We start from the raw sequence: 115,343 nt of genomic DNA, 5'->3' as shown, positions 1-115,343 counted from the left end.
TTACATGATCAATCGTATTATAAAAATAAGGACATTTTGTTAACCAATAGTGTTCTTGAAGGATTTAGATCACAAGGAGTAGATCTAACAGATAAGGTGGAGGTAGTAGAGCAGTTTTCCTCAAACTCATTGTTTGACCCTGTATATCATCATATTATTTTGTATAGGTGGAAGGGTAGGGGTACGAATAGTATCCCCACAACTTCATATTAACTTAAATTTAAAGGCGGTAGATATCTTATAGATTCTACTGCCTTTTTTATTTTGGTCAAAAAGCGTTCGTTTATTGTACAGCTAAATTAATTTAAATGTATAGACATTTAAAAATAAATGATTATAATAATGGATGTAAGCGAACTAGGAAAATGGTGGATAGGGATTAAAAATCTAACTCTCAAAATATAGTAAAAGGAGTAGTGTGAAGATGAAGAAGAAGAATTGCTTTACAAGACCAATGCCCACTCGATGAAAAAATTTGTTTAAGTTCAAAAATTTATAAAGGAGAATCCATATGTTTGAAAAACTTAGTGAACAACTTGTTCCCATTGCAGGGAGACTCAATAACAACCGGTTTTTAAGCGTCTTGCGCGACGCATTTATGCTTGCGTTCCCGCTTACGATTTTTGGTTCCATTTTTGTAGTATTAACGAATTTGCCTTTTCTCAATAAATTCATGAGTGATGGTTCGATCGCCAATTTCCGTGACATGTTTGGTATTGCTTCTTCAGCAACGATGGGAATTATGTCACTCTTCGTCGTCTTTGGTATCGGGTACTATTTGTCCCGAAGTTACGAGGTGGAAGCGATCTTTGGTGGTGCTATTGCCCTTGTATCTTTTTTAATGTTAACTCCATTTGTCGTACAGCCTGAAAACGGGGAGTTAGTAACAGGCGTTATTCCTTTGGACCGTTTAGGAGCAAAGGGAATGTTCCTTGGGATGATGACAGCTTTCTTGGCAACGGAGATTTACCGTCGAATGGTTCAAAAGAATATTACGATCAAAATGCCTCCAGGTGTTCCGCCAGCTGTGGCAAAATCATTTACTGCTTTAATACCAGCTCTGATTACGCTGACGTTTTTCTTAGGGGTGAATATTTTAGTCACACAAGCTTTCAACACGAATATGCATGATGTGATTTATAAAGCCATTCAAGCTCCATTAGTCGGATTAGGTAGTGGAATCATTCCGACGTTAATCGCCATTTTTGTCATTCAAATTCTCTGGTTCTTTGGTTTGCACGGTCAAGTGATCATCAACTCTGTTATGGACCCAATCTGGAATACGTTAATGATTGAAAACTTGGAGGCCTATACAGCTGGAGAAGCAGTACCTCATATCATTTCTAAGCCATTTATCGAGATCTATACAGTAGGTATGGGTGGAACGGGAATGACATTAGCGGTCGTCTTTGCGATTCTCGTCTTTATGAAGAGTAAACAAATGAAGCAAGTAGGGAAGCTGGGCTTAGGTCCTGGAATTTTCAACGTAAATGAACCGATTATTTTCGGATTACCGATTGTTATGAATCCGATCATTATTGTCCCTTGGATTTTGGCACCGATGATTGTCACGCTCGTTTCTTATTTTGCGATGTCTTCAGGTATGGTTCCACCACCAACAGGGGTAGCGGTTCCATGGACCGTTCCTTTCTTTATTAATGGAATAATGGCAACGAATTCATTAGCAGGTGGGCTTCTTCAACTAGTTAATATGGCTATTGTTTTTGTCATTTGGTTCCCATTTTTAAAGACGATGGATCGTATAAATGTTCAAAAGGAAAAAGAAGAAGAAAGCAAAACAGCATAAGGTAGGTACAAAGTGAATAATGTAAACGGTTTATTGTTCTGTCCTTATAAAAAGCGCTGATGAAAGTTTACTAGATGAAGAGGAGAGAGATAGATGACTACTATTGAAACGAAGTACAGTTTTCCGGAAGGATTTTGGTGGGGCTCAGCGGCTTCTGGTCCTCAGACCGAAGGAGCTTCCGATATGGATGGAAAAGGTAAGAATATTTGGGATCATTGGTTTGAGTTAGAACCCACTCGTTTTTTTAATGAAGTCGGGCCTTCTAAAACGTCTCAATTCTACTATAAATATAAAGAAGACATTCAATTGATGAAGCAATTGGGGCATAACTCCTTCCGTATGTCGATCACTTGGTCAAGATTGTTTCCAGACGGCAAAGGAGACCTCAATCCTATGGCGGTTGAATTTTATAATGATGTGATCAATGAAATGATCCGAAACGGTATTGAGCCTTTTGTGAATTTGTTCCATTTTGATATGCCATTCGCACTTCAAGAACAAGGCGGCTGGGTGAACAGAGAAACGGTGGATGCGTATGAAGCTTACGCCAAAACATGCTTTGAATTATTTGGTGACCGTGTGAAGTACTGGTTCACCCATAATGAGCCGATTGTTCCTGTTGAAGGTGGATACTTGTACGATTTTCATTATCCAAATGAAGTGGATTTTGGGAAGGCTGTTCAAGTGGCTTATCATTCCATCTTAGCCAGTGCGAGGGCCATTCAAGTATATAAGGAACTGAATCAAGGTGGGAAGATTGGAATCATTTTAAATCTGACTCCATCATATCCAAGAAGTCAAAATCCTGCAGATGTAAAAGCGGCTGTCCTAGCTGATGCCTTCTTTAACCGTTCATTTTTAGATCCGTCGGTTAAAGGTGAGTTCCCCGAGGAATTGGTTCAAATTTTAAAAGCAGAAGGGTTTATGCCCAAAATAGAAAATGGTGATTTAGAAGTCATTCGGGAGAACACAGTTGATCTGCTTGGCGTGAACTATTATCAGCCGCGACGTGTAAAAGCAAAAGAACATCTACCGCATCCTGATGCCCCATTTATGCCTGAGAGATTCTTTGATAATTACGTTATGCCTGGTCGGAAAATGAATCCTCACCGCGGGTGGGAGATTTATGAAAAAGGGGTTTACGATATTCTCGTAAATCTGAAGGAGAACTACGGGAATATTGAATGCTTTATTTCTGAAAATGGGATGGGCGTCGAAGGAGAAGAAAAATTCCGCGATGAGAATGGAATGATTCAAGACGATTACCGAATTGAATTTATCGAAAACCATCTGAAATGGGTGCATAAAGCCATTGAGGAAGGATCCAATGTAAAAGGGTATCATTTGTGGACTTTTATGGACAACTGGTCATGGACGAATGCTTATAAAAATCGTTATGGCTTTGTGTCTGTCAATCTGAATAAAGACGGTGAGCGTACCATTAAGAAAAGTGGACTATGGTTTAAAACCGTATCAGAACAGAACGGATTTTAACCCTAAAAGATGGTCTTAATGGCCATCTTTTTTTTACAGAAAAAAGTACAAAAAGGAGGCGTTACCATGTTAGGAGCCATTGAAGCTGGTGGAACGAAATTTGTCTGTGCCGTGGGAGATCACTTGGGGCATATCGCCGACCGGATTGAGATTTCGACAACGGTACCAGGTGAAACCATGAAAGAAGTTTTAGCATTCTTTCAAAAATATTCTATCAAAGCGCTTGGGATTGGCTCATTTGGTCCCATTGATATAAACCAAGAAAGTCCAAATTACGGATTCATTACCTCTACACCTAAAACAGCGTGGAAGGACTTTCCGTTTGTGCAAACGGTCAAGGAAGCCTTCGGAGTACCGATTGGTTTTAATACGGATGTGAATGCAGCTGCCTTAGGTGAAGCGACACTAGGTGCCGCACGAGGCTTTGATAGCTGTCTATATATAACCGTAGGAACGGGAATTGGAGCAGGAGCTGTAGTTCAAGGAAACTTGCTTCAAGGATTGTCGCATCCTGAGATGGGACATATCTTGGTGAGACGTCATGTGGAAGATACGTATAAAGGGAAATGTCCGTATCATGGTGATTGCTTAGAAGGGTTAGCAGCGGGCCCTGCTCTAGAAGAGCGTTGGGGGGACAAAGGAATCCAACTAGCCGAGCGTTCAGAGGTATGGGAACTAGAAGGCTACTATCTCGCGCAAGCATTGATGCAATACATTCTTATTTTATCACCGAAGAAAATCATCCTTGGTGGAGGCGTGATGAAGCAAAGGCAAGTGTTCCCTTCGATCTATAAGCATATGTCTGATTTGGTGAATGGATATGTCACGTTACCGGAGCTTTCCGAGTATATCGTCAGTCCTGGATTGGGAGACGACGCGGGAATAACAGGTGCTCTCATCCTCGCCGATCAGGCACTAGGAAGGGAATGGGAGGGAAAACGATGAAACCACTATTCTTACAACCTGTTTTTAAAGAAAGAATTTGGGGTGGAACACAATTAAAAAAGGAATTTGGCTATGAGATCCCATGCGACCAAACGGGGGAGTGTTGGGCCATCTCTGCTCATCCACATGGACCTTCCACAATTCAAAATGGCCCCTTTGCTGGACAGACTTTGGACACCTTGTGGAGGGAGCATCCAGAGCTTTTTGGACATCCGAGTGAAGAGGTGTTCCCGCTTTTAACGAAAATCTTAGATGCCAATATGGATCTATCGGTTCAGGTTCATCCAGATGACACTTATGCATTGGTAAACGAAAACGGGGAATTAGGAAAGACAGAGTGTTGGTACATTATTGACTGTAAAGATGATGCAGAAATGATCTTTGGGCATAAAGCTCAGACGAAAGAAGAGTTCAACCAATTGGTCAAAGAAGGAAGATGGAGCGAGTTGCTTTGCCGGGTAAAAATCAAACCAGGGGATTTCTTTTATGTACCAAGTGGAACTGTTCACGCCCTTTGTGAAGGAACTCTTGTGTTAGAGACCCAACAAAGTTCGGATACGACTTACCGAGTGTATGACTATGGCCGGAGAGATGATCAGGGAAATTTACGTGAGCTTCATTTGGAAAAAGCACTCATGGTCACAAACATTCCTCATCAAAGTGAGGAGAAGAGGATAACAGTGGATACTAAAGGGGATGCGACGATCACCACTTTTATTCAATCAGAGTTTTTCTCTGTCTTCCAATGGGAAGTGAAAGGCTGTGCCACGTTTCATGCGGACGAACACTATTTGCTAGTAAGCGTTATTAAGGGTGACGGGGAGCTTTTTCATGAGGAGGTTTCTTATCCGTTAACAAAGGGGGCTCACCTAATTATTCCTGCCAGAATGGGTGAGTTTGAGATTAAAGGGCAGTGCCAATTGATCGTTTCTCATAGGTAATAGTTCATTCTATCATTATAGTGCAATCTTACTCTCCTAAAAAAGAGGATTTTTCCAGCTTCCGAGCGAAACCTAAATAAGGCGGTCTTTTAGTAGATAGACTTATTTGGGTTTTTTGTATTTGTTGAGGAGGGATTAGATGGAATACGCGTATGAGTGGGTAGAAACAGAAGGGCATTTTCCAATCAAGATCATTTATCACGAATCGGACGAAGCAGGATATATCCCAAATCACTGGCATGAAAGTATTGAAATCTCCTATGTTCTTTCTGGAACCATTGATGAGATTTATGTAGATGGGAAGACTTATACCTCTCGTGAAGGAGATATTGTGGTCATTAATTCAAACTCGATCCATTCCTTTACGGTTGATAGAGGTACGGGGCAAAAAGCGATATCGGTCTTTATCCCTCCAGAGTTATTAAAGGAAAAGGGAATAAAAATAGATGAAGTGGCTTTTCATTGTGTGTCGATTGGGGAGCGGGACGAAGACCGACTTCAACAGCTTCAAGAGCTAAGGATGATTCTAAACCGTATGACAAACGCCTACTTGAACAGAGAAAAAGACCATTTTTCTTATGTGAAAATAACCGCATTATCATATGAATTACTGTACGTGTTATTAAAATATTTCCAAGTTCCTAAGGAAAGTCACCCGAATATTCATTCCAAAAAGCATCTGGACCGATTGGCGCAGATTTTTGATTTTATTAAGGAAAACTATCAACAGAAACTATCGTTAACGATGATTGCCAATGAATTTGGAATCACAACCGAATATTTATCTCGATTTTTCACGAAGCATATTGGTGTCACCCTATTGCATTATATTAATGCCGTTCGACTGGAATATGCGCACCGTGATCTCGTGAATACCGACCTTTCTATCCTAGAGATTGCTTTAAAAAATGGCTTTCCAAATGAGAAGTCATTTAATAGAGTATTTAAGTCGGTGTATAAGCTTGCACCTAGTCAATATCGCAGGGAGTCGAAAGTACCTAATCAAGAATTGACGTTTTTTTAGCTAGAAAAGGACAAGACGATAACTATGATTCCTACTAAAATCAAAAATGTAAACGCTTAAATAATTGATTTCGTAGGAGGAATTTTCATTGTTTAAAAAAATGAAGAAACAAGCAAGGAAGGCATTTCTATTATCTATAGTAGCTTGTACAACTTTTTCTTTTAGTAGTGGAGTGATGGCAAAGGAAATGAAAACACAACCAACCTCTTATCAAACGGTTACAGAAATCGAAGACTGGGGTCCAGCCATTACGAAGGTGATTGTGGATTTAGGAAGACCAGTTCCAGTCAAATCTGTAACAACGGACACATTTGATGTGAATGTAAAAATTAGTGATCCTCGTTTAGCACAACCATTGTTAAACCAAGGTGAACGTAAAGTAACAAAAGCTTATGTATCTGATAAAAATGGAAAGCCAGCTAAGGCCACAGGAAAATACGTGGTATTAGAAATGGAATTTGGTCCCAATGTACCGTTAAGCACGGCGATGAACTATGATTGGCAGAAAACAGGCTTTAATGATTGGACAGATAATGAATACACAATTACTCAGCAAAAGGCAATTGCCACACCAGCAGGAAAGATTTCTGGCTTAACGATTGATACATTCTCCGGCGGTGTAAGAGAGCTAGTGGATGAGTTCTCTACAGGTGAAGCTACATATGGCGATGTGACACTAACTTATGCAGATTTTGAGCCGAAGAAGGATAATAAGAAAAATCCTCTAGTGATCTGGCTACATGGTGCAGGTGAGGGTGGAACAGATCCAACGATTCCGATTTCAGGAAACAAGGCTGTGAACTGGGCTTCTGATGACATTCAATCCTACTTTGGTGGAGCATATGTGTTAGCACCTCAAACACCAACGTTCTGGATGGATGGCGAGACGGGCTTTGGCGATGGAACGTCAAAATATGAAGATGCATTAATGAGTTTGATCGAAGACTATGTGTCTAGCAATAAAGACATCGACACGGACCGTATTTATATTGGTGGAGATTCTAATGGTGGATACATGACGATGCTTATGATTCGTGACTATCCAGAGTATTTCGCCGCTGCTATTCCAACTTGCGAAGCACTAGCGGATTCGCTCATTACAAAAGAGCAAATTGAAGGCATGAAAAACGTACCAACATGGTTTGTTACTGCTGCGAACGATCCAGTGGTAGATGTGAACAGATATACGGTTCCAACTTATGAGCGTTTAGTGGCTGCAGGTGCGCCAAATGTACACTTATCTTTATTCGATAACGTGGTAGATACTTCAGGTTTATACAAAAATGATGACGGTACACCATACGAGTACAACGGCCACTGGTCATGGATTTACGTGTACAACAATGACGTAAAAACAACAATTGATGGAAAAGAAATTACTCTTATGGAATGGTTAGCAAACCAATCTAAATAAAATCCAAAAGCAGTGTGCTTCTAACAAGAATCACACTGCTTTTATTTGGTATAGTAAGTACATATCATAGATGAGAGGTGTAAGGAATGAAATCCGAACAGCAATATTTCGAAGAAGGAAAGTCGATTCAAGCGTATATGGACGAAATGAGTACATTAAAAGAGGAAAGTTTTGCGGTGTATGAGCAATTCCAATTACCTGAAGACGGGTTGGTTGACAAACTAAAACAACATTCCCTTCATTTCTTAACGATTACAGAAGATTGGTGTGGAGATGCGATGATGATTAACCCAGTCATTCGCAAATTAGCGGAAGCGGCAGATATTGATATGCGGGTTACCCTACGTGACGCTGACACGGATTTGATTGACCGCCACCTAACGAACGGCGGACGTGCGATTCCCATGATTTTGATTTTAAATGAGCAAGGTGAGTTAGTGGGAAAATGGGGACCACGTGCACCGGAAGTTCAACAAATGGTGGACGAGCTACGTGCGACTCTGCCAGACAAAGAAGACCCATCTTTTGCGGAAAAACAAAAAGAAGTTTTTGGCACATTAAGAAAAAGCTATGTTGAAGACAAATCCCTTTGGTCATATGTGTATGAGAGCTTTAAGGGAAGAGTTTTAGAAGTGATTTAGGTTTAATGGTTTGTTCATCCGGGTACAAGTCTACTACCATCACAAAGGAGGACATACATATGGGATTACTTCTTTATTTGATCGTAGGCGGTATCATCGGGTGGTTAGCGAGTTTAATCGCTGGAAACAATCTACCTTATGGTGTGATAGGGAATATTGTTTGCGGAATTGTGGGTGCTTGGATTGGTGGAATGCTGCTAGGAACATGGGGTCCATCATTCGCAGGCATCGCCATCTTACCCGCATTAATCGGTAGTATATTGTTTGTTCTATTATTGAGGGTTGTCACAAACATCCTGTCTAAATAATGAGTGAAGGCAGCCTAAGGGGATGGTTATCATCCCCTTTCCTAATTTACCTCAAATAAAAATCAATAATTTGCTTGAGTTCCTCTAAATACAATTTAGCGATCCGGCTAAGTTGTGTTTTTTTATTAACGACGCAGCCGACCGTAATCAGTTCCCCTTCTTCAAGCGGTACAGACACAATATGGGATCCATTTAAATCTTCACTTAAAATTCCAGTAGATATGGTATACCCATTCAACCCGATTAACAGATTAAAAAGGGTAGCCCGATCACTAACCTGAATGCTTTTTTTACAAGGAATGGTGCTAAATAGCTCTTCTGAATAATAAAACGAGTTATATTCTCCTTGTTCAAACGTTAGACGAGGAAAATCTTCTAACTCTTCTAACGTGACCGTCGATTTTTTTGCAAGCGGATTTTGAGTACTGACAAATATATGGGGCTTTGCTTGAAAAAGAACTTCAAATTCCAACCCTCGCTCTTTTAGCAATGGCATCATGACTTTTTCATTAAAAGAACTTACATATAAAATACCTATTTCACTTCGTAGATTTTTGACGTCTTCAATGATTTCATAGGTTCTCGTTTCCCTTAAAGTGAATTGGTATTTATCTTCGCCATGCTTCTTAATCATTTCAACGAAGGCGTTCACGGCAAATGCGTAATGCTGGGTGGAAACGGAAAAAAGTTGTTCAGAAGGAGCCGTATTAAAGTAACGGCGCTCTAGCAATTCTGCTTGTTCCACTACTTGCCTTGCATACCCAAGAAACTCCGCTCCATCTGTAGAGAGCGTAATTCCTGTGGAGGTACGGGTAAAAATGGTGATTCCTATTTCTCTTTCAAGCTCTTTTATCGCTTTAGATAAACTAGGTTGCGAGATATATAATCTACGTGCTGCTTCATTAATCGACCCACACGCCACCACTTCTATGACATATTTTAGCTGCTGTAACTTCATCTTGATTCCTCATTTTCGTATATAAATTGTACACTGTTATAGCTTTTAGTTATAACAACCAATTACTTTTATCAGTTACACTATAGCACGAAAAACGTGATAGGATACAAACAATAGAAAAGGCTGTTTTCGCAAAGATTGTTGTTAAAATCTTAAAGCCGATTTTAACGTGGAAATAGCTATTTTGCACTTAATAATTAAGTTTGCATGCTCTTTTCTTATTAAATTACTGTTATTTGCTGCTGAAATTTAGCACGATTATTAAAATTAGGTACAAAAAAGCAACCAAGTTTAAGAAAAGAGCCTTAGAAAAACAGAAAAGAGGGAATAGGATGACAGTAGAAACGAAGGGGAAAAATCAAACGACATTTCGAGCCGATCAAGTGGGAAGTTTATTACGTTCAGATGTGATTAAAACAGCTCGATTACAGAGTGCGGCTGGTGAAATTACATTCGATCAATTAAGAAAAATCGAGGATAAGGAAATTGCTAGGATCGTTGAAAAACAAAAGGAGATCGGTCTACAGGCTGTGACGGATGGAGAATTTCGCAGAGCTTGGTGGCATTTTGACTTCTTAGAAAATTTGGTTGGCGTGGAAGGCTTTTGGTCAGGAAACGGAATTCAATTTCACCAAAAACAAACAAAATCTCGTGCCATTAAAGTGACTAGTAAACTAGACTTTGGAAATCATCCAATGCTACAAGACTATCAATATCTTCATGGAGTAGCTGGTGATCATACAGCCAAGTATACGATTCCAAGTCCAAGTATGCTTCATTTCCGTGGAGAAGTGGATGGATCAGTTTATCCAGACGAAGAGGAGTTTTTTGCTGATTTAGCTGCCACTTATAAAAAGGCGATTTTAGCTTTCTATGATGCCGGCTGTCGTTATTTACAACTAGATGATACCTCATGGGCTTATTTATGTTCGGAGGAACAAAAGGAACAGCTTAAAGCCAAAGGATTAAACCCTGATTACTTAATTAAAATGTATTTACAAACGCTAAACCAAGCTGTAGCTGATCGTCCGGCAGACTTAAAAATTACAATGCATATTTGTCGCGGAAATTTCCGCTCCACATGGATTTCTTCTGGTGGATATGAGCCGGTTGCTGAACAATTATTTGGTCACTTAAATATCGACGGTTTCTTTTTAGAATATGATAACGATCGTTCAGGCGGGTTTGAACCCCTTCGTTTTGTTACTAGACCAGATCTGCAAATCGTTTTAGGTTTGGTTACTTCCAAGTTTGGAGAACTAGAAAACAAGGATGTTATTAAAAAACGAATTGAAGAGGCATCCCAGTTTGTACCGTTGGACCAATTATGTTTAAGTCCTCAATGCGGGTTTGCGTCAACGGAAGAAGGAAATCTTTTGACTGAGGAGCAACAATGGGCAAAGCTTCAGCATGTTGTTGACATCTCTAAGGAAGTTTGGAAATAAACACGAGATGAGGGGGATAACATGCGCATAGTTCAGGCTTCTCAAGTCGTTGCTGAAAGTAAGTTCAATCGATTTCATTTACTAGTGTTTCTATGGTGTTTTTATGCCATTGCCTTTGATGGATTTGATATTGCTTTATATGGGATCGGTTTGCCTTCGATGATGAATGATTACGATTTAACCCTTGTAGAGGCGGGAGCGATTGGCAGCTACACGTTAGTCGGAATGATGCTTGGATCATTTATCCTTGGATCGCTTTCCGATATTATCGGTCGGAAAAAGATACTAGCACTTTGTATGCTATTATTCAGTGTTTTCTCCTTGCTGGCGGGCTTAGCACCCAATTCTCTTACCTTCACGATTATGCGGTTTATCGCGGCACTGGGGATGGGGGGATTAATGCCAGCAGTCATTTCTGTAATGACCGAATATTCACCTAAGAAAAAGAGAGCGATGATTGTAGCGACGATGTATTGCGGTTATTCAATCGGTGCGATATTGGCCTCATTGATAGGAATGTATGTGATGGAAAGTCTTGGTTGGAGATTCTTATATTGGCTGGGGATTATCCCATTATTCACTCTTCCAATCTTTCTAAAGCAATTCCCTGAATCGCTTTCCTATTTGATCGTCCGTAACCGAGGGAAAGAAATCGCAGACATTTTAAACAAAGTAGATCCAAAAGGGAAATATGAAGCAACAGACGATTTTGAATATGTGGCTGTAAAAGAACGGGCAAAAGGCTTACCAGCGAAAAAATTATTCACCGACAATCGTGTGGTTAGTACATTGGCTTTTTGGACGATGGTATTTAGCTGTCTCCTTATGATTTATGGATTAAACACCTGGCTTCCAAAAATCATGCAAGGATCTGGATACGGAATTACGTCCAGCTTATCCTTCAGCCTTGTGTTAGGAGTCGGGCAAATTGGTGGTTCTTTACTAGGTGGATATTTAGTGGATCGAGTCGGGCACCGAAAAGTTCTGTTATTTATGTTTTTAATAGGGGCGATCTGTTTTGCTTCTCTCAGTGTCACATCAAATACGTATCTGTTATATGTATTAATAGCCCTAGGTGGTGCTTGCACAGGAGGAACACAGAATCTAGTAAATCCTTATATTTCTGAATTTTACCCTCAAGAAATTCGAACGACAGGTCTAAGTGTAACCGTAGGGATTGGAAGAATCGGAGCGATTTTAGCTCCTCTGATCATTGGTTTGTTGCTAACGACCAATTTAGAACCACAGCAGGCATTTATGGCCTTTGCTGTTCCAAGTATTATCGGTGGAATGGCCCTTTTAGCCGTTCAAGAGAAATACGGCAGTTTTGACATGGTCCTAAAGACAACGAATAAAAGTGCGTAAAGAAAAAACAGAGCTAATGGGAAAATTAGCTCTGTTTCTGTTTATGAAGCTTGATGCTCTACATGAACTCTTTTAATAAAGATACTAACGAATACCCCAACTACAGCAATGACAATGGCAAAAATAAAGGCATCCTGTACCCCTGAAGTGAAGGCTAGTAAGGGATTGAGTGGATTCGTTGCATCTGTCACGTTCTTCATATAATCTTCCACGCCAGAGGATAAAATCGAAATCGCAATGGCTGTACCAATCGCACCAGCTACCTGCTGTAAGGTGTTCATAATGGCCGTTCCATCTGGATACAGTTCACGTGGCAACTGGTTTAATCCATTGGTTTGAGCAGGCATCATAATCATGGAAACGCCAACCATCATCAAGATATGCATCGCAATAAGGAATGCTGAAGACGTTTCTAAATCGATCGTTGAGAAACCGAATAAAGAGCCAGTGACAATCACAAGACCAGGGATCACTAACCACTTTGGTCCAAATTTATCAAATAAACTACCCATAACTGGCGATAATAATCCGTTCACAATTCCACCAGGTAAAAGAAGAAGTCCGGCTGCAAATGTGCTTAACGCAAGAGATGTTTGTAAATACAGTGGCAATAGAATCATGGACGATAAAATCACCATCATACAAATGAGAACTAATAATAATCCAACCACAAACATGGGGTATTTAAACGCACGAAGATTAAGCATCGGCTGTTTCATTTTTGTTTGGCGGATACAGAATAAAACAAGTCCGATCAAACCAACCGAAATAGCCGTAATCACGGTTGGATCTCCCCAGCCGCCGCCTTCACCTGCAGAACTAAATCCGTACACCACTCCGCCAAATCCAATCGTTGATAAGACAATCGATAACACATCAATCTTTGGCTTCGTTGGTGTGGATACATTTTGCATATAGAAGTATCCAAAAACTAAAGCAAGGATTAATAATGGAAGGCAAATCCAGAAGATCCAGTGCCAGGTAAGATTTTTTAAGATAAGACCAGATAATGTTGGTCCAACAGCAGGCGCAAACATGATGACAAGTCCCATGAGTCCCATGATTTTTCCACGTTTATACGGTGGAACGATTAATAAAATCGTATTGAACATCAGTGGCAACATGACCGCTGTCCCCATTGCTTGCACCACACGTGCTAACATTAAGACGGCGAAGGAAGGGGCAATCGCTGCGATAAATGTTCCGATAATCGAGAAGGCAAGTGAAACAATGAACAATTGTCGGGTTGAAAACCACTGTAATATAAGGCCAGATACAGGAACGAGAATTCCAAGTGTAAGTAGGTAACCGGTCGTTAGCCATTGAACCGTTGTTTCTTTAATGGAAAAGTCTTCTATTAAACTACCAAGTGCCATGTTCAAGGCTGTTTCACTAAATAAGCCTATGAATCCAGCAATTAAGAAAGAGACAAGAATAGGGAGTACTTTGTATTCACCCGTTTCTTCCCCCTGTGTTTTACTCATTTGAGCGTCGATATTCATTCATTTTTCCTCCTAGTTCTTATGGCTGAGTAATGTAGGAATTTGGTTAGCGATTAAACGCAAAGTATCCCCGTTTTTACTAGTTAATGAAAGGGTTGTTGCCCCCTCAAGCAAGGCATTGATGGTAACAGCAAGCTCTCGAGCCTTTGTGGTCTCGTAGCCATTTTGCTCAAGCTTTTCTGCGTAAAGACCCTGCCATTCTTTGAAGGTTTGTTCACAAGCAACTCGAAGCGGTTCATGCGTATTCGCCGTTTCCGCAGCAAGTAGACCAATTTTTAATCCCTCTAAGCTGCAAGGTGAATCGAAAAATACAGCAATATTGTTCACATGTTGTTGAAAGGCTTGAATCAGATTATCTGTGGAAGTGAGATCCTTTGCCGTTTGCTTTAGAACATGCTGCTTCATCAGGTTAATCGCTTCTAAAGCAATTTCTTCTTTCCCTTTTGGAAAATGGTAATACAAAGAGCCTTTAGGCGTACCACTCTCCTCGATAATTTGATTAACCCCGGTCGCACTATATCCTTGACGTTGAAACAAACGAGAAGCAGTTTGTAAAATAATCTCTTTTGTATGTTCTTTTTTGATTTTCATCGTATGAAGTCATCCTTTTAGAAATTATAGAGATCGGTCTATATAAATATAGTTAGAATTTGAGCGAATGTCAATTAATAAGTTGAGGGCGGTGTTAACTTGGTGTTAAGGGTTGGTGGGGGAGGGGGATTTGGACAGGGGTTGCTGGAAAAAGGAGGATCGAGTCTGAATGGCAGGGTGATTCGGGCAGGGGTCGCTGGAAAAAAGAAGGACAGAGTCCGAATGCGTGTTGATTCGGACAGCAATCACCGCAAAAAGGAGGCTCGAGTCCGAATGCAGTGATGATTCGGACAGGAGTCACCGCAAAAAGGAGGCTCGAGTCCAAATGCAGTGATGATTCGGACAGTAGTGGCCGAAAAAAGAAGGACAGAGTCCGAATGCAGTGATGATTCGGACAGTAGTCGCCAAAAAAGGAGGCTCGAGTCCGAATGCAGTGATGATTCGGACAGTAGTGGCCGAAAAAGAAGGACAGAGTCCGAATGCAGTGATGATTCGGACAGTAGTGGCCGAAAAAAGAAGGACAGAGTCCAAATGCAATGGTGATTCGGACAGGAATCACCGAAAAAAGAAGGATCGAGTCCAAATGCAGTGGTGATTTGGACAGGAATCACCGAAAAAAGGAGGACAGAGTCCAAATGCAGTGGTGATTCGGACAGATGCATGAGAAAAAAGAAGGAGCAAGTCCGAATACAAACAACGAAAAAAGAATGGCACGAACATACCCATTCGAGCCATTCCTACTATAATCTATTAACAACACTTAGTCTGATCGGCTCCACCACAACAAGCGCTAGTCTTCTCATCTTTTTCACTAACTTCTTTGATTTCCACACCACAGCAATCTGAATTATTTGTTTTTACTAGTTTCTTCAAAAAGCTCATTTTGAATTCACCTCCTTTCAAATTAAGCGTTAGCCGGTGTAACACAGCAATTTGGATCTTTACGTGGAGCGGGGATCGAGATTTTTTTCGATTCTTCTCTCTCAAAAAACTTCCAAGCGTGTCTAGCATTTCTTTCGACTTCCTGTTGCTTTAGCTTTGCGATGGCATGATAGTCTTGATAAAACATGTGATCGTCTCCTTTAATCAAAATATATTGATGTATTAATCAAAAAAAATTGATCTAATCCTTTAAAAGAAAACCTAACTGCAGCTAGGTCTAAATAGGCAGCAAAGCTCAGGGGACAGTAGGTGATTGATTTCTTCGGTGTTTACTTGGTAATAGCTCCACGTACCTTTTGTTTCTTTTGTGATTAAACCCGCATCAAGCAAAATTTTTAAGTGATACGAAAGCTTGGATTGAGGCATGTCAATCAACTCACTCAAATCACAAACACAGCTCGAGTTTTGTTGAACCAAAAGGTGTAAGATGTATAGGCGTTTTTGATCTGCAAGGGCTTTGAATTTGGCTTCGTATGTTTCAAGCTTTTTTTGCAGATTGATCTCTTCATTAGTTGTACGAGTTACGTCCGTTAAGGGAATGAACTGTTTCACTTTTCGTTCTCCTTTAATCAAAAATACTTGATATACTGTATTATACTTCCAGTGGTAAGTTTTGGCAACTGTTAAATCAAAAAAATTGATTTTGTTTTATCGATTTTACAAAAGCTTTACAAAAAACGGATTGAGCTATGTATATAAGTGTATTATTATATAAGTAATCGATTATATGCTTATTTGCATCAAACATTTGGGAAAGATAAACGTATTCTAATGGCCAATTAGGAGGTGTTTTCATGCAACAAGAATCTGTCATTGAGATTGAAGAGTTCGCTCATATCTTAAAGCTTCTAGGAGACAAAACACGATTAACGATCGTGAAAATATTAGATTCACATGACTGCTGTGTGTGTGAGTTTGTTGAGATTTTTAAAACCAGTCAGCCAGCGATCAGCCAGCATGTAAGAAAGCTTAAGGATAAGGGCATTGTTAAGGAATCAAGAAGGGGACAGTGGATTATTTATTCCTTAAATAAGGAAAGTGAGTACTACCTATTCTTGCAGGATGTTCTTAAATCATTACCTGATCAAGGCTACCGGTTGGATGAGTTAGAAAAACAAGGGTTACGTATTTCTTGTTGTGAATAAGGAGGTTCATTTGTGACATCAATTGTTTTAGCATCAGTGATTTTTTTGCTGACACTGGTTTTAGTTATTTGGCAGCCGAAGGGGTTGTCGATTGGGTGGTCCGCTTGTGGTGGGGCAATCGTGGCACTGCTTGTTGGAGTAGTCGATTTTCAGGATGTTCTTGATGTAACGGGCATCGTTTGGAATGCGACCTTAGCATTTATCGCCATTATTATTATTTCTTTAATTCTAGATGAAATTGGTTTCTTTGAGTGGTCGGCCCTTCATATGGCTCGGGCTGCAAAAGGAAACGGTGTTCGCATGTTTGTGTATGTTTCCATTTTAGGAGCAATCGTTGCAGCATTCTTTGCTAATGATGGAGCTGCATTAATTCTCACACCAATCGTCCTGGCGATGGTTCGAAACTTACAATTCAACGAGGGTATGGTGTTTCCCTTTATTATCGCAAGTGGATTTATCGCGGACACCACCTCGTTACCACTTGTCGTTAGTAACCTGGTGAATATTGTTTCTGCTGACTTTTTTGGCATCGGCTTTGCTGAATTCGCCTCAAGGATGATTGTGCCAAATTTCTTTTCGTTAGCAGCGAGCATTCTGGTTCTTTATCTTTATTTTCGAAAAAGTATTCCTAAATCCTATGATCTTACACAGCTGAAAAAACCGGTAGATGCGATACGAGATCAGAAAATGTTTCGTCTCTCTTGGCTCGTGTTAGCAATTCTTCTTATTGGATATTTTGCGAGTGAGTTTACAGGAATTCCTGTTTCAATTATTGCTGGAATGGTCGCGATCTTCTTCCTCCTTTTGGCAAGAAGAAGTCCGGCTGTCAATACGCGCACCGTTGTAAAAGGGGCACCATGGGCGATTGTCTTTTTCTCAATTGGAATGTATGTGGTTGTTTACGGTTTGCGAAATGTAGGCTTAACTAATGTATTAGCAGACCTGATTCAGGTAACAGCTGATCAAGGATTGTTCGCAGCCACTATTGGGATGGGCTTTATTGCGGCGATTTTATCCTCTGTCATGAACAATATGCCGACCGTTATGATTGATGCGTTAGCGATTGCTGATACCAATACATCGGGAGTCATTCGAGAAGCGCTCATCTATGCAAATGTCATTGGTTCGGATCTTGGACCCAAGATTACTCCGATTGGGTCCCTTGCGACTCTATTATGGCTCCATGTTTTATCACAAAAGGGAGTCAAAATTTCATGGGGGACTTATTTTAAAACAGGTATTATTCTAACCATCCCAACACTATTCATTACGTTGGTTGGGCTTTATATTTGGTTACTATTACTTCATTAAAAGGAGAAGAAAAACATGACGAAAAAAACAATTTACTTTTTATGTACAGGAAATTCTTGCAGAAGCCAGATGGCGGAAGGTTGGGCGAAAAAGCACTTAGGAGAAGAGTGGGATGTAAAAAGTGCTGGACTGGAAGCACACGGTTTGAACCCGAATGCAGTGAAAGCAATGAAGGAAGCAGGTATCGATATTTCCAATCAAACATCTGACACGATTGACCCTGAAATCTTAAACAATGCCGACTTAGTAGTCACTCTATGTGGACACGCAGCAGACCATTGCCCTGTGACTCCTCCACATGTGAAGCGTGAGCATTGGGGCTTTGATGATCCGGCGAAAGCAGAAGGAACAGACGAGGAAAAATGGGCATTCTTCCAACGTGTTCGTGATGAAATTGGCGATCGAATTAAAACATTTGCTGAAACAGGGAAATAAAGTTTAAATACACCAATCTTGGTGTATTTTTATTATAATCTATGTGAATTAGTTCACAAATAAGTCATAACTTTGTAGCGAAAAATTGAACAATCCCTTGAAGTAATGATATTTGAAATTGAGAATGTTAATCTTAGGGCATAGAAATAATACTTTTTATTACTGAAAGGAAGATTCATATGATAAACAAATGGTGGAGAAATAACAACATTGCAGCAGGGATTGTTACAGTTATTCGACTGTATTTAGGATACGGCTTTTTAACAGCAGGTTGGGGGAAAATTAGCGGAGGGGCATTTGATGCAAGTGGTTTTATTGGGAATGCCATTAAAAATCCGGTCGCAGGTCCAGATGGAAGTGCTGTGTATGGTGCGTATACGTCATTCCTAGAAAGTGTCGCTTTACCGAATGTGGAGCTGTTTAACTTTATGGTTCCTTGGGGCGAATTTCTAGTAGGCTTAGGTTTAATTTTAGGCTGCCTAACAACAGCTGCTTCTTTCTTCGGAATAGTAATGAACTTTTCATTCTTATTGGCAGGGACAGTTTCTCATAATCCTACAGATATTTTAATGGGCTCTTAATCATTACTGCCGGTGCGAATGCTGGTTTATTCGGTCTAGATCGTTATGCATTACCATATTTACGTAAGTTAACAAACAAAGGCAAAGACAGTAAAACCGTACTGAACTAATGAAAAAAGGTTGCAATCTTAGGATTGCAACCTTTTATTATACTTCTAGCCAAGCTTGTGACCATTTTTCTATATCTCTCATAAGAGGCTCCAAGGCTACTCCCTTATCAGTTAGTGAATATTCAATTCGAACAGGAGTTTCTGGGAATACTTCGCGCTTCACAATGCCTTCATTCTCCAAATCCTTTAACCTCTCTGAAAGCACACGACCACTGACACCAATGGATGATTCTAGGCTGCAAAAACGCTGTGGGCCACCTAGTAACTGGTAAATAATTAAGCCGGTCCATCTTTGGCTTAAAATACTCATCGCTTTTTCAAATCTAGGACAAATAGATTTATCCATGACAATCACTCCTTCCTTCTATTATAACCCCTTTTTTTCATAATTAAATTATTTTTTATAAAATACTTACTTGACGTTTGTTTGTTATGAAAATATAATTACTTACATAAAGTAAGTTACTAACTATGGTTTTAAAAAGATAAATAGTAAATGATAAGTATAAATGAAGCAATATACTAAAGGAGAGATCACAAATGGGATTTCATCGTGAACCAAATACATTTGTTAGCCAAGTAAACCTAAAAGTAGCAAACTTAGAACGTTCGCTTACTTTTTACCAAGAAGTCCTCCGACTACAGGTGTTACACCAAACAAGCACTACGGCCGATCTAACAGCTGATGGGAAAACCGTTCTTGTTGCTATTCAACAGCCGGATGAGGTCGTGTCGAAGCAGGGTAGAACAACTGGACTTTATCACTTCGCTTTACTTTTACCAACTCGTGCAGATCTAGGAAGATTATTAAAACATTTTCTCCAGGTGCGTTATCCATTACAAGGCGCATCCGACCATTTGGTCAGTGAAGCCATCTATTTAGCAGACCCAGATGGGAATGGAATTGAAGTGTATGCGGACAGACCAGCTTCTGATTGGAGTTGGAATAATGGAGAAGTGGAAATGGCCACGGTTGCGTTAGATGCGGAAAGTCTTCTTGCTGAGGGAGGCGGGGAAGCGTGGACGGGGATGCCAGCTGGTACGATTATGGGGCATATTCATCTTCATGTATCAGAGTTACAGAAAACAGAGGAGTTTTATACAAAAGGACTTGGATTTGAAGTTGTAACTCGATACGGAGGTCAGGCCTTATTTATTTCTACTGGCAAATACCATCACCATATTGGATTGAACACCTGGAATGGTGTCGGTGCCCCACCAGCTGCTGAAAACAGTGTTGGCATGGAATCTTATACGATGGTGTTTCCTAGTGAAGAAAAGAGAGAGCAAATCATCTCTCAGTTACAAGGAATAGGCGTAACAGTTACAGAGGAGAAGGGTGCATTTATTACAGCAGATCCTTCAGGAAATCGAATTCGATTAGAGGTTTAATGGGAAAAAGCAGTGAGATCTTCTTAGGACTCACTGCTTTTTGTTTTTCTCTTGACAGAAACCTAGTAAATTATTATATTAGTAACATACTTTAATGCTAAAAAGCGTTTAAGTAAAATAGTGAACTTCATAATCTAGAAAGTCCGCTATTCTTATATGAATTAGGGTAGTAACGCGGAGCTCCTTTGTCCCTATTGACGTTGAGGGCTTTTTTCTTTTGCACAAAACCCTTATTGGAGGAAAACATCATGAATCAAGACAGCGTACTAACAATTAAACCAATGGAAGCTTTTATTATCTCGATGATAGTTATTGGGGGAATTAGTTATTCTCTTATATTTGCTGGTGCCGTTCCTCATATTCCCATTGTTTTAGCCATTATGGGACTGTTTCTTTACGGTATATACAAGAAAGTTTCCGTTATTGAATTGGAAGAGGCCATCATTAATGGAGCTAAATCTGGAGCTGGAGCCGTATTTATTTTTCTTTTTATCGGGATGTTGATTAGTAGTTGGATGGAAAGTGGAACGATTCCTACATTTATCTACTTGGCGCTTGAAGTCGTTAGTGAGAAATGGTTCTATGCGATTGCGTTTGCCGTGACCGCTATTATTGGCATGAGTATTGGTAGTTCGTTAACGACTGCAGCGACCATCGGTGTTGCCTTTATGAGTGTTTCCACTGCGCTTGGGTTATCAGATGCGATAACAGCAGGGGCTGTGATTTCTGGTGCCTTTTTTGGAGATAAAATGTCACCTCTATCAGATACAACGATATTGGCTTCTTCAACTGTTCACGTAGATTTGTTTGATCACATCAGAAATATGGCTTGGACAACGGTCCCGGCGTTTGTCTTATCCTTTCTATTATTTGTTTTATTATCACCAGCTGAATCTGCTGCGAACTTTGCGTATTTAGAACTTTTAAAAGCAAGCTTGAAAGACCATGATCTAGTTCATTGGTACTCCTTATTCCCATTTATTGTGTTAGCATTGTTAGCGATTAAAAAAGTCCCAGCGATTATTACCTTGGCTTCAGGAATTGCGACTTCTCTTTTCGTTACGATATTTGTACAAAAGGAAGTCCATCTTCAGGGGCTAATGAACACCCTATTTACTGGTTATTCTTCCGATACAGGAGTGAAGGAAATTGATTCGATGCTTTCAAGAGGCGGAATGGAAAGCATGATGTTTTCTGTTTCACTTATTCTTTTAGCGTTAGCCATGGGTGGATTATTTTTTAAGCTTGGAATTCTTCCAGCTCTGCTTGAAGGAATTAGTGGAATGTTGAATAAAGTTTGGAGTCTTGTGGTGTGGACGGCAGGAACAGCCATTACCATTAATTTCTTAGTTGGAGAACAATACCTTTCTATCCTTTTAACAGGAAGTTCCTTTAAAGAAAGGTACAAAAAGATGGGCTTACATGGGAAAAATCTTTCCAGAATTTTAGAAGATGCAGGGACGGTAGTCAATCCACTGGTTCCATGGAGTGTATGTGGAGTCTTTTTAACGGGAGTATTAGGAGTAGAGACCTTATCTTATCTTCCTTTTACATTTTTCTGTTTGTTGAGTCCGATTATTACCATGATATTTGGAATCACCGGGTTTAAACTTTCAAAGCTAGAGGAATAACATTACAATGAAGGTATGAAATATTCTTGAGGAGTGTAACGATGACAAAGAGAGCTTTGATCAATATCGATTATACGAATGATTTTGTTGTGGGTGCTTTGCCATGTGGGGAGCCTGGAATAGCTATCGAAGGAGAAATCATCAAGATTACAGAAGAATTTATAAGCAATGGTGAGTATGTGGTGTTCGCGATTGACCTGCATAAAGAGGGAGATCATTATCATCCGGAATCGGAGCTGTATCCTCCTCATAATATGGAAGGGACAGAGGGCAGGCATTTGTATGGGAAGTTAAACACGCTGTATCTTCAAAACCTTGAGAAGGAACAGGTGTATTGGATGGATAAAACTCGCTACAGTGCGTTCGCTGGGACGGATTTAGAGATCAAGCTAAGAGAGAGAGGCATTACTGAGGTCCACTTAGTCGGTGTTTGCACCGATATTTGCGTGCTACATACAGCTGTGGATGCCTATAACAAAGGGTTTAAAATTGTCATACATGAAAAGGCAGTAGCTAGCTTTAATCAAGCCGGACATGATTGGGCGTTAGGACATTTTAAAGGAAGCATGAATGCACAAATCTTATAATTTTCTTTAGGCGTAATCACTATTTTGGTGGTTACGCTTTTTTCTTAAGTTACGCACTTTGTTTTCGTCATTAAATTTTCACTGTTTCCAAGTACAGTATAGTAAGAACGAAGAAAAGGAGAATGAAAGATGAAAAAGAAAAAGGCGATAGCAAGTGCACGAAAGGTTTCGGTTGCACAATCATAAGTATTTGCCCCCTAAGGTAGTGTCAAAACTTCTATGAAAAAGTAACCTGAGGGTTTGTTTTTCTCTCTTTTTTGTATTGGAAGTACCCGCAATCGCTCTTGACAAACACGCCAATGGTTTGAGATTCCCTTATCAAGGGCGAAGGGGACAAAAAGAAGGCATGCCAAATAGCCCTTGGTTTTTTCCATTTTAAACCATTGGCAAGTTCGGTTTGTCAAGAGTTCGCTTCGCCGATTGCTGATTTACTCAAGGGCTCTGCTAAACAAAAAAGTTAGGCTGATTGCTCAATGATCCATTCTTGTGCTAAACCAATAAGTTTAGACCATCGTGCTGGCATATTCGGGAGCTGTGATAACTCCGGATTAAGCACGGGCACCTTACCTTCTAATGCAGAGTGAGGCCTTAAAAAGTTAAAGTAAGCCACAAACAATGTGACGAAAGAAACAGAGCCGTGTTCAGATCCGAACCCGTGTGTTGAGCGATAATTACCCTTAAATGTGCGATTGAGTCTTTCAATTACTTGCTTTAGTGGTCGATACTCCGTTGATACAGGATCTTCATTGGTAAGCCCGATAACCTGCTTAATATCGAACTGAATATCGTGTTGGGCAAAAAAGTGTTGAGCTAAAAGATAAATCGGATTGCCGTCCACCACAAACGTAAGGTCTTTAGGAATATCCTTCATCTTCACTAAGACATCATCAATCGCACGGATCGCCGTAGCTGTATCCCGATTTGGTGACACTGGGTAAGAGAGAATAATCTTTTTCACCGCATCAAAGAAGAAAAACAAGTAATGCCAACGGCCGTTCACCCTGATATAGGTTTCGTCCCCGCAGAACTGGTCAGAAAGTTCATACGGGTAGTAATCTACGTAAGGCTTAAGTGTAAGGGCTACTGCATTCTCGTAATTTAAAATGCTTTGATGCGATATAGATACCCCGTGAACATCTTTCATCAGTGCTGCTGTTTTACGGGCCGAAAGGCCATAGTTAACATGGTAGGTTAAAATGAGCCCTAATGTATGTGGCGAAACATATAACCTTGATAAATCTACCTTTGGCTTCTGTGGAGTAGACTTAGACAATGGCTGAAAATCAATTCGAAACTGTCGGTAAATGTATCTAATCTTAAAGGCTTGAGGGTCCTTTTTAAACTGTTTCTTCTCTTTTGAAGACATACCATTCAGTTTTCTTTGGTAATAGGAACAGTCATTATTCTTGCACTTATACACGTCAAAGTCTTTTCGCGCCTTGACTTTCTCAAGTGTTTTAGAACAATGAGGACACTTCAAAATAGCCTCTTTCCGGATTAACCCCCGAATTTTGGACAATAACTCTCTTATTCTTTCATTTCCTCAGTTTTTTATTTTATAGATTTCTTTCATTATTCTTCAAAAAGGCCATGTTGCTTGACATGGAGCCTCTGCGGGCATGATTCTCCTGCCAAGAAGCCAGCTGTTTTACAACATTGGCATCGCCGAACGAGGCTATCATGCCCGCCACTCCAAATCAAGCTGATGCTTTGAATGAATACATCCATTACACCCGAACCTCCTTGATCACCAATGAATCTTGTTTTTGATAGAATTCCTTTGGTGACAAATCTAGTATACTAGAATGCATACGTCTCTCGTTGTAGAACTCCATAAAATTCATGACTTCTTGATATGCTTCTGTGTAGGTTTCAAACTGCCATCTGGATAGGCAATCGTCCTCAAAAATGCGATGGAAAGACTCAATATGAGCATTCATATTTGGTGTTCTTGGTGGAATTCTTTCGTGCTCAATTTTGGAATCTTCACAAAACTTTTCAAAAGTATGGGAAATAAACTGCGGTCCATTGTCTGTTCGGATTACAGGTTTTTCCAATTCATCATATTGTTGGCGTTTTAATAATGCCCTTTTCAGTGTCTGTTTGACATCATCTCCAGTGCAGCTTAATCCCATATGATAGGTAATGATGCCCCTGTCATAAACATCGATGATGGACATGACAAAGAAAAAGCGATCCTCACCTTCGATAAAGCCATATTTAATGTCAGCTTCCCATAGCTGATTAGATCTTGTAATAATGCGATTTCTTGCTAGTTTCCTAGGGTATGAGACTTTCTTTTGGCGCTGTGGGCGTAAGATGCCCAATTCTTTACAAATCCGGTATACTTTTTTCTTGTTAATTTTAAGTTTGTATTTTCGCCTTAAGACCTTAGTGAGTTTGCGATAACCATAGTTATAGCAATCACCGGCAATCTCTTCTAGTAGAAATTCTTTAATCTGTTCGTCTGATATCTTTTGACCGTCCTCTTGGATCGAATAACCTGGTGCTGGACGTCCCTCACTTACTTTTTTCTCCTCAACACGATAATTCTTTTGATAATAGTATGTGGATCGAGGAATACCTATGATTTTAAGCACCTTTGAAATCGAGTAGCCTTTTTGAATCCATTTGTTAGCTACTTCATGCTTTTCAGCAAGTGAGGGTTTTTCTTTTTTATAAGATCCCTCAGGATCGCTATTTCAAGGTCTTTTTCACCTAATAACATTTTAAGTTTTTCATTTTCTTTGGATAATTCTTTGGAGTCTATATCTGGCAGCACAGCCACATCTACTTCACCAAATTTACCATCTTTGTATTCACGAACCCAGCGACTAACCATATTGGGATTCAGATCATACCGGCGAGCTACAAGGGTATTCTTCCCTGTGTCTTGGGCTTCCTTGATGACTTGTAATTTAAATTCTTTAGAATGTTTTATTCGTTTCATGATGTCAGCCTCCTTGGTACATTAAGCAGTATAATAAATATTACTCTTATTGTCCAAGTTCATTTTGGGGCTTATGAGTTTCAAATAGCGGCTCTTTTCGTTAAAAACACAAGTACACACCTTACATTGATACTGTCCTTTGCCTCCATTATTGGCATAGAGATAATCCGATGGAGCACCGCACTTTGGGCAACTCATTGATGTAGACACCGCTGTCTTTACATTAGAACGCCTTTGAACAGGTTTTAAATGCTTACCGTTCTTCTCCAGATATTCTGTAAGAAGAATACGATAATCATGTTTCTGGAGCGCTTCGATGATCGGAAGATCATCCACCTGAAGTTTACGGTAAGGTTTATTTACAGGAGTTTCTTCAGGCTTTTCAAACATGCCCTTCCCAATAAGCAGGGTAAGTAATGTTCGAATTACCTGATCTTGATACTTGATAAATTCCATTAAATAAGTTAATAATTGAGGGTACAAACTTGTCACTTCCTAGCTTTTAGGGATTAAGTGTTCGGTGTCGTAACCTCACTTTTATCCTAAAACTATGGGGGTGGCAAGTTTTTTGCATTTAAACCCCTTTATATCAAGGATTATTAACTTTTTTAATATAAAAGTTTTGACAATACGCCCCCTAAGTAGGGGGTTTTTCTATGAAACTTTATTCCATATCGTCCGTATTAGTTGTTATAAATTTCATCTCATTGTATAATTCATTTCATAACTATCACGTGACGGTTTGGAGGGGTTCGTTTGGGACTGAGAAGTTGAAAATTGGTGAGTTAGCGGAAATGGCAAATGTTACAAAGAGAACCATCGATTATTATACGAATCTAGGACTATTAAAAGTAGAGCGTTCCACTTCGAACTACCGCTACTATGATAAGTCGGCGATAGAACGATTGCATTATATTGAACAATGCAAAAAGAACGGAATGTCACTAGAAGAAATAAAAGAAATAGTCGTAGAAAAAGATGCAGAAGAAATCGATGTTCTTGAACTGAGACTGAAGATTCAAGGTTTGGAAAAAGAGGTCACAGATGTATTGGCTCACTTGGATCAAAAGAATTTAAAGAATGTAAAAAAGAATGTATCCAATGAGAGTCTTTCATTAATACAGACCCTATTGTTATTGATTAATTAAACTTTTGTTTTACTATACTAGGAGGTGTAGGTCTTACTTTGTAAGACCGATCGTTGACAACTATAAATTTACTTTTAATTGCTTTATTAATTGCTTTAACTGCTTTTTTCGTAGCTACAGAGTTTGCTATTGTAAAGGTTCGTGTATCGAGAATTGACCAATTGATTGCGGAAGGAAAAAAGGGTGCTGTATCGGCTAAACGAGTGGTGACCCATTTAGATGAATATTTATCAGCCTGTCAATTAGGGATTACAATTACCGCGTTAGGATTAGGGTGGTTAGGTGAGCCGACTGTTGAAAAAATATTACATCCAGTATTTGAACATTTTCATTTAAATGAATCAGTGATTGGAATTTTGTCATTCGGGATTGCCTTTGCTTTAGTAACATTCTTGCATGTGGTTGTTGGTGAGCTTGCACCTAAGACGGTGGCTATTCAAAAAGCTGAAGCAGTTACATTGATGTTCGCGGTACCCATCATTTGGTTCTACCGTATCATGTATCCCTTTATTTGGTTCTTAAACGGTTCTGCTCGTTTATTGGTTGGAGCGTTTGGTCTGAAACCTGCTTCCGAACACGAAGCAGCTCACTCTGAAGAGGAACTTAGGATTTTATTATCTGAAAGTTATAAGAGTGGAGAAATTAACAAAAACGAACTAAAATACATGAACAATATATTTGAATTTGACGAAAGAATAGCGAAAGAGATTATGGTTCCTCGAACAGAGATGGTATCCATTTCTATAGATGAATCATATGCCGATATTCTTGCAACTGTTAAATCTGAAAATTATACTAGATACCCAGTTGTGAATGGTGACAAAGATAATATTGTTGGTTTCATTAATGTAAAAGAGTTGTTGACAGCTGATATTTCAGATGAACAGAAAAAGACTGGTTTCACGATTGAGTCCCATATTAACCCGATTATCCGTGTGATTGAGACCGTTCCAATTCATGACTTACTGGTTAAAATGCAAAAGGAGCGTACACATATTGCGATATTAATAGATGAGTATGGTGGAACTTCTGGATTAGTCACTGTTGAAGATATTCTAGAAGAAATTGTTGGGGAAATTCGTGATGAGTTTGATGAGGATGAATTACCTGATATTCGTAAGGTGAACGAAAACCACTATATTGTAGATTCTAAGTTGTTAGTCGAGGACGTTAATCATCTGTTGGAAACCACTTTATCAAATGCCGATGTGGATACCATTGGTGGATGGTTCATGACTCAGGATATGGAAGCACAGGTGGGTACGGAGCTAGAAGCAGAAGGATATGTGTTTAAAGTCCAGAAGAAGGATGGACACCATATTCAATATTTGGAAATTAAAAGAGCTTAATAGTATAATAATGTGGGCTTGGATCCTTTCCAAGCCTCTTTTAATTTTTGTTAAGGAGTGAGTCGGTGGAAGAAATATTAATCATATTAAAATATGCGTTTTTAGGAGCACTACAAGGTTTTACAGAACCTATTCCTATTTCCTCTAGCGGACATTTGGTGCTCGTTCAGGAATTTTTAGGAATTGATGTGGCTGAAGGAGATTTTAGCTTTGAAGTATTAATGAATTTCGCATCCCTTTTGGCTGTATTACTCATTTATCGAGAGGACCTCATCAGATTACTTATAAATGGTAGCCAATATATAGTGAAAAAGGATCCAAATGATAAGAATGATTTTCTCTTTATCGTTTATTTAATAATTGGTACGATACCTGCTGGAGTGATTGGGATTCTATTAGAAGATACGATCTCTAGTTATTTCAGAGGAATAGCTCCAATTGGTGGAGCTTTACTCGTAACAGGGATAGCACTATGGCTTATTAGAAATCTTAAGGGAACAAAAGGAGACAGAGGGTTAACGGTTAAGGATGCCCTTATTGTTGGTTGTGCTCAAGCAGTTGCATTAATTCCTGGAATAAGCCGCTCAGGTGCAACAATCGTGGCTGCGATGGGAATAGGAATGAAAAGAGAAACCGCCTTACGATTCTCATTCCTGCTATATATTCCCGTTAGCTTAGGGGCGATTGTGTTAAAAGTAGGAGACATGCAATTGGGAGACATGCTTATACCTTATATCGTGGCGTTTGTGATGTCTCTATTATTATCTTACTTCTCGCTTAAGTGGTTTATGGGAATTATGGAGCGAGGGAATTTGAAGTACTTCGCTTATTATTGCTTTATTGTTGGACCGTTGGTGTTGGTGCTAGCGCAGTTTACATAAAGCTTATGAAGAGCAAAATTAGAGATGAATTCGGTGGAAACGTCTTTCATAGGGTTAATGAAGGATAAAACCAAGGGAGATTTACGAGGAAACGTCTTTCATTGGGCTTATGAAGGATAAAACCAGGGGAGAAGCCCGAGGAAACGTCTTTCATAGGGTTAATGAAGGATAAAACCAGGGGAGAAGCCCGAGGAAACGTCTTTCATAGGGTTAATGAAGGATGAAACCAGGGGAGATTTACGAGGAAACGTCTTTCATTGGGCTTATGAAGGATAAAACCAGGGGAGATTTACGAGGAAACGTCTTTCATTGGGCTTATGAAGGATGAAACCAGGGGAGATTTACGAGGAAACGTCTTTCATTGGGCCTATGAAGGATAAAACCAGGGGAGAAGCCCGAGGAAACGTCTTTCATCGAGCTTATGAAGGACATACTGTGGAGATTTCAGAAGAACCGTCCTTCATTCCCCACAACAATTGGCAAAGTAGCCAGCCATAAAAACCTTTCGACCCCAACAAAAAAAGCATTGGCCCACCAAATGGACCAATGCTTCCTATTTATTATAGCTCTTGCCCGTTCGTAGCAATAACATTCTTATACCAGTAGAATGACTTCTTACTACTACGCTCAAGTGTACCGCTTCCGTCGTCGTGCTTGTCTACATAGATGAAGCCGTAACGCTTTGATAATTCACCAGTTGAAGCACTTACAAGGTCGATACAGCCCCAAGGAGTGTAACCCATTAAGTCTACACCATCTTCGATTGCTTCACCCATCGCTTCAATATGCTCGCGAAGGTAATTGATACGATAGTCGTCATTGATGCTTCCATCTTCCTCAACCTTATCGTATGCACCAAGTCCGTTTTCAACGATAAATAAAGGTACACGATAACGATCGTATAATTGATTTAAAGCAATTCTTAGACCAGTCGGGTCGATTTCCCAGCCCCAGTCACTAGCTTTTAAGAATGGATTTTTCACACCATTGAAGATATTTCCGTTTGCCTTTTCTTCCTCAGTTAATTCTTTCTTTTCTGTACGAGACATGTAGTAGCTGAAAGAAATGAAATCAACTGGGTATTGCTTGATAATTTCTAAATCACCTTGCTGCATTTCAAGCTCGATGCCATTTTCTTTAAAATAGCGTTTTGTGAAGGCAGGATACTCCCCACGTACTTGTACGTCTCCACAAATATAGTTAAAGATCTGTTCTTCCTTCATCGCATGTAATACATTAACCGGATTACAATCATATGCGTAAACAGGAGCATAAATTAACATACAGCCGATTTGAGCATCTGGATTAATTTCATGACAAGCCTTTGTAGCTAAGCTGCTTGCTACAAATTGGTGGTGTAAGCCTTGGAAGCTTTCCTGCAGGCGAACATCTTCAGTAGCTGGAGAGAACCCAAGTCCAAAGATTGGCATATGTGTTGCTCCGTTAATTTCATTGAATGTTAACCAGTATTTTACCTTGTTTTTATAGCGATTAAATAAAGTCTTTGCATAACGCTCGAAGAATCCAATCACTTCACGGTTTCTCCAACCACCGTACTCTTTAATTAAATATAAAGGCATTTCATAGTGAGATATTGTTACAAGTGGTTCAATTCCATGCTTTAAGCACTCATCGAATACGCGGTCATAGAATGCAAGACCTTCTTCGTTTGGCTCTAGCTCGTCCCCATTAGGGAAAATACGTGACCAAGCAATCGATAGACGGAATGTTTTAAAGCCCATTTCAGCAAATAGTGCAATATCTTCAGCATAACGGTGATAGAAGTCGATACCGTCATGGTTCGGATACGTATATTTTTCCTTGTCGATCTCAAAGTTAAAGCCAGGAGTCGTGATTAATTGAAAACGGATTTTTCCACCAGGCATTACATCAGCAAGGTTCATTCCCTTGCCACCTTCAAGATACGCGCCTTCTAATTGGTTGGCAGCTGTTGCACCGCCCCATAAAAATCCTTCTGGAAATTGGTATGTTTTTGTCATCTGGAATTACCTCCATTTATGTTTTTAGGTTACGCTTTCAAGCAGATAAAAATAAAAAAACCTAAATCACGTAGAGAAAACATACTAGTCTCATAGTTTACGTGATTTAGGTTTTGCCTGCATAACCAGTAACAATCCTAAAAAGGTTGTTTGTTTAATTGCGTTAACTATAACATGAATATTTTGTCGAAGCAAGAATTTTGTAAACGTTTTTTTAAAATGACATTTCCATTCTAGGTAGAGTAGATCTAGAATTATTTTTGCATTTATATATATATAAGAAACAAACCAGCAATCTATAAAATTATCAATTTTTTTAAAAGAAAGCGTTGACACCTACCAAATTCCCGTGATAAATTACACGTATCAAATAAAACTTAATAAATTCCTTGAAGGAATGTTACCTTAAGTGGGCATAACCTGAACTGATTAGAACACGCTATCGCTAGCAGTGTGTGTTCCTAATTGGCTCAGGTTTTTTATTTGGAAAAATAAATAAATATCATATAAAAGAAGGAAGGGTTAAAAATGAAATACGAGCAATTAGCAAAAGATATTATTGCCAATGTGGGCGGAAAAGAAAACGTTTCCAGTGTAGTCCACTGTATTACCCGTCTACGATTTAAGTTAAAGGATGAAAGCAAAGCAAACACAGAAGTGTTAAAAAATATGGATGATGTTGTTACGGTTATGAAAAGCGGTGGACAATATCAAGTAGTAATCGGAAACCATGTACCAGATGTGTACAAAGCAGTAACTACTGTTGGTGGATTCCAAGGTCAAACGCCTGTTGAAGAAGAGGAAGGTCCAAAAGGATCTCTATTAAGTCGCTTTATTGATATGATTTCAAGCATCTTCACTCCTGTTCTTGGAGTATTAGCAGCAACAGGGATGATCAAAGGATTTAACGCATTATTTGTCGCATTGGGTTTGTTAGATAGTACATCAGGTACGTACCAAATTTTAAACGCAACAGGTGACGCATTGTTTTACTTCCTACCAATCTTCTTAGGTTATACAGCAATCAAGAAATTTGGTGGTAACCCATTCGTAGGGATGGCGATCGGGGCAGCGTTAGTGTATCCAACTTTATCAACACTAACAGCAGGTGAGTCTCTTTATACGTTATTTGCAGGAACCATGTTTGAATCACCAATTTATGTTACATTCTTAGGTATTCCAGTTATTTTAATGTCTTATTCTTCATCTGTTATTCCGATTATTATCTCAGCATTCTTTGCAGCTAAAGTGGAAAAATGGTTAAAGACAGTTATTCCAGATGTAATTAAAGCATTCGTTGTACCAATGTTAACATTATTAATTGTTGTACCACTTACATTTATTGTTATTGGTCCGGTAGCAACATGGGCAGGAAACCTTCTTGGTCAAGGAACTTTAGCGGTGTATAACGTAAGTCCATTGATTGCAGGTCTTTTATTAGGTGGTTTCTGGCAAGTATTCGTTATCTTCGGTCTTCACTGGGGACTAGTACCAATCGCATTCAACAACCTTGCAACACTAGGTTATGACACAATCCTTGCAACTGTATTTGCAGCATCTTTTGCTCAAACGGGTGCAGTTCTAGCAATCTTATTAAAAACAAAGAACCAAAAATTAAAATCTTTAAGTATTCCAGCTTTTATTTCAGGTATTTTTGGTGTAACTGAACCGGCTATTTACGGTATTACACTTCCTTTAAAGAAAGCTTTTATCATGAGCTGTATCGCTGCAGGTATTGGTGGAGCTATTGCAGGTGCTACAAATGTAACGGGTTACATTATTGGTGGTCTTGGGATTTTCGGAATTCCATCATATATTAGCCCTGAAGGAATCGATTTCGGTTTCTATGGTGCAATCATCTCTATCGTAGTAGGTTTCATCGCAGGTTTCGTTCTAACTCTATTATTCGGTGGAATTAACAAAGAACAAAAAGCTACAACTGAAACGACTTCAGCAATTAACGAAGTAGCAGCAACAAAGGTTCAAAATGAAGATGTAGTAAGTCCATTAAATGGGGAAGTAGTAGCATTATCAGACGTAAAAGACGCAGCATTTTCATCTGGTGCATTAGGTTTTGGTGTAGCGATTGAGCCAAGTGAAGGGAAATTAGTTGCTCCAGTAGCAGGAACAGTTTCTGCACTTTTCCCTACAAAGCATGCAATTGGTATTACAACAGATTCAGGTGCCGATCTTTTAATTCACATCGGTATGGATACGGTTCAATTAGAAGGTAAGTTTTTCACCGCTCATGTGTCTCAAGGTGATTATGTAAAGCCAGGTCAATTACTAATTGAGTTTGATATGGAGCAAATTAAAGAAGCTGGAAAGCCGTTAACAACTCCAATAGTAGTAACAAATCATAAAGAATTTGATTTACAACTTGTAGATTCAAAACAAGTGAAAATTGGTGCTCCATTATTTACACTAGATAGTAAGTAAACAACATGTTCAGGAGAAAGGAAAATACGGTTCCTTTCCTCCTGCTGTTTTAAGAGAGGATGGATATTTATGGCTTTTCCAAAAGGATTTTTATGGGGTGGCGCTATTGCCGCAAACCAAGCAGAAGGTGCGTATTTAGCAGATGGAAAGGGTTTAACAACTGTTGATTTAATGCCAACTGGTAAGTTACGTTGGGAAATCTTACTCGGTAATTTACCTTCTTATGAACCGCTTGAAGGTGAATTTTATCCTTCACATGAAGCAATTGATTTTTACAATCGTTACAAAGAGGATATCGCGCTATTTGCAGAAATGGGCTTTAAAGCCTTACGTTTATCCATCTCTTGGGCGAGAATTTTTCCAAATGGAGACGATTTAGTGCCGAACGAAGCGGGACTACAATTTTACGACAATGTATTTGATGAGTTATTAAAATATGGCATTGAGCCAGTTGTAACGATTGCTCACTTCGATGTGCCAGTTAACTTAGTGAAGAATTATGGAAGCTGGAGAAATCGCAAGCTTGTTACATTCTTTGAAACGTATGCAACGACACTTTTTAAAAGATATAAGGACAAAGTAAAGTACTGGATGACATTTAACGAAATCAATATGCTCCTGCACTTGCCATTCGTTGGAGCCGGACTTGTATTTGAAGAAGGTGAAGATAAGAAGCAAGTGAAGTACCAAGCTGCACACCATCAATTGGTTGCGAGTGCTTTGGCTGTAAAGGCAGGTCATGAGATCAATCCAGTAATGAAAATTGGCTGTATGTTAGCAGCGGGTCAAACGTATCCATACTCTTGTAATCCGGATGATGTGTTTGATGCGATGGAAAAAGATCGTGATTCGTTCTTCTTTATTGATGTTCAATCTCGTGGGAAATATCCAGGATATGCAAAGAGATTTTTCAGAGACAATAACTTAAATATTGTGATGGAAGCGGGAGACGAAGAGCTTCTTAAAAATCATACGGTAGATTATCTTGGGTTTAGCTACTACGCAAGCCGTACAACAAGTACAGATCCAGAAATCAACAAGACAACATCTGGAAACGTATTTGGTTCGATTGAAAATCCATATTTAGAGAAGTCTGAATGGGGCTGGACGATTGATCCAAAGGGTTTCCGTATTACAGCAAACCAATTATACGATCGTTATCAAAAACCTCTTTTCGTTGTAGAAAATGGTCTTGGTGCAGTTGATGTTCCAGGGGAAAACGGGGAAGTGAACGACGATTACCGTATTGAATACTTACGTAAGCATGTGTCTGAAATGTCAGAAGCCATTGAAGACGGGGTGGAAATCCTCGGTTATACGAGCTGGGGTCCAATCGACCTTGTGAGTGCTTCAACGGGTGAAATGAAAAAGCGTTATGGCTATATTTATGTGGACAAGGATAATGAAGGAAATGGAACATTGAAGCGTTCGAAGAAGAAGAGCTTTGACTGGTATAAAGAAGTAATTGCTTCAAACGGAGAAAAACTATAAGTAGTTGGGTAAAAGTGGGAAAGCTCGGTGTTAGCTTTCCTTCTTTTGAATGTCTAAAAGATTTTATAACGCGCACTATTTCCATTATAATAACAGTAAGAGAACCATAATAAATTTATAGGTGGTCAAATGAAAATAGCCAAAGTATACAATAACAACGTAATCAGTGCGTTTAACGAAAAAAACGAAGAGTTAGTGGTAATGGGGAGAGGTCTGGCCTTTCAAAAAAAGCCAGGAGATTTTATAGAAGAAGACAAGATTGAGAAGATTTTTGCTCTCAAAAATAACGATATGTCAGAAAAATTTAAAACGCTTTTATATGAAGTTCCGATCGAATACATGGAAGTAACAGAAGATATTATTAAGATTGCCAAAAGTAGACTTGGAAGAAATCTAAACGATAGTATCTATATTTCCTTAACCGATCATATTCATTTTGCGGTAGAGCGAAATGAAAAAGGATACGACATTAAAAATGCGCTTTTATGGGAAATTAAGCGATTTTATAAGCAAGAATTTGTGATTGGGATGGAAGCCTTAAAGATTATTCAGGAGAAGCTTGGAGTTCTTTTACCAGAAGATGAAGCGAGCTTTATCGCGATGCATATCGTGAATGCAGAGCTCAACCAGGAAATGCCGAATGTTGCTAACATCACGAAAGTCATGCAGGACATTTTAAATATTGTGAAATATCATTTTAAAATAGACTTCGACGAGGAATCATTAAATTATTTTCGGTTTATTACACATTTAAAGTTTTTTGCTCAGCGTTTATATACTAAGACGTATATTGAAGATGACGACCCGTTCTTATTTGAAACGGTGCGTGAGAAGCATAAAGCAGCATTTGAATGTACGGAGAAAATTAATGAATATATTGAAAATCAATTTGACTACAGCCTTACGAATAACGAAAAATTATACTTGATTATTCATATACAACGAGTCGTGAACCGTTAATTGCATAATTGAGATCAGGAAACAAACGAAAATATCGTGTTAATCGCCTATGATGAAAAAGATGAATAACATAAAAGGAGGGGAGAATGACTAACTGATGGCATTCTCCCCTCTATTTATTATAAGATTTTTACGTTTAAAGGAAATAGGTACGGTTCAGATGGTTGTTCGATCGTTTTCCAGTTGGTAATTTTGATAAAGGGCATCTCCGTTCCGTTATAGGTTGTTACATCTAGTACACCAGTGGCTTCTACCCATGTATCTTTATCCAGTGTAGCTGCTTCATCAAATTGTGTTAAAAAACCGATAATGCTTGCATCTGCCACACAGTGAGTAATCAAGAAACGGGAGATGACAAGCTGATCTGATTGAAAGCCTTCCTCTTTATAAACGAAGCCTCTTAACGTGATTTCTCTTCCTTTATATGAGGCTACGTCCTTACTAATTTCTTCATAGTTTAAATAATACACATAATCATCCATGTCAATGGGATCACTTTGCTTTAATTTTTGAACAAGAGAATTCATCTCTTCTTGAGTGATTTCGCCATATGGATTCGGAACTACCTCCTCCGTGTCGGAGGGTTGAACCACTTCTTCCTGTGCTGATTCATCAGTTGAAGATGTTTCACTTTTTCCGGTAATCACCGCCATTCCACCTTTTTTCTCTGCGATAGAAGAATCGAGTACTTTAGCTGGTATGGTAAAACCAGTCACAAGAGGAAAGGCGATAATGACGTACGATACCACTTTTTTAAGTGTCATCGGTGTATTTCCATGGTCATGGTTATGATCACAGTCATGATGATGGCTACACTCATGGTCATGATGATGGTGATGAGTCTTTTTCTCCCAAATACGTGTAATTTGGATGAAGAACAAGATTAGGAACAGAACAGACGCGATCTGACTGAGTCCGATGTATTTCGGATTAATAAACATAGTAATCTCACCAGTATAGTGAAATTTAAAAATTAACACCGTGAATAGAAGCAAAATCGCTGCACGTACGGCTTGTTGGGTTTGGAAGACCACCTAAATCCCTCCTTATAAAAAGCTCTGCACGAGCACAGTGGATAGAAATACAGTTGTTGCTACAAAGAACAATACACTAAATACAAATTTTGCACGGAAAACACTTAACATCATAAGTGTGTTTTTTAAATCAATCATCGGTCCGAAAATAAGAAACGCTAGGACAGATGGTGTTGGAAAAATACTATTAAAGGATGAACCGATAAAAGCATCTGCTTCCGAACAAAGAGATAATACATAGGCAAGACCCATCATGACAGCGATGGAGGAAAAAGGTCCATCTCCTGCTTCTAATAAGGATTTTGCTGGCATATACGTTTGTACAGCTGCAGCAAGAAATGCTCCAAAAATTAAAAACTTCGCCATATCGAAAAATTCATCAATGGAGTGGGTAAGCATCGAGAAAAAACGCTGGGTCAAAGGTTCTTTTTTTCTACTTGCAGAGATGGTTTGTGTACTTACAAGTGCCTGCTTAAATTGATGTCCTCGGAAGAAAAAGCTCACTGAAAACGCAACAATAAGAGCAACGGCAAATCCAAGTCCCATTCTCCAACCAGCTATGGACGCGTTATTTCCAAACGCCATATACGTGGAGGCAATTACGATCGGGTTAATAAGTGGTCCCGTTAGCATGAAACCAATGGCTGCATATAGAGGAACCCCTTTTGCAACCAGTCGTCTAACAATCGGTACAATTCCACATTCGCATGCAGGAAACAAGGCACCGACCACACAACTCATGATAATCGCCTTCGTCCTGCTTTGGGGAATCCACCGCTGAATATGTTCTTCGGTTACAAAGATTTGAATCACACCAGCAATCAAAACGCCGATAAGCACAAAAGGAAATGCTTCAATTAATATACTTATAAAAATGGTATTAAGATTTAAAAATGAGGAGGGAAGAACGTCCCCAACGTCTAATTTTAAAGTTAGTAAAAGAAAAGCGGCTGCTAATAAAATCAATCCGGTAATATCAACCAAGTTCGTTCGAACAATTCGATTCATATGTCCCTCCTATGTATTGGTTAAACCGTAACAATTACGTTTTATATTCTACCTTAAACTATATGGGCTTGTACATGGGAATATGTCTCTCTTTTTCAGGAAGACTCAAATGTGAATGAATGAGAGGGTGCGGTGAGGAACATCACTGCGTGAATGGGGCAGTTCACGCATAATTAACATATTAGACTATTTTTTCAAAAGTAGGAGGTCATCGATTGTATAAAAATATCATCCTAGCCACCGACGGATCGGATCATGCAAAAAGAGCAGCTGAAAACGCGATGCATATTGCTAGTTGCAGTCCAGGGTCTTTAGTAGAGATTGTATTTGTCGTTGATGCTGATAAAGTGAAATCTGACGTGCTGAGTCACTGGAACTCAGCCGATTTAGATGGTAAACGCAAGGAACGAATAAGAGAAGTCGAGAAAATGGCCAGAACCTATGAGGTTTCCTACAAGGTCACGATTCTCCAAGGTGATCCAGGGCCGGCGATTGTTGAATATGCAAACAGTCACCATGCGGATATTATTGTGATAGGTAGCAGAGGGTTAAGTGGCTTGCAGGAATTTGTACTAGGTAGTGTGAGTCATAAAGTAGCCAAACGAGCAAACTGTCCGGTGTTAATCGTGAAATGAACATCAAGCATTCCGTATGCTGCCTTCGAAAAATTATTAGACAGTAATCAAACAGGTACTTAGGTGCCCGCGGGCCCTAGAAAAAGCAAGGGAACGGTAACCAAACAGGTACTTAGGTGCCCGTGAGCCCTAGAAAAAGCAAGGGAACGGTAACCAAACAGGTGCTTAGGTGCCCGTGAGCCCTAGAAAAACAAGGGAACGGTAACCAAACAAGTACTTAGGTGCCCGTAAGCCCTAGAAAAACAAGGGAACGGTAACCAAACAGTACTTAGGTGCCCGTGAGCCCTAGAAAAACAAGGGAACGGTAACCAAACAAGTACTTAGGTGCCCGTGAGCCCTAGAAAAGCAAGGGAATGGTAACCAAACAGGTGCTTAGGTGCCCGTGAGCCCTAGAAAAGCAAGGGAATGGTAACCAAACAGATACATAGGTGCCCGTGAGCACTCTGTAAACCTTGAGCGGGTATACAAATGCTAAGATGCTTTAGTCTCATATTTAACAAAACCCATTCATCAACATTTCATCAAGGTAAATTACCACTACAAAAAAACTGATACTTAACCATTGACAATATCTCGAATTCATAATATTATTATCTCATATTCAAGATATTTGAATCAGAGATAAAAGCAAGGAGGTGATCATATGGATAAGATTTGTTCTAACGAACCGTATCTGCTACTCATGCAAACAACAAAAGCGATTCAAGAATGTATAAAGGCAAATGTGGCAAAGCATGATTTAAGCGTGACTGAGTTTTCTGTTCTTGAAGTTTTATACCATCAGGGGACTCAGACGATTCATCAAGTTGGTAGCAGTATTCTTGTGGCTAGCGGGTCAATGACGTATGTAGTTGATAAGCTAGTACAAAAGGGTTTTTTAGAGCGAAATATTTGTCCAGGAGATCGACGAGCTATTCATATTTCTTTATCGGATAAAGGGAGAAAATTAATGGATGTCCTTATTCCGGAGCATCAAGTACTGATTGATTCCATGTTTGCTTCATTAGATCGTCATGAGGTAAACAGTTTAATAGATGTACTAAGAAAAACGAAGATGAAAGTAGAAGAACATTCAAATTAACAAAGGCTGTTTACGTAAAGATTGTCTTTGTTGGAAAAACCCTCCCAAATGCCGGATTTTTCCACGTGTAACGGTGTGTTTATTAATCTATTTGGAGAGTAGCTCTTTTCTAAGGATGAAAAAATTCTGATTGGCTGTTGAAACATATAGTTAATTTCCTAAAAAGTGTATTTATAGCAACAATGTTTTAGAAAAGAGCCTTAACAAACAACTAGGAGGAATTACAACATGTTAGATTTAGGATTATTATTGATTCGTGTCGTTATCGGTTTATTATTCATTGGTCATGGTGCACAAAAATTATTTGGTTGGTTCGGTGGTTACGGACTGAAAGGGACAGGAGGCTGGATGGAGTCACTTGGATTAAAGCCAGGTGTAACAATGGCTCTTCTTGCTGGGTTAGCTGAGTTGGTAGGAGGATTATTCTTTGCTGCTGGATTCTTAACTCCACTTGCAGGCCTACTTATTGCTGCAACTATGGTCATGGCAATTGTAAAAGTTCATGCTGCTAATGGATTATGGTCAACAGCAAACGGATATGAATACAACGTAACATTATTAGTGGTAGCCATTGGTGTTGCATTAACAGGTCCAGGAGCATATGCAATCGACGCATTTATTTTCTAAATTATCTCGATTTTGAGAATCATAAATACAAGATAAAGACCCTCCTCGCAATAGGTGGGTCTTTTATTCATTGACCGGATAAATAATCCTTTTAACCTGCGAAAATAGTAGGATATTAGTGTCGAATCATGGTAAAATGGAGTCCATAGTAGGACGGAATTGAGCAGTCTACTGAATTTTGCTCTGGGATGAGGGGTTACTTTGCTTGGGTCTGCCACATTTTATGTGTTCAATTTAAGCGATGTGTTGATTGCTATCTTCATTTCGATAATATGCTGTACATTAGGGGCAGAATTTTGTCGACGGATGAAGCTAGAAAATTATACGTTTACAAGAAGATTATTATACGCCTTAATGTTAGGGTTTACTTTATGGTTAGCGTTATTATTGGTTTGTTTCTCAATAGATTTACCCTACTCTACAGGGAATATCAATCTATACTTTCAATTAAGTTTTTACTTTTGCTTCATCGGATCTATAATCGCTCTAGGTGTAACAAGACAGCGATTAAATAGCTCCATTCAATACCTATTTGCAGGAATATTCACGACGCTTTGTATTTTAAGTACACTTAGCCTTGGTTTTTATCTTCTATACTCGGACCATCTAGATATAAAGCCTGTTCTTGCAACTATGACTGTGTCTCTAACATTAGCAACGATGTTTTCCTTGCTTCGCTTTCTTATTCAAATAACGAATTCAGATGTTTATCAATTTCTGTCTCGATGGAAGCTTGTTGGTAGTATTCTTGGTGGAGCTGCTTTTGCAGGAATACCTTTTATGGTTGTTGTATCCATGCTGAATCTTGAAGAAATTAGTGTGGGTAATACAAATCCATTGATCATGCTATTACCTTTTACATATAGTGTCATTACAAATCTCGCCTTAATGCTTGTACCTGACTTGTTTGGTGAACGATTATTAATGCGAAACATTCAGTCGTATTTATCCTTATTTAATCATAATCCTGATGCTGTATTTGCGGTGAGCTTGTCAGGGAACATCTTGCATGCGAATAAGGAGGCCTTTGAGCTAACAGGGTATGATCAAAAAGCCATTAAGGGGTTGCATTTCAAAGAGCTTTTAATTTATGACGAAGAGGAAATTAATGGCTATATACAAAGCTTTCGACAAGGGAAAATTCAATCGGTTGAAGTAAAACTTCGACATCGAGATGGCTTTTTTATTGATGTAAGAATTACGCCTGTTCGAATCATCGTGAAAGAGGAACTGATTGGCGTATACGGAGTTGTTCGAGATATCACGGAAAAAACGCAGGCGGAGGAAACGATTCACTACCTGGCCTATCACGATGATTTAACTAGTTTACCGAATAAACGGAAGCTTGAAAAAGTGGCAACAGAGGCGATTGGGGAAAATAAACCTTTTTATCTTTTTTATATTGATTTTGATCGATTTAAACGTATTAATGATACGTTTGGTCATTTTTTCGGTGATAAAATTCTTCAAGAAACGGGGAAAAAGCTTGAGGAGCTCATGCCTAAAAATTGTACGATTGCAAGGCTTGGTGGAGATGAGTTTGCGGTACTTCTTCCTTATCCAGCAAACTATGATGAGATTGCACAGAAAATAATAGAAGGCTTTCGTACCCCGATAGTCCTTGATGGCTTTGATTTCCTGCTTACAGCGAGCATCGGTGTAGCTCATTTTCCAAAAGACGGAGAGTCGATTCTGGATTTATTAAAGGCAGCCGACCTAGCGATGTATCGAGCGAAAAATCAAGGCTCCAATCGATATGTTGTGTATGAGGCGACGATGAAGGAGCAATCACTTAATAAAATCAAGATAGAAAGTGAACTTCGCAGAGATATAGCGAATCGCAAGCTAACGGTGTATTATCAACCGAAATTTGATACCGGTTCAAACCAATTGGTTGGGTCAGAAGCACTCATTCGTTGGGAACATGAAGAGAGCGGATTTATTCCACCAAGTAAGTTTATTCCTATCGCTGAAGAAAGCAATTTAATCATTGATCTTGAGAGATTTGTGATTACGGAAGTATTTGATACGATTGGTGAATGGAAGAGGAAAGGGATGCCGGTTCCAAGAACTTCTATTAATATATCCGTTATTCATTTTTACCAAGAAGACTTTGTTGATTTTATCATTAAAAATTTAGCCGCTTATGAGATCGATGGCAGTGATATCGAGATTGAAATTACCGAAAGTGTTATTATGCGCGGAGAGGAACGAGTTAATCGAAACCTGCTTGCGCTAAGAGAAGTCGGGGTTGAGATCAGTGTGGATGATTTTGGAACAGGGTATAGCTCCTTAAGTTATTTACAAAAGCTATCTGTTGATCGTTTGAAAATTGATCAATCCTTCATCGCTGATTATGAAAGCAATAAAGAAATCATTTCTGCTATCATTTCTATGTCACATAACCTAAATTTAAAGGTGATTGCTGAAGGTGTGGAAACGTCGAATCAAATCGGTTTTCTACAAAACATGAATTGCTTCGAGGTGCAAGGTTATTTCTACTCCCCTCCAGTCGAGCGTTCGAATTATGAAGATATTTTAACGAAATACGGTGCTGCTAGCTAAAAATGCCTCATTTAGAGGCATTTTTTATTAGTCAGCCGATTGATTTCTCATTCTTTCTTGTGCAAGTCGGACCATTTCTTTGACCATATTTCCACCGATTTGACCACCGATCTTGCCTGCTTTATGGGAGGTTAAATTTCCGTTATTACCTCTACTTAGAGGAATCTGCATATCCGCTGCCACTTCGTATTTAACCTGGTCCGGGTTATCCTTAGACACTTCGTATCCCTTTTGTTTCATGACATCTGCTTTTAACGAATCTAATGCCTCTCTAGCCTCTGGAATTAATGGGCGTCTTTTTCTAGCCATATTCGTCATACCCCTTTCATTTTTTCTTAGTATGTACTTTCCTTATGTGAAATACTTGTGCAACCGGGGTTGACCATATATTCTAGAAATATAACAAAGAGGGGTTGAACGAGATGAAATATGTATTGGGTCTTTTTATCCCTGGTGCTCTCGTTATTTTTTTTACAAGAGTTACATACAGCCATGTGATTGGTTTATTGCTTACAGTTGCACTAATAGCTGCATCGGTTTATAAGGGTTATACCGATTCCTTAGCGCTCATTATTGTAGATGCATTATCATTAACGGTTGGGTTTGCGTACTCGAAAACGGTTCGAGAGAGGGCAAAAAAACGATCGTAGGTAGAAGCTTGTCGATGAAATTTTCGACAAGTTTTTTTATGCGCTTTTTACTTATAGAGGGTGTTTGGGTCAATTCAATCAAACGTTTGATTGACCTTTTTTCGACTGAGACTGACAGACTTCATGGAAAAAAAAGAAAAAACATCGAATATTTGTTCGTATATTATTGGTTTGTTTTCCCTGGTTTGTGGTAGAATGATTAATATGAAAATATAGGATATTTGCTCAGCAAGGTCCGTCGCAGCTAGTTACTATAGATGAAATTCTAATTGATGCTTTTAATAGGAGGAGTACTTGTGAAGGACCAATTTGAATTAGTCTCAAAATACTCACCACAAGGAGATCAGCCTGCAGCCATTCAAAGGATTGCTGATGGAATACATAACGGTGAAAAACGTCAAACGTTGCTCGGAGCAACAGGAACTGGAAAAACATTCACGATCTCCAATGTGATTAAAGAAGTGAATAAGCCGACACTGGTGATCGCTCATAATAAAACGCTTGCTGGCCAACTCTATAGTGAGTTTAAGGAGTTTTTTCCGGATAATGCCGTCGAGTATTTTGTTAGCTATTACGATTATTATCAGCCAGAAGCATATGTTCCTTCAACGGATACGTTTATCGAAAAAGATGCTAGCATCAATGACGAAATTGATAAACTTCGTCACTCGGCTACATCCTCATTGTTTGAGAGAAAAGATGTCATCATCATTGCGAGTGTTTCTTGCATCTACGGTCTCGGTTCTCCTGAGGAATATCGAGAGCTTGTGCTGTCACTAAGAACGGGGATGGAAATTGAGCGAAATCAGCTCTTGCATCGCTTAGTAGATATTCAATATGAAAGAAATGATATTAACTTTCAGCGCGGAACATTCCGTGTTCGTGGCGATGTGGTCGAGATTTTCCCGGCTTCACGTGATGAGCATTGCTTGCGTGTGGAGCTATTTGGGGATGAAATTGATCGGATTCGAGAGGTGGATGCATTAACAGGGGAGATTCTTGGAGAAAGAGAACATGTGGCTATTTTCCCGGCATCCCACTTCGTTACACGTGAAGAAAAGCTCCTTGTTGCCATTGAAAATATCGAAAAAGAGCTTGAAGAACGTTTAGCGTACATGCGTGAAAACGGAAAGCTTCTGGAGGCACAGCGATTAGAGCAACGAACACGTTATGATTTAGAAATGATGCGGGAGATGGGGTTCTGTTCGGGAATTGAGAACTACTCCCGCCATCTAACTCTAAGACCTCCTGGGTCAACACCGTATACCTTAATCGATTATTTTCCAGAAGACTTCTTAATTGTCATCGACGAGTCGCATGTTACGCTTCCGCAAGTTCGTGGAATGTTTAACGGCGACCAAGCGCGTAAGCAGGTTCTAGTGGATCATGGGTTCCGTCTGCCATCAGCGATGGATAACCGACCGTTAACATTTACAGAATTTGAGGAGAAGATCAATCAAATTGTGTTTGTTTCCGCAACACCGGGACCATATGAGCTTGAACACACGCCAGAAATGGTTCAACAAATCATTCGTCCCACAGGATTGCTGGATCCAACGATCGATGTTCGTCCGATTGAAGGACAAATTGATGACCTCATCGGCGAAATTCATGAGCGGATTAAGAGGAATGAACGGGTTCTTGTCACAACGTTAACAAAAAAGATGTCCGAGGATTTAACAGATTACTTGAAAGAAATCGGTATCAAGGTACAATATCTACACTCTGAGGTAAAAACACTTGAAAGAATAGAGATCATTCGTGAGCTTCGACTAGGGAAATATGATGTTCTCATAGGGATTAACTTGTTAAGAGAAGGACTGGATATCCCAGAGGTTTCGTTAGTAGCTATTTTGGATGCTGACAAGGAAGGCTTCCTACGTTCAGAACGTTCGTTGATCCAAACCATTGGTCGCGCAGCGCGTAATTCCCGCGGTCATGTCGTTATGTATGCAGATCGAATGACAAACTCGATGGAGCTTGCAATTTCAGAAACGAAACGTCGTCGCGCCATTCAAGAAGAGTACAATGAAAAGCATGGAATCACACCGATGACGATCCAAAAAGATATAAGAGATGCGATTCGTGCCACACATGCGGCTGAGGACGAAGCAGAGTATAAGACAACAGAAAAGCTTACAAAGCTTACGAAAAAAGAGCGTGATAAGCTGATTGAGAATATGGAGAAGGAAATGAAAGAAGCTGCTAAGGCGCTAAACTTCGAGAGAGCGGCAGAGCTTCGCGATTTAATATTAGAGTTGAAAGCGGAAGGATGACGAACCAATGGCAATGGAAAAGCTCATAGTTAAAGGGGCTAGAGCTCATAATTTAAAAAATATCGACGTGACCATTCCGCGAGATAAGCTCGTCGTACTGACAGGACTTTCAGGGTCGGGGAAATCCTCTCTAGCATTCGATACGATTTATGCTGAGGGGCAAAGGCGCTATGTAGAATCATTATCTGCGTACGCAAGACAGTTTTTAGGACAGATGGATAAGCCGGATGTGGATACCATTGAAGGACTTTCCCCTGCTATTTCAATTGATCAGAAGACAACGAGTCGTAATCCTCGTTCGACGGTAGGAACGGTCACGGAGATTTATGATTATTTACGATTATTATATGCGAGAGTAGGCCGACCAACCTGCCCGAATCACGGGATTGAAATTAGCTCACAAACGATCGAGCAAATGGTCGACCGAATTATGGAATATCCTGAACGAACAAAGCTCCAAGTACTGGCCCCGATTGTTGCAGGTCGCAAAGGGACACATGTAAAGGTTTTTGAGGATATTAAAAAGCAGGGCTTTGTTCGCGTTCGTGTGGACGGAGAAATGCTCGATCTTTCAGACGAAATTGAGCTGGAGAAAAACAAGAAGCATACGATAGAAGTGGTAGTTGACCGAATCGTCGTCAAGGAGGGAGTCACTGCCCGTCTCGCTGATTCGCTTGAAACCGCTCTTGGTCTTGGGGAAGGAAAAGTAATTATTGATGTGATCGGCGAAGAGGAGCTATTATTTAGCGAACACCATGCCTGTCCACTATGTGGCTTCTCAATCACGGAGCTTGAACCTCGGATGTTCTCGTTTAACAGTCCGTTCGGAGCCTGTCCTGACTGTGATGGATTAGGATCAAAGCTCGAAGTGGATGTGGACCTTGTTGTTCCGAATAAGGAGTTATCATTAAAACAGCATGCCATCGCACCATGGGAGCCGACAAGCTCTCAGTACTACCCGCAGCTTTTAGAAGCCGTTTGTAACCACTTTGGAATTGATATGGATATTCCTGTGAAGGATATTCCAAAGCATTTATTTGAAAATGTACTATTTGGATCAAAAGAAGATGATATATACTTCCGTTACGAAAATGACTTTGGTCAAATCCGTGAAGGCTATATCCAATTCGAAGGTGTCATTCGAAATGTGGAGCGTCGTTACAAGGAGACAAGCTCTGATTTTATTCGTGAGCAAATGGAAAAGTACATGGCTCAACATCACTGTCCTACTTGTAAAGGTAACCGCTTAAAGAAGGAAACATTAGCGGTGTTAATTAACAACCATCATATCGGTAAAGTGACGTCCTTCTCGATTCAAGAAGCTCATCATTTCTTTGACCATCTCGACTTAACGGAAAAAGAAACAAAAATAGCTAACCTAATTCTGCGTGAAATCAAAGAACGTCTTGGTTTCTTAATCAATGTGGGCCTCGATTATTTAACATTGAACCGTGCGGCAGGAACTTTATCCGGTGGAGAAGCACAACGGATTCGTTTAGCCACACAAATTGGATCGAGATTAACCGGTGTGCTTTACATCCTCGATGAGCCATCAATTGGCCTTCACCAGCGAGACAATGATCGTTTAATTGATACGCTGAAAAATATGCGTGATATTGGGAACACACTGATCGTTGTTGAGCATGATGAAGATACGATGCTTGCTGCGGACTACTTAATTGATGTTGGCCCAGGGGCAGGAGTTCACGGAGGACAAATTGTTTCTGCTGGGACACCTCAGGAGGTTATGGACGATCCAAACTCTATTACCGGTCAGTATTTAGCTGGTAAGAAATTTATTCCATTACCAATTGAGCGAAGAAAAAGTGATGGTCGCTACGTAGAGATTAAGGGCGCAAAGGAAAACAATTTGAACAATGTGAACGTCAAGTTTCCGCTTGGCATGTTCGTCGCGGTAACCGGTGTTTCTGGTTCAGGAAAAAGTACATTGATCAATGAAATTCTTCATAAATCATTAGCTCAAAGGTTAAACCGTGCAAAAACCAAGCCTGGTCAGCATAAAGAAATCAAAGGAATTGAGCATCTGGATAAGGTCATTGATATCGATCAATCACCAATCGGCCGAACTCCAAGATCGAACCCAGCGACTTATACTGGGGTGTTTGACGATGTTCGTGATGTGTTTGCAGCGACTAATGAGGCAAAAGTTCGAGGTTACAAAAAAGGTCGCTTTAGCTTTAACGTCAAAGGTGGCCGATGTGAGGCATGCCGTGGAGATGGAATTATCAAAATTGAAATGCACTTTTTGCCAGATGTATACGTCCCTTGTGAAGTATGTCACGGCAAACGCTACAACCGTGAAACGCTAGAAGTAAAATATAAAGGCAAGAATATTTCCGATGTGCTAGATATGACGGTAGAAGATGCACTCGTTTATTTCGAGAATATCCCGAAAATAAAAAGAAAGCTTCAGACCATCCACGATGTGGGTCTTGGTTATGTTACGCTTGGTCAACCTGCGACCACTTTATCTGGTGGAGAAGCCCAAAGGGTAAAACTTGCGTCTGAGCTTCATCGCCGTTCCACTGGTCGATCGTTCTATATTCTCGATGAGCCGACCACAGGGTTACATGTAGATGATATTTCACGATTGCTTGTCGTACTTCAGCGCCTCGTGGAAAACGGAGATACCGTGTTAGTCATTGAACACAATCTCGATGTCATTAAAGCAGCCGACTATATTATTGACCTCGGGCCGGAGGGTGGCGATAAGGGTGGTACCATTATTGCGATGGGAACCCCGGAACAGGTATCAGAAGTGCCCATATCGTATACAGGGAAATACTTAAAGCCGATTCTCGACCGTGACCGTGAGCGAATGAAGAAGCAAATTCAGCAAAAAGAAGAACAAGTCACTAATGCGTAAAGAGGGGAGCAGTTCCGTATAAGGAATTGCTCCTATTTGTATCACTCTCCTCAAAATTCATGAAACTTTTATTTATTAAGAACGTACATATGAGCAGAGGAGATGAAGGAAAATGAATACAGAGAAAGTGTTGGCTGGACTGAGTGACTTGAGTATCTTTTTTGCTGGTTTTATTTTTCCATTGGTTGTATTTTTAGTTTCTTCTAGTTCTTATGTTAAGCAGCATGCGAAGAAAGCCTTTTTGTCGCATTTGATTCCAATAGTTCCCGTTCCGTTTTTAGTCGGTTCAGCGGTATATCTAGATATGACCAACCAGATAACAGACACAGCACCGATTGCTATCATGATAGGTGCGCTTTTAACAGGATTAATCGCTATCATCGTTACGATTTGGAATCTGGTCAAAGCCATAAAAGTCTTTGCGATTGAAGATTATTGAGCATTGGGGAGGGTATAAACATGAAAGAAGAGAGAAAACGAATCTTGCAGATGGTTGAGGAAGGAAAGCTTAAAGTAGATGAAGCGTTACTGCTATTAGAAGAATTGGAGAAATCCAATACCTCGATGGAAGAAAAGCAACAAAAGTTATACCATGAGCTTTCAACGGTTGTGAATATTGAGGAAGGGAAAAAGTCGTCAGGTTTTTCTTATCAAAAGGCTCAATCTGCCAAAGATAAGATACTAGAGTTTGTTGATGTGGCGTTTAAAAAGATCAAGGATTTTGATCTTGATTGGAATTTTGGTCAATCGGTAGATGTTTCTCATATCTATCAACAAACACATGCAAGAGTTAAGGATATAGATATTGACGTGGCCAATGGTTCGGTGACCCTTATCCCTTGGGATCAATCAGATGTTCGAGTCGAATGTGAAGCAAAGGTGTACCGTGTGGAATCACCAGAAGAAGCGAAAAGCCTCTTTATTAAAGATGTGTTATTTTCGGTCGAAGGGGATAAACTACGTTTCGGAGCACAACAAAAGTGGATGAAGGTGCAGGCAAAGGTATACGTACCTTCTACGGAATTTGAGCATATTCGTATTCGCATGTTTAACGGGCCGATCACAAGCGAAAACCTAGTGGTGGCTTCATTTAAAGCAAAAACAGCAAACGGAAAAGTGGATGTGTCGAACATTAAGGCTTCAAAGACAGAACTAGAAACAGCAAATGGACAAATTACGGTTACGCAAAGTCAAATAGAAGACTTTGAAGCAGAAACGATTAATGGAGCTATCAGAGTGGATGGTTCGTATAAAAAGCTCGACCTCCAATCCTTTAACGGAAATATTGAATGTGAGCTGGCTGGTGACCAAAGTGATGTGGTTGTAGCCAAAGCTACAACAGGCTCCATCAAGGTGAAGGTACCATCTGCATGGGCATTAAGTGGCGAACTAAAGTCCAATCTTGGTGGATTCCAAGTAGACGTTGACGATATTTCCGTTGTAGAAAATAAAAGTGAAGTGGTTCAAAAAATGTTTAGTTTTAAATCTACAAGACCGCTGGATACCTTTACAACGATTTTTGCAGATACAAAGACCGGTTCGGTTTCGTTGAAAAAAGTTAAATAAGAATGGATGATTGCGATGAGATGGCTTATAGGAATTGGAATTAATGCGATTTTATTTATCGCACTGGCAGGCTATTTTGAAAACTCCTTTTATATAGAAGGCTTTGGGGCGGCATTGGCCGCGAGTTTCATATTAGCAATCCTAAATATGCTGGTAAGGCCGATTTTAATCATATTAACTCTGCCGATCACGTTTGTGACGCTTGGTGCATTCTTGTTAGTTATCAATGCATTGACACTTCTGCTCACCGATGAATTGGTCGGTTCTTCCTTTGAAATTGACGGATTCTGGATGGCCTTCTTCATCGCACTCATCATGTCGATCGTAAATGTCATCCTTCAAAAGACCGTTTTTTCTAGAAAAAAGGAAAATAACTAAGTTTCCACCCTCCTTTTGAAAGAAAAGGAGGTTTTTTATTTGCATTTTCCCACATTAATTTCCATTTCCCCGGTTACTTTCCAACAACATGAGTAAAATAAACAACGATTGGGAAAGGAGGCTTTTATGAGCAAGAAATTACTGATTACAACCTTAGCGTGTATCATTTTACTTGGAAGTGTAGGGTGTACAGAGATGAAAGCACAGCAGCCGCAAACCGAGTCCCCGAGAAATGTCATTATGATGGTGATGGACGGAACAAGTTCGGGAGCGATCGCATTAGCCCGTTGGTATAAAGGAAGAGATCTTGCGCTAGATCAAATCTTGACGGGGGGCGTGCGAACGTATTCGGCAGAATCTGCGATCACAGACTCAGCGGCTGCGGCCACTGCTCTGGCAACTGGAAACAAAACGGATGAGCATTATATTGGGCTTCTTCCATCGAAAATTACAACACCAGGTAAGCAGGAACAAAATCCAAAGCATGCACTCATGCCGGTAGCCAATGTTCTAGAAGGAGCGAAGCAAGTAGGGAAAGCGACTGGTATAATTGCTACCTCTGAAATTCAACACGCCACACCTGCCGGATTTTCCACACATGTTCCGAGCCGGAAGCAAAAAGAAGATATTGCTGAGCAACAGGTGTATCAAGAAATTGATGTTGTACTTGGTGGGGGAGCCGTTCATTTAACAAATCGTAAAGACCAGGAAGATCTACAAAAGATCATTAAAGAAAAAGGCTATCAATGGGTCAACACGAGAAGTGAATTGCAAAAGGCGAACGGGCCAAAAATCTGGGGAAGCTTTGCCGAGCAGTCGCTTGCATACGATATAGACCGTCCAGCAACAAAGCCTTCCGAGCCAACTCTTGCTGAGATGACAAACAAAGCGATTCAAACTCTTTTAAAAGACGAAGATGGATTTTTCCTGTTTGTGGAAGGAAGCAAGATTGACTGGGCTGCACACAATAATGATATTGTAGGTATGATTAGCGATGTATTAGCCTTCGACGAGGCGGTAAAGGAAGCAGTTAGGTTTGCTGAAAGAGATGGAAACACGCTGGTGATTGCCGTGACTGATCATGGAAATAGTGGAATCTCGATAGGGAACCGGCAAACATCTAGATCGTATGCGCATACTCCTGTTGAAAGCATTATTCAGCCATTGAAAAAAGCCCAGCGGACGATCGAGGGTGCACTACAGGACCTTAAGCCTGATCGATCCAATATCAAACAAGTGGCAAAGCAGTATGGGCTGGATCATTTATCAAACAATGAAGTAAGAATGCTGATCAACTCCAATCATGTTGGAGCCGATCTATCTGCTATGTTAGCAGAAAAAGCCCAACTTGGTTTTACAACATATGGTCATACGGGAGAAGATGTATTTCTGTACGCGTACGGTCCGTCTCATCCGACAGGCTTCCTAGAGAATACGGAGTTACCTGAAAAAATGGCAGAGTTCATGGGGTTTAACTTAGAAAAGTTGAGTCAATCGTTGTTCATAAATGCAAAGGATGCATTTGAGAAGCAAGGCTACATCACAAAAATTGATCACTCGAAAAAATATAATCCTGTATTTGTAGCTACTAAAAGAGACATCTCCATTGAAATCCCTGCGAATAAAAATATCATTACGGTAAATGGAAAGCAGTATCCTCTAAGGGGGATCTCGATATTCAATGGAAGGGATTTCTTTGTGAGTGAACAAGTAAAAGAGTTTACCCCTTAATTTCTAGCCCTTCTCAATTTGAGGAGGGTCATTTTTTTGACAAAATACGCGGATCAAATTTGGTTCTTTATAAAAAGATGGTAAAATAGATAGGAATTGTCTCTTTACATACAGAGGAGGAACACGACCATGGCGAAAGTTCGCACGAAAGATATTATTGAAAAATTTGACCTTGAGTTAATTAGTGGAGAAGAAGGAATAAATCGCCCGATCACGATGAGCGATATCTCTAGACCGGGTATTGAGATAGCAGGGTTTTTCGATTATTATCCAGCTGAGCGGATCCAACTTCTTGGGAAAACAGAGCTAACCTTTGCGGAAAAATTGTCGCCAACGGAGCGTGCCATTCGTATGGAAAAGCTTTGTACGGATGTAACTCCCGGAATCATTGTAACTAGGGAGCTTGAGGTACCTGAAGAACTGATCGAAGCCTGTGAACGTGAGGCTGTGCCGCTTATGCGTTCTAGACAGAAGACGACACGTTTTTCTGGACGATTGACGAATTTTTTAGAAAGTAAGCTTGCACCTACAACGGCTGTTCATGGGGTTCTCATTGATATTTATGGAGTAGGAGTTCTAATCACGGGGAAAAGTGGCGTCGGGAAAAGTGAAACGGCTCTTGAACTCGTCAAACGTGGACATCGATTGGTTGCAGATGATTGCGTAGAAATTCGTCAGGAAGATGAAGATACGCTTATTGGTAACTCTCCAGAATTGATTGAGCATTTACTTGAAATTCGCGGATTAGGAATCATTAACGTGATGACACTGTTTGGAGCAGGAGCGGTTCGTAGTCATAAACGTATTACATTAGTTATTAACTTAGAATTATGGGATCAAAATAAGCAGTACGACCGCCTAGGGTTGGACGAAGAAAAAATGCGAATCATTGACACAGATTTAACAAAATTAACGGTTCCTGTTCGACCTGGTCGGAACTTAGCCGTTATTATTGAAGTAGCAGCGATGAACTTCCGTCTAAAGCGAATGGGAGTGAACGCAGCGGAGCAGTTTACGAATCGTCTGGCTGATGTGATTGAAGAAGGCGAGCATGACGAAGAACATTAATCCTAAGGAGGATGAGCTGTAATGGAATCAACTATTCAACCGATTGACCCAGTTGCGTTGTCACTCGGTCCAATCCAGATCCATTGGTACGGTGTGATCATTGGGGTGGGAATTGCACTTGCATTGTTTTTAGCGATGCGAGAAGGTGAAAGAAGGGGGCTACATAAAGATATTTTCCCAGATTTGATGCTTTGGGCGATCCCTATTGCCATCATTTCAGCTCGTATTTATTATGTGGCATTTGAATGGGATTATTACTCGCAAAATCCAGGTGATATTATCAAGATTTGGAACGGTGGTATTGCGATTCATGGCGCACTCATCGGTTCGGTTATTACTGCGATTGTGTTTTCAAGGAAGAGAAATATTTCGTTTTGGAAGCTTGCGGATATTGCTGCCCCAAGTATTATCATTGGGCAAGCCATTGGTCGTTGGGGGAATTTTATCAACCAAGAGGCACATGGGGGCGAGGTAACGAGAAGCTTTTTAGATGGCTTATTCTTACCAGAGTTTATCATTAACCAAATGTATATTGATGGCACCTATTATCATCCAACCTTCTTATATGAATCAATCTGGAATCTTTTAGGTTTTATTTTATTAATGTCACTAAGAAGAGTGAATTTACGACAAGGTGAGATTTTCCTTTCCTATGTGATTTGGTATTCCATCGGTCGTTTCTTCGTGGAAGGAATGCGTACGGACAGCTTGATGTTAACAGAATCTTTACGTATTGCCCAAACGATTTCGATTGCCTTAATTGTTATAGCCGTTGCATTATTCGTTTATCGAAGAGTAAAAGGATACGCGAAGGTCCGGTATTTGGACCAGAGTGTGTAAAACAAAGAGAGAAAAGGGTGCCATTTCTCCTTAAGGAGAAACTTTACCCAATATGAAATAAGTGAGAGGGACAGTTTCGCCTTTCGCCACCTGGTGTTGCTACGCAACAAAGGCTGGCTTCAGGGGAAACTGCCCTCATCCTAATACAAATAAGGGAGCACGGAGAGAAGATGCTACAATCTACGAAAGCAGGGTTTTTCGTCGGTTTGAAGACCGTTTGGGCATTGGGGAAAATAATATTTCCGGTTGCCCTTATCGTTGCTTTGCTGCAGCACACCCCTGTTCTGCCATGGGTGATACAGTTAATTACTCCTTTGATGGGGATTTTTGGACTTTCTGGTGACGCAGCAATTCCTCTCGTACTAGGAAACTTTCTCAACCTGTACGCGGCCATCGGCGCCATGCTTACGATTGATTTATCGGTAAAAGAAGTGTTTATTATCGCAGTTATGCTTTCTTTTTCACATAATATGCTCGTGGAATCGAGCGTCGCCATAAAGGTAGGCGTGAAGCTTTGGATTGCTCTTACCGTTAGAATTGGATTGGCCATTTTTTCAGGAATTGTGATAAACCTTGTGTGGCAAGGTGGAAGTGAACGTGCGCAATACGGGCTGGTGGCAGCGAAAGAAGAAAGTGTGAGTGGAGTCATTCCTGTTCTTCTCGATGCTTTGCAAACAGCCGCACTTGGAATTGTTCAGTTAGCTATGATTGTCATGCCGTTAATGATTGTGATTCAAATTTTAAAGGACTTAAAATGGCTTCAGGTGTTTTCTCGATGGATGGCACCAGTGACAAGAGCATTAGGAATGAAGGAAAATACATCAACCACTCTTGCGGCAGGATTGATCTTTGGCCTTGCGTATGGAGCGGGCGTCATGATTCAGGCTGTAAAAGAGGATGGAGTGAGCAAAAAGGACGTAACGATTGCATTCATTTTCCTCGCAGCCTGCCACGCCGTTGTGGAAGATACCCTCATCTTTTTACCATTAGGAATACCTGTCCTTCCTTTACTACTCATCCGTTTAGTATTGGCGATCGTATTGACCGCCATCGTGGTGAAGGTATGGAAGCGAGTGGAGTTCTCAAAACGAAAGGAAACAGTCTATGACCACTAAAACAACAACCATCTTATTTGATTTAGACGGAACATTAATTGATACAAACGAACTGATTATTCAATCCTTTCTACACACCTTACAGCACTATTATCCTGACCAATACAAGCGTGAGGATGTGATCCCGTTTATGGGACCAACGCTCGTAGAAACATTTGGTGGAATGAATCCGGATAATGTCGAGGAAATGATAAAGACTTATCGATCCTTTAACATTAGTAATCACGATTCGCTTGTAAAAGAGTTCGAGGGTGTAAAAGAAACGGTTATTGCCTTGAAGGACAAAGGTTATAAGATTGGAATCGTGACGTCGAAAATGTCTGACGTTGTGATGAAAGGGTTGAAGCTAACCGAGCTAGATCCTTATTTTGAAATTGTCGTGGCACTTGATCATGTGGAAAAAGCAAAGCCAGACCCAGGTCCGGTACGTATGGCATTAGAAAAACTGCATTCTACTCCAGAGGAAGCGATCATGGTTGGAGATAACCATCATGATATTTTAGGAGGGAGAAATGCGGGAGTAAGAACGGCTGCAGTGGCCTGGTCGATTAAAGGTCGTGACTATTTAGCCAAATATAATCCAGATTATATGCTTGAAAACATGACTGATTTACTGGCGATTTTAGAGGCAGAAGGATAATGAGAAGGACAACTCGCTACCCAGTTGAAGGAGCGAACTCTCTCTGGCATGTATACAAAACCGTCCCTTTTGTAAAAGTCGTCAAAAACTTCATTGTAATCCAACTCGCACGATATACACCATTTTTAGGAATGAAAAACTGGTTGTATCGAACATTTCTAAAAATGAATATTGGTGACCAAACCTCGTTTGCTCTTATGGTTATGCTTGACATTATGTTTCCAGAAAAAATCAGCGTGGGCAAAAATACGGTCATCGGTTATAACACCACGATCCTTGCACACGAATACTTAATCAAAGAGTATCGGTTAGGAGAAGTGCAAATCGGGAGCGAAGTAATGATCGGAGCAAATACCACGATTTTACCTGGCATCACGATTGGAGACGGAGCCATTGTATCAGCGGGAACGCTCGTCCATAAGGATGTTCCAGCAGGAGCGTTCGTTGGTGGCAACCCCATGCGAGTGATTTACACAAAAGAAGAGCTCACAGCAAGATGGGAAGAGGATCCGATTTACGGAAAAGAAAAGCTTCATTAACAGTAGTTAGTGAGGCTTTTTTTATATCATTGTCGATTGGTGTACATAATCGAGCCTTTATTGCGCTAGCAATAACAGCGAAGAGAATGGACGCCAATCGACTTTGTTACCAATTTTTCAGTTGACGACTTCCTTGAGAAAGGAGTAAACTACATATAACTTCAATTTGCTAACATATTAGCGAACTAAAGGATTCGGAACATTTTGATATAGAGGTGATTGTCTTGAGTCGTTTGTTTATGTTCGAAAAACCACTTGGAATGAGGGATACTCTTCCAGGATTATACGAAACGAAAAGCATTGCTAGAGATGCGATCAAATCTGAAATGAAACGTTGGGGCTTCCAGTTTATTGAAACGCCCGCACTTGAATATTATGAAACGGTCGGAACAGCTTCGGCTATTCTTGACCAGCAGCTGTTTAAATTATTAGATTCACAAGGTCATACACTTGTGCTGAGACCGGATATGACTGCCCCAATCGCGCGTGTGGCAGCATCTAAGCTGTTAAAGGAAGACTTGCCACTGCGTTTGGCCTACTCGGCGAATGTTTACAGAGCACAGCAAAGAGAAGGGGGCAGACCAGCAGAGTTTGAGCAAATCGGTGTGGAGTGTATTGGCGACCATACGATTAGCGCAGACGGAGAGGTCATCGCTCTATTAATCTCGTCATTACGTGAGGTTGGACTACCTAAGTTCCAAATTTCCGTTGGTCATATCGGCTTTGTTCAGACATTGTTCCAGCAAATTCTAGGAACGGAAGAGCGGGCCCAAGCATTAACGAAATATTTATATGAAAAAAATTATGTAGGATACCGTGAGCATGTAAAAAACCTTGCGTTATCTTCCATTGATAAGCAAAGATTATTGGATTTCCTAAAGCTTCGCGGAGGCGAGGAGGTTCTAAGCTTTGCGAATGATATTATTGAAAACGAAAGTGGTCGTGAAGCCCTTTCTCAGCTTCAGCAATTGTGGGAGATTGTCGTAGCCTTTGGTGAGGAAGATAAGCTGAAGTTTGACCTAACACTTATTAGTCATATGAGCTACTACACAGGAATCGTGTTTGAAGTGTATTCTCACGCGGTAGGTACACCAATTGGAAATGGCGGCAGATATGATCTTCTTTTAGAAAAGTTCGGGAAGGCAACGGGAGCGACCGGGTTTGCACTATACTTAGACCGCTTAATTGAAGCGCTTGGTGGAGTATCAGAAGAAACACCGATGACATGTATTTTATTCAGTGATGAACGACGACAAGAAGCGTACACGGTGGCAAAAGAAAGACGCGCCATCGGAGAAAAAGTCGTGTTACAAGATATCAATGGTGTGAAAAATATTGATGCATGTACGAATCAATATACAGATATCGTCTTTTTAATCGGAAAAGCAGGCAGGGGGTCTTAACAGTGAAGGAAATGCTAACAATTGCAATGCCGAAGGGGCGAATTTTTGACGAAGCAGTCGAGCTTCTCCGTCAAGCGGGCTTCAATCTTCCACCAGAGTTTGAAGACTCTCGCAAGCTCATTATCGATGTGGAACAAGAGCAATTTCGCTTTATTTTAGCGAAGCCGATGGACGTCCCTACTTATGTAGAACACGGCGTGGCTGATTTAGGAATTGCAGGGAAAGATGTTATGCTTGAAGAAGAGCGTGATGTGTATGAACTATTAGATTTGAAAATTAGTGCCTGCTACTTGGCGGTTGCAGGTTTGCCAAATACAAAAATGAACGATGTGGCTCCAAAGGTGGCTAGCAAGTATCCGAATGTGGCTGCTGCCTACTTCCGTGAACAAGGAGAACAGGTGGAGATCATCAAGCTGAATGGTTCGATCGAACTGGCACCGATCATCGGATTATCTGATCGCATCGTAGATATCGTGTCTACAGGAAAAACACTAGTTGAAAATGGACTAGTAGAATATGAGCGCATTGCCGATATTACCTCTCGTCTGATCGTAAATCCGGTCAGCTACCGAACAAAGGATGAGCGAATTAGTGAGATCGTTGATAAGTTAACAGACGTGATTCACGGAGTAAGGAGCTAAAATAGGATGAGAATTCTAAAGGTGAGTGAGGCAGTTAGCATTAAGCGTTCGGTGGATGCAGGAACCGAGGAGCAACGCCAAACGGTAAAGGCAATTATTGAAGATGTACGAAAAAATGGAGATACGGCTCTATTTTCCTATACAGAAAAATTTGATCGTGCCACGTTAACATCGATGCAGGTTTCTGAAGAAGAAATTCGTGAAGCATACGAGGAAACAGGTGCGGAGTATGTGGCGATTATTAAGGAAGCAGCTGAAAATATTCGCTCGTTTCACGAAAAGCAGGTTCGCAATTCATGGCTCACGACTGAAGCGAACGGAACGATTCTTGGTCAAAAGGTCACTCCACTTGATTCTGTTGGGGTGTATGTGCCAGGTGGAACTGCGGCGTACCCATCGTCTGTTCTTATGAATGTGATGCCAGCAAAAGTGGCTGGGGTTGAACGCATCGTCATGGTGTCTCCTCCAGGTGCTAATGGAAAGTTACCGGCAGCCGTCGTTGTTGCGGCTCAAGAAGCTGGTGTGAAGGAGATTTTTAAGGTAGGGGGAGCACAAGCAGTTGCCGCTCTTGCTTATGGAACAGAAGCGATTCAGCCTGTTGATAAAATCGTCGGACCAGGTAACATCTATGTGGCCCTAGCCAAGCGTGAAGTTTTCGGTGACGTGGCCATTGATATGATTGCAGGTCCTAGTGAAATTGCTGTTTTAGCAGATAACACAGCTCGAGCAAGCGAAGTGGCTGCAGATCTACTTTCTCAGGCTGAGCATGATGAAAGAGCATGTTGTGTGCTTGTTACCACATCGCAAGAGTTAGCGGAACAGGTTTCTAAAGAGGTTGTTCGTCAGCTCGAAACACTTCCTCGTAAAGCCATTGCCGAACAATCGATCGCTGAATATGGAGCGATTTATGTGGCGGACACATTAGAAGAAGCGATTGCGACGATTAACACATTGGCGCCAGAGCATTTAGAAGTAATGACGGCTAATCCAATGGAGCTTTTAGGGCAAATCAAACATGCGGGTGCCATTTTTATCGGTCGATACAGTTCCGAACCAGTCGGAGACTATTTCGCAGGCCCCAACCATGTGCTGCCAACTAACGGAACCGCCCGTTTCTCAAGCCCATTAAACGTAGACGATTTCCAAAAGAAATCAAGCATTATCTCTTACAGTGAAAAAGCCTTACAACAAAACGTCGAGAAAATCGCCGCCTTCGCAAGACTCGAAGGCCTAGAAGCTCACGCAAGAGCGGTGGAATCACGATTTAAATAAATGGAATAGGGGGCGTTTCCACCCGAAGAAGCCTTTGTTGCGTAGCAACACCAGCGCACGGAGGGTGAAACGACCCCTTGACCAACACTTTTTTGAACAGGAGGATTCGGGATGACAAGGTCAGCAAGTATAACAAGAAAAACAGGTGAAACAAATATAGAACTTGCTTTAACGATTGATGGGGAAGGTAAATCAGAACTAGAGACGGGCGTTCCTTTTATGACACATATGCTTGATCTCTTCACCAAGCACGGTCAATTTGACTTAACCATCAACGCCAAGGGTGACACAGAGGTGGACGATCACCACACAACAGAGGATATTGGTATCTGCTTAGGACAAGTCCTTCGTGAAGCGTTAGGCGATAAAAAAGGAATCAAGCGCTACGGAAATGCTTTTGTACCAATGGATGAGACACTTGCACAAGTCGTCGTTGACTTAAGCAATCGTCCGCATTTAGAAATGCGCGCACACTTCCCAAGTCAAAAGGTTGGAACCTTTGACACCGAGTTAGTTCATGAATTTCTTTGGAAGCTTGCCCTTGAAGCACGAATGAACCTCCATGTGATTGTTCACTATGGTCAAAATACACACCATATCATTGAAGCAATTTTTAAAGCGTTAGCTAGAGCATTGGATGAAGCAACCACGATTGACCCAAGAATAAAGGGCGTTCCATCAACGAAAGGGATGTTGTAAATGATCGGAATTATTGATTACGGCATGGGGAATTTGTTCAGCGTTTCGAAGGCCCTCGAACGGCTCGAAGCTCCTTACTTCATTTCAGAGGATGCTAGCGAACTGCTACAAGCTGATAGCTTAATCTTACCAGGGGTTGGATCGTTTAAAGATGCTATGGAAAAGCTGAACGAATCAGGCCTGACTACGATGATCAAGGAATATGTGAAAACTGGAAAGCCATTGCTAGGTATTTGCCTTGGTATGCAGCTGTTATTTGAAGAAAGCGAAGAGAACGGCTTAACAAAGGGGTTAGCGTTACTACCAGGAAACGTGATTCGTTTTCCCGGAGAAACTCCTGAAGGAGAGGCGTACAAGGTTCCGCATATGGGCTGGAACAATATTCACTTCTTCTGTACCTCGCCGATTTTAGAAAATATTCATGAAGACTTTGTGTATTTTGTTCACTCGTATTACGTAAATACACCGGATCATGAGGTTGTCATCGCTAGCTGCGATTATGACGTGGAAGTACCTGCTGTAGTAGGTCGAGGAAATGTATTCGGTATGCAATTTCATCCGGAAAAAAGCAGCAAGCTAGGCATGGAGCTATTGCGTAATTTTACTGAGCTAACGAAAGAAAGGGTGGCACGATGAGCTTTACTATTTATCCAGCAATTGATATGCGCGGGGGCAAATGCGTCCGCCTTTTACAAGGAGATTATAATCAAGAAACCGTGTATGGAGATTCTCCATTTGATATGGCGAAAAGCTTTGCCGATGCAGGAGCCGAGTGGATACATATGGTCGACCTTGACGGAGCAAAGGATGGCAAGCGTGTGAACGATCGTTTTGTGATCGAGGCTGCCCAAAAGCTTGATGCGAAAGTACAAATTGGTGGTGGGATTCGTACGGAGGAAGATATTCTTCATTACCTAAACAATGGCGTATCACGTGTCATTATCGGGAGTGTGGCCGTATCAAACCCAGAGTTTGCTATTGAAATGATTCAAAAGTACGGAGAAAAGATCGCGATCGGGCTCGATGCGAAGGATGGCTATGTGGCAACGCATGGTTGGCTCGATACTTCTTCTGTCACAGCGGTTGAGCTTGGTAAGCGTCTAGCTGAAGCCGGTGCAGAGACATTTATTTTTACAGATATCGCAACAGATGGGATGCTTTCTGGTCCGAACTTATTGGCGGTAGAAAAGCTGGCGGTTGAAACAGGAAAAAGCGTCATCGCCTCTGGCGGGGTAAGTGAACTTGCTGATCTGCGAGCATTGAAGGAGCTTGTAGGTAAAGGTGTGAGCGGTGCGATTGTGGGAAAAGCGATTTATGAAGGTCGATTCTCTGTTCCTGAAGCATTGAAAGAGGTGAAGTAACATGCTAACAAAGCGTATTATTCCCTGCCTGGATGTGAAGGACGGTCGTGTGGTAAAAGGAATTCAGTTCGTACAGCTACGCGATGCAGGAGACCCCGTGGAACTGGCTCGTTTTTACGATGAGCAAGGAGCAGATGAGTTAGTCTTTTTAGATATTTCTGCTTCGCATGAAGGTCGCGGAACGATGGTGGATGTGGTTAAATCGGTTGCTTCCGAGCTAGCAATTCCGTTTACTGTAGGTGGGGGGATTAATTCCCTAGAAGATATGAAGCGCATTTTACGTGCTGGTGCTGATAAGGTGTCATTGAATACGGCTGCTGTGCTAAATCCTGAGCTTATAACCGAAGGAGCGAACTTCTTCGGAACACAGTGTATCGTCGTTGCTATTGATGCGAAATTCGATAAAGAGCTTGGTTCTTGGCGTGTTTTTACACATGGTGGGCGAAAAGCTACCGAGTATGAAGTCATAGAATGGGCAAAAGAAGCGGTTCGTCGTGGGGCAGGAGAGATCCTATTAACAAGTATGGATAGTGACGGAGAAAAGAAGGGCTTTGATGTGGCCTTAACTCGTGCGGTGAGCGAAACGGTTTCTGTTCCAGTCATCGCCTCCGGGGGAGCAGGAAACTCTGCGCATTTTGCGGAAGCCTTTTTAGAAGCAAAGGCAGATGCAGCGCTAGCGGCATCAATTTTCCACTACAAGGAAACATCAGTTGAAGAAGTGAAATCATTTCTAAAAGAAAAAGGGGTGAACGTACGATGAATGTAAAGTTTGATGAAAACGGCTTGCTGCCGGCAATCGTTCAGGATGCGGTGACGAAGGAAGTATTAACCCTTGCGTATATGAACAAAGAGTCTTTAAATAAATCGATAGAAACGCGTGAAACATGGTTTTACAGCCGATCACGTCAGGAGCTTTGGCATAAAGGGGCAACAAGCGGGAATACACAGAAAATCGTTGATATGAAGTTCGATTGTGACCAAGATGCAGTGGTTGTACTAGTAGAACCAGCTGGTCCTGCTTGCCACAACGGAACAACCAGCTGTTTTACAGAGAGTGTGTTCACAGGTGAAGAGGCAGCGTCTGGAGCGGAAAGCCTAGCAGACTACCAAATTTTATTTGAACTTGAGCAGTTGATTCGCAACCGTGAAAAAGAACGTCCAGAAGGTGCATACACGACGTACTTGTTTGAAAAAGGCGTTGATAAGATTTTGAAAAAGGTCGGCGAAGAAGCATCTGAAGTCATCATCGCTGCGAAAAACCGCGATGCTGAGGAGCTAAAGTGGGAAGCAGCCGATTTATTGTACCACTTATATGTATTGTTGGTGGAGCAAGGCTTGCCAGCTCGAGATGTCTTATCTGTATTAAATAAGCGACATGAAAAATCATCAGCAAAATAACCAGCCGAGGGGCTGGTTTTTTGTTTTTAGACAAGCTTCGTCTAATAGTCTTTCTACATTCATGGTTTCAGCCAACTAGGACTTATGATATAATAATTAGGTTAAACTTATTTTTTTATAAATTACTTCATTACATCTAAGAAGTGCTTGTAAACACGTTAAATGGAGGATTTCATGAGCAAAGACTCTAAAGCATATCAACCTAAAGGTAAATTATTGTCTTTTCATCCAACTGGTGAATACTACTTTGCGAAAGGCTTAAAGGCGTATCAACGGAGGGATTTTTATAAATCAAAAAAGTATTTGGAGCGCGCGATTCAATTAGAGCCGGGCGAACCAATGATTTATTGTCAGCTGGCGATTGTATGTACGGAGCTTGGTGATTATCAACAGTCCAATCGCTATTTGCACGAAATTTTAGAAGAGCTGGATGAGCATATGCTCGAGTGCCATTATTTCTTGGCTAACAACTACGCACATCTCGGTCTTTTTAAAGATGCATACACACACGCGTCGCTGTATTTAAAGCTTGACCAGGACGGAGAGTTTGTTGAGGATACGGAAGAATTACTCGACTTGCTAACTCTTGAGGCGGAGGAGCTTGAGGAGGATCTGTACGAAGAGGACGATCTTATTGTAAAACAGGATGAGGCGCGTCGTTTATTAGAATCGGGACATTTTCCAAGAGCGGTTGACCTTTTAGAAGAGGTAATTGAGGAATTTCCTGAATACTGGTCAGCCTACAACAACCTAGCTCTTGCTTATTTTTATTTAGGTGAAACTAGCAAGGCGGACGACATTCTTGAGGATGTACTCACGAAAAATCCAGGCAACCTGCATGCGCTGTGCAACAAGCTTGTATTTGCTTTTTATCTAAAGGATAAAGAGAAAGTGAACAGCTTGAAAGAAGTGTTGAAAAAGATTAAGCCGATGCTGCACGAACATCAATTCAAACTTGGTGCAAGCTTTGCTCTTGTTGGAGAGTATGAGCTAGCTTACGGTTGGCTAAGAAAGCTGCAACGAGTGGGCTTTGAAGGGGACGGACCGTTTTATTACTGGTTATCTTACTCTGCTTACCATACGAAACGTCAATCCATGGCTGAGCAAGCATGGAAAAGAGTTCTTGAATTTAGCCCTGAAAAAGAAGGGCATGAGCCATGGGAAAAGAATAAGCCAGAAGCGGCCGGCTTTGAACATATTCCAAAAGCGATTCATCAAAAGCTAGAAAGCAGCTTTATTGAAGAGCGTTTATTCGGTTTATTCCTTGCTTCTTTATCGGCAGAAAAAGAGCAGCTTTTAACTTCTATGAAGCCAAAGTATTTGATAGAAAAGGAATATGTTGATTTTTTAAGCATGGAAGCATGTGAAAAACCTATCATGCGTTCTGGACATGAAACAGCCATGGAGCTTTATAAGCAGCATCAACCGATTGGAACGACACAGTCGAGCTTGTTTTTATTATGGTTTACCATTTTGCCAGGACTTATGAAAGAAAATGTGCAAGCAAACAACTCAAAGGCCTTGGCAGCTGCGACCGAATATATGTGGAGAAAGCAACGTGGGGAGCGAACATCACAGCAGCAGGTGGCAAAGCTGTACAGTTTATCCAGCTCCACCCTCCAAAAATATGTCAAAATTGTAAAAGGGCTCATTTAGTGAGCATATATTTGGACTCCACTCACTTTGTTTTATAGGATAAGAGTAACAAGGAAATACTAATACAAGTATTGTTTTCTTTTTTTAAAAGGAGTGAATAAAACGTGTCTGAAGAAAAAATTTATGATGTCATTATCGCTGGTGCTGGTCCTGCTGGAATGACGGCTGCTGTGTATACATCACGTGCAAATCTTTCAACATTAATGATCGAGCGCGGTGTGCCAGGCGGACAAATGGCCAACACAGAAGAGGTTGAAAACTATCCAGGTTTTGACCATATATTAGGACCTGAGCTTTCTACAAAAATGTTTGATCACGCGAAAAAGTTTGGTGCTGAGTACGCATATGGCGATATAAAAGAAGTCATTGATGGTGAAGAGTATAAGACGGTTGTAGCTGGTTCAAAGCAGTACAAAGCTCGTGCAGTGATTATTACAACTGGTGCTGAATATAAGAAAATTGGCGTTCCTGGTGAAAAAGAGCTTGGAGGCCGTGGGGTTTCTTACTGTGCGGTTTGTGATGGCGCCTTTTTCAAAGGGAAAGAACTTGTCGTTGTTGGTGGAGGAGACTCTGCGGTGGAAGAAGGAGTGTACTTAACACGCTTCGCTTCTAAAGTAACAATCGTTCACCGTCGTGACGAGCTTCGTGCCCAAAAAATTCTTCAGCAACGTGCGTTTGACAATGAAAAAATTGATTTCATTTGGAATCACACAGTGAAGCAGATCAATGATAAGGACGGCAAGGTAGGTAGTGTCACTCTTGTTTCAACACAAGATGGGGCAGAGCGGGAATTCCAAGCAGATGGCGTATTCATCTACATCGGAATGGTTCCTCTATCTAAGCCGTTCGCGAACCTTGGAATTACGAACAGTGACGGATACATTGAAACCAATGACCGTATGGAAACAAAAGTTCCTGGTATTTTCGCCGCTGGTGATATCCGCGAAAAAACACTTCGTCAAATCGTTACCGCAACAGGTGACGGAAGTATCGCCGCTCAAGCTGCGCAACACTATGTAGAAGAACTAATGGAATCATTAAAGCAAAAAGCATAACATAGGAAAAGCTAGCCTTTTGGGGTTAGCTTTTTTCTTCATAAAATATTTGGTGCATTGCTTCACCTATTTTTTACAAAACGTAATCTCCAATTAATTATACTGTAACAGTAGTGAAACATTGTTCGTGTAGAATAAGAATTGAAATTGACCCCCTTTTAAGATATATATCTTTGGCACAGGAACATGTCCTGTGCTCTTTTTTTATATTTGTCCATTTCCTATTCATTGTGAGCCCATTGTAAAAATAGTATAATAGTAAGAATAAAAGTCGTTAATTCTAGTCCCTGAGGTGATTGAAGCGTGCAACGAGTGACAAATTGTGTATTGGTAAAGGATAATAAAGTCTTGCTGCTCCAAAAGCCTAGACGTGGCTGGTGGGTGGCTCCCGGTGGAAAGATGGAGCCTGGTGAATCAGTGAGAGACTGCTGTATTCGAGAGTACCGTGAAGAGACCGGTATTTACTTGAGAAACCCCAATATTAAGGGCATTTTTACATTTATCATGAGAGATGGAGACCAAGTCGTTTCTGAGTGGATGATGTTCACCTTTTTTGGAACAGAAGCTGATGGAATCAATCTGGATGAGTCAGAGGAAGGAAAGCTTGCTTGGCATGACTTTCATCAGATTAAAGATTTACCGATGGCAGAAGGAGATTATCATATATTGGACTACATGATCCACGGTCAAGGAATCATCTATGGCACTTTTACATATACAACCGATTTTCAGTTAATTCAATATCGTCTTGATCCTAGCTAAGGAGGAATTTTTATGAGTACTGGAGCGACACAAGATACACAAATGGTGATTATAACGGGGATGTCGGGTGCAGGGAAAACCGTCGCCATTCAAAGTTTCGAAGATCTTGGTTTTTTCTGTGTAGATAACCTGCCACCAACCTTATTGCCAAAATTTCTTGAACTTATGAAAGAGTCTGGAAATAAGATGAATAAGGTAGCGCTTGTAATGGATTTAAGGGGGAGAGAGTTTTTCGACCACCTATTCAAGGCGCTCGATGATCTTGCAGAAACATCATGGGTGACACCGCAAATTCTATACTTAGATGCGGATGACTCCACGCTTGTTCGTCGCTACAAGGAAACTCGACGTACTCATCCTCTTGCTCCGTCCGGACTTCCATTAGAAGGTATACAGCTGGAGCGAGAGTTGCTTGAGGACCTAAAAGGAAGAGCACAGCTCATTTACAATAGCTCGCAAATGAAACCAAAAGAATTACGCGAAAAAATCTTAACGGAGTTTTCAGTGAATAAGCAAACCATCTTTACGGTCAATGTGATGAGCTTTGGGTTTAAGTACGGAATTCCGATTGACGCAGATTTAGTTTTCGATGTTCGCTTTTTACCAAACCCGCACTATATTGAATCGATGAGACCAAAAACGGGTCTTGATGAGGATGTTTCAAAGTATGTACTGAAGTGGAATGAGACGACGAAGTTCTTAGAAAAAGTAACAGAGTTGTTAGCCTTTATGCTTCCTCATTACAAGCGTGAGGGGAAAGCGCAACTTGTGGTGGCCATTGGATGTACTGGTGGGCAGCATCGCTCGGTGGCATTGACTGAATACATTGCACACCACTTCGAAAAAGACTATGAAACTCGAATCACTCATCGTGACATCGAAAGGAGAAAGGAACAAACTACATGACGAAGATTCGACAGCCTCGAATTGTGATTATTGGGGGCGGAACAGGGCTACCGGTGTTGCTTCGCGGATTAAAGAAGTTTCCCGTTGATATTACGGCCATCGTTACGGTTGCTGACGATGGCGGTAGCTCTGGACGCCTTCGAGATGAAATGGACATTCCTCCTCCCGGAGATGTTCGCAATGTGCTAGCGGCATTATCTGATGTTGAACCGTTAATTGAGGAAATGTTTCAGCACCGTTTTGCAACTGCTAATGAATTATCTGGTCATTCGCTTGGTAATTTGATTTTAGCAGCGATGACATCCATCACAGGGAATTTTACTCATGCCATCCAAGAGATGAGTAAGGTATTGAACGTGCGTGGGAAGGTGCTTCCAGCTGCCACACAAAGTGTGGTGTTGCATGCAGAAATGGAGGACGGCACGATCGTTTCAGGGGAATCGAAAATTCCTTACTCCGGAAAACGGATCAAGCGGGTGTTTTTAACACCTGGTGATGCGACTCCACTGCCAGAGACTCTTCAAGCCATTCGAAAAGCGGATTTAATCGTAATTGGACCAGGAAGCTTATATACTAGTATCTTACCTAATCTTCTTGTACCAAAGCTAGGCGAGGAAGTGTGCCGTGCAAAGGCGAAGAAGGTGTATATATGCAACTTAATGACTCAAGCGGGCGAGACGCTTGATTATTCCGCGAGCGACCATGTGAAAGCGATTTACGACCATATGAAGAGTGATTTTATGAACATCATTTTAGTAAATAGGGAACATATCCCAGAAGAGGTTCTTACTCGCTATAGCGAAGAGCTAGCAAAACCTGTACACTTTGATTTAACTACTCTATATGATTTAGGACTTGAAGTGGTAGAGGGAGAAATCATGAGCCTTGAAAATGGAGTCATCCGCCATGATACGAGGGAAGTAGCAAATATTTTATATTCTCTATTAATAAATGAAACCCGCAAGCGGTCTAAAGCGTAGATACACTTAAGCAACCGTTTGTGTAGGAGGTGAAGATGTGTCATTCGCTTCGGAAACGAAAAAAGAGTTAACGAATATTGAAGGAAAAGGATGCTGCGGGAAAGCGGAACTGTCCGCTTTGATTCGAATGAATGGCTCATTGTCCTTCTCTAATCGAAAACTAGTGGTCGATATCCAAACGGAAAATGCTGCGATTGCACGAAGAATTTATACGTTGGTAAAAAGATACTACGACGTTCAAGTAGAACTTCTCGTTCGAAAGAAAATGAGATTGAAAAAGAACAATGTGTATATTGTAAGGCTATCACAGGATGCAAAGATCATCTTAGAGGATTTATTTATCCTGGAAGAAGGATTTGTGTTTGCTCACAATATTGCTGAGGTACTTATTAAAAAGAAATGCTGTAAGCGCTCCTATTTACGTGGAGCATTTTTAGCAGGAGGTTCGGTGAACAATCCGGAAACATCCTCTTATCATCTCGAAATTTTTTCACTTTATAAAGAGCATAACGACTCTTTATGTGAATTGATGAATACATTTGGTTTAAATAGTAAAACGCTTGAAAGAAAAAAGGGCTTCATCACGTATTTAAAGGAAGCTGAAAAAATCACCGAATTCCTAAACATTATCGGTGCCCATAATGCCTTACTAAGGTTTGAGGACATTCGGATCGTACGAGATATGCGTAACTCGGTGAACCGGTTGGTCAATTGTGAAACGGCGAACTTAAACAAGACGATTGGTGCGTCTTTACGACAGGTTGAAAATATCCGATTTATTCAAGATACAGTAGGTCTTCATATTTTACCTGAAAAGCTTAGAGAAATTGCAGAGCTTCGGATTGCTTACCAAGATGTCACATTGAAGGAGCTAGGGGAGATGGTATCTGGAGGGAATATTAGTAAATCAGGTATCAATCACCGTCTGCGCAAAATTGACGAAATTGCCGAAAAGCTCCGAGTCGGGGAAAACGTGAGTAAAACCATGTAATTGATATAGATAAAGAGAATAGGATAGGGGAGGAAAGTAAGAATGGTGGAAAAACAAGTAGTAGTCAAGTTGAAGACTGGTTTACAGGCACGCCCTGCAGCGTTGTTTGTACAAGAAGCAAATCGTTTTTCGTCAGAAGTATTTTTAGAGAAAGACGGTAAGAAGGTCAATGCAAAGAGCATCATGGGTCTTATGAGCTTAGCTGTTAGCTCAGGTTCATCTGTGAATTTGATCGTCAATGGAACGGATGAAGAAGCAGCGCTTGAAGCATTAGAAAAATACGTTCAAAAAGAAGCATAATAAGAAAACTCGCTCCAGTATGAGAGCGAGTTTTTTTACTGTTGAAATCTTATTTTTCTTCCTTCTTCGTTTCAAGCGTGTTGCGTGAAATGATATGGTCAACTAGGCCATATTCCTTTGCACGATCAGCTGTCATGAAGTTGTCGCGGTCTGTGTCTTTAGAAATGACTTCCATTGGTTGACCAGTACGCTCAGCAAGAATGCCGTTTAACTTTTCACGAAGGAAAAGGATACGCTTCGCAGCGATCTCGATTTCTGTTGCTTGACCTTGTGCTCCACCAAGCGGTTGGTGAATCATTACTTCTGCATTTGGAAGAGCATAACGCTTTCCTTTTGTACCAGCAGCAAGAAGGAATGCACCCATTGATGCTGCCATACCGATACAAATGGTTTGAACATCAGGCTTAATGAACTGCATCGTGTCGTAGATGGCCATACCAGCTGTAATGCTACCACCTGGTGAATTGATGTAGATGGATATGTCTTTTTCAGGATTTTCCGCTTCTAAAAATAATAACTGAGCGACGATTGAATTAGCCACATTATCATCAATTCCACTTCCAAGCATGATAATGCGGTCTTTTAATAGGCGTGAGTAAATATCGTATGCACGCTCTCCACGGTTCGTTTGCTCAATAACTGTAGGGATTAAATTCATTTCTTTTTCCTCCTTTAATTGAGAGTCAAACATACAATTGATTAAGTATGTTTAAAGTAAAACTGTATGTATTTTCATGATACACGCATGGTCAATAAAGGTCAAACAAATAGCTACATAATTGTTCGACACAAATTGCTATGTACTTATAAACCCACTTTCCATCATACCCACTGGGCAGTTTTTTAAACAAGAAGTTGAGCTTTTCCACTATACTGGAAATAGGAACTGTTGTAAAATGTAGGATAATGATAATGGGGGGAGAGAAGTGGGATTGGTTGTTCGCGAAAATACATTCAAAAACATCCTCAACTCTACGAAATCCGCCAATTCGACATAACAAATATAGAAAATGTTAACAAAGGGAGTGGAAAACGTGGAAACGAAAAAGGCCATCAAACTCAACAAAATACAAATCGCAGCAATTAGTACAGGACTCGTAATCATGGCTGGTTTTGGTGTATTTTCGTATTGGACAAATGCCACTCCATCAAGCGGTGGAACGGACAGGGTGCTCAAGCAGGCGGAGGAAGCGGAGGCATCCGTTGAAGACGGAGGACTTGAAATCCAAATAGATGAAAACGTGGAGCAGGTTTTTCCAAGTGACTTAAAAGAATTCGAAGTACAATCTGCCATTCACCATATGTCACATCAAAAGGTGGAAGCCGAAAAGAAATGGGGAGCCATTCTTATTACGGAAGAGCGAATTAAGCGACTTTACGATGTGGTAGTTGCCAATGAAAATGAATATAAGTATGCGAACACATATATCAGGATTCTTGAAAGATGGCTTGAGGGGGATTTTTCCCAAGCAGTCAGTGACCATAACACGATATGGGAATTACAGGACGGAAATGTTGGAAAAGCGACTGGCCTGTTAAGTATGAAAGAAGAAGAGAAATTTATAGAGAAGTATATGAAGTAGAGTTGAAGCAATGACGTCTAGTCGTTGACAGCATAATGAATCATCTTGTATGATGTAAGAGCGCTTATTTTGCATATAAGCACTTTTCTGCCCTCGTGGTGCAACGGATAGCACGTAAGATTCCGGTTCTTGAAATGGGGGTTCGATTCCCTCCGAGGGCGTCATTAAGTAAAAAACACTTGTCACTATATAGACAGGTGTTTTTTTATTAACTACCCATTCAATTCCCACATATCTTCATGTAAAATAGATAGTGGGGGTGAGAAGATGAACTTAAAAGCAGGTTTGTGGCAACAGCAGACGTTAAAATTAAAGATGACGCAAGAGCTATCTCAAGCGATTACTCTACTTCAGTATTCTTCCCAGGAGCTTACGGCTTTTTTAGAAAGCAAAGCATTGGAAAATCCCCTTATTCAGATTGAAACCTCCCATGTTAAGACGATGGATCCCCGCAAAGATCGACCGAAAAAAACGAGAGTCATAGATAAAGATCAACAAAACTGGATTGAACAAATAGGAAAAACCGCTACGAACCTTTATGACCATCTATACGCTCAAGTGGTGAACCACTCGGATGTGGAGCTACTTAAGGCTTTTTTAGAATACATTGATGGAAACGGTTACATCGGAGTGAGGGACGAATCTCTTGCTACTGAATTAGGTACTTCACATGAGAAAGTAGACTCGTTAGTTTCTATTATTCAAGACCTTGAACCAGCTGGAGTAGGTGCGAGGTCATTAGGGGAGTGTTTATATTTACAGCTCATCCGTATGCCGAAACGAAATCCCTTAGCGGAAAAATTAGTCAGTAATCATTTTGAGGAGTTTGCAGAAAAAAGATGGAAAACATTATCCAAACAACTAAACATTAGTCTGTCTGATATTCAATTGGCATTTGACCTAGTTCAAACATTAAATCCGCGTCCAGGGGCTGACTTTCAGGACGAAGCACCGTCTTATGTGTTTCCAGATGTATCGGTCAAATGGGACGGGAAACACTTTGAAATTAGTGTGTTCGATGACGTGCTCCCTAAGCTAACGTTCCAACAGGAGTATTATCAGCAATTTTCATCTGTGAAAGATGCGAACCTCAACAAATATTTGCAAGAAAAGCAACAGGACTACTCATGGATCGTTAGAAGCTTAGAACAACGGAAGGAAACGATTACTAAGGTGTCACTTGCGATTGTGCAAAGACAGCAGGACTTTTTCGAAAAAGGGCCGTTGCACATAAAGCCGATGACGATGAGAGAAATTGCAGAGGAAATAGAGGTTCATGAGTCCACGGTTAGCCGGGCGGTCCGTGAAAAGTATATGCAAACCCCATTTGGAACATTTGAATTAAAATCGTTCTTTACGAACATGGTTTCCACGACCAATTCAGAGGCCACATCGTCTAATCAGGTGAAAGATGCCATTAAGAAACTGATCGAAGGGGAAGATAAAGCAAAGCCTTATTCCGATCAGGAAATTTTAGATATATTAAAAGAAAACGATGGATTTGTGATATCCAGGAGAACAGTGGCTAAGTACCGGGATCAGCTCGGAATCCCATCTTCATCAAAGCGAAAGAGATTTTAAAGGAGATTGTTTAATGATTATTGAGTTTTATACTAGAAAAAGATGCCCATTATGTGAAAAAGGAAAAGCGATCCTAGCCGAACTTCAGGAAAGCTGGGAGTTTGAAATCGTTGAGAAAGACATTGATACAAATGATGAATGGACAGAGCAGTATGGGTTAATGATTCCTGTCGTTGTTCTGGACGGAGAGGAGCTTCAGTATGGACAGTTAGACAAAATGTTCATAAACGAAGCGCTTACAAAAAAAATACACCGTATATGAGTTGAAAAGGGAAATCGCACCTGTTAGAATAAGTTTTGTAGCAGGGGTGATTTTTTTTACCTTCAGCGGGACACATTATGTCTATGAGGGACATAAAATGTCCATATAGGATGAAGGAGACATCAATATGCAGTCGATCATTGATATCCAAAAAAGATTATTACCTGATTTGCTCTCTGTTATGCAGGAACGTTTTCACATTTTACAATACATAGGTTCCATGGAGCCAGTAGGTCGTCGAAGCTTATCTGTCAGTCTTGGTGTAACAGAACGAGTCCTCAGAAGTGAAGTATCCTTCTTAAAAGAACAAGATTTAATCACTATATCAAGTGTAGGAATGAGTCTAACTGAAGATGGAAGGGAATTACTAGAGGGATTAGAAGCGGTTATGCGTGAGATATCAGGTATCGACAAAATGGAAGAAAGACTCCGAAGGAAACTTGGTATTCAGCAAGTGATCATTGTAGCGGGTAACAGTGATGAGTCACCATGGGTAAAAAGCGAATTAGGAAGAGCTTGTGCTCTTTGTATGAAAAATTCGTTGCAGGGAAAAAATATCATCGCAGTTACTGGTGGTACAACAATGGCCACTGTAGCAGAGATGCTAACTCCTGACCTTGGCAAAGATCTTCTTTTTGTACCAGGACGTGGGGGAATTGGGGAAGATGTTCAAAATCAAGCCAATACCATTTGTGCCAAAATGGCTGAAAGAACCAAATCAAGCCACAAGGTGCTCTATGTCCCTGATCAAGTAAGCAGTGAAACGTACCACATGATGTTGAAGGAACCTCATATTAAAGAAGTTCTAGGTTTAATCAAATCTGCAAGCATGGTTTTACACGGAGTAGGAGACGCTATGACAATGGCCCAACGCCGGCGAACAAGCGCGGAGGACTTACGTAAAATCGAAGAAAGGCAAGCGGTTGGTGAAGCATTCGGGTATTACTTTAACGAAGCGGGAGAAGTGGTCCACAAAGTAAGAACAGTTGGACTTCAACTCGATGACCTAGTAAAGACCGGGCATGTGCTCGCCGTTGCTGGTGGAGCTTCAAAGGAAAAAGCAATTCGCTCTTATATGAAGCAAGCTCCAAAGAACACCGTATTAATTACGGACGAAGGAGCCGCAACACAGTTATTACAGGGTTAACCCCCTTAAATAAAATATATCCTTATTGAATTAAAGGAGGAAACAAATCATGGCAGTAAAATTAGGTATTAACGGTTTTGGTAGAATTGGACGTAACGTTTTCCGCGCAGCATTAACAAACCCTAACGTAGAGGTTGTAGCAGTAAACGACTTAACTGATGCAAACACACTTGCTCACCTTTTAAAATATGACACAGTTCACGGCAAGCTTAAAGAAGACGTAACTGTTGACGGCGACTACCTAGTAGTTGGCGGAACAAAAGTAAAAGTTATCGCTGAGCGCGACCCAGCTCAACTTGGATGGGGAGACCTTGGAGTTGAAGTAGTAGTTGAATCTACTGGTCGTTTCACTAAGCGTTCTGACGCTGCTAAGCACTTAGAAGCTGGCGCTAAAAAAGTAATCATCTCTGCTCCTGCAACTGATGAAGATATCACAATCGTAATGGGTGTTAACGACGACAAGTACGATGCAGCTAACCACCACGTTATCTCTAACGCATCTTGTACGACAAACTGTTTAGCTCCATTTGCTAAAGTTCTTAACGACAACTTCGGTGTTCGCCGTGGTATGATGACAACTGTTCACTCTTACACGAACGACCAACAAATCTTAGACTTACCACACAAAGATTTACGTCGTGCTCGTGCAGCTGCTGAAAACATCATCCCTACATCAACTGGTGCTGCTAAAGCTGTATCTTTAGTTCTTCCTGAACTTAAAGGTAAGTTAAACGGTGGAGCTATGCGTGTTCCAACTCCAAACGTTTCTTTAGTTGACTTAGTTGTAGAACTTGATAAAGATGTAACTGTTGACGAAATCAATGCAGCACTTAAAGCAGCATCTGAAGGTGACTTAAAAGGAATCCTTGATTACTCTGAAGAGCCACTAGTTTCTACTGACTACAACGGTAGCCCAGCTTCTTCTACAATCGATGCTCTTTCTACTATGGTTATGGAAGGCAACATGGCGAAAGTTATTTCTTGGTATGACAACGAGTCTGGTTACTCTAACCGCGTAGTTGACCTTGCTGAATACATCGCTTCTAAAGGCCTTTAATCTTAAGGGAAAAAAACTTCAATTGCGCTAATAAATGGATTATGGGTTTAACCCTTTCCATTTTGTAGCAAAATAGGTTTAAAAAGGGGAGAGGGATCAAATCCCCCTCCTTTTCTAATGTTCAAAGCTTATGCTAAATAGGAGGATTTTCCGATGAACAAGAAAAGCGTAAAAGACATTGATTTAAAAGGTAAAAGAGTATTTTGCCGCGTAGATTTCAACGTACCTATGAAGGATGGACAAATTACGGACGAAACTCGTATTCGTGCAGCACTTCCAACTATTCAATACCTAACAGAGCAAGGTGCAAAAGTTATTTTAGCTAGCCATCTTGGTCGTCCAAAGGGTGCTGTAGTAGAGGAAATGCGTTTAACTCCAGTGGCAGGTCGTTTATCAGAGCTTCTTAATAAAGACGTGAAGAAGGCGGACGAAGCTTACGGAGATAGCGTAAAAGCTTTAGTTTCTGAAATGGCTGAAGGCGATGTTCTTTTATTAGAAAACGTTCGTTTCTATGCTGGTGAAGAAAAGAATGATCCAGAATTAGCAAAAGCATTCGCTGAGCTAGCTGACGTATACGTGAATGATGCATTTGGAGCTGCACACCGTGCACATGCTTCAACAGAAGGAATCGCTCACCACCTACCAGCTGTATCTGGTCTATTAATGGAAAAAGAACTTGATGTTCTTGGAAAAGCTCTTTCTAATCCGGAAAGACCATTTACTGCAATCATCGGTGGAGCAAAAGTAAAAGACAAGATTGGTGTAATCGACAATCTTTTAGATAAAGTAGACAACCTAATCATCGGCGGTGGCTTAGCTTATACATTTGTTAAATCTCAGGGCCATGAAGTAGGTAAGTCACTATTAGAAGCTGATAAGATTGACTTAGCTCTTTCTTTCATTAAGAAAGCAGAAGAAAAAGGCGTTAAGTTTTATATGCCAGTTGATGTGATCGTTGCTGACGATTTCTCTGATAGTGCAAACAAAAAAGCAGTAGCAATCAATGAAATCCCTGCTGATTGGGAAGCGCTAGATATCGGACCAAAAACAGCTGAGCTTTACAGCAATGTAATTAAAGAGTCTAAGCTTGTTATTTGGAACGGACCAATGGGTGTATTCGAATTAGATTCGTTTGCAAACGGAACAAAGGCAGTAGCAGAAGCATTAGCAGCATCTGAAGGTACATATTCTGTTATCGGCGGTGGAGATTCAGCTGCAGCCGTTGAAAAATTCAACCTTGCTGATAAAATGAGCCATATTTCTACAGGTGGCGGAGCTTCTCTTGAGTTCATGGAAGGAAAAGTTCTTCCTGGAGTCGTTGCGTTAAACGATAAGTAATAATTTTAGAGAGGATGAAAACCATGCGTAAACCTATTATTGCCGGTAACTGGAAAATGCATAAAACTCTTTCAGAAGCAACGAGCTTTTTGAATGAAGTAAAGTCAATCGTTCCTTCTTCTGAAAAAGTAGATTCTGTGATTTGTGCACCAGCTTTATTTTTAGAGCGTTTAGTTGACGGAGCAAAAGGAACAGAAGTAAAAATTGGTGCTCAAAACATGCACTTTGAAGAAAGCGGAGCATTCACAGGTGAAGTTTCTGCACCAGCTCTAGCTGATCTTGGTGTTCAATATGTGATCATCGGTCACTCTGAGCGTCGTGAAATGTTCAATGAAACAGACGAGTCTGTGAATAAGAAAACTCTTGCTGCATTCAAGCATGGTATTACACCAATCGTTTGCTGTGGGGAAACTTTAGAGCAACGTGAAGCTGGTGAAACAAATGCGCTTGTGGGCGATCAAGTGAAAAAAGCACTTGTTGGCTTAACAGATGAGCAAGTTAAGCAAACAGTTATCGCTTATGAGCCAATCTGGGCAATTGGAACAGGTAAATCTTCTACTGCTGAAGATGCAAACGAGGTATGTGCACATATTCGCCAAGTAGTTGCAGACAACTACTCTAACGAAGTAGCAGCTGCGGTTCGCATTCAATACGGTGGAAGTGTAAAACCAGGTAACATCGCTGAGTACATGGCACAGCCAGATATCGACGGCGCTTTAGTTGGTGGAGCAAGCTTAGAAGCTGATTCGTTTGTACAATTACTGGAGGCAGGTAAGAATGAGTAAGTCTCCTGTTGCATTAATCATCCTTGACGGCTTCGCTCTTCGTGGCGAGCGTATGGGAAATGCAGTTGCACAATCGAAAAAACCAAATTTTGATCGTTTTTGGAACAGCTACCCACACGCACAGCTTACTGCTTCTGGGGAAGCGGTAGGATTACCTGAAGGTCAAATGGGTAATTCCGAAGTGGGCCACTTGAACATCGGTGCAGGACGTATTGTGTACCAAAGCTTAACACGTGTGAACGTATCCATTCGTGAAGGCGAATTTGAACGTAATGAAACGTTTTTAAATGCCATTAATCACGTGAAAGAAAAGGGAACAAACCTTCACCTATTTGGATTATTATCTGATGGTGGTGTTCACAGTCATATTCAGCATTTATTTGCGCTACTAAAGTTAGCTGCTCAGGAAGGTGTGAACAACGTATACGTTCACGCATTCTTAGATGGCCGCGACGTAGCACCACAATCTGCTGCTGACTTTATTAAGCAAGCAGAAGAAAAGATGAAAGAATACGGTGTTGGTCAGTTTGCAACGATCTCTGGTCGTTACTACTCGATGGACCGTGACAAGCGTTGGGAACGTGTAGAAAAATCTTACCGTGCAATGGTGTACGGAGAAGGGCCTGCCTACTCAAACGCTATGGATGTCGTAGAAGACTCTTACAACAACGGAATCTTCGACGAATTCGTTCTTCCATCTGTTTTGAAAAAGGAAAATGGAGAGCCGGTTGCAACGATTTCTGATAACGACGCAGTTATTTTCTATAACTTCCGTCCAGACCGTGCGATCCAAATCTCTAACACGTTCACAAATAAAGATTTCCGTTCGTTCGACCGTGGCGATAAGCATCCACAACACTTAAACTTCGTGTGCTTAACACACTTTAGTGAAACGGTTGATGGATATGTTGCCTTCGAACCTACAAACCTTGATAACACACTCGGTGAAGTGTTATCTCAAAACAATCTGTCACAGCTTCGTATCGCTGAAACAGAAAAATACCCACACGTAACGTTCTTCATGAGCGGTGGACGTGAGGCGGAATTCCCTGGTGAAAAGCGTATCTTGATCAACTCACCAAAGGTGGCAACATACGATTTGCAACCAGAAATGAGTGCGTATGAAGTAACAGACGCATTAGTAAAAGAAATCGAGGAAGACAACTTCGATGCGATTATCTTGAACTATGCGAACCCTGATATGGTTGGACACTCTGGAATGTTAGAACCGACAATCAAAGCGATTGAAACAGTGGATGAGTGCCTAGGTCGTGTCGTTGATCTGATCATTAAAAAAGGAGGAACAGCGATAATCACGGCGGATCATGGGAATGCTGATGAAGTAGTCACTTTAGAAGGCAACCCAATGACTGCTCACACCACTAACCCCGTTCCAGTGATCGTAACAAAGGAAGGCGTGGAGCTTCGTGAAGACGGAATCCTTGGCGACCTTGCCCCAACGATGCTTGAACTATTAAACGTAGCACAACCAGCTGAAATGACTGGGAAGACATTATTTAAGAAGTAAGTTAGTTTCGATTGTGAAAGCCGGACCTGCTAGCACATGGCGGAAGCAAGCGTTACTGACCATTTTGTAAAAATAAAAAGGCAGTTTACGTCTTTGACGAAACTGACCATCTCAAATTAGGAATAAGGGCAGTTTCCACCTGAAGTAAGCCTTTGTTGCAAAGCAACAACAGCTTGCGGAAGGTGAAATTGACCTGTTCGTGATACAATATTAAAATTTTCTATTATAAGGAGAGATTTTATTATGCCATATATTCAACATGTATACGCTCGTGAAGTATTAGATTCTCGCGGAAACCCAACTGTAGAAGTAGAAGTAATCACTGAGTCTGGTTCATTTGGACGCGCAATCGTTCCATCTGGTGCATCAACTGGTGAGCACGAAGCAGTAGAACTACGTGACGGCGACAAGTCACGTTACCTTGGAAAAGGTGTTCAAAAAGCGGTAGATAATGTAAACAACATCATCGCTGAAGAAATCATTGGTATGGACGTAACTGACCAAGTTGGAATCGACCGCACAATGATCCAATTAGACGGAACTGAAAACAAAGGTAAGTTAGGAGCTAACGCAATCCTAGGTGTTTCTATGGCTGTTGCTCACGCTGCTGCTGAATTTGTAGGTCTTCCATTATACCGTTACCTTGGCGGATTCAACGCGAAGCAACTTCCAACTCCAATGATGAACATCATCAACGGTGGATCACATGCTGACAACAACGTTGACTTCCAAGAGTTCATGATTTTACCAGTAGGAGCTCCTACTTTCAAAGAAGCAATCCGTATGGGTGCTGAAATTTTCCATTCATTAAAGAAAGTTCTTTCTGACAAAGGTCTTAACACAGCTGTAGGTGACGAAGGTGGATTCGCTCCAAACCTTGGTTCTAACCGTGAAGCTCTACAAGTTATCATGGAAGCAATCAAGAACGCTGGTTATGAGCCTGGAAAAGACATTTTCTTAGGTATGGACGTTGCATCTTCTGAGTTCTTCAACAAAGAAACAAAGCAATATGACCTAGCTGGAGAAGGCCGCACTGGTTTATCTTCTGAAGCGATGGTTAACTTCTACGAAGAATTAGTTAACGAATTCCCAATCATCTCAATCGAAGATGGTTTAGACGAAAACGACTGGGAAGGCCACAAGCTATTAACTGAGCGCATCGGTGACCGCGTTCAATTAGTTGGTGACGACCTATTCGTTACAAACACAAAGAAGCTTGCTGAAGGTATTGAAAAAGGAATTGCTAACTCAATTCTTATCAAGGTTAACCAAATCGGTACACTTACTGAAACATTTGAAGCAATCGAAATGGCGAAGCGCGCTGGTTACACAGCTGTTGTTTCTCACCGTTCTGGTGAAACTGAAGATGCTACAATTGCTGACATCGCAGTTGCAACAAACGCTGGCCAAATCAAAACTGGTTCTATGAGCCGTACAGACCGTATTGCTAAGTACAACCAACTTCTTCGCATCGAAGACGAGCTTGGCGAACTAGCTGTATACGATGGAATGAAATCACTTTATAACTTGAAGAAGTAATTCAAGTTGGAGAGGGCGGGCCTTTTTATTGGGCCCGCTTTTTGTATTGTGGGACCCGTCTCTCCCTTTGGGAGGGCGGGTTTTTGGGTTTTTGTGGGTGGCTGGTGGGCAATTAAGCGTGGAGGTCGCTGATATATTGGTGAAAGACGCCGATATATTCAAAAACTCGCTGATATAGTTGAAGAAGTCGCCGATATATTTATAAACTCGCTGATATATCCTCTACGCTGGCTTTTGGATAATAGATTCTTCCCTTATTTGATCCGGAATAGCCTAGATTTAACTCGTTTAATAGACGCTTAGCCACATCCGGTGACTCCAACAACATAAAATCCCGAAATTCCTGGTTCGTTATCGTCAGTTTTATTAAATAAAAGTAGTCCTTCAGTGCAGACATATGTGCATTCGCGTCATTATTGCCGCAATCTGCACAATACCACTTCCCATACACACGCTCCATCCGCAATTTCCCACAAGCACCGCATTGCACCCCAATAGAAATATCAGAAGGAGATAACCCAAATCGACCAAGTGCATCATATTCAGCGGGACGATGACTCTTCAAAAGTAGTTTACAGACTCTTTTAACTCCACGCTGATCCAAAACATCCAATTTAAATTTGCTACCCAAGCCATTAATCCTTTCAGGCAATTTATCCCCATGAATCACACGCTTAAACAAATGTGCCTTCCCTGGATCGGTACGTATAATGGATGAAGGATTGCTCACAACTACAAAATACTCAATAGGTACACGTACACCTCCATACTTCAACAGCCATTTACCCAACATGCCTTGCTGTCTCCTTGCTTGTGTTAAAGGATCTTGAAACCCATCCTCTTCACCATCTTTCATCCGGATTAACTGCCCAAAGCCAGAATCGAAAAATAACGTACCCATAATATTTTTTGTTTCAAGTATCAATGCAAATCTAGTAGTTAGAATAAGGAAATCAATCTGAAAGTAATAATCTCTTTCTTGAAGTCGAAGGTTGTGGAAAATAAAGTGCTCTTTTTCGGGGAGTTGACGTAGGTAATACAAGAGGGATTGTTCGCCCTTATGTCCGGCAAGTCTTTTGGATAATTCGCTTTTTACCTCTGAGTTTACTGCATGACTAGAACCTATCCTTTTTCCTAAGGATTTCAACTTAAGAATTTCCAATGACATTTCAAACTTTTTAACAATCAAAACTAATCACTCCAATCAAAATAATCTACTCTATCTTTTCTCCTCACCCCCCGTCACTTCCTCCCAAAAGGAAAACTATTGTTTATCAAAGCTGGTTATGGTACATTTAAAGTACTGCAATGTGCGTTTTAGGAGGTGGACTTTTTATGGAAACATTAGTTACTGTATTACTTGTGGTCGTTTCGATCGCTTTGATTGTGGTTGTGCTTCTTCAGTCTGGAAAAAGTACAGGTCTTTCTGGTGCTATCTCGGGTGGAGCGGAACAGTTATTCGGGAAGCAAAAGGCACGTGGACTTGACCTTTACCTCCACCGTGCGACGATCGTTCTGTCGGTATTTTTCTTTATCTTAACGATCTTACTAGCGTACGTTTTATAAGAGTCTACAAACCTGGCCACTTTCGGGGTCAGGTTTTTTTTTGTGGTGTTGTGAAAAGTTCAAACATATCATTGGATTGTCGTTGCAAACTATGATTACAATAACTAAATAGATACGAACAGTTTAAAGGAGTTTTACATATGAAAATTGCTATGCCAAAGCCATTTACTTTTGAGGGGGGACCACGAGCGGTACTTCTTCTACACGGTTTTACGGGTAACAGTGCTGACGTTCGAATGCTAGGTCGTTTTTTAGAAAAAAGAGGCTACACCTGTCATGCCCCGCACTATAAAGGACATGGTGTTCCACCGGAAGAGCTTGTCCATACAGGACCAGAAGACTGGTGGCAAGATGTGACCGAGGCGTATGAATATCTTAAAAATAAGGGACATAAGGAAATTGCAGTGGCTGGACTTTCTCTAGGTGGCGTATTTTCGCTGAAATTGGGTTACACTGTACCTATTAAGGGAATTGTTCCAATGTGTGCACCAATGTACATAAAAAGTGAAGAAATCATGTATGAGGGAATTCTTGATTACGCTCGTGAATTCAAAAAACGAGAAGGAAAATCAGCCGAGCAAGTCGAAGCAGAGATGGATGATTTTAAAAAGACACCTATGAATACGTTAAAGGCACTGCAAAACTTAATAGCTGATGTTCGTGATCATGTAGACCATATTTACGCTCCAACCTTTGTGGTTCAAGCTCGACATGATCATATGATTAATACAGACAGTGCGAATATTATTTACAATGGTATTGAATCTGATGAAAAATCTATTAAATGGTATGAAGAATCTGGACACGTCATCACACTGGATAAAGAAAAGGAACAGCTTCACGAGGACGTTTTTCAGTTTTTAGAAAGTTTAAATTGGGAAGAATAAATGAAAAGGAGGGTTTACTATGGACGAAAGTATTAAACAACACGTCGATAAACTTCTTCATTATATGAAGGATGAAGCCTACAAGCCTCTAACTGTGCAGGAGCTGGAAGAAGCATTTGGGATCCAGGACTCTGGTGATTTTAAAGATTTCGTTAAAGCACTTGTACATATGGAAGAAAAGGGACTTGTTGTCCGAACAAGAAGCAATCGTTACGGCTTACCAGACAAAATGAATCTGATAAGAGGAAAATTAACAGGTCATTCGAAGGGATTTGCATTCGTTATTCCTGAAGAACCTGGAATGGATGATATTTTTATCCCTCCAAATGAAACGAATAACGCCATGCACGGTGATACTGTCTTAGCACGTGTAAACTCAGAAACCTCTGGTCAGAGACGAGAAGGAACGATCGTAAGAATTCTCGAGCGTGGGATTCAGCAAGTGGTTGGAACCTATACAGAAAGCAAACATTTTGGCTTTGTGATTCCAGATGATAAAAAGTTTACGAGTGATATTTTTATTCCTAAAGCTGCTGCAAAAGGGGCAGTGGAAGGGCATAAGGTTGTCGTGCTTCTCACAATGTATCCAGAAGGAAGAAAGAGTGCAGAAGGTGAAGTTATTGAAATTCTTGGTCATAAAAATGACCCAGGGGTTGATATACTTTCTGTCATTCATAAGCATGGGCTTCCAGGACCATTTCCGGAAGAAGCGATCAAGCAAGCAAATGAGACCCCAGATGAAATTGATGAAGAGGATCTTGTAGGTCGCCGAGATCTTCGAGACCAAGATATTGTTACTATTGACGGTGCAGATGCAAAAGACCTGGACGATGCTGTAACGGTTACAAAGCTTCCTAATGGAAATTACAAGCTAGGCGTACATATCGCTGATGTAACATATTATGTAACAGAGGAGTCTCCGATTGACCGTGAAGCAGCGGATAGAGGGACGAGTGTGTATCTTGTGGACCGAGTAATACCGATGATTCCGCACCGCCTCTCAAACGGAATATGCTCTTTGAATCCGCAAGTTAACCGTCTGACACTTTCTTGTGAAATGGAGATTACATCGACGGGAGAAGTCGTGAATCACGAGATTTTCCAAAGTGTAATCAAAACAAAAGAACGTATGACCTATAGTGACGTGAATAAGATCTTAACTGATAAAGACGAAGAGCTCCTGAAGCGCTACGAGCCACTAATTCCAATGTTCGAGTTAATGGAAGAGCTAGCGGCTATCCTTCGTAATAAACGGATGAAGCGTGGAGCAATCGATTTTGATTTTAAAGAAGCTAAGGTACTCGTCGAAGAAGATGGAAAGCCAACGGATGTGGTTCTCCGTGAGCGTTCGGTAGCAGAACGACTTATTGAAGAGTTCATGCTTGCAGCCAACGAAACAGTAGCAGAGCATTTCCATTGGTTGGATGTACCGTTTATTTATCGTATCCACGAGGATCCAAAGGAAGATAAGCTACGTAAGTTTTTCGAGTTTATCACAAACTTTGGCTATATCGTGAAAGGAACAGCCAATGATGTTCACCCGCGTGCCCTTCAGGAGATCATTGAAGAAGTACAAGGGAAGCCGGAAGAGATGGTTGTATCAACCGTCATGCTACGCTCGATGCAGCAGGCGAAGTACGATCCAGAAAGTCTTGGTCACTTTGGACTATCAACGGAGTTCTATACGCACTTTACGTCACCAATCCGTCGTTATCCAGACTTAATTGTTCACCGTCTGATTCGAACGTACCTAATTGAGGGCAAGCTGGATCAAGCAACGCGTGAGAAATGGGATGCTCGCTTACCAGACATTGCGGAGCATACATCCAAGATGGAGCGTCGTGCGGTTGATGCCGAGCGTGAAACAGATGAGTTGAAAAAAGCGGAATATATGATGGATAAAATCGGCGAGGAATACGATGGAATGATTAGTTCGGTGACAAACTTTGGAATGTTTGTTGAGTTGCCGAATACCATTGAAGGTTTAGTTCACGTTAGCTATATGACGGATGATTATTATCGCTTCGATGAGCGTCACTATGCAATGATTGGTGAACGTACCGGGAAGGTCTACCGAATTGGAGACGAAATTACCGTACGTGTCGTAAAGGTTGATAAAGACGAGCGTTCCATCGACTTTGAAGTTGTTGGTATGAAGGGTGCTCGACCAGTCGATCGCGATCGTACACCAAGGGTATTTAAAACAGGAAGTACCGAGAAAAAGCCTCGCAGAAAAGCAGGTGCTGGGGACGCAAAAGGCGGATCTGGTGGCTCTAAGCCGCGTGGTGGATCAGGTTCTGGCCCTGGCTCTGCCCGTAAGAAAAAGAAGCATTTTGAAAATGCTCCTAAAGCGAAGCGAAAGAAAAAGCGATAAACATACAGAGAGAGCCATTCAGCATGGCTCTCTTCTTCCCTCTATTGGGGAATTTTGCTACAATAGAGAAACAGACGAGCACCAAAGGAGGAGAATATCGTGCCAAAAGGAATGGGGAAGGTCGTTGCCCAAAACAAAAAGGCAAACCACGACTACTGTATAGAAGAAACTTATGAGGCAGGAATGGTTCTCCAAGGAACGGAAATTAAGTCGATTCGTAATGGACGTATTAACTTAAAAGATTCGTATGCCAGAATTCAAAATGGAGAAATCTATCTATTAAATGCGCATATAAGCCCGTACGAGCAAGGAAATCGCTACAACCACGACCCTCTTCGCCAACGTAAGTTATTGCTTCATAAGAGAGAAATTGATAAACTATTAGGCGAAACGAAGGAAGCGGGCTATGCGCTAGTTCCTCTGAAAGTTTATTTGAAAAATGGCTATGCAAAGATTTTAATAGGCCTTGGAAAAGGGAAGAAGAACTACGATAAGCGTGAAGATTTGAAGAAGAAGGAAGCAAAGCGTGATATCGAACGAGCTTTCCGAGAAAGACAGAAATAAGTTTCTTACAAAAACTTACAATTGAAATCATAAAGAAGTATGCTATAATAACTTATGTCGGGTAACTGACAAACATAATCTTAGCTCTGAAGCTTACCTTCAGACTTTCCTAACGTACGCTAGCGTGAAATACCAATAGCGCACCTTTTATTTGAGGGGACGTTACGGATTCGACAGGGGTAGTTCGAGCTTAGGTTGCGAGTCGAGGGGATCGGCCTCGTTAAAACGTCAAAGCCTATAACTGGCAAAACAAACAACAACTTAGCTTTCGCTGCTTAATAGCGCGTAGCTGTTCCTCCCTCCATCGTCCATGTGGTAGGGTAAGGGACTCACTCTAAGTGGACTACGCCGGATCCCACCGTCTGAGGGTGAAGGAAGAGAACAACCAGACTAGCTGACCGGGCGCCTGTCGATAGGCAGATGGCTCAGCGAAATACGAATATGTCGACTACACTCGTAGACGCTTAAGTGGCGATATCTTTGGACGTGGGTTCGATTAGTTCATAGTCGCCTTGTGTGGTAACATGCAAGTGAAAATTCGGCTTTATCGGTGAAACCTAAGTTGCACTCGTGGCGATAAGGCAATGCCGAGCGGTATGTGAAGTAATTCAACAGCCGTGTATCGACTTATAGGCTGCCAATATGGTAGTACTAGGATGCAGCATCCTGCTTGTGAAGCGAGCAAAACTACGATCTGCATAATACGCCGAAGAACCTGTAACTAACAGGTTCAAGATATAGTCAGTGCCATCTCGAAAGAATGGAATAGCACGTCCCACCGTCTCCACCAAATACATATTTGGTGGTTTTTATTTTGTCTTAAAAGCTACAACAGAAAAAATTCCTCTTCGAATTGTAGTTTTTGTTTTAATAATGTAGGTGAATATTTCCCGTTTCTTCGACTAACTTTATCATAAAATTTTAGAATCCAAATGGCGCGTGCACGTTTTTTGTTAACCCTTAAATAGGGGTGTGTTTTTTCCAATACTTCAAACACCTTTTCTTTTTTCTTAATAGTTAATGTGTAGGAGTCTTTATGTCTTTTAGGATTATAATTTTTTTTATTGTTTATTACTCCATCTGTTAAGCTTTTTATGTAAATTAATAATTCTTTATCAGTAGAGGAAATTGAAATACATGGTCTCCTGAATTCCCCTTTATGCATTCTGGTAAGGCTTATTGAACCCTCACCATCAATAATTCCAGCTATATATGAAGCTTCCCATTCCTTCAATTAACTCCCTCCTTACAGAACGTTTGTTCCTTGTAATTATATAAGATTATAGAGATGTTTGGACTAATTAAATATGGACAATTTATTACATAATTAAAAGAAACTAGTGCTGTGTGAAGTTGATTTATAATCTTAGACATAGTTAGTGTAAATGATCTATTTGAAGGGAGTTGGAAAAAAATTTAAAATGATAATATTTTATAAATTAGAAGAAAATAGTTCTTAGGAAAGGAGGGATTGTCTGTGAAAATGCGGTTAAAAGGATTAATCGTTTTGTTTTCGATGATATTGCTTATGACAACGTCATTCGGTGTGTTTGCTGAAGTCGGTACTGTAACACAACCGTCGGAAATGGAGAAAACCATTGAAGTCGAGTTGAACGATGATTACTTTAATCCAGAAGTTATTACAATTCCCACTGGAAAGACAACAACTTTGATATTGAAAAACAAGGGTAAGAAAGAGCATACCTTTACAGTAGAAAAACTCGGAGTTGACGTTGAAGTCCAGCCGGGAAAAGAAAATACAATTACTATAAATCCGAAAGATTCCGGTACATATGAACTAATATGTAGGTACCATGTCAAGGAAGGTATGGTTGGAAAAGTAGTTGTCAAATAATAAGCAGGGCCATTCGTGCCTTGCTTTTATATTTGATAATTGTCGATGTTAAATATTTTGTTATTAACCTCTTGTGTTTTATAAAAGAATTATGTAATATATAATCCTTGGCTTCAAATAATGAAGCCTAAAGAAAAAATAATTTTAAAACAGAAGTTGACTTCTGCGAATCAAAATGATATAGTAATACATGTAGCCGACAACGACTTGAAAAAAATATCTTTTAAAATAATTTTTTCGTAGAAGTTGACAACGGTGAAGAGATGTAGTAAGATGATCAAGTGCTTAATTGAACCTTGAAAACTGAACAAGACAACAACAAACGTCAACGTTAATTCTAAGTTTTAACTTTTTAAGAGCTAATCTTACTCTTTATTGGAGAGTTTGATCCTGGCTCAGGACGAACGCTGGCGGCGTGCCTAATACATGCAAGTCGAGCGGATCTTTGGGAGCTTGCTCCCAAAGATTAGCGGCGGACGGGTGAGTAACACGTGGGCAACCTGCCTATGAGACTGGGATAACTCCGGGAAACCGGGGCTAATACCGGATAATTCTTTTCTACACATGTAGAAAAGCTGAAAGATGGTTTCGGCTATCACTCATAGATGGGCCCGCGGCGCATTAGCTAGTTGGTGAGGTAACGGCTCACCAAGGCGACGATGCGTAGCCGACCTGAGAGGGTGATCGGCCACACTGGGACTGAGACACGGCCCAGACTCCTACGGGAGGCAGCAGTAGGGAATCTTCCGCAATGGACGAAAGTCTGACGGAGCAACGCCGCGTGAGTGATGAAGGTTTTCGGATCGTAAAACTCTGTTGTTAGGGAAGAACAAGTACCGGAGTAACTGCCGGTACCTTGACGGTACCTAACCAGAAAGCCACGGCTAACTACGTGCCAGCAGCCGCGGTAATACGTAGGTGGCAAGCGTTGTCCGGAATTATTGGGCGTAAAGCGCGCGCAGGTGGTCTCTTAAGTCTGATGTGAAAGCCCCCGGCTCAACCGGGGAGGGTCATTGGAAACTGGGAGACTTGAGTGCAGGAGAGAAGAGTGGAATTCCACGTGTAGCGGTGAAATGCGTAGAGATGTGGAGGAACACCAGTGGCGAAGGCGACTCTTTGGCCTGTAACTGACACTGAGGCGCGAAAGCGTGGGGAGCAAACAGGATTAGATACCCTGGTAGTCCACGCCGTAAACGATGAGTGCTAAGTGTTAGAGGGTTTCCGCCCTTTAGTGCTGCAGCAAACGCATTAAGCACTCCGCCTGGGGAGTACGGCCGCAAGGCTGAAACTCAAAGGAATTGACGGGGGCCCGCACAAGCGGTGGAGCATGTGGTTTAATTCGAAGCAACGCGAAGAACCTTACCAGGTCTTGACATCCTTTTGCCTTCCCTAGAGATAGGGCGTTCCCCTTCGGGGGACAGAGTGACAGGTGGTGCATGGTTGTCGTCAGCTCGTGTCGTGAGATGTTGGGTTAAGTCCCGCAACGAGCGCAACCCTTGATCTTAGTTGCCAGCATTCAGTTGGGCACTCTAAGGTGACTGCCGGTGACAAACCGGAGGAAGGTGGGGATGACGTCAAATCATCATGCCCCTTATGACCTGGGCTACACACGTGCTACAATGGGTGGTACAAAGGGCAGCAAAACCGCGAGGTCGAGCCAATCCCATAAAACCACTCTCAGTTCGGATTGTAGGCTGCAACTCGCCTACATGAAGCTGGAATCGCTAGTAATCGCGGATCAGCATGCCGCGGTGAATACGTTCCCGGGCCTTGTACACACCGCCCGTCACACCACGAGAGTTTGTAACACCCGAAGTCGGTGGGGTAACTCGCAAGAGAGCCAGCCGCCTAAGGTGGGACAGATGATTGGGGTGAAGTCGTAACAAGGTAGCCGTATCGGAAGGTGCGGCTGGATCACCTCCTTTCTAAGGAAAATGCTTGCGTAAGCAAGACATAATACAGACGTGACGATTTGTTCTTGTTCAGTTTTGATGGTTTAATAAGGTTTTTTTGCGAAAGCAAAAATAACCATCCATCAAACGTTGTTCTTTGAAAACTAGATAAAGTAAAAAAGTCAAGAAAGAAATCGAGTATCGCCATTTTAGGTTTTCTCTCTTAAATGAGTAGAAACAAATTAACCATAGGTTAAGTTAGAAAGGGCGCACGGTGGATGCCTTGGCACTAGGAGCCGATGAAGGACGGTACTAACACCGATATGCTTCGGGGAGCTGTAAGTAAGCTTTGATCCGGAGATTTCCGAATGGGGAAACCCTCTATCCGTAATGGGATAGAATCTTTACCTGAATACATAGGGTATTGAAGGCAGACCCGGGGAACTGAAACATCTAAGTACCCGGAGGAAGAGAAAGCAAACGCGATTCCCTGAGTAGCGGCGAGCGAAACGGGATTAGCCCAAACCAAGAGGCTTGCCTCTTGGGGTTGTAGGACACTCTATACGGAGTTACAAAGGAATGAAGTAGACGAATCGATCTGGAAAGGTCAGTCATAGAAGGTAACAACCCTGTAGTTGAAACTTCGTTCCCTCTTGAGTGGATCCTGAGTACGGCGGAACACGTGAAATTCCGTCGGAAGCAGGGAGGACCATCTCCCAAGGCTAAATACTACCTAGTGACCGATAGTGAACCAGTACCGTGAGGGAAAGGTGAAAAGCACCCCGGAAGGGGAGTGAAAGAGATCCTGAAACCGTGTGCCTACAAGTAGTTAGAGCCCTGTGTATTTTTCCTTTGGATAAATACCGGGTGATAGCGTGCCTTTTGTAGAATGAACCGGCGAGTTACGATTACATGCGAGGTTAAGTTGATAAGACGGAGCCGTAGCGAAAGCGAGTCTGAATAGGGCGCTTTAGTATGTGGTCGTAGACCCGAAACCAGGTGATCTACCCATGTCCAGGGTGAAGTCCAGGTAACACTGGATGGAGGCCCGAACCCACGCACGTTGAAAAGTGCGGGGATGAGGTGTGGGTAGCGGAGAAATTCCAATCGAACTTGGAGATAGCTGGTTCTCTCCGAAATAGCTTTAGGGCTAGCCTCATGTAGTAAGAGTCTTGGAGGTAGAGCACTGTTTGGACTAGGGGCCCTCATCGGGTTACCGAATTCAGACAAACTCCGAATGCCAAAGACTTATCCATGGGAGTCAGACTGCGAGTGATAAGATCCGTAGTCGAAAGGGAAACAGCCCAGACCACCAGCTAAGGTCCCAAAGTATACGTTAAGTGGCAAAGGATGTGGAGTTGCTTAGACAACCAGGATGTTGGCTTAGAAGCAGCCACCATTTAAAGAGTGCGTAATAGCTCACTGGTCGAGTGACTCCGCGCCGAAAATGTAACGGGGCTAAACGTATCACCGAAGCTGTGGATTGACATCTTAGATGTCAGTGGTAGGAGAGCGTTCTAAGGGCGTTGAAGCTAGACCGTAAGGACTGGTGGAGCGCTTAGAAGTGAGAATGCCGGTATGAGTAGCGAAAGATGGGTGAGAATCCCATCCACCGAATGCCTAAGGTTTCCTGAGGAAGGCTCGTCCGCTCAGGGTTAGTCGGGACCTAAGCCGAGGCCGAAAGGCGTAGGCGATGGACAACAGGTTGATATTCCTGTACCACCAAATTACCGTTTGAGTGATGGGGGGACGCAGGAGGATAGGGTAAGCGCGCTGTTGGATATGCGCGTCCAAGCAGTTAGGCTGCAAGTGAGGCAAATCCCACTTGCAATAGGCTGAGCTGTGATGGCGAGGGAAATATAGTACCGAAGTTCCTGATTCCACACTGCCAAGAAAAGCCTCTAGCGAGGTAACAGGTGCCCGTACCGCAAACCGACACAGGTAGGCGAGGAGAGAATCCTAAGGTGAGCGAGAGAACTCTCGTTAAGGAACTCGGCAAAATGACCCCGTAACTTCGGGAGAAGGGGTGCTCTTCAGGGTGAATAGCCCAGAAGAGCCGCAGTGAATAGGCCCAGGCGACTGTTTAGCAAAAACACAGGTCTCTGCGAAGCCGCAAGGCGAAGTATAGGGGCTGACGCCTGCCCGGTGCTGGAAGGTTAAGAGGAGGGGTTAGCCTTAAAAGCGAAGCTCTGAATCGAAGCCCCAGTAAACGGCGGCCGTAACTATAACGGTCCTAAGGTAGCGAAATTCCTTGTCGGGTAAGTTCCGACCCGCACGAAAGGCGTAACGATCTGGGCACTGTCTCAACGAGAGACTCGGTGAAATTATAGTACCTGTGAAGATGCAGGTTACCCGCGACAGGACGGAAAGACCCCGTGGAGCTTTACTGTAGCCTGATATTGAATTTTGGTACAGCTTGTACAGGATAGGTAGGAGCCTGAGAAGCCGGAGCGCTAGCTTCGGTGGAGGCGTCGGTGGGATACTACTCTGGCTGTATTGAAATTCTAACCCTCACCCCTAAATCGGGGTGGGAGACAGTGTCAGGTGGGCAGTTTGACTGGGGCGGTCGCCTCCTAAAAAGTAACGGAGGCGCCCAAAGGTTCCCTCAGAATGGTTGGAAATCATTCGTAGAGTGTAAAGGCACAAGGGAGCTTGACTGCGAGACCTACAAGTCGAGCAGGGACGAAAGTCGGGCTTAGTGATCCGGTGGTTCCGCATGGAAGGGCCATCGCTCAACGGATAAAAGCTACCCCGGGGATAACAGGCTTATCTCCCCCAAGAGTCCACATCGACGGGGAGGTTTGGCACCTCGATGTCGGCTCATCGCATCCTGGGGCTGTAGTCGGTCCCAAGGGTTGGGCTGTTCGCCCATTAAAGCGGTACGCGAGCTGGGTTCAGAACGTCGTGAGACAGTTCGGTCCCTATCCGTCGTGGGCGTAGGAAATTTGAGAGGAGCTGTCCTTAGTACGAGAGGACCGGGATGGACGCACCGCTGGTGTACCAGTTGTCTTGCCAAAGGCATCGCTGGGTAGCTATGTGCGGAAGGGATAAGTGCTGAAAGCATCTAAGCATGAAGCCCCCCTCAAGATGAGATTTCCCATAGCGCAAGCTAGTAAGATCCCTGAAAGATGATCAGGTTGATAGGTCAGAGGTGGAAGCGCGGCGACGTGTGGAGCTGACTGATACTAATCGATCGAGGACTTAACCAAATTTAGATGATACTCATTCTTTTGACTTTGACTCTTTATCTAGTTTTGAAGGAACAACCTTCAAACTTTATAGTCTGGTGGCGATAGCGAAAAGGTCACACCCGTTCCCATACCGAACACGGAAGTTAAGCTTTTCAGCGCCAATGGTAGTTGAGGGTTTCCGTCTGTGAGAGTAGGACGTCGCCAGGCTTGTCCCTATTGGGACTATTATTTTTGTCTAAAATATATAATTTAGGCCCCTTGGTCAAGCGGTTAAGACACCGCCCTTTCACGGCGGTAACACGGGTTCGAATCCCGTAGGGGTCACCAAGTTTTTTTACGAAGTAAAAATAACCAAGTTTTTTCATGAAGTGAAAATAACTTTCTATTTCGGAGGATTAGCTCAGCTGGGAGAGCACCTGCCTTACAAGCAGGGGGTCGGCGGTTCGATCCCGTCATCCTCCATTAAGAATTTTTTCACGAAGTGAAAAATATTCATCCTTAAGTCACGAAGTGAAAAATATTCATCCCAAAGTCACGAAAGTGAAATATAGTCTTCTTAATAAGCCGGCGTAGCTCAATTGGTAGAGCAACTGACTTGTAATCAGTAGGTTGGGGGTTCAAGTCCTCTCACCGGCACCACTTTATACCGAGCCATTAGCTCAGTCGGTAGAGCATCTGACTTTTAATCAGAGGGTCGAAGGTTCGAGTCCTTCATGGCTCACCAAATTTTTTTGCTTCAGCAAAATAACTTTTCATTAATTATCATTACGCGGGTGTGGCGGAATTGGCAGACGCACTAGACTTAGGATCTAGCGCCGCAAGGCGTGGGGGTTCGACTCCCTTCACCCGCACCAATGTTTTATACAATTTTCGCATTGCGGAAGTAGTTCAGTGGTAGAATACAACCTTGCCAAGGTTGGGGTCGCGGGTTCGAATCCCGTCTTCCGCTCCAAGAATTTCTTTTGCCGGGGTGGCGGAACTGGCAGACGCACAGGACTTAAAATCCTGCGGTAGGTGACTACCGTACCGGTTCGATTCCGGTCCTCGGCACCAAAGCTTTTTGCAAAGCAAAATAGTTATCCTTATCACTTTGATATCAAAGTGAAAAATAATGCGCCCGTAGCTCAATTGGATAGAGCGTCTGACTACGGATCAGAAGGTTATGGGTTCGACTCCTTTCGGGCGCGCCATATTAGTTTTAATCGGGGAGTAGCTCAGCTTGGTAGAGCACTTGGTTTGGGACCAAGGGGTCGCAGGTTCGAATCCTGTCTTCCCGACCATCTAACTTTATTATGGGGCCTTAGCTCAGCTGGGAGAGCGCCTGCCTTGCACGCAGGAGGTCAGCGGTTCGATCCCGCTAGGCTCCACTTAGATTTTTTCACGGAACGTAGTGTAGTGAAAATAATCTTCATTAATTCCAGAACATGTGTTTTAAAAATTCAATGAATTACTTTGGCGGTGTAGCTCAGCTGGCTAGAGCGTACGGTTCATACCCGTGAGGTCGGGGGTTCGATCCCCTCCGCCGCTACCAAAGATACGGAGGTATACCCAAGTCCGGCTGAAGGGATCGGTCTTGAAAACCGACAGGCGGGTCAAACCGCGCGGGGGTTCGAATCCCTCTACCTCCTCCATTTTTTAAATGCAATACAGCTTTTTCTTATAATATTATCGCGGGGTGGAGCAGTCTGGTAGCTCGTCGGGCTCATAACCCGAAGGTCGCAGGTTCAAATCCTGTCCCCGCAATCTAAATTTTTCAAATAAATTTGAAAAATTTCTGGTCCCGTGGTGTAGCGGTTAACATGCCTGCCTGTCACGCAGGAGATCGCCGGTTCGATCCCGGTCGGGACCGCCATTTTAAGTGCCTCATTATCTAGGGTACTATAATAAATGTGGCTCAGTAGCTCAGTCGGTAGAGCAAAGGACTGAAAATCCTTGTGTCGGCGGTTCGATTCCGTCCTGAGCCACCATTCTTATTAATGTTCTTATCATTTTTATATGGAGGGGTAGCGAAGTGGCTAAACGCGGCGGACTGTAAATCCGCTCCCTTGGGTTCGGCGGTTCGAATCCGTCCCCCTCCACCATTATGGCGGTTGTGGCGAAGTGGTTAACGCATCGGATTGTGGTTCCGACATTCGTGGGTTCGATTCCCATCAGTCGCCCCATTATTTATAAATTTTTTCATTGGGCTATAGCCAAGCGGTAAGGCAACGGACTTTGACTCCGTCATGCGTTGGTTCGAATCCAGCTAGCCCAGTTATGGCAGCATAGCCAAGTGGTAAGGCAGAGGTCTGCAAAACCTTTATCCCCGGTTCAAATCCGGGTGTTGCCTCCAATTTTATATTTGCGGGTGTAGTTTAATGGTAAAACCTCAGCCTTCCAAGCTGATGTCGTGAGTTCGATTCTCATCACCCGCTCCAAATAGGGGCCTATAGCTCAGCTGGTTAGAGCGCACGCCTGATAAGCGTGAGGTCGATGGTTCGAGTCCATTTAGGCCCACCAGATTTTTTACCCTATTAAAATAATTCTTCAATGTTCCGCAGTAGCTCAGTGGTAGAGCAATCGGCTGTTAACCGATCGGTCGTAGGTTCGAGTCCTACCTGCGGAGCCATTTTTATGTCTATGGGGAAGTACTCAAGAGGCTGAAGAGGCGCCCCTGCTAAGGGTGTAGGTCGGGTAACCGGCGCGAGGGTTCAAATCCCTCCTTCTCCGCCACTATATAGATGCGCCTTTAGCTCAGCTGGATAGAGCATACGCCTTCTAAGCGTACGGTCAGAGGTTCGAATCCTCTAAGGCGCGTAAAAAATAAAAACACAACAAAAACGCTATCAAGCGTTTTTTTGTTGTGTTTTTTTATCTTTTAAGAAAATGTTAACCCTTGGGCTTTTCAGATATAAACTTGAAGAGTAGAGGGTGGGAGGCCACTTCCACATAGGAGGTTTTTTGAGTAAGATACAAATAAGAGAAGAATAAAAGGAGTGTACATTTTGATTAAATACAAAAGTCTCCATCACGTAAGTCTTACAGTTACAGATTTGGAAAGAGCAAAAGATTTCTATGGGAATGTATTATGTTTAAATGAAATACCACGTCCAGATTTTGATTTTTCAGGTGCCTGGTATGAAATAGAGGGACAGCAACTCCACTTGATCGTTGATCCTTCTTCACAGACGATTCGTCAGGATAAAAGCTTATCCAGCAGAGAAGGTCACTTTGCTCTGAGAGTAGAGAACTATTATGATGCGCTTACATGGTTAAAACAAAATGAAGTGGAAATTCTTGAAAAACCCTACGGAAAAAGTGGATTTGCACAAATTTTCTGTGCTGACCCAGATGGTAATTTGATTGAACTTAACGTTAATCAAACAGAATTATAAGAGTTGGAATAAAGCTTCAGGAATAATCAGTAAAAACATAATAAATAATATGGTTATGAAAACTTTCATCCTATCGATTTTCATATTCGTTTTACTCGCTTTCACAACTGAAGTGCAAGCGGAAGAGATGATCTCTGTGAGATTACGAAATTATATTGGAGATACCTCTAAATTAGCATTTTACATAAAAGGTGCTTATTCAACGTTAGATCCAGCATTGATGTTAAATGAAGGGGATGAATATACACTTTCGTTTAAAGGTGGCAAAATGTTTCTTACATGCGGTAAGTCAAAAACGGAAATAGATAGCCCGCTCATTTTATATCCTGATACTTATGATGAAGAGCACCTAATATACATTGATGGAAGACCTTATATGGGAGCGGTAGCGTTTGGTATGGAAGAAAATAATATTAGACCCGTTAATCAAATCCTATTAGAGGATTACTTAAAGGGTGTTGTTCCATTCGAAGTGTTTCCTGATTGGAATATCGAGGCTTTAAAGGCACAAACGTTAGCTGCTCGCACGTATACAATCACCCATAAGAATCCCCAACTCGACGACACCATCCAATATCAAGTTTACGGAGGATACAATGAATTTAGTAATACAAAGAGGGCTGTAATTGATACAAAAGGAGAAATTATTACATTTCAAAATAAGCCCATAAGCGCTTTTTATTCTGCAAGTAATGGTGGAATCACAGAGAGTAATAAAAATGTATGGGGCGGCAATCCAAGCCCCTATTTTCCAATTAAACCAGATCCTTTTGATCCCATTCAACCCTGGGATTTTACATTACAAAAAACACAAATAGATCTGGATGAAATTCAATCGAAGGACTGGAACGAGCTAAAGGAGAAAGATGGTAAAATCAGCGACTCTATTAAAAAATGGCTTAATCGAAATGGTTATGAAGGTGACATAAAAATTTTAAGTATTCCTTTTTTTGCAATCGATAAAGTTAAAAATGAATCACAAAGGTCGATGATTGGCTCGATCCAAATTGAATTTATGAGAAGGTTGATTGATGGAACCATTTTATTCGAAAGAGTTTCGTTGGATCATGTTGAATTAAAAAAAATACGTCCAATGATAGGTGGAGGTCATTTTAGAAGTTATTTAATAAGTTCATTTGAAATCAATCCAACTTCTTATAAAGTAAGTGGCAAAGGCCATGGGCATGGAGTTGGTATGAGTCAATGGGGGGCAAACGAAATGGCTGAAGAGGGGAAAACCTACAAAGAAATTATTGGACACTATTATCCTGGGACCCAAGTGAAGGTCACTCAAACCTTTCAAGAATAATATTGTAGTGAACACCATGTGATGATATCTTTCGGGTATCATCCTTTTTTGCCGTTCATACTGATTTGGAAGGGATAGAAAAATAAATCACTCACACTAGTGAAATTTCCTCTCTTTTTTTATATTGTAATTATAGGAATGTAATAAATAGATAAGGTAGCCCTACTAACTTAAGGAGCTGATCGTAGTGGGAAAAGTTACACCATTCTTAATGTTTCAAGATGGCAAAGCAGAAGAAGCAATGAATTATTACATATCTATTATTGAGGATTCAGAAATTACAAGTATGGTTCGCTATGGAGCTAATGAATCTGGAGATGAAGGAACGGTAATGCAGGCCACTTTTTCTTTAAAAGGGCAAGAATTTATGTGTATAGATAGTAATTTAAAGCATCAGTTTACATTTACTCCATCCTTCTCAATTTTTGTTACATGTGATACTGAAGAAGAAATTAACAACGTTTATCAGAAACTGATCGAGGGCGGACAAGCACTTATGCCAATTGGTGACTATGGTTTTAGTCAAAGGTTTGGGTGGCTAAATGATCGATTTGGTGTGTCATGGCAACTAAATCTTCCTTTGTGAAGTAACTTTTATAGGGAGGAAACAACATGGCAATTGGTAAACTGAATCCTAAGGTTGATGATTATTTAAGTCAAGCTAAAAAATGGAGGGAAGAATCTGAGAGGTTAAGACATATTGTTCTTGACTGTGATCTGACCGAAGAATATAAATGGATGCATCCTTGTTACACGTTTGAGAAGAAAAATGTCGTATTAATCCATGGATTTAAAGAATATTGTGCACTTCTGTTTCACAAAGGTGCCTTATTAAAGGATCCCCATGGAATTCTTGTCCAACAAACCGAGAATGTACAGGCGGCACGCCAGATTCGATTCACTCATCTTCAAGAAATAATTGAACTAGAACCTATTTTGAAAGAATACATTCTTGAAGCCATTGAAGTGGAAAAAGCCGGTTTAGAAGTAACTTTAAAAAAGGATACAGAATTCATTATTCCAGAAGAACTTCAAGAAAAATTCGATGAGTCACCAGACTTAAAAGCTGCTTTTGAAGCATTGACGCCGGGACGGCAAAGAGCATATATTCTTTATTTTTCTCAACCCAAACAATCCAAAACTCGAGTGTCAAGGGTTGAAAATTGTATGGAGAGAATTCTAAGCGGAAAGGGATTAAAGGATTGCACTTGTGGACTTTCTAAAAAAATGCCTTCCTGTGATGGCTCGCACAAGAACATTCGATAGAAAAATATGATAAAAGTAAGGAAGGAAGTTCAAAGCTATGGATATTGAAACAGTGATGCAAGAGCTTGAAGCCCTAGGCAAGGAACGAATGAAAAAAATGTACATATCCAATGGTGCGCACGAGCCACTTTTTGGCGTGGCTACAGGTGCTATGAAACCAATCGCAAAGAAAATAAAAATCAACCAAGATTTAGCTGACGAGCTTTATGCCACAGGTAATTACGATGCCATGTATTTTGCAGGCATTATTGCTGACCCAAAAGCTATGACTGAAGCAGATTATGATCGTTGGATTGATGGAGCGTATTTTTATATGCTGTCCGATTATGTGGTGGCAGTCACTTTATCAGAGTCCGATATTGCACAAGACGTTGCAGATAAATGGATTGCAAGTGGTGACGAATTGAAAATGTCGGCTGGATGGAGTTGCTATTGCTGGCTTTTAGGGAATCGAAAAGATAAAGAATTTTCCGAAAGCAAGATTTCCAATATGCTGGATATGGTGAAAAATTCGATTCATGATTCGCCGGAACGAACCAAATCTGCTATGAATAATTTCGTATACACGGTGGCGATTTCCTATTTGCCGCAACATGAAAAGGCAGTCGAGGTCTCAAAGGAAATAGGAATCGTAGAAGTCAAACGAGACAATAAAAAAAGCAGTTTCTTAAACGCTTACGAAAGTATTCAAAAAGAAATGGATAGAGGGAAGCTTGGTTTCAAACGTAAATATGTACGATGTTAAAAAATAGTTTTGTATCGGGATGCTGATCTAGAAATTACGTGGGAATAATATTTCTATTAAAAATATTTAGAAAATACTATTGACAATTTGTTAATAGAATATTAAATTAAGTTTTATACTTTATTAAAGTAAATGAATAAAATACGTTCTCTTATCAAGAGTGGCAGAGGGACTGGCCCTGTGACGCCCAGCAACCGTTCCGAATGGAATTGGTGCTAAATCCTGCAAAACAAGATTTTGTTTTGAGAGATAAGAGAGGAGTAGTCCTTATTTTGTGATGAAACCTCTCTTTTCTGGAGAGGTTTTTTATATTGGCTATTTTCGTAAAGTTTGTTGTTTTGGAAAAATCCCAAAAGCCGGATTTTTCCCCGAATAACTCTGGGTTTATTGGTCTATTTGGAGAGTAGCTCTTTTCTAAGGATGAAAACATTCTGATTAGCTGTTGAAACATATATTTAATTTCCTGAAAAATGTGTATGTAGAAACAATGTTTTAGAAAAGAGCCTTTATATTTTATAAAAACTCTCCTAAGAGCAACGTTGGTAAGAAGACATAAAAAACAAAAAGGGGAGAAAGAATCATGAAGAGGAACTTTTTAAAAAGTGCATTTGTATCAGCTATCGCTGCAACACTTTTGCTTACAGGCTGTGCAACAGGGGGAGAAACAAAGGAAGCAACAGGATCGAACACACTGATTGAAGGTGTACCTGAGCGCTTTGCAAATGGAGACCAACCAAAAATCAAAGTAATTCGTAAAATTGGTGGGGACGACCACACAGCACAGTTCTTAGCAGGTGCAAAGCAAGAAGGGGAAGCACTAGGATTTCAAGTGGATGTATTTACGGCAAATGGAGATACAGCGAAATTTCATGATGCGATTAACCAAGCGTTAAATCAAGATTATGATGGATTTATTATTTCTCACGGTGATGATGATGCTACCGTTAATGACATACAGAAAATTGTTGATGCTGGAAAAAGCGTAGTGGCATTTGACTCGAATGCAAATTTAACAAGTGTTGACGGTGTTACTCTTGTGTCACAAGATGATGAAGCACTAGCTACTCTATCATTGGATCAATTAGTAAAAGAAACAAAAGGGGAAGCCAATATTGCATACCTATGGGTGGACGGATTCCCACCAATGGTTAGACGAAATAAAGTGTATGAAGAGGTTCTAGCAAATAATCCTGGCATTAAAGAAGTGGAGCGCTTTGGCGTAGCAGCAGCTGATACTAGTGTTCAAACCCAAAATGCGGTTGCTGCAATGTTGAATAAATACCCTAAGGGTGAACTTGATGCGATTTTTGCCACTTGGGATGCTTTTGCCATCGGTGCGGCTCGCGCGTTAAAAGAAGCTGGCAGAGAAGAAGTTAAAATCTATGGAATCGATGTTTCAAATGCTGATTTGCAGGAAATCCAAAGAGAAGGTAGCGCTTGGAGATATACGGCAGCTGTTGATCCTAAGTTGATTGGTTCAGTAAATATGAGAATACTAGCAAAGAAATTAGCAGGCGAGGAAACACCACAAACGTATGATTTGGAAGCTTCACTTATCTCTCAAGAAGATCTTCAAAAATCAAAAGATCCTGTAAATATGGTCAATCTAAATGAAATCATTGAAGGATGGGGTCAATCAACAGAATTTGAGGAAGATTGGATGAAGACGCTGAGGGAACACTATAAGAAGTAAGGGACTTATTGATAGACACTCTCTTTTTCACTAGATAAAGAGAGTGTTTCTTTGAAAGGACGGTGACATCATGACCACTTTAGAGATGAAAAATGTGTCAATTGAATTTCCGGGTGTAAAAGCATTAAATAGGGTGGATTTTTCAGTTAAAAGCGGGAAAACTCATGCCTTAATTGGAGCCAATGGTGCTGGGAAGTCAACCTTGATGAAGGTTCTTTCAGGGGCATATGATCACTATACTGGTGAAATCACATTGGATGGACAATCTATGACCATTCGTTCGCCCAAAAGTGCCATGGACTCAGGAATTCAAATTGTATATCAGGAAGTGGATACAGCTCTGATTCCCTATTTAACGGTTGCGGAAAATATCATGTTAATGGACACAGTACACAACATGGGAAAGAAGCAATGGGTTAATTGGAAAAGCTTGCATTCTAGAGCGGCCACCATCCTATCAGAAATGAATTTGTCTCTTCCAACTAAAAAACTAGTAAGTGAATTAACATTAGCAGAAAAACAAATGGTCTTAATCGCCAGAGCGGTGTCAAAAGAATGTAGATTCCTCATCTTAGATGAGCCGACAGCACCTCTTAGTCATACGGAGACAAATGAGTTATTTCGTATCGTACAAGAATTAAAGAACCGTGATGTTGGAGTTATTTTCATCTCACATCGACTTCCAGAGATTTTTGAGATTTGTGATGATATTACGATTATGAGAAATGGGGAAGTAGTCGAGAGACAGAGGATTTCGGATACTAACCAAAACAAAGTAGTGGAGCATATGCTTGGTCAAAAACTCGGTGACCAGTTTCCTGATAAATTCATGACCATTGGAGACACATTCCTTGAGGTAAAAGGACTTACAGATAAAGATAAGATTAAAGATTTTAGCATGAACGTCAAAGCAGGGGAGATTGTGGGAATTGCTGGACTTGTAGGTGCCGGTAAGACCGAGTTCTGTAAAGCTTTGTTCGGGGTTGAAGGCAAATTAGTGGCAGGAGAAGTCAAGGTTAACGGAAAAAGAGTTAATGTTAAAAACCCGTATGAAGCGGTTAAGAATGGACTGGCCTTGGTCCCTGAAGAGCGCCGAAAAGAAGGGATTCTTGTAAATGCGTCGGTTGAATCAAATTTAACTGTAGTGAATTTAAGGCATTTTTCAAAAGATTTTAGTTTCCTGGATAGGAAAAAAGAAAAGTTAGTTGCAAAGGCACTGATCAATCGTCTTGGAATAAAGACACCTTCTGAAGAAACAAAAGTTCAAAATCTTTCTGGCGGTAATCAACAGAAGATTGCCATTGGCAAGTGGCTCGTAGCCGATGCTGATGTCTATATTTTTGATGAGCCGACCAAAGGTGTAGACGTTGGAGCAAAAAAGGACATTTTTAATCTTATTGTCGAGCTGGCAAGCCGCGGAAAAGCTATTATTTATGCATCATCTGAACTATCAGAGATTATGGGAATTACGAATCGGGTCTATGTCCTTTATGATGGAAAATCAGTTAAGGAACTAGAAACAAAATCAACTAATGAAGAAGAACTATTATTCTATTCAACAGGGGGCAGGTAAGATGGAGGCAAACATAACAGCAAAGAAACAGACCCCGTCAAAAACGTCATTTGATCTTTTCCAATTTTTTTATAAATATGGAACGATTATTACAATCATTGCACTCGTGATCATATTTTCATTGGCCAATCCCGCATTTATACAAGGAAATAATATTGTAAATATCCTGCGTTCCATTTCAATTGTAACTATCATTGCAATCGGGATTACCATCAGTTTAACGGTTGATGGCTTTGATCTTTCCGTTGGATCGGTGGCCTCCTTATCAAATGCAATCGTGATTTCTATGTTCGTTTGGTTTTCGCAAAATACCTTTGTAGCTATTATTTCGGCAATTGCCGCAGCATTAGTTGTAGGGATTTTGAATTCTATTATGATTGTAAAAATGCGGATTCCTGATATGTTAATGACCCTTGCAACCATGTTTATTATTCAAGGAACGGCATTGACCTATACAAAGGGAGCGACTGTTTCACAAAACATGGTGTTGCCTAATGGAACGATGGCAGAAGGCCTAATTAGTCCGTTTTTTTCGAAAATCGGTCAGGTGCCATGGATTATTGTCATCATGGTGGTTGTTGTTGTAGTGGTTCATATCTTTTTAACGTATACGAAACATGGAAGATACATGTATGTGATCGGGGGAAATAAAGAAGCAGCAAGACTATCAGGTATTCCGGTTAATAAATACAAAGTGACTGCCTACCTGCTTTCTGCGCTCTTTGCCGCAATTGGTGGGATTGTCTTAGCTTCACGGGTTATGACATCTGAAATCAACTCAGGTGCACCTTACTTAATGGATTCTGTAGCAGCTGCATTTATCGGATTTTCCGTTTTAGGTGCTGGTAAGCCCAATGCATTCGGAACCTTCGTTGGTGCGGTGTTGATCGGGATTTTAGCAAACGGACTCGTCATGATGTCTGTTCCTTATTACGCAATGGACATCGTAAAGGGAACGGTTTTAGCATTTGCGTTGGCAATCACATATTATAAACAGAAGTAAATAGTGGGAGGCCTATTCGATGTGAATAGGTCTATTTTTATTTTTAAAATGAAAAAAACATGGTTTCCCATGTCTAGAATTGCATCTATATTCATCTGTTAGCCCCAATATTGCTGATAATGGTGACCATATAGTGGCTGTGGATATTGCCGAATATATCGGGATGGTTCATGCGGTTGATTGATATGTTGATAAGGTCTATGATCCGTTGATCTATTACAATCCTTGTATGGACCTATATATGTTGATGGTTTAACAGATGAAGTGGCTTGTTTCCATTGATTTTCATTAAGACAATAGGTATGCGCCATGATTTTTGCAGGGGTAAATTTCAATATATCAGAACCTAAAATAACTTCTGGAGTAGGCGCATTAAAAATAGCCAAAAGATGGGTGTTATCAACTAGAGCTATTTCATAATGCCACCATCCTTGTGGAACATTTGCCACTTGTCCAGGTGTAATAGTGTAATTTAGGATTTGTTTTGTAAAAGGATTTAGTATCGATACTGTAGCAGAACCAGAAATACAATATACAAGTTCGGCTGCATTTTGGTGATAATGCGGTTCTACTATATTATTCGTACTAAGGAAAATATCTAAGAGAGACACATTTTCAAGTGTATTCAACTGTTTAATACCTAAAACATTAATATAGTTTTTGTTATCTTTAATGAACAAGGGACTTGTATTAACATCAAAAGTGAATTGAGTGGATGGAGATGTATAATCCATATATGAAACCATAAATATTTCTCACCTCTGTATTTTAAACATAAATCTCTAGGCATGCTATGCACGAGAGGGTTGTTCGGTGTAACACTTTTGTAGTGTATATTCAAAGTGTGAAATTATAAATAAAAATTTTTCCTATTAATTAGTAAAAAAATTTACTTGTTAGGGTGGTGGTTGAATCGTATAATATGGGTATGGATAATTGGAGGTAATTGACAATGGCAACGATTAAAGATATAGCAGAACAGGCGGGTTTTTCGATTTCCACCGTTTCCCGAGTGTTGAATAATGATGAGAGCCTTTCTGTACCAGATGAAACACGTGAGAAAATATATGAGGTAGCTGAGAAGCTTAACTATAGAAGAAAAACCGTTCGGCAGTTAGTAAATAATATCGTATTTTTGTATTGGCTAACAGATCAAGAGGAGCTTGAAGACGTTTACTTTAAAACGATGAGGCTTGAAATTGAAAAGTGGGCAAAAAAGTTTAATGTGGAGCTTACCACGTACAAAATCGCAGATGGAATAGCGAAAATTCCTGATAATATCAAGGGATTTATAGCGGTGGGGTCTTTTACAGACAAAGAATTACACCGCCTCAGAAGCATTACCCCAAATGGAGTATTTATTGATACAACTCCGGACTCTGTTCATTACGATTCCGTTCGGCCGGACCTGTCTGAAATGACGAAAAGAGCAGTGGATTTCTTTGTTGACAAGGGGCATAGCAGAATCGGCTTCATTGGAGGCACATTTCATAATCCGAATACAGGGCTTGAGGAAATGGATATAAGAGAGAAAACATTTCGTGCCTATATGACAGAGAAGGGTCAGTTGAATGATCGATATGTATTTTGTCGGAGAGGCTTTTCCGTGGATAACGGGTACTCTCTTATGAAGAATGCCATAGATACATTGGGAGAGGAATTGCCCACTGCATTTTATATAGCTGCTGATCCGATTGCGGTTGGTTGTTTACAGGCTTTAAATGAATATGGTATTGCGATACCAGGGCGAGTTAATCTTATTAGTGTAAATAATATTAGTATCGCAAAGTATGTATCTCCACCACTTACGACTTTTCACATTGATTTAATGGAATTATGTAAGAATGCAGTACAGTTATTGCTTGAAAGAGTGGTAGAGAAGCGGAAAATTGTTAAAACACTCTACCTTGGTTCTGAACTAGTGGTTAGGAAAAGCACGGAATAAGAATGGATTATTAGTAAAATATGAGTATTTTTTCTAGTAAAAGCGCTTCTGCCTTACACTTATTTTAGTTTGATTGGGATTCTCAATCCCTGTCCGAATTCCCTATGGATTCGGACAACCAAAGTTAAAGTCAGTCAAGTCCTGTCCGAATACCCCGTGGATTCGGACAACCAAAGGCAAAGTCAGTTAAGTCCTGTCCGAATACCCCGTGGATTCGGACAACCAAAGGCAAATTCAGTCAAATCCTGTCCGAATTCCCTATGGATTCGGACAACCAGAGTCAAAGTCAGTCAAGTCCTGTCTGAATACCCTATGGATTCGGACAACCAAAGGCAAATTCAGTCAAATTCAGTCTGAATACCCCGTGGATTCGGACAACCAGAGTCAAAGTCAGTCAAGTCCTGTCTAAATACCCCATAAATTCGGACTCCCAAGTGCAAATGACATCAAGTTCTGTCCGAATCCCCCTTGCAATCAGCTAAACAACAGCCAATCAACATAATGACAAGGTGGCTTTTTCACCAATTTTTTTCTTATTCCAAAGCTTTTGGAGAGTACCTGTCAAAGGGGGCCGAAGTTTGATGAGCCCGCCAAAATTAATTAGGTACTAGATTTTCTGGATAAACACTTATCATAGAATCACCCCATATGCTATTGAAAAAATGTTCATATGGAGTGATAGATACATGGAAAATCACCGTGTCGTGAATGAGTTATTTCCAGCTTCAATTAGAACTATAGAGGGGATTCAATGGGGATATATCAATAATATAGGACAATTTGTTATCCCTCCTCAATATGAGGAAGTAAATGTATTCCAACCGAACGGGCTGGCAATCGTATGGCTAAACGGTCGTGCAGGTATAATTGACCAAAACGGCAAGTTTGTAGTCCGCCCCATTTATCATTCCATTTATTCCTTTTTTGAAGGCCTTGCATTTGTATTTGAGGATGAAAAGGGGTATAGCGTGATTAATGAGAAAGGAGAAATTCTAAATGACAAGCCCTACCCGTTTTCGTATATTGGTGATTTTCGGGAACAACGAGCTGTTATTCAGGAATTTGTAAATAGAACAGAATTTCTTTATGGCTATTTAGATTCTAGTGGGAACATAATCATTCCTCCTCAATATATCTATGCACATGATTTTCGTGACGGTAAAGCAATAGTAGGACTGAAGGACGGTACATCTGCAATTATTGGGTTGGATGGTGAGATCCTTACTATCTATCCTTTTGAACAAATGGGTCCGTTAAGTGAAGCATTGATTTCCTTTAGGAAAACTGTTCGGGATAAAGCTGGGTATGTAAATGAAGCAGGGAAGGTCGTCATCCCTCCTCGCTTTTCGTATGCTGGTCCCTTTGAGAAGGGAAGAGCCATTGTTAATGTCTCAGAGGATTATAAAAACGAATATGGATTTATTGATAAAACAGGAGCTTATATTCTTGAACCAAAATACCATGATATTCAACTGTTAGGGGGAGAGCGGGCTTCTGTTGCCAAAGCGATTGACCCAGAGTATCCTCAGGCTGGGACGATTTTTGCACTTGCCGATACGACTACTGGTGTATTTTTGACGGATTTTAGTTATGACAGTATGAATGAATTTGAAGGAAAATATAGCAGCGTAACAAAAGGGATAAGCTCTTTTTTTATCAATAAAAACGGCAGACGAGCTTTGAATCTACCCGTAATTCATGGAGTAGGAACACTTAGTTTAAAAGACCATTTGATTCAAGCCTTTGTTGATGAACGATATTCATACTTTAATAGATATGGCCATCTCATTTGGGCACAAAACTCCATTCTTCCCTTAAATAGCTCTCTTTTTATTCATGAAGGAAAGTATAGACCGACTAAAGATTATCTAGTGTATTATCCACAAATTGTTGGAATGACGGATAAAGAAGCTCAGTCTAAAGTAAACCAAGTGTTAAGGGAAACATCAAGAGTGAAGGAATTACCTAAGAATGAACCGTTATATTATAGTTATTCTGGCGATTTTAATGTCCAATTTTATAAGAAACATTTACTCGTTTTGGAATTGACAGGATATGAGTATACCTTTGGTGCAGCCCATGGTATGCCATCAAAAATCAATATTCCCATTGATCTAAATACGAGCCGTATTTATGCATTAAAGGATTTATTTAAGCCTGACAGTAATTATGTAAACGTACTAAGTGAGGTCATAAGGAAGCAGATTCAACAACAAGAGGATTCCTATATTAACGAAGAAGATTATAAAGGGATAGTAGAAAACCAACCTTTTTATGTAACGAAAGAGGAGCTAGTCATCTATTTTAAGCCCTATGAGATCGCAGCCTATGCTCTAGGATTCCCAGAGTTTAAAATCTCTTATCAAGACATAAAGAGTGTAATCAATGAAACGGGAGCCTTTTGGCGATCTTTTCAATAATGTAAAAAAGAAGGGCTTGTGTGTATATACACAAAGCCCATTTTTAATGAGATTTTTCTCTTGTTTTATCTAAATAATATGCAGTGATCCATGAGGTAATCGGAATAATCAAGGCTACGCCTATTCCAGCACAAAGAATGTTAATCATTTCAGAACTGAATATTTTTGAATTGACAATGTCTCCAAGTGAGTAAGAAAGGTCTTTAAACCAAATAAGCATAGCTAAGTATCCGCCAAAGAAGGCGAAAAATAATGTATTTGTATTGGTTCCAAGTATATCTCTGCCAATGCTGATTCCAAATGAAAATAAATCCTTCCTACTAACCTGCTGATTATGATTGTAGAGCTCGCGCATAGGAGAAGCAATGGAAATGGCCACATCAATAATGGCTCCTATCGTACTCATAATAATCATGGCCGCCCCAATCTTTACAAAGTCGACTCCTAAATACAAAGAGAACATGCTGAGTTCTTCCGTTTCTTCTTCTCCAAATCCTTGAATCATTGATTCCTCTGTGACAACCACAATGAAAAATAGCAATATAGCCAAGGTGATGATGGTAGAAACAAAGGCAGTGATGGTTTTATTGTTTATTTCATTGATAAAAAAGAGATTAATACAACTAATGATTGTACAGGCAATTATGGTTAGAATAATTGGGTTTGCATTTGGATCCGTCATGATAAGGATGGTTAAAAGGAGGACAGCAAAATTCAAAAATAAGGCAATAAAAGACTTTGCTCCTTTTTTCCCACCTATCACTACCATTAGAATAAATAAAATCACTGCTAGACAGAATAATGCATTCATGATTTTGCCCTCTTTCGGTTAACAAAAAAGATAGATATATATAGACCGATCGGGATCGTTAATACAATTCCGATTCCACCAGCAAGGGCCCTAGCTAATTCCAGGGAAAGATTCATGGAAAGAGTGTATCCAAGAGGAGAACCATTCTTCATATATAAAATGAGCATTGGGATAGAACCACTTATATAGGCAAAGAACAATATATTGGTCATCGTTCCCATCACATCTTTTCCAATTTCCATACCAGAAGCTTTAAGCACTTTTATTGATATATGATTGTTTTTTTCGTACAACCCAAAGATAGAAGAAGACATAGTAATGGCTACATCCATCACAGCACCTAGAGATCCGACTAATATTCCCGCCATAAATACCGTTTGAGGGGGACGAGTGAGAAACTGCATTTCTTCGTAACGAAGGCCTTCTTCAGAAGTTAGCCACAGTACTAGATAAGCTATGAATAGAGAAACAAAGGTTGTTACAAGGGTGGCTATTACTGCTGAATAGGTTTTTTCATTAAAACCGTTAACAAGTAGCAAGGAGATGGCAGTAAATAGGATCGCACTGATACTGCAAGCGACTAACAAGCTGATGGCTGATGTTTTTACATACATATCTAAGGCATACGAGAGGAGAACGGCGTTGACTGCTAAGCTGACAATTGAAAACAACCCTTGCTTTTTTCCAACAAAAAGCAAAGTGAAGATAAAAATCCATGCTACGATTAGCACGTATTTATCTCGTTTTACGTTTTTGATGCTTCCGGTTAATACTCCATCTTCATGAGTATTCGTATCCATCCATACAAACAGTTCATTTCCAACCTGATATTCTTGGTCATAAGCTCCTGAAGCGGAATATTGGTTGGTTAAATGGATCAGCTCTCCCTTTTTATCTCCATTTTTTAATTCGGCTACTATTTGTTGTGTGAATAGTTGATCTTCATTATTATGCATGTCCGTTACTTTGGTGGAATCTTCTAGTTTGGTCTCGATGACCTTCGCTATGGGGCGTTCATAGAATGAGTAATTGTTATTCACAAAAATAACAGAGCTTACAAAACAAAGAGCTAGTAGTACATACATTACGATTTGTTTGTAAGTTAATTTGTTCAACTGGTTAAGTATTAGATTCAAGAATAAACCTCCATCGATTGGAATGGACTCAGTGTAAAACAATGTGCTAAAAATAACAAGAAATTAAGCGAACCGTCAAGGGAGACTTCTATAGGCGTTGGTTGTAAAAACATGACAAACTGATAAAATAGAACAATAATCTACATGGAAAGTTGGAGAGTGAATGACAAATCGTAGTGTGATTTTTTTTGATATCGACGGAACCTTACTTACCCATAACAAAGAGTTACCTGCCTCAACAAAAGAAGCGATTTTCACATTGAAAGAGCTGGGTCATGAGGTAGCGATTGCTACAGGAAGAGCTCCTTTTATGTTTGAAGAGTTGAGACAAGAGTTAGACATTCATACATACGTAAGCTATAACGGCCAGTATGTTGTATTAAATGGAAATGTCTTACATACAAATCCATTACATATTGAGTCACTTGAAAAATTAACTGCTGCTGCTCTTGAGAATGATCATCCCGTTGTGTTTATGGATCATGAAGATATGAGAGCCAACGTACCGGAGCATGACTATATTAAACAGAGCATCGATACGTTAAAAATTGATCGATTTCCTACACATGATCCTCACTATTACAAAGGTCGTGACTTGTATCAAACCCTACTTTTCTGTACTGAAGGGGAGGAAAAGCAATACGCAGAGCAATATGATGCGTTTGATTTTGTCCGATGGCATCCTGTTTCCTTAGACATCGTGCCAAAGGGTGGATCAAAAGCAAAGGGGATCCAAAAGATCGTAGATGCGCTTGGATTTCCAGCTGAAAGTCAATATGCTTTTGGTGATGGACTTAATGATTTGGAAATGCTCTCCACAGTGAAAAACAGCGTAGCTATGGGAAATGGAGAGGAACAAGTAAAAGAAGTGGCTAGGTTCGTTACCAAGTCAGTTGAAGAAGATGGTATTCTTCACGGACTGAAAATGGTGGGGCTTTTATAGGAGTAAAAGGGATGGGATCTGTGATTCTATCTCTTTTTTTTATGAATTTCATACTTATATCACAAATGAACGGTAAACTTGGTTACGGTAATGAAAATGACATTGTTCAAGAAGGAGATCTATAAGTGGAAACGGTTATCAACACAACAACGAAATCAGACGCACAACAAAAATCATCTCTTTATCGGGCTGTATGGAGATGGCATTTTTATGCTGGGATTATTGTTGCACCTTTCTTAATCATCCTTGCCGTTACGGGTTCTATCTATTTATTTAAGCCACAGATCGAACAGGTGATATATCAAGATTTATTCGAGGTTACGCCACAGGGTGATAAAATTCCGGCATCGCAACAAATAGAAGAAGTAAAGAGGCTATATCCTGACGCAGTGATATCTAAATATCGGCCGGGAGAAAATGCTACACGTTCGAGCGAGGTAGGTCTCACTGTAAATGATCAATCATTAACCGTCTTTGTTGATCCGTATACGGGAAAATTCATAGGTGAATTAAATAGTGAAGATCGCATCATGGATAAAATTGAGGAATTTCACGGCGAGTTAATGATAGGAACAATTGGAGATAGAATCGTAGAATTAGCTGCATGCTGGACCATCGTTTTGATGGTTACAGGTCTTTATTTATGGCTGCCTAGAAAGAAGCCGAATATGTCAGGTGTCCTTTATATGAGATGGAATAAAGGAAGAAGTATTTTAGCTAGAGATCTACATGTTGTTCCTGCTTTTTGGATAACAGCAGGAATGTTATTTTTGGTTATGACAGGGTTACCGTGGTCAGGGTTTTGGGGAACCCAGTTTCAAACGATCGCTACCAACTCTGGGGCAGGATATCCCCCTTCCGTTTGGGTAGGAAATGCACCTGTCTCGACCGTTACGAAAGATATTGCGGAGGTTCCATGGGCAGCTGAAACATTAGATGTCCCGGTTTCAGAAGTACAAGGCTTTATCCCAGTCTCGATCGATGATGTGGTTCAGATTGCTAACCGTGAAGGGGTACATCCAAGTTATACAGTCTTTCTTCCAAAAGAAGCAACGGGAGTGTACACGTTATCCGCTTTCCCGCCAAAAGCTGAGGACGAGATCACGATGCATATTGACCAATACTCGGGCGCGGTGTTAACGGACTATCGATTTGATCATTATGGATTCATCGGACAAGTTGTTGCGTTAGGGATTACCTTGCATAAAGGAACACAATTTGGGTTAATCAATCAGTTGGCAAGTCTTCTTATTTGCTTAGGAATCATCCTTGTGGCCATTAGTGGATTTTATTTATGGCTAAAGCGGAAGCCGAGAAAGAGTATGGGTGCACCAAAATCGACTAGCATTAAAAATATGAAGCTATTTTTATTCGTTTTAATAGGTTTGGGTATTCTGTTTCCTTTGGTTGGTTTGTCCCTGATCGTCATTTTTCTGATGGATGTGTTATTGATTAAAAGAATCCCATTCTTGAAGAGGTTTTTACATGTGTAGCAACAAGGGGGATGGAACGTTGAAAAAGGTATTTTTAATCACAATCTTTGGTTTGTTATTTGGTGGATGTTCTCTTAAAGAGGATGCGGCTGAGTTATATTTGCAAGAACAACCCCTTCATGCAGAAGTGGTTCTACCTGAAAGGATAACGAGTGAGGAACCAGTGCCAATCAAGGTCATTCTTACTCAAGATGGAAAAAAAGTAGAAGAAGTAGATTCTGTAGAATTTGAAATGTGGAAACATGATGACACCAATCATGCTACGGTTGAACAACCGAGTGAACTTGAAGAAGGAACTTATGGAATAAATAAAACGTTTGAACGTGACGGGCTTTATTATATAAAGATTCATGCAAGTAAGGGTAATGCAATCATTATGCCAAAGGTTCAAATCGTTGTTGGTGAGCTTTCGAAGAGTGAGTTAGAATACTTACAAAAAGATCTTCCAGAAAAAGAGGAAGGCCATGATCACCATCATTAATATAAGATTCCCGCATCAAGAATGACAAGGGTGCGCCTTTATCTGTTGGGGAATCGGGTTATGCAACCGAGCGGATAAATAGACGGAAAAATTCCGCTTAATTGGCAAATACGACTAAAAATGGCTTAAATAGACGGAGAAATTCCGCCTATTGACTCAAAAAACGTGAAAAAGGGGAGATTTTCTTTGCGTAAGCGGAAAATCTCCCCTTATTTTACCCCTAAACGAGCTCCGTTCTGCATCTAACCGGAAAACCTCCGCTTATTTTACTTTTGCTGTTTACTCGATTAAGGACAAGACATCCTATTTAACTCAAAAATCCAAGAAATCCCCATTGGATGCATGACGGTAATTTTATGTAAATTTGGTTTTTATATTTCCTGTTCCTATGTTCCAAAATACCGTGATATGCTAAATTGGGTATAAGAACTATCTGTAAGGGTTTTCTTGCATGAGGAGGTGGGAAATGTTCTTTTCATTACGTAATCGTTTATTTTTGGTTTTTACCTGTTTGTTAACCATTCCATTTGTCGTCTTCTCCTTCTTAGTTCCAAGTTGGTTTTCTTCTGTTATCGAAGAACAGACCCAGGATTTAACTGTGGAGATGATGGATCAATATTCGTTGTATATCCAATCAATCACCACTCAGGCGGAGGATTTAGGTAAACAAATTCTTGTTAATCCAACGACATTGCAGTGGATGAAGACAGATAACGTATCATCGGATGTGACAAAAAATCAAAGATTATTAATCAGGAATCAAATGAAGAGTCTTCTTGCTTCAATGACGGTTAATAACTCAAATGGAATGTCCGTCGGGGTCATGCTCAATGATGGCACGGGTGCATGGGGAAACAACCCCCTTTTAAAGCAGGAAAACTGGTATAAGGAATATATGAGGGATGGAACCTCGTTTGTCGCGTCCCATACGGATCCCTATCAACCCACTCCAGGGAATATTAATAGTTATATATCACCATTGATAGATATGAATACACTCGCGTCCTATGGCATCATCAAGGTGAATTTTCCAACTGAATTGCTTGAGACGGCTTTAAATAAAAACAAGATTGGACAAAGTGGACATGCCTATTTGTTAAATAGAAGAGGAGAGAATGTATTAACAGGGGAGATTTCTACACCGAAACGGGTGCTTTCGACTAGCTTAACAAAAATCAATAATAGTAAAGAAAATAATGGATTAATAGAAGTAAAGTTGAACAATGAAACATACTTCGTGTTTTATCAAAAATTATCTGTTGGTGGTTGGATTTTACTTAGTGAAGTAACGAAGTCGGACTTATTTTCAAAGGCGAACGATCTGCGCCATCGCATGCTTACGATCTCTGGATTTGTTTTCTTACTTACTATTTTGGCCTCGTACATGCTTTCATCCAATATTGTCAGTCCGTTAGGGAAGTTGGCAAAAGCAATGGGCTTTATCGAAAGAGGAGATTTTGCCGGTGCTAAGCGGTTTATGCCAACGATTAAATCTCAAAACAATGAAGTTGGTTATCTAGTAAATGTATTTGGACATACAGTCGATCAACTAAAAACAAGAATTGAGACCGAATATGAGGCAAATATTCGGAGGAAAGATGCAGAATACAAAGCCTTGTTGCTACAGATTAACCCTCATTTTATGAATAATACGCTTGAAATCATCGGTGGCTTGGCAGCTCAAGGGAAAAATAGAGAAGTGATGAATGTTAGCGTTTATTTAGGACGAATGATGAGGTATTCTCTAAATACTCATAATGACGAGGTCACTTTAGGGGAAGAAATGAGCTATATTCGCAGTTATACCAATATTTTAAAGATGAGATATATGGACACCATTTCTATTACAATTGAGGAAGATAGCTTTGCCAAGCACCATCCAATGATTAAATTTATCCTCCAGCCACTAGTGGAAAATGCAGTAAAATATAGCTTTAGCGAGAAAAGTTATGCTGATATCTTTATTCAAACAAAAATGCTTGATGACCAATTACTATTGATAGTGGAAGATAAAGGTGAGGGAATGTCGGATGATCTATTAGTTGATCTTCTTCATCAGGAAGATACAAAAGAATCAACAAGTGTTCTCCAAAGTAAGGGGACGAGTATTGGTCTCAGAAATGTTCTCGGTCGATTAAAGCTTTACTACGG

104 protein-coding genes, 25 tRNA genes, 3 rRNA genes, 1 other RNA gene, 3 pseudogenes and 1 riboswitch (2 of these 137 running past the window's edge) are annotated in these 115,343 nt (G+C 40.8%); of the genes and pseudogenes, 113 read left to right on the top strand and 23 right to left on the bottom strand.

The features are described from left to right. The 9 genes from MKX65_RS21590 to MKX65_RS21550 form a co-directional block, all read left to right on the top strand. On the top strand, positions 1–213 hold the final stretch of the coding sequence (locus tag MKX65_RS21590) for a hypothetical protein (protein ID WP_340905526.1). It extends 1,275 nt beyond the left edge of the window; 213 of the gene's 1,488 nt are visible here — the last part of the coding sequence; its start codon lies off the left edge, out of view; it ends in the stop codon at positions 211–213. 298 nt (positions 214–511) lie between these two features. Continuing rightward, positions 512–1,807 carry a PTS cellobiose transporter subunit IIC gene (celB, locus tag MKX65_RS21585; RefSeq protein WP_340905525.1) on the top strand — a complete coding sequence of 432 codons (1,296 nt, stop codon included), beginning with the start codon at positions 512–514 and terminating at the stop codon, positions 1,805–1,807. A 93-nt stretch (positions 1,808–1,900) separates the two neighbouring features. Continuing rightward, positions 1,901–3,301, top strand: a complete 1,401-nt coding sequence (locus tag MKX65_RS21580) for a glycoside hydrolase family 1 protein (protein ID WP_340905524.1) — start codon at positions 1,901–1,903, stop codon at positions 3,299–3,301. A 66-nt stretch (positions 3,302–3,367) separates the two neighbouring features. Next, positions 3,368–4,246, top strand: coding sequence for an ROK family protein (locus MKX65_RS21575; RefSeq protein ID WP_160549304.1), 879 nt, complete (start codon positions 3,368–3,370; stop codon positions 4,244–4,246). Further along, positions 4,243–5,187: a mannose-6-phosphate isomerase, class I gene (manA, locus tag MKX65_RS21570; RefSeq protein ID WP_340905523.1), complete on the top strand. Its 945-nt coding sequence runs from the start codon at positions 4,243–4,245 to the stop codon at positions 5,185–5,187. The genes MKX65_RS21575 and manA overlap by 4 nt, the downstream gene beginning before the upstream one ends. Before the next feature lie 139 nt (positions 5,188–5,326). Continuing rightward, positions 5,327–6,211 carry a helix-turn-helix domain-containing protein gene (locus MKX65_RS21565; RefSeq protein WP_160549302.1) on the top strand — a complete coding sequence of 295 codons (885 nt, stop codon included), beginning with the start codon at positions 5,327–5,329 and terminating at the stop codon, positions 6,209–6,211. Positions 6,212–6,299: 88 nt separating this feature from the next. Then, positions 6,300–7,625 carry a prolyl oligopeptidase family serine peptidase gene (locus tag MKX65_RS21560; RefSeq protein ID WP_340905522.1) on the top strand — a complete coding sequence of 442 codons (1,326 nt, stop codon included), beginning with the start codon at positions 6,300–6,302 and terminating at the stop codon, positions 7,623–7,625. An 86-nt stretch (positions 7,626–7,711) separates the two neighbouring features. Then, positions 7,712–8,266: a thioredoxin family protein gene (locus MKX65_RS21555; protein ID WP_340905521.1), complete on the top strand. Its 555-nt coding sequence runs from the start codon at positions 7,712–7,714 to the stop codon at positions 8,264–8,266. 59 nt (positions 8,267–8,325) lie between these two features. Then, entirely contained in the window at positions 8,326–8,574 is a 249-nt protein-coding gene (locus tag MKX65_RS21550) for a GlsB/YeaQ/YmgE family stress response membrane protein (protein WP_160549299.1), read from the top strand. 46 nt (positions 8,575–8,620) lie between these two features. On the opposite strand, the gene MKX65_RS21545 is transcribed toward MKX65_RS21550, so the two are convergent. Continuing rightward, a complete protein-coding gene (locus MKX65_RS21545) occupies positions 8,621–9,532 on the bottom strand; it encodes a LysR family transcriptional regulator (RefSeq protein WP_160549298.1) in 912 nt (303 codons plus the stop codon). A gap of 332 nt (positions 9,533–9,864) precedes the next feature. Here MKX65_RS21545 and MKX65_RS21540 point away from each other — a divergent pair, with 332 nt between their 5' ends. Both MKX65_RS21540 and MKX65_RS21535 read left to right on the top strand, forming a co-directional pair. Beyond that, on the top strand, positions 9,865–10,977 hold the full coding sequence (locus MKX65_RS21540) for a 5-methyltetrahydropteroyltriglutamate--homocysteine S-methyltransferase (RefSeq protein WP_340905520.1): 1,113 nt from the start codon (positions 9,865–9,867) through the stop codon (positions 10,975–10,977). 21 nt (positions 10,978–10,998) lie between these two features. Then, on the top strand, positions 10,999–12,342 hold the full coding sequence (locus MKX65_RS21535) for an MFS transporter (RefSeq protein ID WP_340905518.1): 1,344 nt from the start codon (positions 10,999–11,001) through the stop codon (positions 12,340–12,342). Between the two features lie 41 nt (positions 12,343–12,383). Here MKX65_RS21535 and MKX65_RS21530 read toward each other — a convergent pair whose 3' ends face one another. Beyond that, the gene (locus tag MKX65_RS21530) at positions 12,384–13,826 is read right to left on the bottom strand and encodes a DHA2 family efflux MFS transporter permease subunit (RefSeq protein ID WP_340906359.1); all 1,443 of its coding nucleotides are present in this window, start codon (positions 13,824–13,826) and stop codon (positions 12,384–12,386) included. A gap of 30 nt (positions 13,827–13,856) precedes the next feature. Then, positions 13,857–14,435, bottom strand: coding sequence for a TetR/AcrR family transcriptional regulator (locus MKX65_RS21525; protein WP_340905516.1), 579 nt, complete (start codon positions 14,433–14,435; stop codon positions 13,857–13,859). Between the two features lie 382 nt (positions 14,436–14,817). Between MKX65_RS21525 and MKX65_RS21520 the strand changes: the two genes are divergently transcribed. Further along, a complete protein-coding gene (locus MKX65_RS21520) occupies positions 14,818–15,030 on the top strand; it encodes a hypothetical protein (protein WP_340905515.1) in 213 nt (70 codons plus the stop codon). Between the two features lie 155 nt (positions 15,031–15,185). Here the strand turns inward: MKX65_RS21520 and MKX65_RS21515 are convergent, their stop codons facing one another. The 3 genes from MKX65_RS21515 to MKX65_RS21505 all read right to left on the bottom strand — a co-directional run bounded on the left by MKX65_RS21515 (position 15,186) and on the right by MKX65_RS21505 (position 15,878). Then, entirely contained in the window at positions 15,186–15,317 is a 132-nt protein-coding gene (locus MKX65_RS21515) for a hypothetical protein (RefSeq protein WP_340905514.1), read from the bottom strand. 22 nt (positions 15,318–15,339) lie between these two features. Continuing rightward, positions 15,340–15,504 carry a hypothetical protein gene (locus tag MKX65_RS21510; protein WP_160549293.1) on the bottom strand — a complete coding sequence of 55 codons (165 nt, stop codon included), beginning with the start codon at positions 15,502–15,504 and terminating at the stop codon, positions 15,340–15,342. A gap of 74 nt (positions 15,505–15,578) precedes the next feature. Then, a complete protein-coding gene (locus tag MKX65_RS21505) occupies positions 15,579–15,878 on the bottom strand; it encodes an ArsR/SmtB family transcription factor (RefSeq protein ID WP_340906358.1) in 300 nt (99 codons plus the stop codon). A 293-nt stretch (positions 15,879–16,171) separates the two neighbouring features. Here MKX65_RS21505 and MKX65_RS21500 point away from each other — a divergent pair, with 293 nt between their 5' ends. The 4 genes and pseudogenes from MKX65_RS21500 to MKX65_RS21485 all read left to right on the top strand — a co-directional run bounded on the left by MKX65_RS21500 (position 16,172) and on the right by MKX65_RS21485 (position 18,959). Further along, positions 16,172–16,522, top strand: coding sequence for a metalloregulator ArsR/SmtB family transcription factor (locus tag MKX65_RS21500; protein ID WP_160549292.1), 351 nt, complete (start codon positions 16,172–16,174; stop codon positions 16,520–16,522). Between the two features lie 12 nt (positions 16,523–16,534). Continuing rightward, on the top strand, positions 16,535–17,833 hold the full coding sequence (locus MKX65_RS21495; protein WP_340905512.1) for an arsenic transporter: 1,299 nt from the start codon (positions 16,535–16,537) through the stop codon (positions 17,831–17,833). A gap of 15 nt (positions 17,834–17,848) precedes the next feature. Then, positions 17,849–18,268 (top strand): arsenate reductase (thioredoxin), encoded by a 420-nt coding sequence (gene arsC, locus MKX65_RS21490; protein WP_160549291.1) that lies wholly within the window; start codon positions 17,849–17,851, stop codon positions 18,266–18,268. Between the two features lie 179 nt (positions 18,269–18,447). Then, a pseudogene (locus MKX65_RS21485) lies at positions 18,448–18,959 on the top strand (DoxX family membrane protein). A gap of 37 nt (positions 18,960–18,996) precedes the next feature. Here MKX65_RS21485 and MKX65_RS21480 read toward each other — a convergent pair. After that, on the bottom strand, positions 18,997–19,305 hold the full coding sequence (locus tag MKX65_RS21480; RefSeq protein ID WP_160549290.1) for a winged helix-turn-helix transcriptional regulator: 309 nt from the start codon (positions 19,303–19,305) through the stop codon (positions 18,997–18,999). Positions 19,306–19,499: 194 nt separating this feature from the next. On the opposite strand from MKX65_RS21480, the gene MKX65_RS21475 reads away from it, so the two are divergent. From MKX65_RS21475 to MKX65_RS21465, 3 genes are all read left to right on the top strand, one after another. After that, positions 19,500–20,351, top strand: coding sequence for a VOC family protein (locus tag MKX65_RS21475; RefSeq protein WP_160549289.1), 852 nt, complete (start codon positions 19,500–19,502; stop codon positions 20,349–20,351). Positions 20,352–20,599: 248 nt separating this feature from the next. After that, a complete protein-coding gene (gene nhaC / locus MKX65_RS21470; RefSeq protein ID WP_340905511.1) occupies positions 20,600–21,982 on the top strand; it encodes a Na+/H+ antiporter NhaC in 1,383 nt (460 codons plus the stop codon). A gap of 41 nt (positions 21,983–22,023) precedes the next feature. After that, positions 22,024–22,569 carry a cysteine hydrolase family protein gene (locus tag MKX65_RS21465; protein ID WP_340905510.1) on the top strand — a complete coding sequence of 182 codons (546 nt, stop codon included), beginning with the start codon at positions 22,024–22,026 and terminating at the stop codon, positions 22,567–22,569. Positions 22,570–23,026: 457 nt separating this feature from the next. Here MKX65_RS21465 and MKX65_RS21460 read toward each other — a convergent pair. The 5 genes and pseudogenes from MKX65_RS21460 to MKX65_RS21445 form a co-directional block, all read right to left on the bottom strand. Continuing rightward, a pseudogene (locus MKX65_RS21460) lies at positions 23,027–24,061 on the bottom strand (IS6 family transposase); the annotation flags it as partial. Positions 24,062–24,125: 64 nt separating this feature from the next. Further along, positions 24,126–24,251: a hypothetical protein gene (locus MKX65_RS21455; RefSeq protein ID WP_263479876.1), complete on the bottom strand. Its 126-nt coding sequence runs from the start codon at positions 24,249–24,251 to the stop codon at positions 24,126–24,128. Positions 24,252–24,296: 45 nt separating this feature from the next. Next, on the bottom strand, positions 24,297–25,196 hold the full coding sequence (locus MKX65_RS21450; RefSeq protein WP_040344397.1) for an IS3 family transposase: 900 nt from the start codon (positions 25,194–25,196) through the stop codon (positions 24,297–24,299). A gap of 11 nt (positions 25,197–25,207) precedes the next feature. Beyond that, entirely contained in the window at positions 25,208–25,519 is a 312-nt protein-coding gene (locus MKX65_RS27170; RefSeq protein WP_016205489.1) for a transposase, read from the bottom strand. 78 nt (positions 25,520–25,597) lie between these two features. Then, positions 25,598–26,002 (bottom strand): annotated as a pseudogene (locus MKX65_RS21445) (DDE-type integrase/transposase/recombinase); the annotation flags it as partial. 173 nt (positions 26,003–26,175) lie between these two features. Between MKX65_RS21445 and MKX65_RS21440 the strand changes: the two are divergent. The 3 genes from MKX65_RS21440 to MKX65_RS21430 all read left to right on the top strand — a co-directional run bounded on the left by MKX65_RS21440 (position 26,176) and on the right by MKX65_RS21430 (position 28,897). Continuing rightward, on the top strand, positions 26,176–26,667 hold the full coding sequence (locus tag MKX65_RS21440) for a MerR family transcriptional regulator (RefSeq protein WP_160549620.1): 492 nt from the start codon (positions 26,176–26,178) through the stop codon (positions 26,665–26,667). A gap of 53 nt (positions 26,668–26,720) precedes the next feature. Beyond that, the gene (locus MKX65_RS21435; RefSeq protein WP_340905507.1) at positions 26,721–28,016 is read left to right on the top strand and encodes a hemolysin family protein; all 1,296 of its coding nucleotides are present in this window, start codon (positions 26,721–26,723) and stop codon (positions 28,014–28,016) included. A 65-nt stretch (positions 28,017–28,081) separates the two neighbouring features. Next, positions 28,082–28,897, top strand: coding sequence for an undecaprenyl-diphosphate phosphatase (locus tag MKX65_RS21430; RefSeq protein WP_340905505.1), 816 nt, complete (start codon positions 28,082–28,084; stop codon positions 28,895–28,897). A gap of 560 nt (positions 28,898–29,457) precedes the next feature. Here MKX65_RS21430 and MKX65_RS21425 read toward each other — a convergent pair. After that, positions 29,458–30,897, bottom strand: coding sequence for a glycoside hydrolase family 1 protein (locus MKX65_RS21425; RefSeq protein WP_340905504.1), 1,440 nt, complete (start codon positions 30,895–30,897; stop codon positions 29,458–29,460). A gap of 528 nt (positions 30,898–31,425) precedes the next feature. Between MKX65_RS21425 and MKX65_RS21420 the strand changes: the two genes are divergently transcribed. The 3 genes from MKX65_RS21420 (at position 31,426) to licT (ending at position 35,787) form a co-directional block, all read left to right on the top strand. Next, positions 31,426–33,336 (top strand): beta-glucoside-specific PTS transporter subunit IIABC, encoded by a 1,911-nt coding sequence (locus tag MKX65_RS21420; protein WP_340905503.1) that lies wholly within the window; start codon positions 31,426–31,428, stop codon positions 33,334–33,336. 69 nt (positions 33,337–33,405) lie between these two features. Next, positions 33,406–34,827, top strand: coding sequence for a 6-phospho-beta-glucosidase (locus MKX65_RS21415; protein WP_340905502.1), 1,422 nt, complete (start codon positions 33,406–33,408; stop codon positions 34,825–34,827). Between the two features lie 129 nt (positions 34,828–34,956). Beyond that, positions 34,957–35,787 carry a BglG family transcription antiterminator LicT gene (licT, locus tag MKX65_RS21410; RefSeq protein ID WP_160549625.1) on the top strand — a complete coding sequence of 277 codons (831 nt, stop codon included), beginning with the start codon at positions 34,957–34,959 and terminating at the stop codon, positions 35,785–35,787. A 119-nt stretch (positions 35,788–35,906) separates the two neighbouring features. On the opposite strand, the gene MKX65_RS21405 is transcribed toward licT, so the two are convergent. Continuing rightward, positions 35,907–36,821 carry a TIGR03943 family putative permease subunit gene (locus MKX65_RS21405; RefSeq protein ID WP_340905499.1) on the bottom strand — a complete coding sequence of 305 codons (915 nt, stop codon included), beginning with the start codon at positions 36,819–36,821 and terminating at the stop codon, positions 35,907–35,909. Between the two features lie 12 nt (positions 36,822–36,833). Then, the gene (locus MKX65_RS21400; RefSeq protein WP_340905498.1) at positions 36,834–37,829 is read right to left on the bottom strand and encodes a permease; all 996 of its coding nucleotides are present in this window, start codon (positions 37,827–37,829) and stop codon (positions 36,834–36,836) included. A gap of 215 nt (positions 37,830–38,044) precedes the next feature. On the opposite strand from MKX65_RS21400, the gene MKX65_RS21395 reads away from it, so the two are divergent. The 4 genes from MKX65_RS21395 to MKX65_RS21380 all read left to right on the top strand — a co-directional run bounded on the left by MKX65_RS21395 (position 38,045) and on the right by MKX65_RS21380 (position 42,737). Beyond that, the gene (locus MKX65_RS21395) at positions 38,045–38,464 is read left to right on the top strand and encodes a universal stress protein (RefSeq protein ID WP_160549627.1); all 420 of its coding nucleotides are present in this window, start codon (positions 38,045–38,047) and stop codon (positions 38,462–38,464) included. Between the two features lie 643 nt (positions 38,465–39,107). Then, positions 39,108–39,545 carry a MarR family transcriptional regulator gene (locus MKX65_RS21390; RefSeq protein ID WP_160549628.1) on the top strand — a complete coding sequence of 146 codons (438 nt, stop codon included), beginning with the start codon at positions 39,108–39,110 and terminating at the stop codon, positions 39,543–39,545. A gap of 228 nt (positions 39,546–39,773) precedes the next feature. Next, entirely contained in the window at positions 39,774–40,172 is a 399-nt protein-coding gene (locus MKX65_RS21385) for a DoxX family protein (RefSeq protein WP_340905495.1), read from the top strand. A 201-nt stretch (positions 40,173–40,373) separates the two neighbouring features. Further along, the gene (locus tag MKX65_RS21380) at positions 40,374–42,737 is read left to right on the top strand and encodes a putative bifunctional diguanylate cyclase/phosphodiesterase (protein WP_340905493.1); all 2,364 of its coding nucleotides are present in this window, start codon (positions 40,374–40,376) and stop codon (positions 42,735–42,737) included. A 27-nt stretch (positions 42,738–42,764) separates the two neighbouring features. Here MKX65_RS21380 and MKX65_RS21375 read toward each other — a convergent pair whose 3' ends face one another. Further along, positions 42,765–43,046, bottom strand: a complete 282-nt coding sequence (locus MKX65_RS21375) for an alpha/beta-type small acid-soluble spore protein (protein WP_340905490.1) — start codon at positions 43,044–43,046, stop codon at positions 42,765–42,767. A gap of 113 nt (positions 43,047–43,159) precedes the next feature. On the opposite strand from MKX65_RS21375, the gene MKX65_RS21370 reads away from it, so the two are divergent. From MKX65_RS21370 to MKX65_RS21240, 27 genes are all read left to right on the top strand, one after another. Continuing rightward, positions 43,160–43,387, top strand: a complete 228-nt coding sequence (locus MKX65_RS21370; protein ID WP_340905488.1) for a CsbA family protein — start codon at positions 43,160–43,162, stop codon at positions 43,385–43,387. A gap of 296 nt (positions 43,388–43,683) precedes the next feature. After that, a complete protein-coding gene (uvrB, locus tag MKX65_RS21365) occupies positions 43,684–45,663 on the top strand; it encodes an excinuclease ABC subunit UvrB (RefSeq protein ID WP_340905487.1) in 1,980 nt (659 codons plus the stop codon). 7 nt (positions 45,664–45,670) lie between these two features. Further along, positions 45,671–48,550, top strand: coding sequence for an excinuclease ABC subunit UvrA (uvrA, locus tag MKX65_RS21360; protein WP_340905486.1), 2,880 nt, complete (start codon positions 45,671–45,673; stop codon positions 48,548–48,550). Between the two features lie 112 nt (positions 48,551–48,662). Next, positions 48,663–48,989: a hypothetical protein gene (locus MKX65_RS21355; protein WP_340905485.1), complete on the top strand. Its 327-nt coding sequence runs from the start codon at positions 48,663–48,665 to the stop codon at positions 48,987–48,989. 20 nt (positions 48,990–49,009) lie between these two features. Then, positions 49,010–50,116: a DUF4097 domain-containing protein gene (locus tag MKX65_RS21350; protein WP_340905484.1), complete on the top strand. Its 1,107-nt coding sequence runs from the start codon at positions 49,010–49,012 to the stop codon at positions 50,114–50,116. A 15-nt stretch (positions 50,117–50,131) separates the two neighbouring features. Then, positions 50,132–50,494, top strand: a complete 363-nt coding sequence (locus MKX65_RS21345; protein WP_340905483.1) for a phage holin family protein — start codon at positions 50,132–50,134, stop codon at positions 50,492–50,494. A gap of 126 nt (positions 50,495–50,620) precedes the next feature. Next, positions 50,621–52,225, top strand: a complete 1,605-nt coding sequence (locus tag MKX65_RS21340) for an alkaline phosphatase (protein WP_340905482.1) — start codon at positions 50,621–50,623, stop codon at positions 52,223–52,225. A 129-nt stretch (positions 52,226–52,354) separates the two neighbouring features. After that, positions 52,355–53,293, top strand: coding sequence for an HPr(Ser) kinase/phosphatase (gene hprK, locus MKX65_RS21335; RefSeq protein ID WP_340905481.1), 939 nt, complete (start codon positions 52,355–52,357; stop codon positions 53,291–53,293). 21 nt (positions 53,294–53,314) lie between these two features. After that, on the top strand, positions 53,315–54,133 hold the full coding sequence (gene lgt / locus MKX65_RS21330) for a prolipoprotein diacylglyceryl transferase (RefSeq protein ID WP_340905479.1): 819 nt from the start codon (positions 53,315–53,317) through the stop codon (positions 54,131–54,133). 170 nt (positions 54,134–54,303) lie between these two features. Continuing rightward, positions 54,304–55,248: a nucleoside recognition domain-containing protein gene (locus MKX65_RS21325; RefSeq protein WP_340905478.1), complete on the top strand. Its 945-nt coding sequence runs from the start codon at positions 54,304–54,306 to the stop codon at positions 55,246–55,248. After that, positions 55,238–55,888 carry a pyrophosphatase PpaX gene (ppaX, locus tag MKX65_RS21320; protein WP_340905476.1) on the top strand — a complete coding sequence of 217 codons (651 nt, stop codon included), beginning with the start codon at positions 55,238–55,240 and terminating at the stop codon, positions 55,886–55,888. The genes MKX65_RS21325 and ppaX overlap by 11 nt, the downstream gene beginning before the upstream one ends. Next, on the top strand, positions 55,888–56,427 hold the full coding sequence (locus tag MKX65_RS21315; RefSeq protein ID WP_160548668.1) for a DapH/DapD/GlmU-related protein: 540 nt from the start codon (positions 55,888–55,890) through the stop codon (positions 56,425–56,427). The genes ppaX and MKX65_RS21315 overlap by 1 nt, the downstream gene beginning before the upstream one ends. 224 nt (positions 56,428–56,651) lie before the next feature. Beyond that, entirely contained in the window at positions 56,652–57,830 is a 1,179-nt protein-coding gene (locus MKX65_RS21310) for an ATP phosphoribosyltransferase regulatory subunit (protein ID WP_160548669.1), read from the top strand. Positions 57,831–57,832: 2 nt separating this feature from the next. After that, positions 57,833–58,471, top strand: a complete 639-nt coding sequence (hisG, locus tag MKX65_RS21305; RefSeq protein ID WP_119709982.1) for an ATP phosphoribosyltransferase — start codon at positions 57,833–57,835, stop codon at positions 58,469–58,471. Between the two features lie 6 nt (positions 58,472–58,477). Further along, positions 58,478–59,743: a histidinol dehydrogenase gene (gene hisD / locus MKX65_RS21300; RefSeq protein WP_340905473.1), complete on the top strand. Its 1,266-nt coding sequence runs from the start codon at positions 58,478–58,480 to the stop codon at positions 59,741–59,743. A gap of 111 nt (positions 59,744–59,854) precedes the next feature. Further along, on the top strand, positions 59,855–60,442 hold the full coding sequence (hisB, locus tag MKX65_RS21295) for an imidazoleglycerol-phosphate dehydratase HisB (RefSeq protein ID WP_160548671.1): 588 nt from the start codon (positions 59,855–59,857) through the stop codon (positions 60,440–60,442). Further along, positions 60,443–61,078, top strand: coding sequence for an imidazole glycerol phosphate synthase subunit HisH (hisH, locus tag MKX65_RS21290; protein WP_340905471.1), 636 nt, complete (start codon positions 60,443–60,445; stop codon positions 61,076–61,078). Continuing rightward, entirely contained in the window at positions 61,075–61,803 is a 729-nt protein-coding gene (hisA, locus tag MKX65_RS21285) for a 1-(5-phosphoribosyl)-5-[(5-phosphoribosylamino)methylideneamino]imidazole-4-carboxamide isomerase (RefSeq protein ID WP_119709978.1), read from the top strand. The genes hisH and hisA overlap by 4 nt, the downstream gene beginning before the upstream one ends. Before the next feature lies 1 nt (position 61,804). Next, positions 61,805–62,563, top strand: a complete 759-nt coding sequence (gene hisF, locus MKX65_RS21280; RefSeq protein ID WP_340905470.1) for an imidazole glycerol phosphate synthase subunit HisF — start codon at positions 61,805–61,807, stop codon at positions 62,561–62,563. After that, positions 62,560–63,201 carry a bifunctional phosphoribosyl-AMP cyclohydrolase/phosphoribosyl-ATP diphosphatase HisIE gene (gene hisIE / locus MKX65_RS21275; protein ID WP_340905469.1) on the top strand — a complete coding sequence of 214 codons (642 nt, stop codon included), beginning with the start codon at positions 62,560–62,562 and terminating at the stop codon, positions 63,199–63,201. The genes hisF and hisIE overlap by 4 nt, the downstream gene beginning before the upstream one ends. Before the next feature lie 174 nt (positions 63,202–63,375). Next, positions 63,376–64,857 carry a tetratricopeptide repeat protein gene (locus tag MKX65_RS21270; protein ID WP_340905467.1) on the top strand — a complete coding sequence of 494 codons (1,482 nt, stop codon included), beginning with the start codon at positions 63,376–63,378 and terminating at the stop codon, positions 64,855–64,857. 104 nt (positions 64,858–64,961) lie between these two features. Next, complete coding sequence (trxB, locus tag MKX65_RS21265; RefSeq protein ID WP_340905465.1) at positions 64,962–65,912, top strand: thioredoxin-disulfide reductase; 951 nt, start codon at positions 64,962–64,964, stop codon at positions 65,910–65,912. Positions 65,913–66,215: 303 nt separating this feature from the next. Beyond that, positions 66,216–66,674 carry an NUDIX hydrolase gene (locus MKX65_RS21260; RefSeq protein WP_340905463.1) on the top strand — a complete coding sequence of 153 codons (459 nt, stop codon included), beginning with the start codon at positions 66,216–66,218 and terminating at the stop codon, positions 66,672–66,674. Between the two features lie 12 nt (positions 66,675–66,686). Next, entirely contained in the window at positions 66,687–67,580 is an 894-nt protein-coding gene (gene rapZ / locus MKX65_RS21255; RefSeq protein WP_340905461.1) for an RNase adapter RapZ, read from the top strand. Further along, on the top strand, positions 67,577–68,560 hold the full coding sequence (locus MKX65_RS21250) for a gluconeogenesis factor YvcK family protein (protein ID WP_340905460.1): 984 nt from the start codon (positions 67,577–67,579) through the stop codon (positions 68,558–68,560). The genes rapZ and MKX65_RS21250 overlap by 4 nt, the downstream gene beginning before the upstream one ends. A gap of 37 nt (positions 68,561–68,597) precedes the next feature. Continuing rightward, positions 68,598–69,551 carry a DNA-binding protein WhiA gene (gene whiA, locus MKX65_RS21245; RefSeq protein ID WP_340905459.1) on the top strand — a complete coding sequence of 318 codons (954 nt, stop codon included), beginning with the start codon at positions 68,598–68,600 and terminating at the stop codon, positions 69,549–69,551. Positions 69,552–69,593: 42 nt separating this feature from the next. Then, the gene (locus MKX65_RS21240; protein WP_119709969.1) at positions 69,594–69,851 is read left to right on the top strand and encodes an HPr family phosphocarrier protein; all 258 of its coding nucleotides are present in this window, start codon (positions 69,594–69,596) and stop codon (positions 69,849–69,851) included. Between the two features lie 49 nt (positions 69,852–69,900). Here the strand turns inward: MKX65_RS21240 and clpP are convergent, their stop codons facing one another. Then, complete coding sequence (gene clpP, locus MKX65_RS21235) at positions 69,901–70,542, bottom strand: ATP-dependent Clp endopeptidase proteolytic subunit ClpP (protein ID WP_340905457.1); 642 nt, start codon at positions 70,540–70,542, stop codon at positions 69,901–69,903. 343 nt (positions 70,543–70,885) lie between these two features. On the opposite strand from clpP, the gene MKX65_RS21230 reads away from it, so the two are divergent. The 10 genes from MKX65_RS21230 to eno all read left to right on the top strand — a co-directional run bounded on the left by MKX65_RS21230 (position 70,886) and on the right by eno (position 80,671). Beyond that, entirely contained in the window at positions 70,886–71,434 is a 549-nt protein-coding gene (locus MKX65_RS21230) for a DUF6241 domain-containing protein (protein WP_340905456.1), read from the top strand. Between the two features lie 89 nt (positions 71,435–71,523). After that, positions 71,524–71,595, top strand: a tRNA-Arg gene (locus MKX65_RS21225). Between the two features lie 106 nt (positions 71,596–71,701). Continuing rightward, positions 71,702–73,015 carry an RNA polymerase factor sigma-54 gene (gene rpoN, locus MKX65_RS21220; protein WP_340905455.1) on the top strand — a complete coding sequence of 438 codons (1,314 nt, stop codon included), beginning with the start codon at positions 71,702–71,704 and terminating at the stop codon, positions 73,013–73,015. 13 nt (positions 73,016–73,028) lie between these two features. After that, positions 73,029–73,277, top strand: a complete 249-nt coding sequence (locus MKX65_RS21215) for a glutaredoxin family protein (RefSeq protein WP_340905453.1) — start codon at positions 73,029–73,031, stop codon at positions 73,275–73,277. A 127-nt stretch (positions 73,278–73,404) separates the two neighbouring features. Next, positions 73,405–74,424, top strand: coding sequence for a sugar-binding transcriptional regulator (locus MKX65_RS21210; RefSeq protein WP_340905452.1), 1,020 nt, complete (start codon positions 73,405–73,407; stop codon positions 74,422–74,424). A 49-nt stretch (positions 74,425–74,473) separates the two neighbouring features. After that, the gene (gene gap / locus MKX65_RS21205) at positions 74,474–75,481 is read left to right on the top strand and encodes a type I glyceraldehyde-3-phosphate dehydrogenase (RefSeq protein WP_160549601.1); all 1,008 of its coding nucleotides are present in this window, start codon (positions 74,474–74,476) and stop codon (positions 75,479–75,481) included. A 153-nt stretch (positions 75,482–75,634) separates the two neighbouring features. Continuing rightward, positions 75,635–76,819 (top strand): phosphoglycerate kinase, encoded by a 1,185-nt coding sequence (locus MKX65_RS21200; protein WP_340905451.1) that lies wholly within the window; start codon positions 75,635–75,637, stop codon positions 76,817–76,819. A gap of 23 nt (positions 76,820–76,842) precedes the next feature. Beyond that, complete coding sequence (tpiA, locus tag MKX65_RS21195) at positions 76,843–77,604, top strand: triose-phosphate isomerase (RefSeq protein WP_160549599.1); 762 nt, start codon at positions 76,843–76,845, stop codon at positions 77,602–77,604. Beyond that, positions 77,597–79,132 (top strand): 2,3-bisphosphoglycerate-independent phosphoglycerate mutase, encoded by a 1,536-nt coding sequence (gene gpmI / locus MKX65_RS21190; protein ID WP_340905450.1) that lies wholly within the window; start codon positions 77,597–77,599, stop codon positions 79,130–79,132. The genes tpiA and gpmI overlap by 8 nt, the downstream gene beginning before the upstream one ends. Before the next feature lie 243 nt (positions 79,133–79,375). Next, the gene (gene eno, locus MKX65_RS21185; protein ID WP_066058826.1) at positions 79,376–80,671 is read left to right on the top strand and encodes a phosphopyruvate hydratase; all 1,296 of its coding nucleotides are present in this window, start codon (positions 79,376–79,378) and stop codon (positions 80,669–80,671) included. Between the two features lie 199 nt (positions 80,672–80,870). Here the strand turns inward: eno and MKX65_RS21180 are convergent, their stop codons facing one another. Continuing rightward, positions 80,871–81,860 carry a nuclease-related domain-containing protein gene (locus MKX65_RS21180; protein ID WP_340905447.1) on the bottom strand — a complete coding sequence of 330 codons (990 nt, stop codon included), beginning with the start codon at positions 81,858–81,860 and terminating at the stop codon, positions 80,871–80,873. A 146-nt stretch (positions 81,861–82,006) separates the two neighbouring features. Here MKX65_RS21180 and secG point away from each other — a divergent pair, with 146 nt between their 5' ends. The 5 genes from secG to ssrA all read left to right on the top strand — a co-directional run bounded on the left by secG (position 82,007) and on the right by ssrA (position 86,561). Beyond that, positions 82,007–82,237 carry a preprotein translocase subunit SecG gene (secG, locus tag MKX65_RS21175; RefSeq protein WP_160549798.1) on the top strand — a complete coding sequence of 77 codons (231 nt, stop codon included), beginning with the start codon at positions 82,007–82,009 and terminating at the stop codon, positions 82,235–82,237. A 140-nt stretch (positions 82,238–82,377) separates the two neighbouring features. Continuing rightward, the gene (locus MKX65_RS21170; RefSeq protein ID WP_340905446.1) at positions 82,378–83,124 is read left to right on the top strand and encodes an alpha/beta hydrolase; all 747 of its coding nucleotides are present in this window, start codon (positions 82,378–82,380) and stop codon (positions 83,122–83,124) included. A gap of 19 nt (positions 83,125–83,143) precedes the next feature. Beyond that, the gene (gene rnr, locus MKX65_RS21165) at positions 83,144–85,498 is read left to right on the top strand and encodes a ribonuclease R (protein WP_340905445.1); all 2,355 of its coding nucleotides are present in this window, start codon (positions 83,144–83,146) and stop codon (positions 85,496–85,498) included. Positions 85,499–85,597: 99 nt separating this feature from the next. Further along, complete coding sequence (smpB, locus tag MKX65_RS21160; protein ID WP_340905444.1) at positions 85,598–86,062, top strand: SsrA-binding protein SmpB; 465 nt, start codon at positions 85,598–85,600, stop codon at positions 86,060–86,062. Between the two features lie 163 nt (positions 86,063–86,225). Continuing rightward, positions 86,226–86,561, top strand: a transfer-messenger RNA (tmRNA) gene (gene ssrA / locus MKX65_RS21155). A 109-nt stretch (positions 86,562–86,670) separates the two neighbouring features. Here the strand turns inward: ssrA and MKX65_RS21150 are convergent. Both MKX65_RS21150 and MKX65_RS21145 read right to left on the bottom strand, forming a co-directional pair. Further along, the gene (locus MKX65_RS21150; protein WP_340905442.1) at positions 86,671–86,841 is read right to left on the bottom strand and encodes a hypothetical protein; all 171 of its coding nucleotides are present in this window, start codon (positions 86,839–86,841) and stop codon (positions 86,671–86,673) included. 47 nt (positions 86,842–86,888) lie between these two features. Then, positions 86,889–87,296 (bottom strand): LAGLIDADG family homing endonuclease, encoded by a 408-nt coding sequence (locus MKX65_RS21145; RefSeq protein WP_340905441.1) that lies wholly within the window; start codon positions 87,294–87,296, stop codon positions 86,889–86,891. 237 nt (positions 87,297–87,533) lie between these two features. Here MKX65_RS21145 and MKX65_RS21140 point away from each other — a divergent pair, with 237 nt between their 5' ends. From MKX65_RS21140 to MKX65_RS20965, 36 genes are all read left to right on the top strand, one after another. Further along, a complete protein-coding gene (locus MKX65_RS21140) occupies positions 87,534–87,917 on the top strand; it encodes a cupredoxin domain-containing protein (protein WP_340905440.1) in 384 nt (127 codons plus the stop codon). 372 nt (positions 87,918–88,289) lie between these two features. Next, positions 88,290–89,842: ribosomal RNA gene (locus MKX65_RS21135) — 16S ribosomal RNA — on the top strand. A gap of 218 nt (positions 89,843–90,060) precedes the next feature. Next, positions 90,061–93,018 (top strand): 23S ribosomal RNA (locus MKX65_RS21130). Between the two features lie 73 nt (positions 93,019–93,091). Further along, positions 93,092–93,207, top strand: a 5S ribosomal RNA gene (gene rrf, locus MKX65_RS21125). Together the 16S, 23S and 5S rRNA genes with 24 tRNA genes alongside form the textbook arrangement of a ribosomal RNA operon. 45 nt (positions 93,208–93,252) lie before the next feature. Beyond that, positions 93,253–93,327 (top strand) — tRNA-Glu (locus MKX65_RS21120). Between the two features lie 62 nt (positions 93,328–93,389). Continuing rightward, a tRNA-Val gene (locus MKX65_RS21115) sits at positions 93,390–93,462 on the top strand. Positions 93,463–93,563: 101 nt separating this feature from the next. Continuing rightward, positions 93,564–93,639 (top strand) — tRNA-Thr (locus MKX65_RS21110). Positions 93,640–93,648: 9 nt separating this feature from the next. Further along, positions 93,649–93,724 (top strand) — tRNA-Lys (locus MKX65_RS21105). A gap of 45 nt (positions 93,725–93,769) precedes the next feature. After that, positions 93,770–93,854: transfer RNA gene (locus MKX65_RS21100), tRNA-Leu, on the top strand. Between the two features lie 23 nt (positions 93,855–93,877). Continuing rightward, positions 93,878–93,952, top strand: a tRNA-Gly gene (locus tag MKX65_RS21095). Between the two features lie 12 nt (positions 93,953–93,964). Further along, a tRNA-Leu gene (locus MKX65_RS21090) sits at positions 93,965–94,053 on the top strand. Between the two features lie 60 nt (positions 94,054–94,113). Further along, positions 94,114–94,190, top strand: a tRNA-Arg gene (locus MKX65_RS21085). Positions 94,191–94,203: 13 nt separating this feature from the next. Beyond that, a tRNA-Pro gene (locus tag MKX65_RS21080) sits at positions 94,204–94,280 on the top strand. 14 nt (positions 94,281–94,294) lie between these two features. Next, positions 94,295–94,367 (top strand) — tRNA-Ala (locus tag MKX65_RS21075). An 87-nt stretch (positions 94,368–94,454) separates the two neighbouring features. Beyond that, a tRNA-Met gene (locus MKX65_RS21070) sits at positions 94,455–94,531 on the top strand. A gap of 7 nt (positions 94,532–94,538) precedes the next feature. Beyond that, positions 94,539–94,631 (top strand) — tRNA-Ser (locus MKX65_RS21065). A gap of 38 nt (positions 94,632–94,669) precedes the next feature. Next, positions 94,670–94,743 (top strand) — tRNA-Met (locus tag MKX65_RS21060). Positions 94,744–94,776: 33 nt separating this feature from the next. Further along, positions 94,777–94,852 (top strand) — tRNA-Asp (locus tag MKX65_RS21055). 39 nt (positions 94,853–94,891) lie between these two features. Further along, positions 94,892–94,967 (top strand) — tRNA-Phe (locus MKX65_RS21050). A gap of 30 nt (positions 94,968–94,997) precedes the next feature. Next, positions 94,998–95,081: transfer RNA gene (locus tag MKX65_RS21045), tRNA-Tyr, on the top strand. A 5-nt stretch (positions 95,082–95,086) separates the two neighbouring features. Continuing rightward, positions 95,087–95,162 (top strand) — tRNA-His (locus MKX65_RS21040). A 20-nt stretch (positions 95,163–95,182) separates the two neighbouring features. Then, a tRNA-Gln gene (locus MKX65_RS21035) sits at positions 95,183–95,254 on the top strand. Between the two features lie 4 nt (positions 95,255–95,258). Continuing rightward, positions 95,259–95,332: transfer RNA gene (locus tag MKX65_RS21030), tRNA-Cys, on the top strand. Positions 95,333–95,343: 11 nt separating this feature from the next. Beyond that, positions 95,344–95,417 (top strand) — tRNA-Gly (locus tag MKX65_RS21025). A 5-nt stretch (positions 95,418–95,422) separates the two neighbouring features. Next, positions 95,423–95,499, top strand: a tRNA-Ile gene (locus MKX65_RS21020). Between the two features lie 34 nt (positions 95,500–95,533). Next, positions 95,534–95,608 (top strand) — tRNA-Asn (locus tag MKX65_RS21015). Positions 95,609–95,621: 13 nt separating this feature from the next. After that, a tRNA-Ser gene (locus tag MKX65_RS21010) sits at positions 95,622–95,712 on the top strand. A 10-nt stretch (positions 95,713–95,722) separates the two neighbouring features. Then, a tRNA-Arg gene (locus MKX65_RS21005) sits at positions 95,723–95,796 on the top strand. 188 nt (positions 95,797–95,984) lie between these two features. Further along, entirely contained in the window at positions 95,985–96,374 is a 390-nt protein-coding gene (locus MKX65_RS21000) for a VOC family protein (RefSeq protein ID WP_160548215.1), read from the top strand. 127 nt (positions 96,375–96,501) lie between these two features. After that, a complete protein-coding gene (locus MKX65_RS20995) occupies positions 96,502–97,683 on the top strand; it encodes a SpoIID/LytB domain-containing protein (protein WP_340906355.1) in 1,182 nt (393 codons plus the stop codon). Between the two features lie 187 nt (positions 97,684–97,870). Beyond that, positions 97,871–98,269: a VOC family protein gene (locus MKX65_RS20990; protein WP_340905439.1), complete on the top strand. Its 399-nt coding sequence runs from the start codon at positions 97,871–97,873 to the stop codon at positions 98,267–98,269. A gap of 26 nt (positions 98,270–98,295) precedes the next feature. Continuing rightward, on the top strand, positions 98,296–98,949 hold the full coding sequence (locus tag MKX65_RS20985; protein WP_340905437.1) for a DUF1801 domain-containing protein: 654 nt from the start codon (positions 98,296–98,298) through the stop codon (positions 98,947–98,949). Between the two features lie 37 nt (positions 98,950–98,986). Next, positions 98,987–99,694, top strand: a complete 708-nt coding sequence (locus tag MKX65_RS20980; RefSeq protein WP_340905436.1) for a DNA alkylation repair protein — start codon at positions 98,987–98,989, stop codon at positions 99,692–99,694. A 148-nt stretch (positions 99,695–99,842) separates the two neighbouring features. Next, positions 99,843–99,950: riboswitch (SAM riboswitch) on the top strand. A 324-nt stretch (positions 99,951–100,274) separates the two neighbouring features. Next, a complete protein-coding gene (locus MKX65_RS20975; protein ID WP_340905435.1) occupies positions 100,275–101,387 on the top strand; it encodes a sugar ABC transporter substrate-binding protein in 1,113 nt (370 codons plus the stop codon). 70 nt (positions 101,388–101,457) lie between these two features. Next, entirely contained in the window at positions 101,458–102,960 is a 1,503-nt protein-coding gene (locus MKX65_RS20970) for a sugar ABC transporter ATP-binding protein (RefSeq protein ID WP_340905433.1), read from the top strand. A gap of 1 nt (position 102,961) precedes the next feature. Further along, entirely contained in the window at positions 102,962–103,963 is a 1,002-nt protein-coding gene (locus tag MKX65_RS20965) for an ABC transporter permease (protein WP_340905430.1), read from the top strand. A gap of 98 nt (positions 103,964–104,061) precedes the next feature. Here MKX65_RS20965 and MKX65_RS20960 read toward each other — a convergent pair whose 3' ends face one another. Continuing rightward, a complete protein-coding gene (locus MKX65_RS20960) occupies positions 104,062–104,709 on the bottom strand; it encodes a cupin domain-containing protein (RefSeq protein WP_340905429.1) in 648 nt (215 codons plus the stop codon). 206 nt (positions 104,710–104,915) lie between these two features. On the opposite strand from MKX65_RS20960, the gene MKX65_RS20955 reads away from it, so the two are divergent. Together MKX65_RS20955 and MKX65_RS20950 are read left to right on the top strand one after the other, a co-directional pair. Next, positions 104,916–105,908, top strand: a complete 993-nt coding sequence (locus MKX65_RS20955) for a LacI family DNA-binding transcriptional regulator (RefSeq protein WP_340905427.1) — start codon at positions 104,916–104,918, stop codon at positions 105,906–105,908. 686 nt (positions 105,909–106,594) lie between these two features. Next, entirely contained in the window at positions 106,595–108,328 is a 1,734-nt protein-coding gene (locus MKX65_RS20950; protein WP_340905425.1) for a WG repeat-containing protein, read from the top strand. Between the two features lie 43 nt (positions 108,329–108,371). Here MKX65_RS20950 and MKX65_RS20945 read toward each other — a convergent pair whose 3' ends face one another. Both MKX65_RS20945 and MKX65_RS20940 read right to left on the bottom strand, forming a co-directional pair. After that, positions 108,372–109,139, bottom strand: coding sequence for a YibE/F family protein (locus tag MKX65_RS20945; protein ID WP_340905424.1), 768 nt, complete (start codon positions 109,137–109,139; stop codon positions 108,372–108,374). Then, on the bottom strand, positions 109,136–110,275 hold the full coding sequence (locus MKX65_RS20940) for a YibE/F family protein (RefSeq protein WP_340905423.1): 1,140 nt from the start codon (positions 110,273–110,275) through the stop codon (positions 109,136–109,138). The genes MKX65_RS20945 and MKX65_RS20940 overlap by 4 nt, the downstream gene beginning before the upstream one ends. A 163-nt stretch (positions 110,276–110,438) precedes the next feature. On the opposite strand from MKX65_RS20940, the gene MKX65_RS20935 reads away from it, so the two are divergent. From MKX65_RS20935 to MKX65_RS20920, 4 genes are all read left to right on the top strand, one after another. After that, on the top strand, positions 110,439–111,218 hold the full coding sequence (locus MKX65_RS20935; protein WP_160548226.1) for a Cof-type HAD-IIB family hydrolase: 780 nt from the start codon (positions 110,439–110,441) through the stop codon (positions 111,216–111,218). A 125-nt stretch (positions 111,219–111,343) separates the two neighbouring features. Then, positions 111,344–112,711: a PepSY-associated TM helix domain-containing protein gene (locus tag MKX65_RS20930; RefSeq protein ID WP_340905421.1), complete on the top strand. Its 1,368-nt coding sequence runs from the start codon at positions 111,344–111,346 to the stop codon at positions 112,709–112,711. A 19-nt stretch (positions 112,712–112,730) separates the two neighbouring features. Then, the gene (locus MKX65_RS20925; RefSeq protein WP_340905420.1) at positions 112,731–113,192 is read left to right on the top strand and encodes a FixH family protein; all 462 of its coding nucleotides are present in this window, start codon (positions 112,731–112,733) and stop codon (positions 113,190–113,192) included. Between the two features lie 466 nt (positions 113,193–113,658). Then, positions 113,659–115,343, top strand: partial view of a cache domain-containing sensor histidine kinase gene (locus MKX65_RS20920; RefSeq protein ID WP_340905418.1) — the 5' portion only. Its footprint extends 94 nt past the window's final position; 1,685 of the gene's 1,779 nt are visible here — the first part of the coding sequence; it begins with the start codon at positions 113,659–113,661; the stop codon falls past the right edge of the window.

The sequence above is a fragment of the Robertmurraya sp. FSL R5-0851 genome (genome assembly GCF_038002965.1).
In the GTDB taxonomy this organism is placed as follows: Bacteria; Bacillota; Bacilli; order Bacillales; family Cytobacillaceae; genus Robertmurraya_A; species Robertmurraya_A beringensis.
Note: the sequence above shows the minus strand (reverse complement) of the source record. Positions and strands in the feature narration are given on the sequence as shown.

Excerpts from the sequence above, each read along its gene's own strand:
- celB (WP_340905525.1), top strand. The coding sequence starts at position 512 with ATGTTTGAAAAACTTAGTGAACAACTTGTTCCCATTGCAGGGAGACTC.
- MKX65_RS21580 (WP_340905524.1), top strand. The coding sequence starts at position 1,901 with ATGACTACTATTGAAACGAAGTACAGTTTTCCGGAAGGATTTTGGTGG.
- MKX65_RS21575 (WP_160549304.1), top strand. The coding sequence starts at position 3,368 with ATGTTAGGAGCCATTGAAGCTGGTGGAACGAAATTTGTCTGTGCCGTG.
- manA (WP_340905523.1), top strand. The coding sequence starts at position 4,243 with ATGAAACCACTATTCTTACAACCTGTTTTTAAAGAAAGAATTTGGGGT.
- MKX65_RS21565 (WP_160549302.1), top strand. The coding sequence starts at position 5,327 with ATGGAATACGCGTATGAGTGGGTAGAAACAGAAGGGCATTTTCCAATC.
- MKX65_RS21555 (WP_340905521.1), top strand. The coding sequence starts at position 7,712 with ATGAAATCCGAACAGCAATATTTCGAAGAAGGAAAGTCGATTCAAGCG.
- MKX65_RS21550 (WP_160549299.1), top strand. The coding sequence starts at position 8,326 with ATGGGATTACTTCTTTATTTGATCGTAGGCGGTATCATCGGGTGGTTA.
- MKX65_RS21545 (WP_160549298.1), bottom strand. The coding sequence starts at position 9,532 with ATGAAGTTACAGCAGCTAAAATATGTCATAGAAGTGGTGGCGTGTGGG.
- MKX65_RS21540 (WP_340905520.1), top strand. The coding sequence starts at position 9,865 with ATGACAGTAGAAACGAAGGGGAAAAATCAAACGACATTTCGAGCCGAT.
- MKX65_RS21535 (WP_340905518.1), top strand. The coding sequence starts at position 10,999 with ATGCGCATAGTTCAGGCTTCTCAAGTCGTTGCTGAAAGTAAGTTCAAT.
- MKX65_RS21530 (WP_340906359.1), bottom strand. The coding sequence starts at position 13,826 with ATGAGTAAAACACAGGGGGAAGAAACGGGTGAATACAAAGTACTCCCT.
- MKX65_RS21525 (WP_340905516.1), bottom strand. The coding sequence starts at position 14,435 with ATGAAAATCAAAAAAGAACATACAAAAGAGATTATTTTACAAACTGCT.
- MKX65_RS21515 (WP_340905514.1), bottom strand. The coding sequence starts at position 15,317 with ATGAGCTTTTTGAAGAAACTAGTAAAAACAAATAATTCAGATTGCTGT.
- MKX65_RS21510 (WP_160549293.1), bottom strand. The coding sequence starts at position 15,504 with ATGTTTTATCAAGACTATCATGCCATCGCAAAGCTAAAGCAACAGGAA.
- MKX65_RS21500 (WP_160549292.1), top strand. The coding sequence starts at position 16,172 with ATGCAACAAGAATCTGTCATTGAGATTGAAGAGTTCGCTCATATCTTA.
- arsC (WP_160549291.1), top strand. The coding sequence starts at position 17,849 with ATGACGAAAAAAACAATTTACTTTTTATGTACAGGAAATTCTTGCAGA.
- MKX65_RS21480 (WP_160549290.1), bottom strand. The coding sequence starts at position 19,305 with ATGGATAAATCTATTTGTCCTAGATTTGAAAAAGCGATGAGTATTTTA.
- MKX65_RS21475 (WP_160549289.1), top strand. The coding sequence starts at position 19,500 with ATGGGATTTCATCGTGAACCAAATACATTTGTTAGCCAAGTAAACCTA.
- nhaC (WP_340905511.1), top strand. The coding sequence starts at position 20,600 with ATGAATCAAGACAGCGTACTAACAATTAAACCAATGGAAGCTTTTATT.
- MKX65_RS21465 (WP_340905510.1), top strand. The coding sequence starts at position 22,024 with ATGACAAAGAGAGCTTTGATCAATATCGATTATACGAATGATTTTGTT.
- MKX65_RS21455 (WP_263479876.1), bottom strand. The coding sequence starts at position 24,251 with ATGATAGCCTCGTTCGGCGATGCCAATGTTGTAAAACAGCTGGCTTCT.
- MKX65_RS27170 (WP_016205489.1), bottom strand. The coding sequence starts at position 25,519 with ATGAAACGAATAAAACATTCTAAAGAATTTAAATTACAAGTCATCAAG.
- MKX65_RS21440 (WP_160549620.1), top strand. The coding sequence starts at position 26,176 with ATGAAACTTTATTCCATATCGTCCGTATTAGTTGTTATAAATTTCATC.
- MKX65_RS21425 (WP_340905504.1), bottom strand. The coding sequence starts at position 30,897 with ATGACAAAAACATACCAATTTCCAGAAGGATTTTTATGGGGCGGTGCA.
- MKX65_RS21420 (WP_340905503.1), top strand. The coding sequence starts at position 31,426 with ATGAAATACGAGCAATTAGCAAAAGATATTATTGCCAATGTGGGCGGA.
- MKX65_RS21415 (WP_340905502.1), top strand. The coding sequence starts at position 33,406 with ATGGCTTTTCCAAAAGGATTTTTATGGGGTGGCGCTATTGCCGCAAAC.
- licT (WP_160549625.1), top strand. The coding sequence starts at position 34,957 with ATGAAAATAGCCAAAGTATACAATAACAACGTAATCAGTGCGTTTAAC.
- MKX65_RS21400 (WP_340905498.1), bottom strand. The coding sequence starts at position 37,829 with ATGAATCGAATTGTTCGAACGAACTTGGTTGATATTACCGGATTGATT.
- MKX65_RS21390 (WP_160549628.1), top strand. The coding sequence starts at position 39,108 with ATGGATAAGATTTGTTCTAACGAACCGTATCTGCTACTCATGCAAACA.
- MKX65_RS21385 (WP_340905495.1), top strand. The coding sequence starts at position 39,774 with ATGTTAGATTTAGGATTATTATTGATTCGTGTCGTTATCGGTTTATTA.
- MKX65_RS21375 (WP_340905490.1), bottom strand. The coding sequence starts at position 43,046 with ATGGCTAGAAAAAGACGCCCATTAATTCCAGAGGCTAGAGAGGCATTA.
- MKX65_RS21370 (WP_340905488.1), top strand. The coding sequence starts at position 43,160 with ATGAAATATGTATTGGGTCTTTTTATCCCTGGTGCTCTCGTTATTTTT.
- uvrA (WP_340905486.1), top strand. The coding sequence starts at position 45,671 with ATGGCAATGGAAAAGCTCATAGTTAAAGGGGCTAGAGCTCATAATTTA.
- MKX65_RS21355 (WP_340905485.1), top strand. The coding sequence starts at position 48,663 with ATGAATACAGAGAAAGTGTTGGCTGGACTGAGTGACTTGAGTATCTTT.
- MKX65_RS21350 (WP_340905484.1), top strand. The coding sequence starts at position 49,010 with ATGAAAGAAGAGAGAAAACGAATCTTGCAGATGGTTGAGGAAGGAAAG.
- MKX65_RS21345 (WP_340905483.1), top strand. The coding sequence starts at position 50,132 with ATGAGATGGCTTATAGGAATTGGAATTAATGCGATTTTATTTATCGCA.
- MKX65_RS21340 (WP_340905482.1), top strand. The coding sequence starts at position 50,621 with ATGAGCAAGAAATTACTGATTACAACCTTAGCGTGTATCATTTTACTT.
- hprK (WP_340905481.1), top strand. The coding sequence starts at position 52,355 with ATGGCGAAAGTTCGCACGAAAGATATTATTGAAAAATTTGACCTTGAG.
- lgt (WP_340905479.1), top strand. The coding sequence starts at position 53,315 with ATGGAATCAACTATTCAACCGATTGACCCAGTTGCGTTGTCACTCGGT.
- MKX65_RS21325 (WP_340905478.1), top strand. The coding sequence starts at position 54,304 with ATGCTACAATCTACGAAAGCAGGGTTTTTCGTCGGTTTGAAGACCGTT.
- ppaX (WP_340905476.1), top strand. The coding sequence starts at position 55,238 with ATGACCACTAAAACAACAACCATCTTATTTGATTTAGACGGAACATTA.
- MKX65_RS21315 (WP_160548668.1), top strand. The coding sequence starts at position 55,888 with ATGAGAAGGACAACTCGCTACCCAGTTGAAGGAGCGAACTCTCTCTGG.
- hisD (WP_340905473.1), top strand. The coding sequence starts at position 58,478 with ATGAGAATTCTAAAGGTGAGTGAGGCAGTTAGCATTAAGCGTTCGGTG.
- hisB (WP_160548671.1), top strand. The coding sequence starts at position 59,855 with ATGACAAGGTCAGCAAGTATAACAAGAAAAACAGGTGAAACAAATATA.
- hisH (WP_340905471.1), top strand. The coding sequence starts at position 60,443 with ATGATCGGAATTATTGATTACGGCATGGGGAATTTGTTCAGCGTTTCG.
- hisA (WP_119709978.1), top strand. The coding sequence starts at position 61,075 with ATGAGCTTTACTATTTATCCAGCAATTGATATGCGCGGGGGCAAATGC.
- hisF (WP_340905470.1), top strand. The coding sequence starts at position 61,805 with ATGCTAACAAAGCGTATTATTCCCTGCCTGGATGTGAAGGACGGTCGT.
- hisIE (WP_340905469.1), top strand. The coding sequence starts at position 62,560 with ATGAATGTAAAGTTTGATGAAAACGGCTTGCTGCCGGCAATCGTTCAG.
- MKX65_RS21270 (WP_340905467.1), top strand. The coding sequence starts at position 63,376 with ATGAGCAAAGACTCTAAAGCATATCAACCTAAAGGTAAATTATTGTCT.
- rapZ (WP_340905461.1), top strand. The coding sequence starts at position 66,687 with ATGAGTACTGGAGCGACACAAGATACACAAATGGTGATTATAACGGGG.
- MKX65_RS21250 (WP_340905460.1), top strand. The coding sequence starts at position 67,577 with ATGACGAAGATTCGACAGCCTCGAATTGTGATTATTGGGGGCGGAACA.
- MKX65_RS21240 (WP_119709969.1), top strand. The coding sequence starts at position 69,594 with ATGGTGGAAAAACAAGTAGTAGTCAAGTTGAAGACTGGTTTACAGGCA.
- clpP (WP_340905457.1), bottom strand. The coding sequence starts at position 70,542 with ATGTTTGACTCTCAATTAAAGGAGGAAAAAGAAATGAATTTAATCCCT.
- rpoN (WP_340905455.1), top strand. The coding sequence starts at position 71,702 with ATGAACTTAAAAGCAGGTTTGTGGCAACAGCAGACGTTAAAATTAAAG.
- MKX65_RS21215 (WP_340905453.1), top strand. The coding sequence starts at position 73,029 with ATGATTATTGAGTTTTATACTAGAAAAAGATGCCCATTATGTGAAAAA.
- MKX65_RS21210 (WP_340905452.1), top strand. The coding sequence starts at position 73,405 with ATGCAGTCGATCATTGATATCCAAAAAAGATTATTACCTGATTTGCTC.
- gap (WP_160549601.1), top strand. The coding sequence starts at position 74,474 with ATGGCAGTAAAATTAGGTATTAACGGTTTTGGTAGAATTGGACGTAAC.
- MKX65_RS21200 (WP_340905451.1), top strand. The coding sequence starts at position 75,635 with ATGAACAAGAAAAGCGTAAAAGACATTGATTTAAAAGGTAAAAGAGTA.
- tpiA (WP_160549599.1), top strand. The coding sequence starts at position 76,843 with ATGCGTAAACCTATTATTGCCGGTAACTGGAAAATGCATAAAACTCTT.
- gpmI (WP_340905450.1), top strand. The coding sequence starts at position 77,597 with ATGAGTAAGTCTCCTGTTGCATTAATCATCCTTGACGGCTTCGCTCTT.
- eno (WP_066058826.1), top strand. The coding sequence starts at position 79,376 with ATGCCATATATTCAACATGTATACGCTCGTGAAGTATTAGATTCTCGC.
- secG (WP_160549798.1), top strand. The coding sequence starts at position 82,007 with ATGGAAACATTAGTTACTGTATTACTTGTGGTCGTTTCGATCGCTTTG.
- MKX65_RS21170 (WP_340905446.1), top strand. The coding sequence starts at position 82,378 with ATGAAAATTGCTATGCCAAAGCCATTTACTTTTGAGGGGGGACCACGA.
- rnr (WP_340905445.1), top strand. The coding sequence starts at position 83,144 with ATGGACGAAAGTATTAAACAACACGTCGATAAACTTCTTCATTATATG.
- MKX65_RS20995 (WP_340906355.1), top strand. The coding sequence starts at position 96,502 with ATGATCTCTGTGAGATTACGAAATTATATTGGAGATACCTCTAAATTA.
- MKX65_RS20985 (WP_340905437.1), top strand. The coding sequence starts at position 98,296 with ATGGCAATTGGTAAACTGAATCCTAAGGTTGATGATTATTTAAGTCAA.
- MKX65_RS20980 (WP_340905436.1), top strand. The coding sequence starts at position 98,987 with ATGGATATTGAAACAGTGATGCAAGAGCTTGAAGCCCTAGGCAAGGAA.
- MKX65_RS20975 (WP_340905435.1), top strand. The coding sequence starts at position 100,275 with ATGAAGAGGAACTTTTTAAAAAGTGCATTTGTATCAGCTATCGCTGCA.
- MKX65_RS20970 (WP_340905433.1), top strand. The coding sequence starts at position 101,458 with ATGACCACTTTAGAGATGAAAAATGTGTCAATTGAATTTCCGGGTGTA.
- MKX65_RS20965 (WP_340905430.1), top strand. The coding sequence starts at position 102,962 with ATGGAGGCAAACATAACAGCAAAGAAACAGACCCCGTCAAAAACGTCA.
- MKX65_RS20960 (WP_340905429.1), bottom strand. The coding sequence starts at position 104,709 with ATGGTTTCATATATGGATTATACATCTCCATCCACTCAATTCACTTTT.
- MKX65_RS20955 (WP_340905427.1), top strand. The coding sequence starts at position 104,916 with ATGGCAACGATTAAAGATATAGCAGAACAGGCGGGTTTTTCGATTTCC.
- MKX65_RS20950 (WP_340905425.1), top strand. The coding sequence starts at position 106,595 with ATGGAAAATCACCGTGTCGTGAATGAGTTATTTCCAGCTTCAATTAGA.
- MKX65_RS20945 (WP_340905424.1), bottom strand. The coding sequence starts at position 109,139 with ATGAATGCATTATTCTGTCTAGCAGTGATTTTATTTATTCTAATGGTA.
- MKX65_RS20935 (WP_160548226.1), top strand. The coding sequence starts at position 110,439 with ATGACAAATCGTAGTGTGATTTTTTTTGATATCGACGGAACCTTACTT.